The 115343-nt window shown below is 34.2% G+C and carries 78 protein-coding genes and 2 tRNA genes (1 of these 80 running past the window's edge); 34 read left to right on the top strand and 46 right to left on the bottom strand.

Going from position 1 to position 115343, the window contains the following annotated elements:
• The 4 genes in view from ACT3CE_RS11100 to ACT3CE_RS11085 are tightly spaced (at most 28 nt apart) and all read right to left on the bottom strand, a layout consistent with a single transcriptional unit that may run on beyond the window.
• Positions 1-389 carry the start of an alpha-L-fucosidase gene (locus ACT3CE_RS11100; RefSeq protein ID WP_444709847.1) on the bottom strand. 1135 nt of this gene lie to the left of the window's left edge, so 389 of the gene's 1524 nt are visible here — the first part of the coding sequence; it begins with the start codon at positions 387-389; its stop codon lies off the left edge, out of view.
• Positions 390-391: 2 nt separating this feature from the next.
• Positions 392-1684, bottom strand: coding sequence for a glycoside hydrolase family 117 protein (locus tag ACT3CE_RS11095; protein WP_444709846.1), 1293 nt, complete (start codon positions 1682-1684; stop codon positions 392-394).
• Between the two features lies 1 nt (position 1685).
• On the bottom strand, positions 1686-3689 hold the full coding sequence (locus ACT3CE_RS11090) for a right-handed parallel beta-helix repeat-containing protein (RefSeq protein WP_444709845.1): 2004 nt from the start codon (positions 3687-3689) through the stop codon (positions 1686-1688).
• 28 nt (positions 3690-3717) lie between these two features.
• Positions 3718-6582: a glycoside hydrolase family 2 TIM barrel-domain containing protein gene (locus ACT3CE_RS11085; RefSeq protein ID WP_444709844.1), complete on the bottom strand. Its 2865-nt coding sequence runs from the start codon at positions 6580-6582 to the stop codon at positions 3718-3720.
• Between the two features lie 216 nt (positions 6583-6798).
• Between ACT3CE_RS11085 and ACT3CE_RS11080 the strand changes: the two genes are divergently transcribed.
• Complete coding sequence (locus ACT3CE_RS11080; RefSeq protein ID WP_444709843.1) at positions 6799-7950, top strand: hypothetical protein; 1152 nt, start codon at positions 6799-6801, stop codon at positions 7948-7950.
• Between the two features lie 66 nt (positions 7951-8016).
• Here the strand turns inward: ACT3CE_RS11080 and ACT3CE_RS11075 are convergent, their stop codons facing one another.
• Entirely contained in the window at positions 8017-9813 is a 1797-nt protein-coding gene (locus ACT3CE_RS11075; RefSeq protein WP_444709842.1) for an arylsulfatase, read from the bottom strand.
• Between the two features lie 33 nt (positions 9814-9846).
• Positions 9847-11004, bottom strand: coding sequence for a family 16 glycosylhydrolase (locus tag ACT3CE_RS11070; RefSeq protein ID WP_444709841.1), 1158 nt, complete (start codon positions 11002-11004; stop codon positions 9847-9849).
• 233 nt (positions 11005-11237) lie between these two features.
• Here ACT3CE_RS11070 and ACT3CE_RS11065 point away from each other — a divergent pair, with 233 nt between their 5' ends.
• The gene (locus ACT3CE_RS11065) at positions 11238-14420 is read left to right on the top strand and encodes a glycoside hydrolase family 2 TIM barrel-domain containing protein (protein ID WP_444709840.1); all 3183 of its coding nucleotides are present in this window, start codon (positions 11238-11240) and stop codon (positions 14418-14420) included.
• 367 nt (positions 14421-14787) lie between these two features.
• Here the strand turns inward: ACT3CE_RS11065 and ACT3CE_RS11060 are convergent, their stop codons facing one another.
• The 7 genes from ACT3CE_RS11060 to ACT3CE_RS11030 all read right to left on the bottom strand — a co-directional run bounded on the left by ACT3CE_RS11060 (position 14788) and on the right by ACT3CE_RS11030 (position 30716).
• On the bottom strand, positions 14788-15246 hold the full coding sequence (locus ACT3CE_RS11060) for a hypothetical protein (protein WP_444709839.1): 459 nt from the start codon (positions 15244-15246) through the stop codon (positions 14788-14790).
• Positions 15247-15314: 68 nt separating this feature from the next.
• The gene (locus ACT3CE_RS11055) at positions 15315-16943 is read right to left on the bottom strand and encodes a hypothetical protein (RefSeq protein WP_444709838.1); all 1629 of its coding nucleotides are present in this window, start codon (positions 16941-16943) and stop codon (positions 15315-15317) included.
• A 15-nt stretch (positions 16944-16958) separates the two neighbouring features.
• Positions 16959-18755 carry a RagB/SusD family nutrient uptake outer membrane protein gene (locus tag ACT3CE_RS11050; protein ID WP_444709837.1) on the bottom strand — a complete coding sequence of 599 codons (1797 nt, stop codon included), beginning with the start codon at positions 18753-18755 and terminating at the stop codon, positions 16959-16961.
• A gap of 18 nt (positions 18756-18773) precedes the next feature.
• Positions 18774-21806, bottom strand: a complete 3033-nt coding sequence (locus tag ACT3CE_RS11045; protein ID WP_444709836.1) for a SusC/RagA family TonB-linked outer membrane protein — start codon at positions 21804-21806, stop codon at positions 18774-18776.
• A gap of 498 nt (positions 21807-22304) precedes the next feature.
• Positions 22305-23825, bottom strand: a complete 1521-nt coding sequence (locus ACT3CE_RS11040; protein ID WP_444709835.1) for an alpha-L-fucosidase — start codon at positions 23823-23825, stop codon at positions 22305-22307.
• A 367-nt stretch (positions 23826-24192) separates the two neighbouring features.
• A complete protein-coding gene (locus ACT3CE_RS11035) occupies positions 24193-28392 on the bottom strand; it encodes a hybrid sensor histidine kinase/response regulator transcription factor (RefSeq protein ID WP_444709834.1) in 4200 nt (1399 codons plus the stop codon).
• 131 nt (positions 28393-28523) lie between these two features.
• On the bottom strand, positions 28524-30716 hold the full coding sequence (locus ACT3CE_RS11030; protein WP_444709833.1) for a glycoside hydrolase family 3 C-terminal domain-containing protein: 2193 nt from the start codon (positions 30714-30716) through the stop codon (positions 28524-28526).
• 383 nt (positions 30717-31099) lie between these two features.
• Between ACT3CE_RS11030 and galB the strand changes: the two genes are divergently transcribed.
• Positions 31100-33598 carry a beta-galactosidase GalB gene (gene galB / locus ACT3CE_RS11025; RefSeq protein ID WP_444709832.1) on the top strand — a complete coding sequence of 833 codons (2499 nt, stop codon included), beginning with the start codon at positions 31100-31102 and terminating at the stop codon, positions 33596-33598.
• A 74-nt stretch (positions 33599-33672) separates the two neighbouring features.
• Here the strand turns inward: galB and ACT3CE_RS11020 are convergent, their stop codons facing one another.
• The 5 genes from ACT3CE_RS11020 to ACT3CE_RS11000 form a co-directional block, all read right to left on the bottom strand.
• Positions 33673-35262 carry a beta-N-acetylhexosaminidase gene (locus ACT3CE_RS11020; protein WP_444709831.1) on the bottom strand — a complete coding sequence of 530 codons (1590 nt, stop codon included), beginning with the start codon at positions 35260-35262 and terminating at the stop codon, positions 33673-33675.
• 50 nt (positions 35263-35312) lie between these two features.
• Positions 35313-36266, bottom strand: coding sequence for an ROK family protein (locus ACT3CE_RS11015; RefSeq protein WP_444709830.1), 954 nt, complete (start codon positions 36264-36266; stop codon positions 35313-35315).
• A 263-nt stretch (positions 36267-36529) separates the two neighbouring features.
• Complete coding sequence (locus ACT3CE_RS11010) at positions 36530-38896, bottom strand: glucosamine-6-phosphate isomerase (protein ID WP_444709829.1); 2367 nt, start codon at positions 38894-38896, stop codon at positions 36530-36532.
• 170 nt (positions 38897-39066) lie between these two features.
• Positions 39067-40290 (bottom strand): glucose/galactose MFS transporter, encoded by a 1224-nt coding sequence (gene gluP, locus ACT3CE_RS11005; protein WP_444709828.1) that lies wholly within the window; start codon positions 40288-40290, stop codon positions 39067-39069.
• Between the two features lie 205 nt (positions 40291-40495).
• On the bottom strand, positions 40496-41722 hold the full coding sequence (locus ACT3CE_RS11000) for an ROK family protein (protein ID WP_444709827.1): 1227 nt from the start codon (positions 41720-41722) through the stop codon (positions 40496-40498).
• A 228-nt stretch (positions 41723-41950) separates the two neighbouring features.
• Between ACT3CE_RS11000 and ACT3CE_RS10995 the strand changes: the two genes are divergently transcribed.
• The 3 genes from ACT3CE_RS10995 to rlmN all read left to right on the top strand — a co-directional run bounded on the left by ACT3CE_RS10995 (position 41951) and on the right by rlmN (position 45132).
• Complete coding sequence (locus ACT3CE_RS10995; RefSeq protein ID WP_444709826.1) at positions 41951-43027, top strand: LacI family DNA-binding transcriptional regulator; 1077 nt, start codon at positions 41951-41953, stop codon at positions 43025-43027.
• 369 nt (positions 43028-43396) lie between these two features.
• Complete coding sequence (locus tag ACT3CE_RS10990) at positions 43397-44068, top strand: ferredoxin--NADP reductase (RefSeq protein WP_444709825.1); 672 nt, start codon at positions 43397-43399, stop codon at positions 44066-44068.
• A 20-nt stretch (positions 44069-44088) separates the two neighbouring features.
• Positions 44089-45132: a 23S rRNA (adenine(2503)-C(2))-methyltransferase RlmN gene (rlmN, locus tag ACT3CE_RS10985; RefSeq protein ID WP_444709824.1), complete on the top strand. Its 1044-nt coding sequence runs from the start codon at positions 44089-44091 to the stop codon at positions 45130-45132.
• Between the two features lie 54 nt (positions 45133-45186).
• Here rlmN and ACT3CE_RS10980 read toward each other — a convergent pair whose 3' ends face one another.
• Complete coding sequence (locus ACT3CE_RS10980; protein WP_444709823.1) at positions 45187-46206, bottom strand: LacI family DNA-binding transcriptional regulator; 1020 nt, start codon at positions 46204-46206, stop codon at positions 45187-45189.
• A 347-nt stretch (positions 46207-46553) separates the two neighbouring features.
• Between ACT3CE_RS10980 and ACT3CE_RS10975 the strand changes: the two genes are divergently transcribed.
• Both ACT3CE_RS10975 and ACT3CE_RS10970 read left to right on the top strand, forming a co-directional pair.
• Positions 46554-47261 (top strand): XRE family transcriptional regulator, encoded by a 708-nt coding sequence (locus ACT3CE_RS10975; RefSeq protein WP_444709822.1) that lies wholly within the window; start codon positions 46554-46556, stop codon positions 47259-47261.
• 91 nt (positions 47262-47352) lie between these two features.
• A complete protein-coding gene (locus ACT3CE_RS10970) occupies positions 47353-48297 on the top strand; it encodes a DMT family transporter (protein ID WP_444709821.1) in 945 nt (314 codons plus the stop codon).
• Here the strand turns inward: ACT3CE_RS10970 and ACT3CE_RS10965 are convergent.
• The 4 genes from ACT3CE_RS10965 to dinB form a co-directional block, all read right to left on the bottom strand.
• Positions 48281-49159, bottom strand: a complete 879-nt coding sequence (locus ACT3CE_RS10965; protein WP_444709820.1) for a cation diffusion facilitator family transporter — start codon at positions 49157-49159, stop codon at positions 48281-48283. The two genes, ACT3CE_RS10970 and ACT3CE_RS10965, sit on opposite strands and share 17 nt — an antisense overlap.
• Positions 49160-49183: 24 nt before the next feature.
• Positions 49184-50116 carry a metallophosphoesterase gene (locus ACT3CE_RS10960; RefSeq protein WP_444709819.1) on the bottom strand — a complete coding sequence of 311 codons (933 nt, stop codon included), beginning with the start codon at positions 50114-50116 and terminating at the stop codon, positions 49184-49186.
• Positions 50106-50882 carry a 5'-nucleotidase C-terminal domain-containing protein gene (locus tag ACT3CE_RS10955; RefSeq protein WP_444709818.1) on the bottom strand — a complete coding sequence of 259 codons (777 nt, stop codon included), beginning with the start codon at positions 50880-50882 and terminating at the stop codon, positions 50106-50108. The genes ACT3CE_RS10960 and ACT3CE_RS10955 overlap by 11 nt, the downstream gene beginning before the upstream one ends.
• Positions 50883-51007: 125 nt before the next feature.
• A complete protein-coding gene (gene dinB / locus ACT3CE_RS10950; protein ID WP_444709817.1) occupies positions 51008-52072 on the bottom strand; it encodes a DNA polymerase IV in 1065 nt (354 codons plus the stop codon).
• A 158-nt stretch (positions 52073-52230) separates the two neighbouring features.
• Here dinB and ACT3CE_RS10945 point away from each other — a divergent pair, with 158 nt between their 5' ends.
• The 6 genes from ACT3CE_RS10945 to ACT3CE_RS10920 all read left to right on the top strand — a co-directional run bounded on the left by ACT3CE_RS10945 (position 52231) and on the right by ACT3CE_RS10920 (position 56885).
• Positions 52231-53748 (top strand): MATE family efflux transporter, encoded by a 1518-nt coding sequence (locus ACT3CE_RS10945; protein WP_444709816.1) that lies wholly within the window; start codon positions 52231-52233, stop codon positions 53746-53748.
• On the top strand, positions 53723-54406 hold the full coding sequence (gene mnmD / locus ACT3CE_RS10940; RefSeq protein WP_444709815.1) for a tRNA (5-methylaminomethyl-2-thiouridine)(34)-methyltransferase MnmD: 684 nt from the start codon (positions 53723-53725) through the stop codon (positions 54404-54406). The genes ACT3CE_RS10945 and mnmD overlap by 26 nt, the downstream gene beginning before the upstream one ends.
• A 113-nt stretch (positions 54407-54519) precedes the next feature.
• A complete protein-coding gene (locus ACT3CE_RS10935; RefSeq protein WP_444709814.1) occupies positions 54520-55122 on the top strand; it encodes an FKBP-type peptidyl-prolyl cis-trans isomerase in 603 nt (200 codons plus the stop codon).
• Between the two features lie 27 nt (positions 55123-55149).
• A complete protein-coding gene (locus tag ACT3CE_RS10930; protein ID WP_444709813.1) occupies positions 55150-55851 on the top strand; it encodes an FKBP-type peptidyl-prolyl cis-trans isomerase in 702 nt (233 codons plus the stop codon).
• A 203-nt stretch (positions 55852-56054) separates the two neighbouring features.
• Positions 56055-56489: a peptidylprolyl isomerase gene (locus ACT3CE_RS10925; protein ID WP_444709812.1), complete on the top strand. Its 435-nt coding sequence runs from the start codon at positions 56055-56057 to the stop codon at positions 56487-56489.
• A gap of 21 nt (positions 56490-56510) precedes the next feature.
• On the top strand, positions 56511-56885 hold the full coding sequence (locus tag ACT3CE_RS10920) for a DUF3127 domain-containing protein (protein ID WP_444709811.1): 375 nt from the start codon (positions 56511-56513) through the stop codon (positions 56883-56885).
• A 189-nt stretch (positions 56886-57074) separates the two neighbouring features.
• On the opposite strand, the gene ACT3CE_RS10915 is transcribed toward ACT3CE_RS10920, so the two are convergent.
• Together ACT3CE_RS10915 and ACT3CE_RS10910 are read right to left on the bottom strand one after the other, a co-directional pair.
• Positions 57075-57500, bottom strand: coding sequence for a hypothetical protein (locus tag ACT3CE_RS10915; protein ID WP_444709810.1), 426 nt, complete (start codon positions 57498-57500; stop codon positions 57075-57077).
• A gap of 19 nt (positions 57501-57519) precedes the next feature.
• On the bottom strand, positions 57520-58095 hold the full coding sequence (locus tag ACT3CE_RS10910; RefSeq protein ID WP_444709809.1) for an RNA polymerase sigma factor: 576 nt from the start codon (positions 58093-58095) through the stop codon (positions 57520-57522).
• 365 nt (positions 58096-58460) lie between these two features.
• Between ACT3CE_RS10910 and ACT3CE_RS10905 the strand changes: the two genes are divergently transcribed.
• Positions 58461-58796, top strand: coding sequence for a DUF6249 domain-containing protein (locus ACT3CE_RS10905; protein ID WP_444709808.1), 336 nt, complete (start codon positions 58461-58463; stop codon positions 58794-58796).
• Between the two features lie 91 nt (positions 58797-58887).
• On the opposite strand, the gene ACT3CE_RS10900 is transcribed toward ACT3CE_RS10905, so the two are convergent.
• Positions 58888-60171 (bottom strand): M64 family metallopeptidase, encoded by a 1284-nt coding sequence (locus tag ACT3CE_RS10900; RefSeq protein WP_444709807.1) that lies wholly within the window; start codon positions 60169-60171, stop codon positions 58888-58890.
• Positions 60172-60283: 112 nt separating this feature from the next.
• On the opposite strand from ACT3CE_RS10900, the gene ACT3CE_RS10895 reads away from it, so the two are divergent.
• From ACT3CE_RS10895 to ACT3CE_RS10875, 5 genes are all read left to right on the top strand, one after another.
• Positions 60284-61522, top strand: a complete 1239-nt coding sequence (locus ACT3CE_RS10895; protein ID WP_444709806.1) for a mechanosensitive ion channel family protein — start codon at positions 60284-60286, stop codon at positions 61520-61522.
• Positions 61523-61538: 16 nt separating this feature from the next.
• Complete coding sequence (locus tag ACT3CE_RS10890; RefSeq protein ID WP_444709805.1) at positions 61539-61832, top strand: PQ-loop domain-containing transporter; 294 nt, start codon at positions 61539-61541, stop codon at positions 61830-61832.
• A 35-nt stretch (positions 61833-61867) separates the two neighbouring features.
• The gene (locus ACT3CE_RS10885) at positions 61868-62422 is read left to right on the top strand and encodes a chalcone isomerase family protein (protein ID WP_444709804.1); all 555 of its coding nucleotides are present in this window, start codon (positions 61868-61870) and stop codon (positions 62420-62422) included.
• Between the two features lie 213 nt (positions 62423-62635).
• Positions 62636-63721: a 3-oxoacyl-ACP synthase III family protein gene (locus ACT3CE_RS10880; RefSeq protein ID WP_444709803.1), complete on the top strand. Its 1086-nt coding sequence runs from the start codon at positions 62636-62638 to the stop codon at positions 63719-63721.
• A 362-nt stretch (positions 63722-64083) separates the two neighbouring features.
• Positions 64084-65457, top strand: a complete 1374-nt coding sequence (locus ACT3CE_RS10875) for a 4Fe-4S dicluster domain-containing protein (RefSeq protein WP_444709802.1) — start codon at positions 64084-64086, stop codon at positions 65455-65457.
• Positions 65458-65488: 31 nt separating this feature from the next.
• On the opposite strand, the gene ACT3CE_RS10870 is transcribed toward ACT3CE_RS10875, so the two are convergent.
• Together ACT3CE_RS10870 and rlmB are read right to left on the bottom strand one after the other, a co-directional pair.
• On the bottom strand, positions 65489-66349 hold the full coding sequence (locus tag ACT3CE_RS10870; protein ID WP_444709801.1) for a tetratricopeptide repeat protein: 861 nt from the start codon (positions 66347-66349) through the stop codon (positions 65489-65491).
• A gap of 153 nt (positions 66350-66502) precedes the next feature.
• Complete coding sequence (gene rlmB / locus ACT3CE_RS10865) at positions 66503-67243, bottom strand: 23S rRNA (guanosine(2251)-2'-O)-methyltransferase RlmB (RefSeq protein ID WP_444709800.1); 741 nt, start codon at positions 67241-67243, stop codon at positions 66503-66505.
• A gap of 187 nt (positions 67244-67430) precedes the next feature.
• Here rlmB and ACT3CE_RS10860 point away from each other — a divergent pair, with 187 nt between their 5' ends.
• Together ACT3CE_RS10860 and ACT3CE_RS10855 are read left to right on the top strand one after the other, a co-directional pair.
• Positions 67431-67649, top strand: a complete 219-nt coding sequence (locus ACT3CE_RS10860; RefSeq protein ID WP_444709799.1) for a GxxExxY protein — start codon at positions 67431-67433, stop codon at positions 67647-67649.
• A complete protein-coding gene (locus tag ACT3CE_RS10855; RefSeq protein WP_444709798.1) occupies positions 67552-67809 on the top strand; it encodes a GxxExxY protein in 258 nt (85 codons plus the stop codon). The genes ACT3CE_RS10860 and ACT3CE_RS10855 overlap by 98 nt, the downstream gene beginning before the upstream one ends.
• Positions 67810-67865: 56 nt before the next feature.
• Here the strand turns inward: ACT3CE_RS10855 and ACT3CE_RS10850 are convergent, their stop codons facing one another.
• The 4 genes from ACT3CE_RS10850 to ACT3CE_RS10835 form a co-directional block, all read right to left on the bottom strand.
• Positions 67866-69806, bottom strand: a complete 1941-nt coding sequence (locus ACT3CE_RS10850) for an ABC-F family ATP-binding cassette domain-containing protein (protein ID WP_444709797.1) — start codon at positions 69804-69806, stop codon at positions 67866-67868.
• 80 nt (positions 69807-69886) lie between these two features.
• A complete protein-coding gene (locus tag ACT3CE_RS10845; protein ID WP_444709796.1) occupies positions 69887-70627 on the bottom strand; it encodes an AAA family ATPase in 741 nt (246 codons plus the stop codon).
• Positions 70628-70738: 111 nt separating this feature from the next.
• Positions 70739-70972, bottom strand: coding sequence for a hypothetical protein (locus tag ACT3CE_RS10840; RefSeq protein WP_444709795.1), 234 nt, complete (start codon positions 70970-70972; stop codon positions 70739-70741).
• Between the two features lie 8 nt (positions 70973-70980).
• Positions 70981-71145, bottom strand: coding sequence for a hypothetical protein (locus ACT3CE_RS10835; RefSeq protein ID WP_444709794.1), 165 nt, complete (start codon positions 71143-71145; stop codon positions 70981-70983).
• A 175-nt stretch (positions 71146-71320) separates the two neighbouring features.
• On the opposite strand from ACT3CE_RS10835, the gene rlmD reads away from it, so the two are divergent.
• The 5 genes from rlmD to ACT3CE_RS10810 all read left to right on the top strand — a co-directional run bounded on the left by rlmD (position 71321) and on the right by ACT3CE_RS10810 (position 78027).
• Complete coding sequence (gene rlmD, locus ACT3CE_RS10830; RefSeq protein WP_444709793.1) at positions 71321-72730, top strand: 23S rRNA (uracil(1939)-C(5))-methyltransferase RlmD; 1410 nt, start codon at positions 71321-71323, stop codon at positions 72728-72730.
• Positions 72731-73076: 346 nt separating this feature from the next.
• The gene (locus ACT3CE_RS10825) at positions 73077-73532 is read left to right on the top strand and encodes a pyridoxamine 5'-phosphate oxidase family protein (RefSeq protein WP_444709792.1); all 456 of its coding nucleotides are present in this window, start codon (positions 73077-73079) and stop codon (positions 73530-73532) included.
• Positions 73533-73701: 169 nt separating this feature from the next.
• Complete coding sequence (locus ACT3CE_RS10820) at positions 73702-76284, top strand: prolyl oligopeptidase family serine peptidase (RefSeq protein WP_444709791.1); 2583 nt, start codon at positions 73702-73704, stop codon at positions 76282-76284.
• Between the two features lie 151 nt (positions 76285-76435).
• Positions 76436-77206 carry a peroxide stress protein YaaA gene (gene yaaA / locus ACT3CE_RS10815; RefSeq protein WP_444709790.1) on the top strand — a complete coding sequence of 257 codons (771 nt, stop codon included), beginning with the start codon at positions 76436-76438 and terminating at the stop codon, positions 77204-77206.
• A gap of 107 nt (positions 77207-77313) precedes the next feature.
• Positions 77314-78027, top strand: coding sequence for a hypothetical protein (locus ACT3CE_RS10810; RefSeq protein WP_444709789.1), 714 nt, complete (start codon positions 77314-77316; stop codon positions 78025-78027).
• A gap of 113 nt (positions 78028-78140) precedes the next feature.
• Here the strand turns inward: ACT3CE_RS10810 and ACT3CE_RS10805 are convergent, their stop codons facing one another.
• The 4 genes from ACT3CE_RS10805 to ACT3CE_RS10790 form a co-directional block, all read right to left on the bottom strand.
• Entirely contained in the window at positions 78141-79136 is a 996-nt protein-coding gene (locus ACT3CE_RS10805) for a PorP/SprF family type IX secretion system membrane protein (protein WP_444709788.1), read from the bottom strand.
• A gap of 130 nt (positions 79137-79266) precedes the next feature.
• Positions 79267-93834 (bottom strand): immunoglobulin domain-containing protein, encoded by a 14568-nt coding sequence (locus tag ACT3CE_RS10800; protein ID WP_444709787.1) that lies wholly within the window; start codon positions 93832-93834, stop codon positions 79267-79269.
• A 300-nt stretch (positions 93835-94134) separates the two neighbouring features.
• On the bottom strand, positions 94135-95520 hold the full coding sequence (locus ACT3CE_RS10795) for an aminopeptidase P family protein (protein ID WP_444709786.1): 1386 nt from the start codon (positions 95518-95520) through the stop codon (positions 94135-94137).
• 150 nt (positions 95521-95670) lie between these two features.
• Positions 95671-96126, bottom strand: a complete 456-nt coding sequence (locus ACT3CE_RS10790; protein ID WP_320117111.1) for an Lrp/AsnC ligand binding domain-containing protein — start codon at positions 96124-96126, stop codon at positions 95671-95673.
• 333 nt (positions 96127-96459) lie between these two features.
• Between ACT3CE_RS10790 and ACT3CE_RS10785 the strand changes: the two genes are divergently transcribed.
• Together ACT3CE_RS10785 and ACT3CE_RS10780 are read left to right on the top strand one after the other, a co-directional pair.
• Complete coding sequence (locus ACT3CE_RS10785) at positions 96460-97932, top strand: cobyric acid synthase (protein ID WP_444709785.1); 1473 nt, start codon at positions 96460-96462, stop codon at positions 97930-97932.
• A gap of 5 nt (positions 97933-97937) precedes the next feature.
• Positions 97938-98480, top strand: a complete 543-nt coding sequence (locus tag ACT3CE_RS10780; protein ID WP_444709784.1) for an AAA family ATPase — start codon at positions 97938-97940, stop codon at positions 98478-98480.
• Here the strand turns inward: ACT3CE_RS10780 and ACT3CE_RS10775 are convergent.
• From ACT3CE_RS10775 to ACT3CE_RS10745, 7 genes are all read right to left on the bottom strand, one after another.
• Positions 98456-99124, bottom strand: a complete 669-nt coding sequence (locus tag ACT3CE_RS10775; RefSeq protein ID WP_444709783.1) for an adenosylcobinamide amidohydrolase — start codon at positions 99122-99124, stop codon at positions 98456-98458. The genes ACT3CE_RS10780 and ACT3CE_RS10775 overlap by 25 nt on opposite strands.
• 3 nt (positions 99125-99127) lie before the next feature.
• Positions 99128-100072 (bottom strand): tRNA-dihydrouridine synthase, encoded by a 945-nt coding sequence (locus ACT3CE_RS10770; RefSeq protein ID WP_444709782.1) that lies wholly within the window; start codon positions 100070-100072, stop codon positions 99128-99130.
• Between the two features lie 20 nt (positions 100073-100092).
• Positions 100093-100719: a TetR/AcrR family transcriptional regulator gene (locus ACT3CE_RS10765; protein WP_444709781.1), complete on the bottom strand. Its 627-nt coding sequence runs from the start codon at positions 100717-100719 to the stop codon at positions 100093-100095.
• A 466-nt stretch (positions 100720-101185) separates the two neighbouring features.
• A complete protein-coding gene (locus ACT3CE_RS10760; protein ID WP_444709780.1) occupies positions 101186-101713 on the bottom strand; it encodes a TlpA family protein disulfide reductase in 528 nt (175 codons plus the stop codon).
• 209 nt (positions 101714-101922) lie between these two features.
• Positions 101923-103236 carry a sigma-54-dependent transcriptional regulator gene (locus tag ACT3CE_RS10755; protein WP_444709779.1) on the bottom strand — a complete coding sequence of 438 codons (1314 nt, stop codon included), beginning with the start codon at positions 103234-103236 and terminating at the stop codon, positions 101923-101925.
• 147 nt (positions 103237-103383) lie between these two features.
• On the bottom strand, positions 103384-103701 hold the full coding sequence (locus ACT3CE_RS10750) for a hypothetical protein (protein ID WP_444709778.1): 318 nt from the start codon (positions 103699-103701) through the stop codon (positions 103384-103386).
• Between the two features lie 500 nt (positions 103702-104201).
• The gene (locus ACT3CE_RS10745; RefSeq protein ID WP_444709777.1) at positions 104202-104618 is read right to left on the bottom strand and encodes a DoxX family membrane protein; all 417 of its coding nucleotides are present in this window, start codon (positions 104616-104618) and stop codon (positions 104202-104204) included.
• A 164-nt stretch (positions 104619-104782) separates the two neighbouring features.
• Between ACT3CE_RS10745 and ACT3CE_RS10740 the strand changes: the two genes are divergently transcribed.
• Together ACT3CE_RS10740 and ACT3CE_RS10735 are read left to right on the top strand one after the other, a co-directional pair.
• Positions 104783-106435, top strand: a complete 1653-nt coding sequence (locus tag ACT3CE_RS10740) for a M28 family metallopeptidase (protein ID WP_444709776.1) — start codon at positions 104783-104785, stop codon at positions 106433-106435.
• Positions 106436-106558: 123 nt separating this feature from the next.
• On the top strand, positions 106559-109453 hold the full coding sequence (locus tag ACT3CE_RS10735; RefSeq protein ID WP_444709775.1) for a PAS domain-containing hybrid sensor histidine kinase/response regulator: 2895 nt from the start codon (positions 106559-106561) through the stop codon (positions 109451-109453).
• 49 nt (positions 109454-109502) lie between these two features.
• Here the strand turns inward: ACT3CE_RS10735 and ACT3CE_RS10730 are convergent, their stop codons facing one another.
• A complete protein-coding gene (locus ACT3CE_RS10730) occupies positions 109503-110813 on the bottom strand; it encodes an L-serine ammonia-lyase (protein ID WP_444709774.1) in 1311 nt (436 codons plus the stop codon).
• Positions 110814-110838: 25 nt separating this feature from the next.
• Here ACT3CE_RS10730 and ACT3CE_RS10725 point away from each other — a divergent pair, with 25 nt between their 5' ends.
• From ACT3CE_RS10725 to ACT3CE_RS10715, 3 genes are all read left to right on the top strand, one after another.
• Positions 110839-111858 carry a substrate-binding domain-containing protein gene (locus ACT3CE_RS10725; protein WP_444709773.1) on the top strand — a complete coding sequence of 340 codons (1020 nt, stop codon included), beginning with the start codon at positions 110839-110841 and terminating at the stop codon, positions 111856-111858.
• 204 nt (positions 111859-112062) lie between these two features.
• Entirely contained in the window at positions 112063-113511 is a 1449-nt protein-coding gene (locus ACT3CE_RS10720; protein WP_444709772.1) for a tagaturonate reductase, read from the top strand.
• Between the two features lie 2 nt (positions 113512-113513).
• Positions 113514-114998 carry a UxaA family hydrolase gene (locus ACT3CE_RS10715; RefSeq protein ID WP_444709771.1) on the top strand — a complete coding sequence of 495 codons (1485 nt, stop codon included), beginning with the start codon at positions 113514-113516 and terminating at the stop codon, positions 114996-114998.
• Between the two features lie 114 nt (positions 114999-115112).
• Here the strand turns inward: ACT3CE_RS10715 and ACT3CE_RS10710 are convergent.
• Together ACT3CE_RS10710 and ACT3CE_RS10705 are read right to left on the bottom strand one after the other, a co-directional pair.
• Positions 115113-115187: transfer RNA gene (locus ACT3CE_RS10710), tRNA-Pro, on the bottom strand.
• A 69-nt stretch (positions 115188-115256) separates the two neighbouring features.
• Positions 115257-115331, bottom strand: a tRNA-Pro gene (locus tag ACT3CE_RS10705).
• Between the last annotated feature and the right edge of the window lie 12 nt (positions 115332-115343).

The raw sequence follows: 115343 nt of genomic DNA, 5'->3' as shown, positions 1-115343 counted from the left end.
CCAGCAAACTTTGCACCTGTAGCTTGAAATAAATCAGCCCACTCTTCAGGATCGAAGTGCTCTGTAGTAAACATAGGAATGAAATCTTCGTAGCCAAACTCTTCAATGGGACCAAAATGCTCTTCGTGCCATTTATTTATCTTACTCCCTTTCATATACATATTGGCTGGATACCATGCACTACCATGAGCAGGCACACTATAAGGTCCCCAGTGAAAATACATACCCAATTTGGCATCCTGAAACCACTCAGGTGCTGCTTTGTGCTGTTTTAGAGATTCCAGAGTTGGAATAAATACTTCTTTTAATTCTTCTACTTTGGAAGTGCTGGTGCAACTAATTGTTAAAGCCACAATTATTATTAAACTGATTTTTCCAATAGTTGACATATTTATTGTTTTAATTTGTTATTCTGTTCTTTTATCCTTGCATGCTGCTTTGCACTCAATCTTTTTTTATAATGATCTTCAGGACTATATTTAATATAATGTTCCTTCATTTGATCATCATGAATATCTACACTTAAATCGCAATCAAAACGGGTTAAAATGGAATGATTGTTCTTCCAATCTCCTCCTGCATTGGTAAAATGAGAAATTCCCCAGGTAATTCCTCTACCATCTTTAGTATCGGTAAATGCGTCAGTAATATACGGACCTCCTGCAACTGGCATCATTTCAACAATAGATGCAATTTCAAAATTCACCCAATCTTCGGCATATTGAATGGTATTGCGCTCCATACCATCTTTAATTACCAAAGCTGCAACTCCTTTTTTAAATGGAAATAGTGTGGTTTCGTGACCTGAATTGATAACTGGATTTAACGGATGCTTGATAAAAGGCCCCAATGGATCTTCAGCAATAGCCAAACCTTGCATTCTTATTTTTGAAGGCTTTAATTCAGGACGTTTATCGAAATCACCTTTGTAATAAAGGTATATTTTACCATCATGTACCAATGGATAAGGATCATGAATAGAATATTGATCCCAGGAACCTTTTGGCCCGTTAGGAATTACAATTTTATTTGAATGTGTCCACGGTCCATCAGGAGAATCTGCGTAAGCAACAGATACAGGACAAAAATCGCCACGCAAACCGCTTGCTTCCATAAATGCCTGAAAGTACAAATAGTATTTTCCTTTGAATTTAAGAATATCAGTAGTCGTTACAGAACGCCAACCAACATGTGGTTTTGGTGGACGAGGAACAGCTACTCCTTGCTCTTCCCAGGTAAATCCATCTTCTGAGGTCGCGTACCAAATCTCCGCCAAATCCCAATCTGCAGATGGAATCGTATCATTAGCTTCCTTGGCTCTCGCCATTCCTACCGACTTTACAGGTGTATTCCGATAAGTATACCAAACGTAATATTTACCATTTTCGAATATCACTTTTGACGGATCGCGACGGGTTAATGTACCATCTCCACCATTGTAATCGAAGCCTTTCAATTTTGTGTATTTAAATTGCGTGTACAGCTCGTTTTGTTCAGGACGAATATGCTCATAAGCTTCGTAATTACGTTTTACTGCCGCACTTAAGGGGCGATCAGGTTTCTCATTAGGAATAAAGAATGGAAATTCTTCCTTATTTTTTGATTCCGATGCTATGTTTGTTGAACTTTGCTGACAAGAAATAAACCAAAAACTTGCCACTAAAAAGATTATTATTATCCTCATGTTAAAGTTTATTATTCGTTATTTTATATTCTTTAAAACTTCTTCCAGTACTCAAATAATCTGTACCGGGTGTCCATGCAAATCCATCAGGTTTCCAGTCAACACCCGGAACCCAATATTCTCCATCTAATTCATAGGCTCCCAAATCAGGTGCATTTCCCTTGAATCCTTTGGTTACCCCCTTTATTTCCTGCCCAGCATCTACTAGAGAAGACTCGTTGAAAGGAACAAACATTCTACCCTTTTCAAAATGAAAAGGAGGGTTTGTAAACTGCCAGTTATTTTTGAAATCATTATCGGCATTAGATCCTATGTATTCTTTTTCGTCGACACGATATTTTGGACCGTTACCCGAATGCCACCATGGACGAACATCGGAAATATTATTGCATAAGATATTGTCTTTTACGTTATATTGCTGTCCATTCCTGACAGGAACCCAACAATCTATCATAGCCTGTTCCATTGGCCCAACATTCCAGAATGTATTATTGTAAATCTCATTTTTAATGGCATTCCAATTGAAATGTAAACCACCCCATTCCACATCCCAAACCACATTGTGATGCACAATATAACCGGCAGCGTTATTATCGAGATAAATTCCTGTAGCCTTTTTTCCTGCATGCTCGGCTGTATAAGCATCATGAAACCAGTTGTGGTGCAATTCAATGTTCATGGGAATACTTCTTCCTGTAACATAGAACAATCCTCCATCGGCACCCGAAATCAAACATTTCTGAACATGATTATAGGCAAACTCACTATCCTCACCGGTAACTTTTACTCCATCGCGAGCAGAACCATAACACGAATTTTTAATTATTACATTACGAGCTCCTCCACTATTTATCAAATGTGCATGCAATCCAACCGTATTAAAATATTGCACGATGCAGTTTTCAACACGGTTATCTTCAGATTCTTTACTTAAATACATACCATTTAAAGTACCATGTTCCAATACGCATTTTTCAATAATATTATGATGCCCCTTAAGAATTTGAATTGCGGCATCGGGCAAAGCTGCTCCATTTAGGTTAGTGATTAACCTTTCTGATCCATGCTTTATCATGCAGTTGGTAATTTTATTATAATTTCCTTTGATGCTTACCATACCACCAATAAAATTAAGTCCATTAAAATGAATATAATTAGAATTAATCTCCACCGTATTTTTACGAACAGCTATCTCAACCAATTCATCATTAGGATTTTTGCCATCAGGAGCATAGAAGTAAAGCTCTTTATTATTTGCATCGTAATACCATTCCCGAGGAGCATCAAGTGCTTCCAGCTTGTTCATCAGATAAAAAATGCCTCTATGTCCGTTCTCAAAACGCTTTGAACTATGAGTAGTCCCAAAAGGCCATTTATCAGGCAATATTTCGAAATAAATTCTATGAAGATCTTTATCATAGTCGGTAATTGTACGCTCCCAACTACAACCGCTATGTGCTCCTAAGTAGTGAATGATACCGCCAGTCCAATCGATATCCGGAATTTCATTATTGCTGATGTACGACATGGAGTAAGTTCCTTTTGTCTGATCGATATATTTGGCATCGAGCGAATATTCATTACTATCCGTATCATTCGGCCATCGTGCTATCTGCATTTTATTCTGATTGCAATACACGTTATTTCCATCATCTAAAGGCATTATTACATTTGATGATTTATAAATATCTTCTTTATGTTTTACCCAATCAGATACCTGTTCTGTAGCTGATATAATTACAATATCATTTTCGAAACAGGTAAATGTTATTGGTTGTGATGTAGTACCCGATTTTTGAGGATTAATGATTTCGCGATAGGTACCTTTATGTATAAAACAAACATCACCTTTTTTCATGACATTTGATGCCTGACCTATGGTTTTGAAAGGATTTTTAACTGATCCATTACCAGAGAAACCATTATTACAATCAACATGATACTCCTTTGCCAAAACACTAAAGGATATCATCAATAACATTACTATCTGTATTGCTTTTTTCATTGTTGTCAATTTTTACAATAAACTAATATTAAAACTCAAAAGTTAGATCAATTACTATCGGTTCATCATCATTACCAAAATAATTCTCAAAATTTCCCTGAGGCCCCATCGAATCAGGATTCTGAAATTTAGTCCCAATAGCTGGTATATTTTTTAGAAAGGAAATATCACCCTGGGGAAATTTAGGAGAAACTCTGCCTTTAGGGTCTTCACTAGGGTTTTCTGGAGTTAACATTCTTAAAAATGTATTCTTCGAATTGCAATACACTGTAAATCCATTCTTGTTTTTCCCTTTTACTTTCACCCAATACAAACTTGAAAAGAAACCTTTAAATTCTGGGTAAACAAATCCCGATTCACCTGTGATGGTATTGTTGTAATCATTTTCCCATACTTGAAATTTTGTTCCTTTCATTCGGTTACGCCACACACGATAAGGTCCATCTCCAAGCCATTTCATACCTGCAACTTCCTGTTCTGGAAACGAGAAAGTGATGCCTTTGTAATCGGTAACCTTTTTCTTGCCTTTAATTTTCACCTCCAAGTCTAGCAATCCATTTGGATAAATGGTCCATTTAATTAAATCTGAACTGTACTCTTTATGGCTAGCCCAATTGGGCGACTTATCCGTTTTTTCAAATAAAACCGATATCTCTACTTTATTTTTCAAACTAGTAACACTTAAGTTCTCAATTTTATCTTTATGACCTAAAATTACGGGACCATTATTGAAAGGAATTATCTGATTTCCCTTTTTTACTTCTTGCAACAAACCTGTTTTATCAGAGAAAAGAAATCCGATTCCATTCGCTTTCACTTTTATTTGTTCATTCTTGGTTTCTGTTACCAGCTCATACTCTCCTGAGTAGCTAATTATTGACTTATTCAGCTGTTTTGGCATTTGAATGGGATAAGTCCACGTAAAAATTTCCATTCCATGCTGATCGATTGCCTTTAAATACAAAGCATCTGCTTTTTTCCAGTTTGTAGGCAGATCAACAGTAAAACTACCTCTTTCATAAGGTGCAAGCGAAGGCAGCTTTACTATACTTTGCTCCAGAACAGTTGTTTTTAACGAACCATTGGGACCATCAAATTTCACCCATTCAGCAGTCATTTCACATTGATCAAGATGGGTATAATGATACCTGTTTTCAACTCTAAACTTGCCATTGAAGCTTTCGCGGATATAGCGCTCTTCAATATAAACTGGCGACCAAACTTCTTTAATCGTAAAGTAACTCGCTTCTTTCTCTCCATACGGTCCAACAATTCCATCTGCCGCATGATTACCATCGGTATCTAAAATCCCATCCTTATCGGTACGAACGACAGCCTCATCGGCAAAATCCCATAGAAAACCACCTGCCGCAATTGGAATGTTCCACATCTGATTCCAATAATCCTCTAAGCCCGCACCATGTCCACCATCATACAAACCATGCAAAAACTCAGTTGGGCAATAAATTTTATCTTTCGCATAAGTATCGTAAGCAAAAATATGATAGCTAGGATAATGCATTGTATTGGTTTTTCGAAAAATATTCCATGGGTGAATCACCTCACGATTTTGAATATCCCACTTTGCATAGTCGTCATCTAATTCCTTATTCCAACCCGTTTCGTTACCATTCGCCCAAATTAAAATAGATGGATGATTCACATCACGAACAACTAATTCTTTAACAAGTTTTCGCCCAACTTTTGTATCTAAATGAGGACTGTGCCAAGTACATAATTCGTCAATAACAAATAACCCAAGCGAATCACACACATCTAAAAAATGTACATCTGGTGGATAATGCGACATACGAACTGCATTCATATTCATGTCTTTCATCATCTTCACATGTTCTATGCTTAATTCTTTTGAACAAGTTCGACCCGATTTTGGATAAAAAGAATGACGATTGACCCCTTTGAACTTAATTCGCTCACCATTCACATATACACCATCACCATCTATTATTTCTACTGAGCGAAAACCAATACGCTGATTTACTTGATGCAACAGTTTGTTGTTTTTATCCAACAGTTCTACTTGCAAACTATACAATTTTGGTAATTCTGGATTCCATGATTGAATCTCATTTGCTTTCGCTGAAATTCTCCATTTGGTTTTCTCTTTCTGGATATTCTTAACTTTTAAGTTCTGAATTTTATTTCCTTTTAAATCGAATAATGCCAACTTAATTTTATCAGCCTTTTTTGAATTCGTAAATACATCAGCTGTAATTGCTCCATCTGCTTTTGCATCTATAGCTAAACGATCAATGTTTTCTTTAGGAGAAACCTGAAGATATACGGGTCGATAAATACCTCCAAAAATCCAAAAATCGGCCTTCCGCTCAGCAAAATTAATTGACTCGTTTGCAGAAACTTTATTTACCTTTACTTCCAGCAAATTTTCTGCCCCATATTTTAGCAAATTGGTAATATTATATTTGAATTCGTAGAAAGCTCCCTGATGAATTTCTCCTGCCAGCTTACCATTTATTTTCACTTCAGCATCAGTCATTACACCTTCAAAAACAATTTTAATATCTTTGCTTTTCCAACTCTTTGGCACAACAAACTGATGTTTATATAAACCATGTTCTTTGTATCGTTTATCCATAGCATCGTGCCCATAGTTGTAGTGACCAAAACCTTGCAATTCCCAACACGATGGAACACCAATAGTAGTCCATTTGCCACTATTCATTCCATCAGAACAATAAAAATCCCAATTCACCATATTATCTTTACCAGTACCTGAGAGATATTTAATTTCGCTACTCACATCCGAAAAGCTAGAATACCCTTTTCGATTTGATTGAGCACTTGTATTACTTATCACTAAAAATGAAATGGAAAACAAAGCTAAAAGGAGCTTAACATAGAACTTATTCATAAAACCAGTATTAAAATTATTCAATTTGTAATTTACATAGAACCACATAATTCTCTTGAGCAAATAAAGATTAAAATCAATAAAATAGCTACCTTTAACCTCACTTTAACGGTAGCTATAACGGTTATTAACTTAAACATATAACTCAGAATTTCAGCCGAATAAATAACATCAGGTCAAATTTCAATAGAGTTCTAAATAGTTGAACAAATTCTTATGATTTCAGAAAATCAGAAACTAGAAATAACAGAAAAAATAGTTAAAAGTGATACTTTCAAAAATGCTCCTACAAGCATCGCTATTTTAAAGTATATTGTTCAAGCAAATATCGATGGGCGCTTTTTAAAAGAGAGCGTTATTGACATTGAATTTTTTGGTTCAAAAATCGATACAGAAAAAAGCAATCCGCGCGTTAGGGTAAATATTTATAATCTTAGAAAAAAACTCACTAGCTACTACGAAAAAGATGGAGCAAACGACTTATGGAAGCTAATAATTGACAAAGGCCAATACGATGTTCGTTTCGAAAAACAAAATTTACAACCAAAAGGGATCAGGATTCCTCACTACAAACAATTGATTCCCTATTTGCTTTTGGCATGCTTCGTAATCATCTTTATCCTATCAAAATTACCCACTCGAGCACCTTTAATTTGGAAAGGATTCCTCACCAACGAACACAGCACAAATCTATTTATTGGCGATGCATTTGGATATGCAGGAAAAACAACATCAGGATCAAATGGTTGGACACGTGATTTTAGCATCAATAGTTTGGATGAATACTACGCGATGCTAGAAGAACATCCGGAACTAAAAGCAACAACAAAAGCAACAGACTTCTTTTATTCAACGCGCATGGCAGAAAATGCAACTCATGATTTAGCCCGATTTTTTACAAAATGGAATAAAGACTTTGAAATAAAATATGCCACAACCACATCTTTCTCTGATATTAAAGAAGGGAATACCATTTACGTTGGTCGATTAAAAGATCAAAAAAACTTTACCTATCTCTTTAACGAAGGCAATCCCTATTTTAAAATTAAAGATAAAAATATAGATTTCTATAATCATCCAAACAGAAAAGACACGACAATACTTGTAGGATCAACAAAAACAGAACTAGATTATTGTGTAGTATCCCGAATTCCAGGACCAAACAATACTGAACAATTTCTATTTTTCTCAGATCATGACATAGGAGTTATGGCTAGTGTAGAATACTTTACGAATATCGATTCGATTCAATCTTTCACGAATAAATATTTAAAAAACAAACCCTATTTTACTGCCATTTATAAAACAAAAGGAAAAGATCGTATTAATCTGGATATGGAAACAATAATGGTAGTTCCGTTTAACTAGTAAACCCCATAAAAACCCTGAATAGCTCAACCATCCAGGGTTTCACCACCTAACAACTAATCTTAACTACAATCTTTCAACCAAGAAATAGTAAGCCATTTCTTGCTCACCTTTATCATTGGTAAATGTTCCGTAAAAATTCATTTTACCTGCCACTAATTCAATTTCTACCTCAGCAGCTTTATTATCTTTTGTAAAAGTACATTTGTACTCTTTTCCATCAACAACTATCATTGGATTCTTTAATTTCAATGACTTTCCTTTCTCTATCATTTCTGTATGACTAGTTGCTTTTACACCATCAATCTCTGCATCCATTTCTAAATTACTCTCTTCAGGATATCTTGAAATCGAAAATTTATACTTTCCTGCTTTCACAACCTCTGTAAAAAATTCGCCTTTGTTAAAAGCATTTCCTTTGCGAATATAATTCTGATTCCAGGGAATATTTTGGTCACTATGCATATCATGACAAGTTAAATGTATTGGGTTTTCATGATCAGATCCAATTTTCATTAAGGAAAATTCAAAATCTTTCTCGGTACTCAACCACCATTTATCGTAAAATGCATTCATTTCTGTAACAACATCAGGATAAGCATTAGCAACATTAACTTTCTGTCCCGGATCATCATTAATATCATACAATTCAACTCCATCTATTAAACGCCAGCGAGTCGTCATCACACAAGAATTTCTTCCTTTCTTAGGCCATTTAATTCGTTGAGTATCTGTCACCAACATCCGTTTATCAAAATCAGTTTTAGTTGATTCATTTAAAATCAAACTTTTAATCGACTGTCCATCCATTTCCGATTGAAAAGTATGTTTCAATCCACATAAATCAACCAAAGTAGGAAGTAAATCGACATGAGCAGTTAAAGAATTGATATCTCTACCTTCTTTAGGAATGGAATTGGGCCAACTAATAAAGAATGGCACTCTATGTCCACCATCGTAATGGCTACCTTTGGTACCTCTCATGCCTGCATTGTAACCATAAGTTTTATTGGCTTTTTTATCGTAAGCAAGTCCTGCTGATGTTCCATTATCAGTCATAAAAATCAAAATTGTATTTTCCGACAGGCCTTTTTCCTTTAAATACTCTCTTAATTCACCAACACGCTCATCGATATTGCTAATCATACCATAAAACCTTTTCTGATGTGGCTTAAGATCTGCATTTTCGTACATTTTATAATATTGCTCTGGTACATTATAGGGTCCGTGTGGGGCATTTAATGAAAGATACAACAAGAATGGTTTATCCTGATTTGCATCAACAAACTTTTTCGCTTCCTTAAACCAAACATCAGTACAAAACCCCTCTACTTTCTCTGGTTTTCCATTTCTAAAATAGGTATCATCGAAATAATCATTATTCCAGTAATCAGGAGTTTGTCCAACGCCACCACCGCCATTGTAAAAGGCTGTTTGAAAACCTCTATCTTGCGGACGAAAAGGATACATATCGCCCAAATGCCATTTTCCCAACATAGCGGTTGTATATCCGTTTTCAGAAAATACATCAGCCACTGTTGTTTCTTTTTCATTCAGCAAAGAACATCCACCAATGGTATGCCAGGTTCCATTGCGGTTAGAATTACGACCAGTCATCAATCCAGCACGTGTAGGTGTACATGTAGTTCCGGTATGAAAATTGGTTAAACGAACACTTTCCGAATGCAATTTATCAATGTTCGGAGTTTTTATAATTGGGTTTCCGTGACAAGCTAAATCGCCATATCCCTGATCATCGGTTACAATTAAAATTACATTTGGCTTTTCAATCTTTTTTTTCGATTGACATCCAAAAAAAGTAATTGCCACAAAAAAAACGCTTAATAAAGTTCTTACCTTCATTATTCTGAAATTTATTTTGTTTATTATCAATTCTTACAAAATGGTTTCCACCATTTTAGATTCTGATTTCGATGTATATTTTGCCTGAATAGAATACAAGGATCTAATTAATTTTTCTTTTTTAATTTCAAAACTACTATTCCCATATCCTGCATAAACACTTAAATTTTCTTTATGCATTACATTTCCTTTTTTATCCAGTAACAAAAATTCAATTTTCCTGTCTCGATTTGCTTTATAAGTAAAATCAATAGCTAACGAAGTTCCCTTATTACAAGCTATAATTTCTATATTTTCATTAAAAATTGATTCTTTATAAGTCAACTTCACTTTTTCATCCACCTTTACCAATTCATAAGATCGAACCCAATCATAAAAGGCAGTATTAATTTCATCATTCAGCAAATCTTCTTTTGACGGTGCAGGTTGCCAATCGTAAGTTTCGGTCACCATATTAATCTTCATCGGTCTGTCAAATGGTTGGTCTGAAATATCAGTGCGAACCATCACTGTGTCATGAAGCACATTATCGGCATAAAACAACACTTCTTTAGCATTTTTCCACCATGCTCCGTAAGTGTGAAATTCTTCCGACACTTCCGAATTTAATATCGCACCAGTTCCTCTCGACATAAACGTTTCTCTTTTATCACCTGGCTTCACATACCTAAAATGAGTATTGGAATTCATGCCATTGCGAAATTTTTTATGAACTGTTCCTCCTCCTACACATTCCTGAATATCCAATTCCTGGCTATAAGAATCTCTGGAATCCTCTGTTTCTAGGTAAGGCACTTTTGCATTCGACATCCAAAAAGTGGTCGACATGGCAATCTTCGAAGCCTTAGCTCGACACTCGTAATAACCATAGTATGCATCGTTTGATTTTGAGCATACCGCTCCTCCGTAAATGGTAAAGTCTTTAACTGGCTTATCCAAAACACCACTTTTAATCTCTAAATTTCCATTTTTTACTGATATTGCTTCCGGAATAAACATAGCAGGAGCTCTTCCTTTCCAACCATTAAACGTATCGTACCATTTTTTTGAATCTAATTTGTTCCCATTAAATTCATCAGAAAAAGTTCCGTTCAATACCCAACGATATCCTTTCGGAGGAATTGGAGGGTCAGCAAAAATAGTTGTTGTTAAAAACACAAAAAGAAATAGTAGTAGGTATTTTTGATTCATAGCGCAAAAAATGTGTTGATATATAGATAACAATATTACAATCTCTGCCCTGTAAATAAGAAATAAATAATGTTTATATACGGGGGCATTTAAATATACATCCTCATCTTAATTCACAAATACCCCCTAAAATATAAATGAAACCATCTGCATGTTCACAAAAGTTCAACCTATTTTTACTGATATTATCAGTAATCGAATTATTTAGGAATAAATCAAACTAGTATAGCTACATGAAAAAATTACTACTGGCACTTTTTTGCTTTGCATTTATGCATTCTCAGGCCCAACAAATAAAAGACGATTGGGAAAACGAAGCCGTTTTTGGCATTAATAAAATGCAAGGGCGAGCTACTTCTTACTCTTACAAAAATACAAGCGATGCATTAACGGGCGACAGAACAAAGTCAGCAATGCAATTGCTAAACGGAATGTGGAAATTCCAATATTCTAATAGTGTTGATAATCGTCCTACTGATTTCTATAAAGCTGAATTTAATGCGACCAGTTGGAATGAAATAGAAGTTCCATCAAATTGGGAATTGAAAGGATATGGCCAACCTATTTATGTAAATTCTAATTTTGAACGCAATTTTAAGCCTCCTCACTATCCATGGGAAAATGAAATTGGCTCGTACCTTACTCACTTTGATTGGAATCCCAATTGGAAAGATCAGCAAGTTATTTTGCACTTTGGTGGAGTAACTTCTGCATTTTACGTTTGGGTTAATGGTAAAAAAGTAGGTTATAGCGAAGATAGTTGCCTACCTGCCGAATTTGATATTACAAACTATCTAAAGGAAGGCAAAAACTCTCTTGCTGTTGAAGTTTACAGGTGGTCTACAGGTAGTTTTCTTGAAGATCAGGACCATTGGCGATTGAGTGGAATTCACAGAGAAGTAATGATTCTTAGCCAACCCAAAGTGGCAATCAATGACTTTTTTGTTCGCACAAAATTCGATTCGAATTTAGAAAATGCCTTACTACAAATAAGACCAAGACTAACAGCAATCGACAATGCGAAATATCAAGATCTTAATCTTGAAGCTACATTATTTGATGCCAATGGTAAAAAAGTAATGAAGCCCATTTCTATTAAGGCATCAAAAATAATTGATGAATACTATCCACAACGCGATAATGTATATTTCGGATTATTAGAACAAAATATTGAAAACCCACAAAAGTGGTCTGCCGAAAATCCATACTTGTACACGCTGGTTTTAAATTTAAAAGATCAAAATGGCAAAGAACTGGACACACGTTCACAAAAAATTGGTTTTAGAGATGTTAAAATTGCCGGTAATGTATTTTTACTAAATGGCAAAAAAGTGAAGCTCTACGGAGTCAACCGTCACGATCATGATCAAACAGGAGGAAAAGTAATTTCTCGTGAGGCAATGGAGAAAGATGTTCAACTATTAAAGCAATACAATTTTAATGCTGTTCGTACATCACATTATCCTAACGATCCTTATTTTTACGAATTGTGCGATAAGTATGGTATTTACGTGATGGATGAAGCCAATTTGGAAACTCATTCAACAAGAGGTTTACTATCCAATCAGCCAACTTGGGCTGGTGCTTATGTCGATCGTGCTATTAGAATGGTAGAACGTGACAAAAATCACGCAAGTATTATTTCCTGGTCATTAGGAAATGAATCGGGTAGCGGACCAAACCATGCTGCAATGGCAGCCTGGATAAAAGACTATGATCCTACTCGCTTTGTTCATTATGAAGGTGCACAAGGTGATCCAAATCATAAAATGTACAAAAAAGTATTCTCGCAAGAATGGCGCAAATATGACAACGTACACAGTGCCAATCCAACCGATCCTGCTTATGTAGATGTAATCAGTAGAATGTATCCAACTCTTGAGGTACTGGAAAATATGGCAAATAACCCCTATCTCAAACGACCTATTATGCCTTGCGAATACGCTCATGCAATGGGAAATTCTCTTGGAAACATGACAGAATACTGGGATTTGATACATAAATACGACAACCTGATGGGTGCCTTTATTTGGGATTGGATTGATCAGGGAATTTTACAACAAGATGAAAACGGCAAAGAATACTATGCTGTAGGTGGAGATTTTGGCGACAAAATAAACGCAGGAAACTTCTGTTTGAATGGTATTATCGCATCAGATCGTACTCCAAAACCTGAAATAGAAGAGTGCAAGTATGTTTATCAGCCGGTTACTTTTAAAGCTGTAGACTTAAAATCAGGTTTGATTCGAATTCAAAATCGTTACTGGTTTACGAATACCTCAGCTAATAAATTTAAATGGGAACTTTGGCAAGATGGAAAGAAAATTCAAGAGGTAGATTTACCGCAATTAATTATTAATCCAGGTGAATCAAAAGAAGTTAAAATTCCATTTAAATCACCAAAACTTGTAGCTGGTGCAGAGTACTGGTTGCGCGTTAGTATGAAAAGTACCAAAGCAACTCTTTGGGCAGCTAAGGGCTTTGAGATTGCCAAACAGCAATTCAAATTACCAATTGGAATTGATAAGAAAGAAATTTTAAAAAGAAATCTTCCTGATATATCAGAAAAAAGAGAAAACGGTATGTTGATTCTTTCCAATAAAAATTTCACTTTAAAGATGTCTGAAAAGGATGGATATATTCAACAGTTGACATCAAAAGGAAACACCCTTATTGATGGTACTCTAGTACCAAACTTTTGGAGACCAAAAACAGATAATGACGAACGTGGATGGAAACCGGAAAAACAATCTGGCTTTTGGAAAACAGCGAGTCAGAATCTTAAATTAAAATCGCTTGATGTACTTAAAGGTAAAAATGGAGAAGTTAAAATTACTGCTACTTCGGAAATTGAAGACAAACTAATTTTAGAATTGAATTATACAGTTACTGGCGATGGTTCTGTTAAAGTAGATTACAGCCTAAATGCGGATAAATCTCTTCCGAAACTGTTACGAGTTGGACTAAGTACAAAAGTGCCTGTAAACTTCTCTAAAATGAGCTATTATGGGAAAGGACCTTGGGAAAACTACAGCGACCGTTCCGAAGCTGCGGAAGTAAATGTTTATAAAGGAAATGTTAGTGATTTCGTATTTGAGTATGCTCAACCACAAGAATGCAGTAACAGAACAGCTGTAAGATGGTTGCAACTTCAAAATAAGAAAGGAACTGGTCTAAGATTCGAAGGAGCACAAGCTTTAAGTACCTCCGTTTGGCCTTGGACTGCTGAATCCTTAGTACAAGCAAGACACACAAATGAATTGAAAAAGGAGAATTTCTACACCCTTAATGTTGATTTAATTCAAACAGGTGTTGGTGGCTGTAATACTTGGTCGGAAAAAGCTGAACCAATTGAGAAATACCGTATCTATCCAGGAAAATATCAGTATTCGTTTACCATAGTACCACTGCAATAGTTTATCGTTTTTTAGTTTGATAAGGGGAATTCCGGATGGAATTCCCTTTTCTTTAATCCGAATCAATTTCATTAGTTATGGGATAATACTCTTTCCACATTACCACAGTCAGGCCTCTACATTACATAAAGTTTAAGCCTACACACTTATTATACTCAAATATGCCGTACGATCTTCCATGTACAGGCTCATTCTTTACACTTTTACCTTAGAATCAGAGGATCTAGGCTTTGTTCCTAAAATGCATTGCACTTACTAACCAAACTTGCAGATGACAGGTAGGAACTCGTACAATTCACATATCAATCCGATACAAAAAAAGAGGATTGCCTAGGCAATCCTCTTTGTAAATATATTTTAGAACTTATTAGTTATAAACTTCTTTTTCTATCAATATACCACTCACAGAACTTTCACTTGTAGTTTCATCCGAATTAGTTTTTACGGTTTTAAGAGTTACTGTATCAGCATCTTTCGCACCAGTCAATTCGTAAGCATAACTTACAATAGAACTTGTTTCATTTCCTTCATCATCGGTTTCAATAACTGTTTCCTTACAAGAAAAAGTTACCATATAATTCAATTCATCAGAAGTATCGGAAAAACCAGTAGTAGTAAATGAACTAATTTTTCCTTTATTTGTCCAAACGGTAAATAAATTTTGTTCACGATAAATGTTCATCTCAAACATGTTATTATTGCCCGTTTCGCTAATATTATAAACTGGAACCAGATCAATATCCGGCACATCGTATTCATCAGGTTCGCAAGAAAAAGCGATAAGTGCCACGAAGAACACTCCTAATATTTTAAAAATATTTTTCATAGTGATTTTCTATTTTTTATAAGCGGCTCTGCGTTAACAGAGCCAGATGATTTTATAATCAATTACACTTACGGTCTAACTTCCTGTTCGTACAACCAGAAATCATCAAAGTAAATTTCAGACTCAACATAGGATAGAACATTAATCGAAATATTCTTAGCAGATGCTTTAGTGAAAGTATAAACCTTACTTGCTTGCGTCCACTCACCATTAGCTGGATTATAATTAGACCAAGCTCCCCATAATCTAGTATAAGCTCCATTATCGTAATAGAATAATCTAGGCTCGTAACCACCTTTTAGCTTGCTAATAGTTTTATATTTAAACTTATAAACATATTTTTTACCAGGAACCAGGTTAAAACTACCTGTATTCATTACAGAACTTCTAAGTCCGTCAGCATATTCATCAGCAGTTACAAGCATATGATAACAATAGTTACCCTCTGCAGGATCAGTAGTAGAATATTCAGAAAGAGCAACATCCTGATCTGGCTTCTCAGTTCCAACAATCCAACCAGAACCACCATCTTCGAATCCACCATTTGGAATCAGGTTAAGAATATACATTTTAACTGGTAAAGTAGTAAAATCTTCTAATGTTCTATCATCAACTGATTTTATATCACCTCCTGCATAAGTAACCGTAACAACATCTTCATTATAAATAGGCTCAGCCAATTTTAAATCGATAATATTCCCCTGATTTGCATTAACCATGGCACTTGCTACAGCAATATCCTGATCGAACCCACTTTTTGAGTTGCTTACATGTACAGTAAAAAATCCTTCTTTTTCTGCAAACTTTTTCAACTCTCCGGTAACACTAATCTGCAGTGTTTCATCTTTCTGCTCCTTAATTGTACCTGTAACTTCAAATGGTAAGGTCGATTTAATAACCTTAATCTTAAGAGGTATATATTTCATTTTATTTGCACCTGGTATATTTTCACCACTTCTTGAAGAAGTATGTTTCGCATAGAATGTTCCCAAACGATAGTAATTAATCATAGCAACAGAATCGCTGCTTGAAGATGGTGATCCGCCATTTAATGCCCAAGCCGAAGTATTTGGACGACCAAGTTCTGACAAATCAACAAATTTTAATACTTCCCCAGACATAATTTCATATTCTGGCCACGATGCTGTATCTGCTAATACTGATTGCTGATCTGAAGCAACACTAGCAATTTCAACATCCTTATGATATACTTTAAAAGCAGATTGAATGGTGTCAAATACATCAACCATAAAAGTAGTATCAATAACCCAAACATCACCCTGTTTTACAGCTGCAAGTGTATCTGTTCCAATAAACTCAACATATTTCGAAAAAGTATTTTTTAAACGAATACCTTGTAAGCCAGGTTTGGTAAATAGAACACTTACAGTTTCATCTAAAGATGTGTTGCCAGCGTTTTCATCAATAAAAGGATAATAAGTTGAATCCTGACGAGTTATAATTCCAGTAAGAAATTTACATCCACTGGTATCGGCAAACGACCAGGAATGCTCAACGGCCCCCTGCGATAAATCCGAAAACGACATGTAATCTTCTATATTCAATTGCTTTGCTGTACGGAATCCACTTGTGTACCAATCCACATCAGCTAAATCATTTAATGCTTCGTAATCATCATCACACGCAAAAAACAATGCGAGCAGAGAGAATACAAATAAATATTTTATATTTTTCATGATCTCTTCCTTTTTTTAGTTAACCATTGAGTTGGCAGTTGTTTCACTAGTAGGAATCGGGAAATATGAATGTCTCGATTCGTCAAAATTCAGACTTGCTCCTGCAAATTCTGAGAAGTCCTGATCATTTGGACTTGGCACAGGTTTTGCGCCTTCTCTAAGTATAGATTGCCATTTGGTATCAGATTTACCTAAACGCTCACTATAATATACATAGTTTTCAGCCCAGTATTTTCTATTAGCCAAATCATTGAATCTTTCCTTAGCAATTCCCCATCTTCTCATGTCAATAACACGAATTGCATTTCCTTCACCCGACAATTCCAATGGACGTTCTTTATACATTAAGTGATCCATTAATGAAGCTGCTGTATAAACTTCTTCATCATGCTGGGAAGTTGAATATTCACTTGCTGCGCTTGCTCCCAACAACTGTAAAGCTGAACGGTAACGAACCTTATTCACATACTTTAAAGCTTCAGTAACACCTGCATCATCTGTACCTCCTTTAATTAATGCTTCAGCATACATCAAATAAACATCAGCTAAACGAATCAATCTAAAATTAATACCAGATCTTTCTAAATAATCTTTTTCAGTATTTCCAGATTTATCTTCCCAATGCGTCATTTTTCTCCAATAAGCTGTTTCTCCATTCTTAAAAACAGTTGCATCTCCTGTAATATAAGCATCATAATAAGTCATATCGATATCATCTACCAATGCTACTGAATAAGAAGTTCTTAGAGAAAAAGTGCGTAAGCGTTGAGTACCATCCTCTTCTGTAATCATGTTACGAGGATCGGTTTCATCCATAGGATCTTTTCTATACTCAATAATCAACCAGTTACTTGGATAGTTTGTTCTCCAACCTCCAACTGGGCTATAAGCCATATTGTATGTGTTACATGTTCCCTGAGCAGACCATTGACTTTCTTCAAGCTTTAAACCTTCATTATACGAAACTTCAAGAATAGACTCCTGATTGAACTCCGCACTCATTGTAAAGTTATCACCTACATTGTCCATCAATCGGTATACTCCACTATCTATAATACCTTTAAAATATTCGGCAGCTTTTGCATAATCTTTTTCGAACAAATAACTCTTACCCAATATAGCTGCTGCTGCACCAGAAGTTACACGACCAACATCGTTTGATGCACTTGGAATTCCACTTTCAAATTCAGTCCACGATTCAGGTAAATTACTCAAAGCATACTCTAAATCGGCTCTAAAAAATGTTAGAATTTCTGTCGCAGGAGCTAATGGCTGGTTAAAATCCTCCTGACTTTCAGGTACAAAATCATAAAGAATTACGCTACCGTTATTATATGAGTTATACAGGTAGAAATAGAAAAGACCTCGGAAAAAACGAGCTTCTCCCATTAATGAGCTCCACTGTTCTTTCTTGTCTTCTGTATCCATATCAGCTTCAATTCCATTTAACCCGGTTATAACCTGATTGGCACGAAATATACCTTTGTATAAGCTTTCCCACTTTTTATTTACTCCCGAAGTAGAAGAAGTAAAAGTCTGGTTGTAAAAATCGTTAGGATTTGGAGGAGTTGGACGTCCCCATCCTGGATAAGTTAAATCACTTCTGTTATTTTCATCACTTAAACCAACAACTCCCGGATCTCTAAATTGATTGTAAACTGCAACCAGGCCACTTTCACAATCCTTTAAGTTTTTCCAATAGCTATCTGTCGACATTTCATTTGGATTCACTTCCGTAAGAAAATCCTCACAACTACTAAAGGATAATACAATTAAAGCAGTTGCTATGTATGTTAATATATTTATTTTCATTTTATCAACTTTTTAAAATTAAAAATCAAGCTGAATACCTGCTCTGTATTGCGAACTAATTGGATAACTTCCTTTATCTAAACCTCTGGTGGCTAGACCATCGTTACCAACCTCAGGATCGTATCCAGTATATTTGGTAAATGTTAATGGATTATCTGCAGCTACATAAACTCTTAGTCTGTTAATACCACTTTTCGAAATTAAATTCTTCGGTATAGTGTAGCCTAAAGTAACATTTCTCAAACGTGCAAATGATCCATCTTCAATCCACTGATCAGACCATCCTCTGTAATTCATGTGTCCGCTACCACGGTTAGCTGGAATTACACCATAAGGATTCTTCTCAGTCCACTGATATAATAAATCCTGATGAGTTCCTGTCGTAAAAGCATATAGTCGAGATCCATTAATAACTTCCTGACCAACTGCTGCAAACCACTGCATAGAGAAATCGAATCCTTTATAATCACAACTAAAGTTTAAACCAACTTCAAATTCCGGAGTACCACTACCTTGATAAACTCTATCGGCATCATCAATAGTATTATTTCCATCCTGATCAACATAAATTAAATCACCCATTTTTGCACCAGAATCAATTTTCTGATAAGCAGCTAATTTATCTTCCGTATTGATAATACCATCGGTTTCCATCATCATGTAAGCTCCAGCTTCGTAACCTTCAGCTACATAAGTCATAAAATCGCTGTTATTACTAACAGTTATAGCTTTACCATTAGCAAATGCTGATATTTTATTAGCACCACTCATTTTTGTTACTTCATTCACATTTTTTGAGTAGGTAGCACTAACATTCCAGCTAAATTTACCATGCTTACGATAACTTGCGGCGAATTCAACACCTCGGTTATTCATATCCCCAACATTCAAAATAATATTCTGATTTTGACCCGCTCCAGCTGATGTAGGGATTAATAAAGGAAATAATAAATCTTCTTTATTCGTATCATAGTAATCTGCTGTAATGCTCAGTTTATTATCAAATAAACCCAGGTCAACTCCAATATTTTTCTGAATAGAAGTCTCCCACTGGATGTCGGCATTTGCAAATCCCGTTTGAATTCCACCTAAAGCCAAATAAGGATTCCCCTCATCACCAAAAGGATAATCGTAACCAGAACTAATTGTTGGAGAATTGCTATAGTCAAGGAAACTTTGATTACCTGTAGTACCGTAACTTGCTCTAAGTTTAAACGAATTAACCGGAGAATTTAAATTCTTCCAGAAATTTTCATCGGCAACGTTCCATCCAATAGATGCAGATGGGAAAGTTCCCCAACGATTATCTTCACTAAATCTTGAAGAACCATCACGACGCACACTTGCACTAAGCATGTAGCGACCTTTATAATCGTATTGAACACGACCTAATAAACCGACTAAAGTATTTGTTCTATCCTGATTGTATCCTGTTCCAATTCCCACTGCAGGTTCTGCTGTAGTTTGTCCAAGATTTGCTACATCATTACTTGTGACATCTTTACCTTCGGCCCAAAAACTTGTGTAAGTATATTTTTCAGAAGATGCAATTGCCAAAAGTTTAATTTTATGATCGCCAAACTTTTTAGTATAATTCAAACCACCTTCAACAGTAAAGTTGGTTCTTCTATCGCTTGTATTTCGAATTTTTGATCTGGTATTACTATTAGTAACCAACTCGCCTTCTTCATCATACACCAAAAACAACGGATTAATTTTAACTCGTGTATTATTTCCGTAAAGAACCCCAACAGAGGATGTAAAATTCAAGTCTTTTGTAATTTCATAACTCAAATTAATATTACCATTAAATTGTTCTCCGTTACGAACATCAGTCTGCTTTAATTTAGCCATTACATTACCCAATTGCGCTCTATCATTATCCTGCCCACCTTCTGAAAAGGTGTCAGCATCTGGATCCAATGGAGTTTGGTAAGGCTTATACTTGTATGCTTCGTATAACAAGTTATAACTTGCATAAGACTGCTCTTCAACTCTAAAACCTAAACCAGTTTTAATACTCCATTTTCCTTTTTTAAAGGAAGTATTTGCTCGCACATTAAAACGTTCGTAGTCAGTGTTAATCAGAGTACCTTCCTGATCAAAATAAGATGCAACAACATTATAAGTTAAATCTTTTTTACCACCTGAAATATTTAAACTATAATTTTGAATCCTAGCATTGTCATTCTCAATTGTTTCTACTAAATCAGTATCGTGAGTAAATCCATCAGTAGAATTTTCTAGAGATGTCCATACGTTATCAGAGTTTCTTGTAGGATCTTTAAGTGTTTGCTGTAGAAAAAATGCATATAAGTAGTCTTCTCGATTCAACAATTCAATACCTGATGTAATTTTTTGAATTCCGTAGTAACCGTTGGCCGAAACTTTCATTTCACCCGCTTTTCCCGATTTTGTTGTAATTAAAATTACACCAGCAGCACCACGAGTACCATAAATAGCACAAGAAGCAGCATCTTTCAAAATATCTACTGTAGCTATTTCACTCGCACTTAAACGAGGATCACCATCCTGAGGAATACCATCAACTACAAATAATGGTGAATTTAGTCCGTTAATAGAACTAATACCACGAATTTGGATGTTTGAAGCAGCTCCTGGAGCACCCGAACTAGCCTGTACACTTACTCCTGCAACAGTTCCTTGAAGAGCACTACCTAAATCGGAAGTAGAAATTTTTTCTAATTGCTCAGCCTTAACCTGTACAACAGCACCAGTAACTTCTTTTTTCTTTTGTGTACCATAACCAATAGCAACAACCTCATTAATATTAAACGATTGAGGATTCATTTTCACATCAATAACATTACCTGAAATGGTCTTTTCAGACGTTTCCATACCCATAAATTGAAAGATAAGTACTTCGCCTTTATTTGCGTTAATACTATACTCTCCATCAATGTTAGTTATTGTACCAATAGTTGTGCCTTTAACAACAACACTTACTCCAGGTATTCCCATATTATCTTCGGTGGAAATAACTTTACCCCGGACTTGAATTTCTTGACCATACATATTAAAGGTCAACATCAACAAGAGGGATAAAATTATGCCTCTCGCCTTCCATGAACTTCTGTACCTTATGTCCTTCATAAAATTTAAAAATAGATTAGTTTTTACAATTTATTTCCTGCTTAATACACTTTCTGAAACAAATGTACTTTTCCTCAATGCAATCGTTAGAAAAAATTGGTTTCAATAGAAGGGGGATATTTGTTAAAAAATGTAAAAAAGACTAAAAATCGGGGAATTCACAAAAAACACAAACAAATCACCAGTTCCATAACTCACTCACAAACAACATATTACACTGTGCTTAGTCTATATACCCCTCATAATTAAACCTATTCCTCCTATTTGTTTTTTTTGCATTAGGTAAAACTAAAAACACTCATAAAATACTTAAAACTCGTATAATTAACATTAAATAGATACAATAAAATTGTAAATAAGAACTAAATGTAACAAAAAAGAGGTGCTTTAAAGCACCTCTTTTTTGTTACATTTAGTTATCTAGATCACAACATGTTAATTCATTTTTATTTCGAATGCACATGCATAATTAGCATCTTCATTTATATCTGTCTTAATTTTAAGTCCAGATTCTCCAACTTGCCATTCACAGTCTTTATCCATTCCCAGCATTTTTACAGATTTAATTTCTCCTTTATAAAGATCGCTTCCTTTGGCGAATGATTTAACCAGGTATTCACCATTTTTAGCAATATCCATAGCAATTACATATATTTTGCCATCCTTTTGTGTAAATCTGAAATCATTGGCTGTAAGATTCTTATTCTTGCCTTCGGTATGATGTCCAGTTTTTACTTCGGTAGGTCCCTCTCCAAAAATTGTCCAAGGACGAGTACCATAAATAGCATCGCCATTAACACTTAGCCAGCTACCCATTTCCAGTAAAATATCTGCCTGATCCTGAGGAATTGTACCATCAGCTTTTGGTCCTACATTAAGAAGCATATTACCATTTTTACTTACGATATCAATTAAATCATCAATTAAGGTGTTAGCATCTTTAGAATTCCAATCGACTGTATAACACCAGCTATTGGTTCCAATAGAAGTATCGGTTTGCCATGGAAATTTTCTAATGTCTGCTAATTTTCCACGCTCAATATCCAATACATTTGATCCTTCAGGAAAAGTTTTATGTTTGAAATTCTTTGTTTGCAATACCACATCTTTTTGCCAGTCAATACCTTTATTGTAATAATAAGCAGCCAGTTGTTTGTGATACGGAACAAATTCGTCATGATCCAAAACAAAATCGAACCAAAGAATATCGGGTTGATAATTATCAATAATATCTTTTGTCCTATTCCACCACATTTGCAGGAATTCTTTATCTGCGGGAGCATAATGATCATGCGCACGAGAGTATAAATCTGCATATTGAGGATCTGCTGTATCAAATCCTTTTTTATGAGTATAATAATTCCAATTAAAAGCATAATGCGATGAAGCTCCAAAATACAAGCCTGCATCTTTAGCTGCTTTCGACATTTCGCCTAAAATATCGCGTTTAGGTCCCATATTAACTGAATTCCAACGTGTATAATTGGATTTATACATGGCAAATCCATCGTGATGTTCAGCCACTGGTACAACATATTTAGCTCCTGCTTTTTTAAATAAATTTACCCAATTTACTGCATTAAATTTTTCAGCTTTAAACATTGGAATAAAATCCTTGTAACCAAACTCTCCAAGATTTCCATAAGTTTCTACATGATGAGTATAAAACTCACTAGCTTCTTTTTTAGTTACTTTTCCATCAGGATTCCATTGTACCGAATCCATATACATCCAGCGAGGATACCATTCCGATCCCCAGGCAGGAACGCTATACGGTCCCCAATGTATAAAAATACCTAATTTTGCATCCTGAAACCATGCTGGTGTTTGATATTTAGACAAAGAATTCCAATCCTCTTCAAATGGCCCTGTGTTTACCATGCTCGTTTTCGTAGTATTCGTGCAGGAAACAAAAAAAGCCACAACCAATAACATACTAATTATAAGTCTCTTCATTTGTTTAATTTTTTCCTAATTGTTTTATCAAACACATTAGCAAGTTTAATACACACTTACATCTTGTTTAATAGTTCTTTATTAATTTGAAAATAAGCCGAACCAGATAACATACTTAAGCAGAAAATACATTTCCGGCACAGCTTGCTTTAAAATTTAAAAAGTGTATAAATTCTTCAGCAAAACTAATGTATCGGTTATATAAACTCAGATATAAATTATTGAGATAATAAGGGGGTATTTCTTTTTCTAAAAGCTAAAGCTTATATCGAGGGTAATTTTAAAATATAAAAGAGGGATATTTTTACAATGATAAAAGGAGAGAAGTTAATATACCGTTCTCTCCTTTTTCTTACTGTCATACTTTTTAATCTTTATTTTCTTGGCTCTGTTGCTCTCTGTGCTGTCGAATATATTCCGATGGTGTTGTATCAAATTGCTTTCTAAAACACTCTCTAAAATATTTCATATCATTAAAACCAACCTCGTAAACTACATCGGTAACAGATAAACGATCGAGTTTAAATAACTGAGCTGCTCTTTTTAACCTAATAGTACGAATAAACACATTAGCTGTTTGTCCTAAAAGAGCCTTTAATTTTTTATTTAGTATCGATTGACTTATTCCTACCTCGCGACCTAACTGTACGACTGTAAATTCAGGATTACTAATATTCTCTTCAACAACCTTTAATAGTCTTTCCAGTAATTTTTCATCAATAGATGTAAAAGTAATTTCTTTAGGTTCTACTTCTACTTTCCTATTAAATTCGCGTTTTACGGTTTTTCTTGCCTCCAAAATAGTGTTAATTTGAGCAATTAAAACGTCAATATTAAAAGGTTTTGAAAGATATGCCATTGCTCCTTCGGTTAATCCTGTTAATTTATCTTCGTTGGTTGTTTTGGCGGTAAGCACCACAATCGGAATATGACAGATGGCTTGATCATTTTTAATCATATTACACATTTCAAAACCATCCATTACTGGCATCATTACATCTGATATGATTACATCCGGATTATATTTTTTACAAAGCTCTAATCCCTCTTTACCATTAAAACCCTGTATGCAATTAAATTTATCCTCCAAATTACTTTTAATTAGAGATTGTACATCGTAATTATCTTCTACTATTAAAACAAGAGGTTTATCATTATTAAATTTAAGTTCCCGATTAATATCAGACATTGGTTTTTCGTGCTGATAATCTTTAACAATTGTTTGTGTATTAACAGACGATTCATGAACCTGAGTCGAAAAATCTTCTTTTTTAAAATGCAATTTACCTTTAGGCAGATGTATTGAAAATACTGTTGCGATACTAGGATTACTTTCTACAGAAATTTTTCCATGATGCAGGTTTACCAAATTTTTAGCAAAAGCAAGCCCTATTCCTGTACCCGAAACTTTAGACAATTTATGACTTCCTGTTTGATAAAACCTATCAAACAAATAAGGAAGCTTATCTTTACTAATTCCGGGACCATTATCTTTAACTTCTATTTTAACCCATTCTTTTCCATCAACTTCCTCCTCACCAACAACGATCGCAACCTGACCTCCTTGTGGAGTAAATTTAAATGCATTCGACAATAAATTAAATAATACCTTTTCAATTTTATCAAAATCGAACCACAACTCAATCGAAGGATAAGTATTAATAAGTTCGAATCTTATATTTTTTGATTGTGCTATTTCATTAAAAGCATCGAACACCTGTTTTACCAAATCGATTACATTACCTCTGGTAACTGCCAATGGCATTTTCCCTCTCTCGAGTTTCCTAAACTCCATTAGCTGAGTAATTAATCTATTCAGCATTCTAACATTCTTAATCATTAAAGAATAGTTTTTCTGCCTATACTCTTCGTCAACACGATCTTTCTTTGATATCAGTTTTTCCAGAGGACTTTGAATAAGTGTTAATGGAGTTCTGAATTCGTGAGAGATATTGGTAAAAAACTGTAATTTCATTTGTACCAATTCCTCTATTTTCTCTTGTTCAAAATGCTCCATCATTAGCTCATTTTTCTTGGTAACGGCAATCACCGAATATCTTCTAAAAAAGACAAGAAGCACAACAAATACAACAATATAGATAAAGAATGCGTAAATGGTTCGCCAAAAGGGTGGAACGATTTCTATATGTAGAACAGAAGGTTGGGTTGTCCATACTCCATCATTATTAGTAGCCAACACTTTCAATTTATAATCACCTGGCGGAATATTTGTATAATTGGCTCTGGGTTCTACACTATTAACCATATTCCATTCGGTATCGAAACCTTCCAGCAAATACTTGTAGTTAATTTTATCGGGAGCTACAAAATGTAATGCTGTGAATCCCACTGTAAAACTATTTTGTGAATATTTTAATGATATTGTATCGGTAGAAGGCATTTCGTTTGACAAAATAACATTTCGTTTGTATTCTTTACCGGTTAAAATTTTCTCGTTTAATACAAACAACTCATTAAATTCCACTTGCGATCCGTAAGGATTATCCTCAATTTCGCGAGGGTTAAAAATATTAAACCCATTAACTCCTCCGAATATCATTTCTCCATTTTCTTTGGTATAGGAGGCACATTCACTAAATTCATAATCCTGTAATCCATCCGAAACATTATAATTTCTGATTTCCTCTGAATCGGTATTAAAACTCGTTAATCCTTTATTGGTAGAGATCCATAAATTTCCGGAAGCATCTTCCTCAATCCCTTTAATTACATCGTTAGGTAATCCTTGCTTAGAAGAGTAACGCTTAAATTTAAAATCATTACCATAATACTCTTGCAGCAAACATAATCCTCCGCCCATGGTCCCAACCCAAACTCTTTGCTTACTGTCGAGGTACATATCCAACACGTAATTATGTGCCAAAGAAGTAGGATCACCAACTGTTCTTGTAGCTTTTAAAAAAAAAGGATTTGAAGCTGATTTTTCGTTAAAAGGCAACATACATAAACCATGATCGGTACCCACAAAAATATTTCCACTGGCATCTTCCAGCACGCTTCGTACTACATTAGATGCAATGGATCCCTTGCCTTCAGCAGTATAATGATTTTTAACAATCAACTTATTTGTTTTGTGATCATAAGCAACCCTGTAAAGTCCGGCCCCATAGGTCCCAAGCCAAATATTACCTGCTCTATCAACTGCCGATGCAAAAACAGGATTCTGAACTAAATCGGGATAATACTCAACTGAAATGTCATTTTCTCCTTTAAGTGTAGCGATACCAACTCTATTTGGGTATCCGACTCCCATTAACACTTTATTATGTACTTCTCCGGGAATAGAATCATAGCAGTAAACATAGTTTTGCCCCAAATTCTTATTATCCACATTTATATTAAGAAAACCACTTTTAAAGTCCTTCTTGTTTTTAACAGATAAAAATGAAATACCTCCACCTTCGGTTCCTATCCATAAATTACCTGCCTTATCTTCATAAACCGCTCTAACTTTATTATAGGCAATACTACCTTTATTATTCGATCTACCAACACGATAAAACTTTTTCTCATTTAAATCGAGTTGATTTAAACCTCCACCATTAGTTCCAACCCATAAAAGGCCTGATCGATCTTCGAAAATATCAGTAATATTATTCTTGGTTAAACTATTAGGATTATGATATTCTGAAGTAAAATGATTTATCAATTTTAATTTCATTTTTTTTTCATTCCAGTCGAACTGAAATAAGCCCTGACTATTACCTCCAAAAACATAATTTTTACTCGACTTTAAAAATGAACTAAAGCTATAAGTAACCAGGCGCTTTACCTTAATTTCTTCTGGTTTATCAAAATCATTAAAATAAAATACACCCTGTCCTCCTGAAGTAAGATATCCTGTTTTAGTTTTAATAATATCTTTAAACGGTCCGTAGGATAATTCTTTTAAGCGGTACTGTTTAAGTTTTTTTTCAGCAGTAAGCTCCACAAAGAACAATCCACTACCATTACCAATCCATACTCTTCCCTTCGAATCTTCTTTTATAAGATTTGCAGTTCTCATTCCTGCAATTACACTTCTTTTCGATACAACTTCATCGGTTGAAAATACAGTGCTGTCGTATTTACCTTTTCGGTAGGCATTAATATCAAAAACACATAATCCATTGGGAGTTGCTATCCAAAGTTGTTCTTTAGAGTCAATCAGAACATTTACAATTTTAGTATCCAGAATTATTCTTTTCCCATCAACAACTTCAGGAATCTTATGAAACTCTTCTTTTTTTCGATCGAAAAACCACACCCCATTATCGGAAGTTCCTATCCAAAAATTACCTTTAGAATCCTCAACCATACAAAAAGGAAGATTACTATCAATAGGATATTCCATTAAACTGGTGCTTCGATACTGCACAAAGCTCATTCCATCATACCTATTCAGTCCATCAACAGTTCCGAACCACATAAATCCTTTCGAATCCTGAAAAATAAAATTGATATCATTTTGAGAAAGACCATTTAGTGTAGTTAGGTGTTCAAAATCTGTTTGTGCTTTTGAAACTACACTTACAAAAAAAAGAAATACAAAGAAAAGAGCACGCATACAATGTAAATATTTCGTTAGATTAAATTCTAAATGATTAATGTATAAAAAAAAACTTTCCCAACATCAGATATCGGGAAAATTAATCTCAGCAATAAAAATTCGCACTTGATGTATATAATATTTTTAACTTATTTAATTTCGAAATTAATTGTTTTAGGAGCAGCAATACCTCTTTTTTCCAATCCTAATGCAGGTGAACTACCTCCTATTAATATGGTATATGTACCTTTTATAATTTCTTTCTCTCCTTTTTCGTTTACTTGTTCAAATTCTTTTGCTGAAAGTACAAATTCACTTTTTTGATTTTCGCCAATATTTAAGTTTACTCTTTTAAAGGCAACTAATTTTCTGATGGGTGCAGTTATTCCAGCTCCTGGTTGCGATAGGTATACCTGAATTACCTCATCAGCCTTTACGCCTCCAACATTAGTAATATCAATTTCAACATTTAAGCTCTCATTTTTCTTAATTTTTGCTGAGCTTACTTTAATATTTTCATATTTAAACTTGCTATAAGATAATCCATAACCAAATGGGAATAATGGCTCACATTTTAAGTACTTATAGGTACGCCCAGTCATTCCATAATCTTCATAAGGAGGCAATTGATCAATATTTTTAGGAAAAGTTAATGGTAATTTTCCCGATGGTGAAATTTTCCCAAAAATAATATCAGCAACTGCTGTTCCCCCTTCTTGTCCGGGATACCATGCCCACACAATTGCATCTGCCAGCTCGGCAACTTCGGGCATAATCATTGGGCTACCTCCTGTTATTACTGCAATTACAGGCTTTTTATTACCCTTTCTAAGTTTACGCAGAAACTCTACCTGGTTTTCAGGTAAATATGGTTTTATTCTATCGCCCTTGGTTTCGGAACCAATAGCATCACCTTCTTCACCTTCCATGGTACTCGAAATACCTAGAACCGCAATAATTGCATCTGCATTTTTAGCCTCTCCTGTGGTCCAATCGATTGGATTAATATTAGTTCGATAAGGCAAACAACCTTTCTTGTAGTTTATTGTTGTTCCTGAACTTACTGCTGTTGTAATTCCTTCTAAAATATTCACCAGGCGATTACTCATTCCATAATAATTACCTAATAACACCTCGGAATTATTTGCCTGAGGACCTGTTACATATAAATTTTTAATTGAAGGGGACAATGGCAAAACATGATTCTTATTTGTTAATAACACAATAGATTTCTGTGCAACTTCCAATGCTAAATTGCTATGAGCTTTACTGCAAATAACCTCTTCCCCAATTTTATTGTAAGGATTCATTTCTACAGGATCAAAAAATCCGAGTTTAAATTTTGTTCTTAGCAAAGCTTTCAATCTCTCATCAATAGTCTCTTCTTTCACAAGACCTTGCTTTACTGCATCCGACAAACTTTTATATACTTTACCACAATTTAAATCAACACCACTATTAATAGCCAATGCAGCCGATTCAACGGCATTTTTTGTCACTTTATGATACAAATGGAAATCAGAAATAGCTCCACAATCCGAAACAACATGCCCTTTAAATCCCCAATCTTTTCTTAAAATATCTTGTAATAAAAATGGACTACCACAAGCAGGCTCTCCCAATACCCGATTATAAGCTCCCATTACCGATTCTACTTTAGCCTCCTTAACCAATGCTTCAAAAGCAGGCAAATAAGTTTCATATAAATCCTTTTTTGAGACTACAGCATCAAATTCATGACGCAATGCCTCCGGACCAGAATGAACTGCATAGTGTTTAGCACAGGCAGCTGCTTTTAAATATTTTGGGTTATCTCCTTGTAATCCTTTTACAAAAGCAACACCTATTCTTGAAGTTAAAAATGGATCCTCACCATAAGTTTCCTGTCCTCGTCCCCATCGTGCATCTCTAAAAATATTAATATTTGGAGTCCAAAAAGTAAGTCCGGCATATTTTGCTCGATTATTATTTTTAATCGAAATATTAAATTTTGCACGAGCCTCATCAGAAATTGCATTGGCCACTTTGTGAGCTAATTCTGGATCGAAAGTTGAAGCCAAAGCAATGGCCTGTGGAAATACAGTTGCTCTACCATTTCTTGCTAATCCATGCAAACATTCGTTCCACCAGTTGTACTCTGGAATCGATAAACGTGGGATCGCATCACTTTCATCAATTAATTGTGAGACTTTTTCATCAAGAGTCATTGCTTCCACTAAAGCATCAATTCTCTCATCATGCGATAGCTCATAATTATACCACTCATAACTCTCATTTTGCTGTGCAAAGCCTGCAAGAGCACAAAACAAAAAGATCAATACAAAAAACAATTTAAACTTCATTTCATATTATTTAAAGTTAAAGCAATTGCGCTCTCTTAAAAAAGCACACCACTTCGAATGTATCAAATGTAATTACAATAAGAAAAGCATTAGACGTAAAATTAGCTTTAAAAAAGGGGGCATTTTACAAGTGTGATTTAAATTACCCATAAGCCAGTAAGATTCCGCTACAATAATGAAATAAAAATGAACAAAACAAGCCACAAACGCAATCTATTTTTCAAATTCAGTTCATCCTGTAATCATTATTTTCTTTCCTATTTTAAATCAGCCCTCAACACTCTTATTAAATACCCCCTTAAGGTAAAACAAGTAGGTTTATCTTTGTAAATAAGAAGAACAATTAAAAAATAATCTACACTCAATAAGAGAAAGCATAAAATATGATTAAAATCAAATCTAAACCGGTGAACCGATTCTTGAGTTCTATTTCGATTCTACTTTTAATTTTTATTGCAAGTGCATGCCAGAATTCTAATGATATAGTCGACTTAAACTTTAACAAAGACTGGCTTTTTAAAAAAGGCATAATTAAAAATGCCGAACAAGTTAATTTTAATGATTCAGACTGGAGAGAACTTCAACTGCCTCACGACTGGGCTATTGAAGGACCTTTTAGCAACGAAAATAATGCAAGAACAGGCGGATTACCAGTACATGGCACAGCCTGGTACAGAAAACACTTTAGCATTAAAGAAAAACTATCAGATAAAATTATTTCAATAGAATTTGATGGAGCCATGAACAATGCACATGTATGGGTGAATGGTAAATTTGCAGGAAATAGGCCTTATGGCTATATTGGTTTTGAGTTAGATATTACTTCATTTATTAAGTTTGGAGAGGATAATGTTATTGCAGTCAGACTGTCGCCAGAAGATCTTTCGGCACGTTGGTATCCTGGTGCAGGTATTTACAGAAATGTACATCTAAAAATCAATAACAAACTCCATATCCCACAATGGGGAACAAAAATTACAAACTCAAACATTACCAAAAATAGTGCTGATATAAACATTACAAGCTCGGTTTGTAACCTTTCAGATTTTCAACAAACCGCAAAACTAAGCACTACAATTTTCGATAGTGCAGAAAATAAAGTATGCTCTACAATCAGCGATATTGTAATACAAGCACAAACAACTGGTTATGTCGATCAGAAAATGGTAGTACAAAATCCATTAAAATGGGATATTGAAACACCACATATATATAAAGCTGTTAGTAACATTTATCTGAAAGGAAAATTAATAGATTCTTTTGTTTCATATTTTGGAATTAGATCGATTAACTTTTCTCCAAAACATGGTTTTCAACTCAACGGAAAAACAGTAAAATTAAATGGTGTTTGTATGCATCACGATTTGGGACCTTTGGGAGCTGCAGTAAATTACAGAGCAACAGAAAGACAGATGCAGATTATGAAAAGTATGGGTGTGAATGCTCTTCGTACTAGTCATAATCCTCCATCGCCAGAAATGCTGCAAGTTTGCGATAAGCTTGGAATTGTTGTAATTGTAGAAGCATTTGACGAATGGAAATTAGGAAAAGTTCCCAATGGCTACAATAAATTTTTCGACCATTGGCATGAGAAAGATCTTCGGGATATGATAAAAAGAGATCGCAACCATCCATCGGTAATTATGTGGAGTATTGGAAATGAAATACTGGAACAATCGAAAAAAGATGGCTGGAAAATTGCCAAAACACTTACCGATATTTGTCATGACGAAGACCCAACAAGACCAACAACAGCAGGTTTTAATTACTACCCTGCACCTTTTACCAATAAACTGGCAAAATACGTTGACATTGTTGGCATGAATTACTGGCCATTAAATTATGAGGAAATTTTAGAAAAATATCCTGACATGATTGTTTATGGATCGGAAACTTCTTCGCAAACCAGTAGCCGGGGCGTATATCATTTTCCTATCGAAGCCAATGAAAAACATCAAACCAATCAAGTTTCCAGTTACGATGCTATTGTTGGTCCGCCATGGGCTTATCCTCCTGATGTTGAATTTGAGCAGCAAGAAAAAGTAAGTCGCTCTTTAGGAGAGTTTATGTGGACAGGTTTCGATTATTTAGGAGAACCAACACCTTACGGTGGTCGCGATAACTCTACAAATGGTTATTGGAATGATGACTGGCCTTCAAGATCATCCTATTTTGCTCCTGTTGATTTATGTGGATTCCCAAAAGACAGATACTACTTATATCAAAGCCAATGGACAAAAAAACCTATGATTCATGTTTTGCCTCACTGGAATTGGGAAGATAAACTGGGAGAAACAATTCCTGTTTTTGCTTACACAAACTGCGATGAAGCAGAGCTTTTTATAAATGGTAAATCGTATGGTAAAAAAATTAAAGGAATTGATTTAACACCCATTCCTGCAGAATTTCATTTCTTCGATAAGGGAACTTATTTCTCTAAATACAGGTTGTCGTGGAAAGTTCCGTATCAGCCCGGAGAATTAAAAGTTGTTGGATACAAGAATGGGAAAAAGTTAGTCGAAAAAACAATAAAAACAGCAGGCAAAGCTTATCAGATTAAATTAAGTGCTGATAGAAATATCATAAATGCAGATGGCAAAGACCTTTCTTTCATTACTGTAAGAATAGAAGATAAAGATGGTAACTTATGCCCCAAAGCAAATAATCTAATTAATTTCACAGTTTCTGGCGAAGGCTCAATTGCGGCTGTTGGTAATGGCGATGCCACATCAACAGATGCTTATCAGGTAAATTACAGAAAAGCTTTTAATGGCAAATGTTTACTAATTGTTCGATCGAACGAAAAAAAGGGAGATATAATTGTTAGTGCAAAATCTGAAAATTTAAATTCTCATAAGATTAGCTTAAGCTCTAAAAAATAAGTTGTTCATTTTACATACAAAAATCGAGCTTACCTAATTATAAGTAAGCTCGATTTTGCATATATACAAATTTATTACTCTACCGTTTGCACTCCTTTATTTACAGACTGCCATGGAACAAGTTTCGATTTATAATAATTAATATTCATCATCTCGAATCTCTCTTTTTGCTTTCCTAAACGAACTTTATACTCATTCCAGGAATTATTAGCATCTGGCGACCAGCCCAATTCTGCATAGCCTAGCAAACGAGGAAAAACAAGATATTCAATATCATCTATGGTTTCGATTGTTTCGGCCCACAAAGGAGCTTCGATTCCAAGAATATCATCCTTGTTAATACCTTTCACCTCACTTTCCAGAATCCAATTATAAGCTTTATCCACCTCTAAATATCCGGCCCAATGTAATCCAAGCGGAGAAATTGAATCATATTGCATATCCATATAAGCCCGCGATGCAGGCGACATAATTATTTTTACATTTTGTTTAACTGCCTTAAGAGCATTAACAGGTTTAGTTTGCCAGAACTGGGCTACCGAACTTTCATTTAAAGAGGCTGCTGCCACATCGGCCCAACCAATCATTTTTTTATGATGAGCATGTACAATTTCCTGCACTCTGTTAATAAACTTAATGTAATCTTTCTTTTTGGTAGCATTCGATTCATCGCCTCCAATATGAATATATCCACCAGGAGTTATTGCCACCAGTTCACGAATTACATCATCAATAAATTGATAAGTAACTTCCTTATTGGTAGCCAAACTACTAAAACCAACCTTTGTTCCGGTGTACAATTTTCGGGCTTTACCATTTGAATTTAGTTTAGCATAAGAAGCCAAAGCAGCATTTGTATGTCCGGGCATATCAATTTCCGGAACAATAGTAATGTATCTTTGCTGTGCATATTTTACAATTTCCTGATATTCTTCCTGAGTATAAAATCCACCTTTATCACCACCAACCTGTGTACTTCCACCTATTTCGGTCAGCTTAGGCCAAGATTTAATTTCAATTCTCCATCCCTGATCATCGCTAAGATGTAAATGCAAAACATTCATTTTATAAGCAGCTAAATAATCGATATACTGCTTCACATCTTCAACTGAAAAAAAATGACGAACCACATCAAGCATAGCTCCACGGTAAGTATATTGCGGATAATCCTTAATACTTCCACTCGCAATTAACCAAGCTGTTTCCTGAATACTATCAGCTTCAATTTGCGCTGGCAGCAACTGACGTATGGTTTGTATACCCCGAAACAAGCCTGCAGGTTTAAAGGCTTCCAATGTAATTTTTCTGGAATCAATAGTTAACTCATAAGCTTCTTCGCCCAAACTCGATTTTTCATCATTCAAAATTAGAGAAATGCCCCTGCTTCCCAGTGGGCTAATCAACTCCTTTACTTTAGGCTTAAAACCAGTTGCCGGGGCAATTAAATCTGCTAAATAAACTGCTATTTGTTTACTTTCAGCTTTACCTGCTTGCACATGAATTTGTGTATTTTTAGTCCATTCGAAAGAGCTGCCTGTAGCAGTTAAACTAACAGGTTTTGGTATCAAATTTTCTTTTGCCAAATCCATAGAAATGTGTTCATTACATGATACCAGCACAATTCCTGCGAATAGTACTATCGATAAGGATTTTAAACTAATCATTATATTGTGTGTTGGTTAGTTGTTTTTTAATTATCTCATATTTAAGCAAACTATTTTTTATCATTCCAAATTAAAGCAGCAGCGCCCAAAACAGCAGCATCATCACCAAGCTTGGAAGGTAATAAATCGATTTTATCCTTATACAAAAATAAAATATTCTTTTCCATAGCTTCACGCACCGGTTTAAAAAGTAAATCTCCTGCTTTAGCCAGTCCTCCAAAAAAGAAAATAGCTTTCGGACTTGTAATAGAGGCAACATTTGCCAGTGCTTCGCCTAACATTTTACCTGTATATTCAAAAATTTCTAAAGCAAGTTTATCTCCATTACTTGCAGCATCAGCAACCATTTTAGCTGTAAGCTGATTGTATGGAATATCACGTAAAGAGCTATCGTCCATTTCTTTGGCCAACATTTTGTAAGCTGTTCTCTTTACACCAGTAGCCGAAACATAGGTTTCCAGACATCCTCGTCTTCCGCATCCACATACTCTGCCACCTGGACGCATAATAATATGACCTAATTCACCTGCAAAACCATCATGACCATACAAAAGATCACCATTTACAACAATACCACTTCCCAAACCAGTTCCCAAAGTTATAACCATATAATCAGTCATTCCTTTTGCGCCACCAAAAATACGTTCTCCCAAAGCTGCTGCATTGGCATCGTTAGTTAATTTAACAGGCACCTTCATTCGCTCACCAATTAATCGGGAAATATTTAAAATTCCATCCCATCTTAAATTTGCTGCATTTTCTATTGTTCCTGTATGATAATTTCCACTTGGTGCGCCAACACCTACTCCAATCACATTTATTTTATCCTCTAATTTATTTATAGACAACTCAATAGCATCACATAAATCATCGATATAATCTTCAAATTTCTCCTGTGTTTGGGTAAGAATACTTCCATTACAATATGATTTTCCATTTGAATCAATACATGAAAAAACCGTATTTGTTCCTCCAATATCTATACCTATTGCTATATTTTTCATATTTAATACAATTCTGATTTTATGATAATATAAAAGAACGTAATCCTATAATCCTTTATAAGCTACTATTCATATTATTACAAAATTAACATTTATCAATTCATTGACTTCAATCGAAAATACAAATAATAATAAAATCAGCTTTAGCTTTGGTGATTGTTAAAATATTCGATTTATATTTTTACACACAACTATCTTATCTAATAAAAAAAAGGGCCGAAGGATTAAAAATCCTCCGACCCAGAGGTATTTATGTGTGGCATTTAAAACGGATTTTCCTCAACTGCTTTTTCGAGTTCCTGAGCCATATCTACGAACTCGTCGGCTGTCATTTCTTTCATATAAACCAATCCATGTGTAGCTCTTACCAAAGGATGATTATTTTCATAAAAGAAATTTTTACCTAAAAGCAACTGAATTTGCTTTAATTGTTGAACCCAAACTTTCTGGGTTAATTCATTAAATTTACCATCATATTCATAACTTGGAAATGATGCATTCACCTGACTCATATAACATTCTGAAAATGAATTTTCCAATACATCCAGGGAATTTAAGGATACGGGTACAATGGTATCGGCCTCTGACGGATGATATTTAAACCAAACATTACGATAACCTACAATTCTTAATTTCGATAAATCTTCTTCCTCTTTCCACTCTTTAACAGCACCAGCAATTGCCTGCAATACTTTATAATGAGTATCTGGTCCACTCCCTTCAGGATCCATTGCCAGGCTAATAACTGTTGGCTTTAACCTTCTAAATTCCTCTAAAACAGGAAGCATATCTCTATTCTTCTCAGGCAATTCTGTAAACACATCTCCTTTATAAAAACCCAGGCGCAAATGATGAACATTTCTTACCGGAATACCAAAATGAGCCCAAACCAACTCCTCTTCGAACTCACGAATCATTCCTTTCATTTTCTGTACTTCAGGAGAATTTTTACCTCCATCATAACTAGCTTCCAAATCCTTAATAATAAAAGCTATTGTCTCATTTAAATGCTCTTTATTTCTAATATTCCAGGTTTCTACTACCGAGCGAATTACTCTATGGCATAATCCTCTTCTCTTACCCTTCGCATTTCTGGCTGCAACCGAGTTTAAAAAGTGATAAACATCCTTGTCCCATTTTTTGCTGTATCCTACATCAAAGAAATCGGGAAATTCTAACATTTGGATTTCACCTTTGGCAATAAATTCCTGACACTCTTTTAAAGTGCCAATTACGAATTGATTGGTTACAGCAGTAAATCCAGAGGTAAGAACAGAAAAATGAATATCATTTGTTGCCGAACGCATCTGTCGGTTTGTGTATGGCATTATTCCCAACATAATATCATCGTGGTGAGGACCAGTATGATAAATCACCTCCTTGGCATCGGGTTTCATTCCTTTTTCTAATTTTCCTTTAATCGAATCAATTACCGATTGAACAGTTCCATCATTTAAATTTGGAATTTGACTGGTATATGGATCTGCTTTTAAATCTTCTATTGTTAAATGGTGACCATATTTGTTGATTTTTTTACAAAGGTCTATTACCGATCTTTCTGTTTTAGAATGAGACCAATCTCCTGTTTTGTAGAATTGATCTACACTATCGGTCAACTTACAGGCAGCACCAGTAGTCAGGTAAAAACGACTATTTTTCTGACGCTGTAAAACCGAAGCCGGATAAATCGCATCGGGTTTACTTTCCAGAGAACCTTTTACAATATCTGCTTTAGCTTCTCCTGCTGCAAAAATAATTGAGACAGCATCTTTATCATGTGTAATTGTATCCAAACCAATAGTTATTACCAAACGGTTTCTCGACACTTCAATTCCACCCAAATCGCCTGCTGCTACAGCTTGCGTTTCGAAGTTGGTTTTCGTTAATCGTGTAGTAGAATAATGATCCGATCCACGTGTATTAAAGGCAATGTGACCATCGGGACCAATTCCTCCCAAGAAAAATCCAATTCCTCCCTTATCGCGAATTTTCTGTTCGTAAGAAGTACACCAATTATCAATCATAAAAATTGATTTTTGCTGCATTTCTTCTACAACACTAGTTGCTTCTCGATAACGAAGAGAAAGGTCAATATTATAATCAGGAAAAACTTCCAAAAAGTGTTTATCATCCACCAAAGGAATTTCTTCGGAGTTAATCAGTAATGAGTTAGATTTCTCCAAACCAAAACCATCAATATAGTACTTCATCACATAATTGTAAAAACTATTATGCTGACGCGGATCAATTGGGTAAAATTCATCAATCTGAACAAACTGTAAACCTCTTAAATCGGGCTTAGCCATATTCCCCAGACCATACTGATTGCGAATATCAACTCCTTTTGCCTTATTCCAGTTTTCAAGAAGAAACTGTGTGTACTTTATAAAATACTCAGGTGTTTTTCCTGTTGGTAAACTAATTACTCCTAGAGGATTTTGGTCTGCCCACTCCAAAAAACGAAGTGAAGTCATTAATCCCAATTTTGGAAAATTATCAACCGTTACATAAGGTATCTGAGTTGTAATTTCCGGCACTCCTGATAATTCATGAAATGCTTGCTCTACTTTCGATGTAAATAATGTTCCCATTTTCTTTTTATTTCTAAAATCTGTTAACCTTACTCGCATAAACACTTTATTTCCTAATAAAGTATTTGTTTAAAATTTGCTACCACACAAATAAATACCGGCTCTGGTATCAGAAATAAAATTTATTTTTTACACTGATAATACTCTACTACAACTAGTTCCTTGTAAGTTGTATTTTATATTGACTCTTAACTATTTATTGTAAACACTTAATTTGTTCTTACTTTATGCCCCTTTAAACCATAATAAAGAATATAAAGAAAACAAGGAACACATACCCAATATGCATCTTGTGCACCAACAACATCCTTCATTAAACCATAAACTGTTGGTACTAAAGCTCCACCAACAATAGCAATAACCATTAAGGATGAACCTGCTTTAGTAAATTTTCCTAAATCAGTCATTGCCAATGGCCATAAAGCTGGCCACATTAAAGAACATCCCAATGCCATAAATACAATAAAATAAATTGATAGATATTCGGGAGATAATACAACCATTACAGATCCAAATAAGGCAGAAATGGCACATATTTTTAAGGCTGTAGCCTGGCTTAAATATTTCGGGATTAAAGCTGCTCCACAGATATATCCAATTACCATTCCCACAGGAGCAATCCATGCGTAATATTCGGCATTAGCTAAACCAAGACTTGTGGCATAATCAACCAAAGTTCCTAAAGAAACTGTCTCAACACCAACATATAAAAATAAAGCAAGTACTCCTAATAACAAGTGAGGAAACTGCCATATTGAAGTTTTATTTGCCGCATAAGGACAATCATCGGCCGAATCTTCATCTTCGCCAACAGCTTTTACTTCCGGAAGCTTTGCTAAAAGTGCCAAAACACCTAAAAGAACAAAAACACCAATAATAATAAAAAAGGGTGTATTAATATCAGTAAGTGCTACATTTTCAACATCTTTACCAATAATTAAGGCTAAAAAAAGAGGTGCAATTGGCCAGGCCAATTTGTTTGCAATTCCCATATAACTCATTCGCTTTGCAGCACTTTCAATGGGGCCTAAAATAGTAATGTAAGGGTTCACAGAAGCCTGCAAAAACGTATTTCCCATACCACTAATAAAAGATGCAACAAGAAAAAGAGGAAGACTCTCCATTTTTGCCGATGGAATAAACAAATAAAGTCCGATAGCAAACATCAAAAATGAAAGAGCCATTGTTTTTTTATAACCAATTTTTCCAATCACTAAAGAAGCTGGATATCCAAAAATAAGAAAAGCAGAAAAAGTAGCTGCAATTACCAAATAAGATTCGGCAGAAGAAATATCCAAAGCTGTATTTAAAAGAGGTATAATATAGCTATTGATACCCAAAGCAAAGCCTATTGCAAAAAACATTACTCCAACTATAATAAGAGGAAGAACATACTTGTTTTGTAAAGCATCTGCCGATTTTTCCTTTTCCATAATTTTAAGTTTTATATGCTTATTATTAAATTCTTACTAAAAAAAAGTAAACCCTGCCATACATCACTACTACTACAATGTTCAAATAATATTTGAAGCAACAGGTGTTTACTTTATACTTTTCGATTTATAAAATGATCCTTGCAAAGAACACTACTTCCAAATTAATTTCACCAAATGAAAAACCGCAGGAATCAATCTCTCTCTAACCTATATTCAATACTTGCTTCATTACATTTTCCATGGTACCCATTAAAGCTGCATCGTCCTGCAAATCAGAACTAACCAACTCTGTTTCTGAACTTATTTTTTCCATGGCATACTTATTAAGTGCCATTTTAAGTGGATCAATTATAAACTTACCAGTACCTGCAAGTTTTCCACCAATAATTATCGTTTCCGGATTAAGAAGGTGAATTAAAGTAACAAGTCCCTTTCCTAAATATTCAGCTACCTTACTTAATTGATCAATTGCAAATTGATCTCCGGAATTAACCGCATCAACAATATTACTTAGAAATATTCTCTTTCCCTCTTTAATAATTTGAGCCAAAATACTTTGCTGTCCCTCCTGAATTCCTTTCTTAATTCTATCAATCAACACCTTACCCGAAGCTAAAGTTTCCAAACAACCAATTTTTCCACATGTACATAATTGTCCTTCCGGATCAATTAAAATATGACCAAATTCGCCCGAAAATCCATTCTTTCCTGTATGCAATTCACCATTTAAAATCATGCCTAAACCAATTCCATTGCTCAGATTTAAACAAAGTACATTCTTTTTATCTTTAGCTTTTCCGAATGCTATTTCACCTAAAGCCATAGTTCTGGCATCATTTTCAATACGAATCATCAAGCCTAACTTATCCCCTAAATAATTACTTAAACCTTCCTTAGGAAAAGATAAATGAGTATGATTTATACCATTATTACTATCAACTAGACCAGGCATCGAAAGACCTAATGCTAATACTTTATCTTTTGATATGTTTAATTCCGATAATCCAAGATTTACTTTATTAACCAATCCTTGTATATAATCTTCGGTATTTGTTAGTTCACACTCTCTATACTCTTTCCTATAAATAATCTTATTACTAAGATCAAAAATAGCAACCGTAAAAACATATAAATTAATTTCTACCCCAATTACATACTGATAAGATGGATTAACACAATACAAATTCGGACGTCTTCCTCCAATAGATTTACCAATTCCCTTATCGAGTATAGCTCCATAAGCCAATAAATCATCAACCAAAGAAGCCACCAAAGGCTGACTAATATTAACCGACTTAACTAGCTCAGCAATCGAAACGTCTCCATTATAGTAAAGGTGTTGCATTAGTCGTCGATACTGATCCTTTTTCCTTTTCACAGTATTATGCGCACCTTTTAGTTCTTTTTCATATAAAAATTGTGGTTTCACTTATTGTATTTCAATTAATTCGATTTATTTACAATGCTAAAGTATAAATTATTATTTAAGATTTGTATACTTATATAATATTTTTTAAAAGATTCATATTATACGTAATTTTTTTACTAAAAAAACATTCATACGAAAGGAAATATTATTTTTGAATACTTATTACTTCTAAACTTGTAAGAAAGAATAAATTAAGTGCTTTTTATTCTATTCAGGAAACATAAAAAAATGGCAAAAACAAAAATTCGAATTAAAGACATAGCTGAACAGGCAGGTGTTTCGGTAGGAACTGTTGATAGAGTTTTACACAACAGAGGAGAAGTTGCAATAGAAACAAAAAAGAAAATTCTGGAAATTGCAAAAGCAAACAATTATCAGCCAAACCTAATTGCACGTGCTTTAACTTCGAAAAAAGTGTGTGTGTTTGCCGCTCTACTTCCAAATCCTACCGAAGAAGATATTTTTTGGATAAAACCTCTTAATGGAATTAGTGAAGCTGCCCTGGAACTGGAACAGTTTCATATTAAAGTTGAAAAACATTTCTTTACCCATTATAACGAAGAAGACTTTGTTAAGCAAACAAAAAACATACTTAAACTGAAACCTGCCGGAGTTGTATTTCCTCCTATATTCAAAAAAGAAAGTCTCGAATTTATTGAAAAATTAGAAAAGAGAGGCATTCCTTATGTATTTCTTGAATCAAGGATTAAAGATTGTAACTATTTAGCTTATGTGGGTAGTGATAGTAATCATGCAGGAAGAGTTGCTGCAAATGTAGTTGACAATAGTACTCCTATAGATGGCGATATTTTAATTATAAATCTGGCTAAAAATCTTGAAAACGTGCACCATTTAAAAAAGCGTACGCAAGGATTCTTAAATTACTTTATGGAGCATGGACGAAACAAAGGGCTTAAAATAAACATCGAAATTCCTACTTCAAAATCGCAAATAATCACAGAAAAAGTTGATCATATTTTATCAACACATAAAAATATTAAAGCCATTTTTATTACCGGATCAAAAGTCTATAAAATTGCCGAATATTTAATAAAAAATAAATTAGAAGATATTGTTCTCGTTGGTTTCGATCCAATTGAGCAAAATATTAAATATCTAAATCGTGGAACGATAAAATATTTAATTGGACAACACCCATACCAACAAGGATTTAAAGCTGTTAAAAAATTGTTCGAACATGTTATGCTTCACAATTCGGTTAAAAAGGATGAAGTATTACCCGTGAATATAATCAATCGGGAAAGTTTTAAACTTTACGGATTAGAAATTTCAATTGACCAGTAAAGACAAAATAAAAGGGCCTTAGAAAGACCCTTTTACAAAGAAAACCAATTAATTATGCTATTAAAACCAAAATTTCGGGACACCACTCCCATTTTTTTTGGGAAATCATATAATTTATGATTTCACTTAAAGGTTAACAAGTTACAGACCAAAAACAACTATACTTTAAATATCAACACATTAAGCAAAATCTATATTTTTCACTCACTAAAAAAGTGTTCGCTTACACAACATAACATGTACGGTTACGTACATAAACAGAAACAACTGCATCTTTCTGCCTATATTCCGTATTCAGCTCAAATATTACATATCATTATTTAGAATACTTATAAATAATAACTACCTTTGCCCCTCAAAATAAAAAATATGAATTCAAATACAGATCAAAAAAATAAACTCTCGACAACAACAATTCTTGAAAACAAAGAAATTGCCCCGGGAGTATTTGTCTTAAAGTATAAAAAAATTAAAAATTTTAAACCTGGACAATACATCGGACTAACAACAGATTTAAGTGTAACTCCACGTCTTTATACTATTGCCAGTGGCGTAAATTCAAACGAAATTCAAATTCTTTACAATATTAAAGACGACGGCTGGTTAACTCCACGTTTAAGCGAAATAAAACCAGGATCGGATCTTTACATTACCGACCCAGAAGGTAGTTTTATCGATAATGAAACTCCGGCCTGGTGGATAGCTTCAGGCACAGGGATTGCCCCTTTTTCGGCTATGTTTCGGTCGGGATTAGTAAAAAATAAAACTCTAATTCATGGAGGCAGATATACGCATTCATTCTATTTTGAGAATGAATTTATTCCTATCCTTGGCAAAAATTATATTCGATGTTGCTCGCAAGAAAACGCAGAAGGTTTGTTTAGTGGAAGATTAACACGATATTTGCAAGATATTAAGGAAATACCAGGCAATTGCAGATTCTTTTTGTGTGGCAGTCCGGAAATGGTAGTAGAGGTTCGTGATTTATTAATCAAACGCGGAGTTGAATACGATAAAATAATTGCAGAAATCTACTTTTAAGATAATATCAAAAAAACAAAATGGGTAAAGAAATCCTTTTAGGAAAAACGCTAGATGAGTTAACCGAAGTTGTAAAAGGTTTAGGACTTCCAAAATTTACAGCCAAACAGATTTCAGATTGGTTGTACAAAAAAGATGTTAACGAGATTGATGAGATGACCAACCTTTCTCTTAAAGCGAGAACCGCTTTAAAAGAAAAATTTGAATTGGGAACAACAGCATCAACCAAAGTAGAAGCTTCGGTTGATGGAACAAAAAAATACCTTTACCCTACTAATCATCCCAATAAATTTATCGAAACTGCTTTTATTCCCGATAGAGATAGAAATACTTTGTGTGTTTCATCGCAGGTTGGTTGTAAAATGGGATGTTTATTTTGTATGACTGGAAAACAAGGTTTTCAGGGGCAATTATCAAGCGGCAAAATCATTAATCAAATAAGAAGTCTACCCGAGAGAGAAAGCCTTACAAATATTGTATATATGGGCATGGGAGAACCTCTTGATAATGTGCCTGAAGTGATGAAATCATTAGAAATTATTACTTCGGAATATGGAATGGCAATGAGCCCAAGAAGAATTACAGTTTCTACAATTGGAATTATTCCGGGGATGATTGAATTTCTAAATCATAGTGAATGTCATTTGGCAATTAGTTTACATACTCCTTTCGACGAAGAACGAAAAAAATTAATGCCTGTACAAAATGTATACCCCATTAAGGATGTCTTAAAAATTGTAAAAGATTTTGATTTTGGCCGTCAGCGTAGAGTTTCTTTTGAATATATCATGTTTAAAGGAATAAACGACACTGCCAATCATGTGAAGGAATTGTGCAGAATTCTTGATGGCATAAAATGCAGAATTAACTTAATACGCTTTCATCCGGTTCCTGATACACCTCTAGATGGATCTGATGAACAAACCATAGAGTTCTTTAAAGATCAATTAAACAAGAAAGGAATTACGACCACAATTCGAAGATCACGTGGTTTAGATATTTTTGCTGCTTGCGGATTACTCTCCACAAAAGAGTTGGTGAAAAGACAAAATGAAGATTTTTAAATAAAAAAAATCCTGCCTAAGGCAGGATTTTTTTTATATCATTCTATTATAAGTTTACTTATCGCTCGAAGTTCTTACAATTAAATCGGCATGAACAACAACTTCTTTTACTTCTTTAGCTTCAGGAGTTTTTTCCATTTGGCTAAACAATAACTTAGCTGCTTCGCGCCCTACTTCTTTAGGATTTTGATCCATTGTAGAAACCGATGGCTCCATATATCTTGATCGTCGTGAGTTTGAAAAACCCACAACAGCAACTTCTTCGGGAATTTTTAATCCTAATTCTTTTGCTGCTGCAATTGCTCCAATTGCCATATCATCGTTAATGGCAAAAACTGCATCCGGACGATTTGTTCTTCCAAATAAATCAAGACATAATTTCTTAGCATCTTCAACAGTAAAGTCACAACGTGAAATTAAAGTTTCATCAAGATTAATATTATTATCAGCTAAAGCTTTTTTATATCCTCGTAATCTGTTTCTACCAAAAAGCATGTATTCCGGACCTGTTAAAAAAGCAATTCTTTTGGCTCCTCCATTAATCAAATGACTCACTGCTGTGTGAGCAGCTGCAGCATCATCGGCCACCACTTTCGAAACATTTAATTCTTTAGATGTTCTATCGAAAAGAACCATAGGAACTCCTAAATCTTGAATTTTATGAATGTGATCGTAAGTACTAGTAGCACGGGAAAGCGATAAAATAATACCGTCCATTCTCATATTTAAAAAGCCATTTACGTTCTTTTCCTCTTTCTCCATCCTTTCGTTAGAAGAACTTACAAAAACCTGATATCCGAATTCATCAGCAATTTGCTCAATTCCTTTCACAACTGAAGCATAAAAAGAACTAACAATTTGTGGAACTACTACTCCAATAGTATTCGATTTTTGAGTTTTTAATGCAACAGCCAAAGGATTAGGCTGATATTTTAATTCTTTTGCTAATTTTTGAACAGCTTCTCTAGTTTGTAAACTAATTTCGGGATTATTTTTTAATGCCCGGGAAACAGTTGAAACAGAAATATTTAATTTTTCCGCAATATCTTTAATGGTAACAGGTCGGTTTGCCATGGTAGTATTTTTAATGCTTACTTTCTATAAATAAAAAAACTGACCTTAATATAATAACTTTTATCAGTTTTTCCAATATCCAAAGATAATATAAATTACAGATCTCTTAGCCTGTAAATCCCACTTTTTCCTTAGATCGACTCATATTTTACAACAGCCGAAAAAACTTAACTAAAAGATGAAATTTTGCAAAAACATTTTAATCAAAAAACATTATACAATATGAGTATTAATTTGGTAATTGTAGTTTTTTGGTCTAAAAAAATAGTTATTCAAGCTAAAAACCACACAAACTACTACTTTTGTTTTCTTAAAAAAATAAAATAAACGACAATTATAATTCGAGCATGAAAAATCTAAATAAAAACCTAAAACATTTACGCATTCGAAAAAGATTATCTCAGGCAAGACTTTCTGCCCGAATAGGAATTGGAGCATCATCAATTAGTGCATACGAACATAAGAGAAGTACTCCAAAAATATCAACTTTATTAAAATACTCGGAATATTTTAATCGCAAATTAGACGATCTGGTGAAAGAAGATATTGAAATATCCGATCGCGAGCAAAATCAAGATACCAAAGGAACAAACTTAAGGGTATTGCCAATTTTAGTTGATGATAAAAATGATGAAATGATAAGTTTGGTTCCGGCTAAAGCTGCTGCAGGATATTTAAACGGATACTCCGATGCCGAATTTATAAGCGAACTACCCAATTTCCGAATGCCATTTACCGAATTATCCGAAAACAAAACCTACAGAGCTTTTCAGATTGAAGGTGAAAGTATGCTTCCTGTTGCTGCCGGTTCGTACATTATTTGTGAATACGTGCAAGATTGGGAACTTATTAAAAACGACACCTGCCACATTGTTGTTACAAACGAAGACGGAATTGTTTACAAAAGAGTACAAAAAGACTTTGAGAATAATCAGTTGGTATTAATTTCGGACAATAAGGAATATTTATCCTTTGAGGTAAGCTTAAATCAAATACAAGAAGTTTGGAAAGCCTTAGGATTTGTAAGTTTTCAGCTTCCAGAAATCAACAAATAAAATAAATTTCAATTAGTATTGATTCGTATTTTTTTAGAGATAAAAGTAATTATTTTAATTACTCTTATTTATTCTAAATAAACACAAGCAAATGAACCAAATTAACGTATCGAACAATTATAAAGGCATATTATTTGCCATGTTAACAGCCTTGCTTTGGGGCTTTCTACCTATTTTTCTAAAGGTAGCACTTAAGAGTGTCGATCCTATTAGTATTGTATGGTTTCGATTTAGTTTTTCGTTTTCTGTTCTGTTCTTGTATTATTTATTCACCGATAGAAAACAACTTCATATAATAGTGCGTCCGCCAATAATTTTAATTGTTGCAGCAATAGCACTGGGAATAAACTATATTGGCTTTTTGCAAGGCTTAAACTATACAAGTCCGAGTAATGCGCAAATAATTATTCAAAGTGGGCCAATTATGCTGGCTCTTGCGGGAGTTATCTTTTTTAAAGAAAGATTAAATTTAAAACAGATATTAGGATTCGGGATTGCTGGCATCGGTTTATTCCTGTTCTATCAAAATCAGTTAAAACTATTCATTCATGATACCAATGCTTTTAATCTGGGATTTTTTTGGATAGAACTTGGTGCAGTTACCTGGGTATTATACGCTGTTTTGCAGAAAAAAATGGTACAAAAACATCCAGCTCAGCTTTTAAATATGGTGTTGTATGGAATTCCAGCTTTAATTTACACTCCTATGGCTGATTTTTCATCCTTTTCGGGATTGGATTTTAAAACATGGGCAATCTTAATTTTTCTGGGTATAAATACTTTGGTAGCTTATGGATCAATAGCTTTAGCATTTAAATATACCGAGGCATACAAGGTTAGTATAATTGTAACTTTAAATCCAATTATTACTCTTTTAAGCATGGCAGTTCTTACCAAACTTCAGGTAAACTGGATACAAAGCGAAAATTTAAGTATTTTCTCTTTAGCGGGTGCTATTTTAGTAATTGGCGGTGCTGTTACTGCTGTATTTTTCACAAAAAAAAAGAAAAAAGCTAAAATTAAACGTGCTCTCTAGGCTCAATGTGAATTGTAGAAACAAAGCCAAATTTATTCTTTATTTCATCTTCTACATTTGTTGCTATGTCATGGGCATCTTTTATCGTCATATCATGCGGAAGCTTTATATGGAAAGTTACTTCGGTATAATCGCCGTAATTATGAACATGAAAATGATGCGGATTTAATCCTGGTGGATATACTCTCTCACATATCTTTTTAAGCTCATCGAGCAATTCTTTCTCGGGACTCTCTCCCAATAAGGAATGAATAGAATCGCGGATAATTTCATAGGCCGCATAACCAATCATCAAAGCAACAGCCATTCCCAAAGCACCATCAATCCACCAATAATATTTCCCTAAAAATATTCCTACTAATATTACCAAAGAAGAAATCGCATCGCTTCTATGATGCCAAGCATCTGCCTTAAGAACTTTAGATTTTGTTTTTTGTGCCCCCCGATAAGCAAATTGAGCCAGAAGCTCTTTAAGCACTACGGAAATAATCATAATAACAATAGCAATGGTTCCAAATTGCGAAGTCTCCCTATCACGAAGAGTGTGGTAAGACTCAATTACAAAATCGAAGGCTACCAGTAAAAGTAGTATACCAATTACGAATGCACTTATTAGATCGGCTCTTCCGTGTCCGAAAGGATGATCCTCATCAGCCGGTTTTTTTGATATTTTTGCCCCAACCAAAACTATAACCGAACTTAAGCTATCAGACAATGTATGCCATGCATCGGCAATAATTGCTATGGATCCTGTAACAACACCAGCCCAATATTTTAAAATAAAAAGCAGTACATTTCCCATAATGGAAAGCCAGCCTTCCACTTCGGCCCAATTCGATTTGTCTAACTTCAGCTTTTTCAAAGCTTATTTTTTTTAATTACAATTCTATGCCAATTGACCATCCACCCGAATAAGATCAGATGATGCTAATTTTGTATTCTTCTTTTTATCGATATAAAAATCGAGGCGACCGAGTGCAATTCCTGCCCAGCCTACCTGATTGATTATTACCTCTTTGTTGTCAAGATTTAAAATCTGAACAGGTTTTTCTAGTAATGTGTGCGAATGTCCGCCTAAAATTAGGTCAACACCTCGGGTTTTCTTTGCCAATTCAACATCGCAATCATTACCTGTACGACTTGAATGTCCCAAATGCGATAAACACACTACTAAATCACAATTATTTTCCTTTTTAAGGATACGAACCATTCTTTCAGCCACATCAACCGGATCGATATACTGTATTGATTCTCTATTGTGAGCTTCAACATAACCATCAAGATCTACACCAACACCGAAAACTCCGATTCGTAGATCTCCTTTATCAAAAATTTTATACCTGGGAATTTTACCTTCTAATTTGGTTCCTGAAAAATCGTAATTTGCATTTAACAAAGGAAAATTAAGAAATTTTAATTTAGAACTGATTCCTTCAATACCATTATCAAACTCATGATTCCCAATACTTCCGGCATCATATCCTATTTTCGACATCAGTTTAAATTCTGCTTCTCCCTCAAAAAAATTAAAATAAGGCGTTCCCTGAAAAACATCACCCGAGTCAAATAGTAAAACATTTTCTTCCTCTCGTCTAATCTTTTTTACCAGAGCATTAATTCTTGCAAACCCACCTAATCCTCCATATTTAGGATCATTATCAGGAAAAGGTTCAATTCTGCTATGCATATCATTAGTATGCAAAATAGTAATGTGCATTTGCTTTTGGGGAGCTGCCAATAGCTTATTCCAAAAAAAACCTGTACTCACCAAAGCTCCAGTTAAACCAAGCTTCTTCAAAAAATCTCGTCTATTCCACATGATAAATCCTTTCATCTAATTTTGAAGAAATATGTTGTCCTTTTTCTGTTTTCTCTATCATATATTTTATGATTTCTGATCGTAATTTTCTGTGCAAATGTCGAAAAGTCTCCCTGGTTTCGAAGGCTTTTATTCCCGCCCCTCCATTTGCTAAGTAATCAACCGTCAATATATAATATATTCTTTCTGGATCTACTCCCTGATTATCAACCAGCAAACTTACCATCTTTTTATTTTTTATTCCCATTTTTAAATGGCTTACTCCTTCTCCACCATATTGCGCCAACTCATTCAGTAAAACTTTTAAATCCTTCCCTTTCATTCCAACAATTACCAGCTTATTTTTAAATGGTAACATTTCAAATACACGCCCGGTAGTAATTTCTCCTTTTGGTAAAGCAGTTCGTATACCTCCCATATTCATAATTGCAATATCAACAGAATGAGATAGATTATTCTCGTTACAATATTTATTTCCTATCTCGTACATTGCATCAACAATAAAATTAGAGAGTAAACTCTCTGGTTTTTTCGCAATCATATCAAAATCAGAATAAGCAATTACGGCATTCATTTCGTCATCTAACTGCACTTTGTATGTGTTAATTAAATTCAAAAACGAAGTATCGATTTTCGCACTTTCGTCCAATACCGAATTCACAGTATAATGTGAGCCAGAATTGTTAATTTTCGAATTACTGCTACACGAAATAAAAATGGCTAAAACAGATGTTAGCCAAAGAGTTTTAAATAGATTCCTTATCATTTTTATATAATAAAAATTAGTCTTTTACTGATGTGTAAAAATATAAATATATCCGATTACCAACATTAAATTGCTGATAAGATTTATTTAACAAGCATAGAGATTTTCTATAAATGAGACTTATCTTAAAAATTAATAGTCAATTGTAATGGTTCCGATTCGTTTATTCGATTCGAAACACTTAAGCCAAGCAAACGAATACTGGTTTTCAGTTCTCCCTGATTTAGTAAATCATCAGCAATCTGCATTATATCTTCAAAACCTTTAATCTCGCGTAAAAGAGTTTTACTTCTGGTTTCCTGTTCAAAATTACTGTATTTTAACTTTAATGTAAGAGTGCGACCTTTAAACTTACTCTTTTCTAATCTTTTACATAAATCCTTAGCCGATTTCTGAACATCTTTTCTAATTTCTTCGAGTTCCAGCAAATCATTTTCAAAAGTATGCTCTGTTCCTACAGATTTACGTATGCGCTTAGGATTCACCGGACGATTATCTATTCCTCTAACAATTTGATAGTAATAAGTTCCATTTTTCCCAAAAAGCCGGTTTAAATCGATAAGAGTTCTTTCTTTTAAATCTTTACCTTTAAAAATACCCAACTGATGCATTTTATTGGCAGTAACCTTTCCAACTCCAAAAAATTTATCCACACTTAATTCGGCAATAAATTCTTCCACATCTTTTGGTGGAATTACAAATATTCCATCAGGCTTACGATAATCTGAAGCTATTTTCGCCAAAAATTTATTTACCGATATTCCAGCAGAAGCAGTTAATCCTGTAACTTCTTTAATTCGATTTTTAATTTCTTTAGCAATTAATGTTGCCGATAATATATTTTTTTTATTCTCACTTACATCTAAAAAAGCCTCATCAATAGAAAGAGGTTCTACCAAATCAGTAAATTCATGAAAAATATTCATAATCTGATTTGACACTTCCTTGTATCTCTCGTGACGTACTTTAACAAATATTAAATGAGGACATCTTTTCTTTGCAATTTTAGATGCCATAGCAGAACGAACACCATATTTTCTGGCTTCATAACTTGCTGCGGCCACAACCCCTCGGTTTCCATCACCTCCCACAGCAATAGGTTTTCCTTTAAGTTCCGGATTGTCTTTCTGCTCTACCGAGGCAAAAAAAGCATCCATATCTATATGAATAATCTTACGTATCTCGTCCATCTTTTCAATTGCAAATATTTATAATATTCGGCAAGCTTTCAAAAATAATCCTATCTATTTTCGTAATTTTATGCGCCATTAAAAATCCATTATTTATCTAATGATTAAATGGTCAAGAAAAATAAAGCAAAGCATTAACTACCAGCACTTTTAAAGCCGTGAATAAAATAAAAGATCTTACGCAGGGAAATATTTTCTCTCAAATTTTAAAACTTGCAATTCCCATTATTGCAACTTCCTTTGTTCAAATGGCCTATAACATGACCGATTTGGCATGGCTGGGACATGTAGGCAAAGAAACTGTTAGTGCTGTTGGAATGGCCCTTTATCTTATTTGGTTTGGGGCATCGCTAATGTTTATTCCTAAAATTGGTGCCGAGGTTGGTATTTCTCAATCCATAGGCAAGAAAAAGCCCAAAGATGCACAAGCCTATGCAAAAAATGCATTTAGTATATCTTTAATCATCTCAATTTTATTTGCTTTGCTTGTTTGGATATTTGCAATTCCTATTATCGGCACATTTAATATTGAGAGCGGTTGGGTAAACGAAACTGCCGTTAGCTACCTAAGAATTGTAGCTTTGGGGATGCCATTTACTTATTCGAATATTACCATTTCGGGTATATACAATGGTGTAGGTAACACTAAAATCCCTTTTATTGTTAATGCAATTGGCTTGATACTAAATATTATTCTTGATCCGATATTAATTTTTGGCTGGCATGCAATACCTGCTATGGGTGCCCAGGGAGCTGCTATTGCAACTGTTGCATCTCAAATTTTGGTGTTTCTTATTTTTATGTATTATTTGCACTTTAAGCAAAATCCTCTAAACCTTAAACATTACCTGGGAAAAATTCAGGCAAAATATTTCATCCCAATTATTAAAGTTGGTGGCCCTGTGGCCTTACAATCTGTTTGCTTTGCTTTTTTAGCCATGGTACTGGCCCGCGTTTTAAACGAAATTGCCAAAGGAAACGAAATTCCATTTGCAGTACAATCTATTGGTGCACAAATAGAAGCTTTATCGTGGATGACAGCTTCGGGATTCTCTACAGCACTAGGAACGTTCACAGGACAAAATTTTGGAGCAAAAAAATGGGATCGCATACAAAAAGGTTTTTTTATAACTCTGGGTATTGCTGGTTTTATCGGACTAATTAGCACTACACTTTTCCTGTTTGCCGGCGAATCTATTTTTGGTTTATTCCTAAAAAACAGCGAGCAAGAAGTTGTTCAACTTGGTATTGTTTACCTAATAATTCTTAGTTTTTCTCAATGCTTTATGAGTATAGAAATTACAGCAACCGGTGCTTTTAATGGTGTTGGAAAAGCTATTCCTCCTGCAATTATCGGAATAATTGGCAACATACTTCGAATACCATTTGCTTTTCTTTTTAGTTATACGCTTATTAACTGGCTTCCTGGGTTTCACAACTACATTTCAGAGAAATATATAATCGTTACCGGAGTTTGGTGGGGACTTACTTTAACAAGCATATTAAAAGGAAGCTTTTTATTCTTTTGGTTTCTTACTTTATTGTACAGACATCCCGAAAACACACATCCTTTACCTTATCAAAATTTATGGATAAGACTAATTCCAAGCAGACTGCGTCAAACAACAATCATTCTTAATCCATTGGAAAATGAAAAAATTAAAAAGAGAACTTAAAATAACAGAAGATGGTTCCTACACATTTTACATGCCCGATTTGGATGAACATTATCATTCTACTCATGGTGCAGTTCAGGAATCAAAACATGTATTCTTAGAAGCAGGATTAAATTTTACAGATAAAAACCCGATTCATATTTTAGAGATTGGATTTGGAACTGGTCTCAATTGTTTTCTTACACTTTTAGAGTCTATTAAAACAAATCGAAAAATAATATATCACTCCATAGAGTTATATCCATTGGAAAAAGATCAGATTGAATCTCTTAATTATACCGAAAATACAGTTCCTTTGGGAAAAGATCTATTTCAGAAAATTCATCAGGCCAAATGGAATAATAATGTAGAAATCACAAAAAATTTTACACTTCACAAGCTGCTTGGCGATTTAAGAACATCTAGTTTTCCGGAAAAATATGATTTAATTTATTTCGATGCTTTTGCTCCCGACATTCAACCTGATTTATGGACCGCCGAAATATTTACAAAACTGTATGAATCTACTAATTCAAATGCTATTTTAACCACCTATTGCGCAAAAGGAATTGTAAAACAAGCTCTTCGGGCATCGGGATTTGAAGTAAAAAGATTAGCAGGACCTCCAGGAAAAAGACACATGCTGAGAGCTAGTACTATAAATGTGAAAAAACTTTAAATTAGTGGCAATTTTCGAAATTCTAGAGGAAAAGCCTTACCTTAGTCGATCTTTACGACCTTATTGATCATAAATAAAATCAGAAATTATATAATAAATACATATTAATTAGAATGAAGTACACAGAAGAACAAGATAAGGTAAGCTATTGCCTTGGTTTAAGCATTGCAAGTAACTTGCTAACATCAGGAGTTAAAACTATTAGCGTTGATCCATTTATGGAAGCTCTAGATGCTGCTTTCAACGGAAAAATGCCGGAACTTTCTCCTGAAGATGCAAATAAAATTTTACAGGAATTCTTTGGCAAAATACAGGAAGAGCAAGCTGGAAAAGCTGTAGAAGAAGGAAAGAAATTCTTAGAAGAGAATGCTAAAAAAGATGGCGTTATTAGCCTGGAAAGTGGTCTTCAATATGAAATTATTTCTGAAGGAAAAGGAGAAAAACCAGTAGGAACTAACAATGTAAAATGTCATTACCACGGTACTTTAATTGATGGTACTGTATTCGATAGCTCTGTAAAAAGAGGCGAGCCTGCTACATTCCCAGTTAATGGCGTTATTGCAGGATGGGTTGAAGCTCTTCAATTAATGCCTGTAGGATCGAAATGGAAATTATATGTTCCTTCAGATTTAGCTTATGGAGCGCAAGGTGCTGGTAACCTTATTGGTCCTCACACAACTTTGATTTTTGAAGTTGAGCTATTAGAAATTGTATAATTATTAATTACCTAAAATATAAACAAAATGAAACTTAAAGTATTGTCTCTTGCACTTGGTTTGAGTGCTATGGCTCTTATTTCTTGTAACCAAACAGGAAGTAAGAATGTTTCTTTAAATAACACAATTGACTCGGTAAGTTACAGTATCGGAGTTAACTTTGGTTCTAACCTTGAAAGAAGTGGAATTACCGAATTTAACGAAGAAATTTTACTTGCTGCAATGCATGCTGCTATTAATAAAGATTCTCTAAAAATTGATGCTCGCGAATCAGGAAAAATCATTAATGATTACCTACGCGATGTACAAGCTAAAAAAGGAGAAGCAAATATCGCTAAAGGAGAAAAATTCTTGTCTGAAAATGCTAAAAAAGAAGGTGTTGTAACTACCGAAAGCGGATTACAATACAAAGTTATTAGCGAAGGAAATGGTGCTAAACCATTGGCTACCGATCAGGTAAAAGTACACTACAGAGGTACTACTATTGACGGAAAAGAATTCGATTCTTCATACAAAAGAAACGAACCAGCTACTTTTGCAGCAAACCGTGTAATTAAAGGTTGGACTGAGGCTCTTCAATTAATGCCTGTTGGTTCAAAATGGGAACTTTATATTCCTGCTAAATTGGCTTATGGTCCTCGTGGAGCTGGTGCTGATATAGGTCCTAACGAGACTTTAATTTTCGAAGTTGAGTTGTTGGATATTGTAAAAGCTGAACCTAAAAAATAATTGCCCTTTTTAAATAATAAGGACAATCTATTAAAAATACGAACCCCTTTTGATGAAAATCAGAAGGGGTTTTTTTAAAGTCTATATCTTTTTTTAGCTTTGCATACTTTTGCAACTGCCAACACGATGTTGTAAATTTATAATCTTGTTTTGTTCGTAACAAATAAGTAAATCTGTATAATAAACCAATAAAATAAATTGTCATGTACGCTGAAATTCATACCGAAAAAGGAGTTATGAAAGTAGAATTCTACGAAAAAGATGCTCCAAAAACTGTTGAAAACTTTGTAAACCTATCGGAATCCGGATTTTACGACGGGCTAAATTTTCACCGTGTAATTCCTAATTTTGTGATTCAAGGTGGATGTCCTGATGGAACCGGAGCAGGTGGTCCTGGATATTCTATCGATTGTGAGTTAACAGGTGAAAATCAATATCACGACAGAGGAGTTTTATCTATGGCTCATGCAGGAAGAAATACTGGAGGTTCTCAGTTTTTTATTTGCCATGGTCGCGAAAACACTTCACATTTAGATCGTCAGCACACATGTTTTGGTAAAGTTGTTGAAGGATTAGAAGTAATCGATGCTATTCGTGCTGGTGACACAATTGAGAAAATCGTAATCATTAAAGAATAATTCCAAAATCAAAAAAATACTATGAATTTTGAAATCAATGGTAAAGTAATTGCTAAAGATGAAACTCAACAAATTAGCGATCGCTTTAAAAAAAGAGAATTTGTTATTGAGGTAGAGAATGAAAGAAATTCTGACTGGAACGATTTTATTAAATTTCAGTTAACACAAGACAGATGTGACCTTTTAGAAACTGTTTCTTTATACGAAGAAGTAAAAGTTTCTTTTAATATTCGTGGTCGCAAATGGGAGAAAGATGGAAAAACTAACTATTTCTCAAACCTAGAAGCCTGGAGAATCGAGAAAGTACAAAGTGGTGGATCTCCTGTACCGGAAATGCCAGAATTTAAAGCTGAAGATGTACCTCCTGCTCAGGAAGAAGACGATCTTCCATTTTAAAAACACTACCAATTAAAGCTAAACATACTAATTAACAGCACTTTGCTTATAATTAATAATTAGCAATTAATAGAAACTATATATACAAACAGTATACAATATTAAAAGCCATTCTTTCATTAAGAGTGGCTTTTAATATTATATTATTCCGACTTAAAATAAGTACAAAATTACCATCTCCATAAAAAATCATCTGCGATTTAATAATCTATTTACAATACCATCGAATGCTGCCAAAGAAGCTACTGCTACCACCACAATATAAACTATAACAGGCAATTTTTTAAGATTAATAAAAACATTAGTCAATATTTGATGAAGCGGTTTTAATAAAATCAAATCCAATTGATTAAAAAACGGATGATCCAAATCATTAATTAAAGTTCTAACATCGGTACCCAAAACAATAAGAGTAAGAATAGAAACCAAAAGAACAATTACTATCCATTGTTTTCTGGAGATAGGCTTCTTTACTTCGATAGGTTTGGCAAGCCAATCCTGCATTACATTATCCATAACCTCACTGGTAAAATCCTGCGATGGATCCTGTAACTCCACATCTTTCATAAGTTCTTTAATAAACTCATCTTTATAGATATCTTCTTTTTTTGTCATGGCATTTAATTTTCGAGATCTATAATATTGTTTTTAATTCGCCGTGTAAAATCGCCTCTAAATTAGAGTATAATTTTTTTCGCGCACGATACAATTTCACTTTTACATTCGAATTTGATAATCTGGTAATAGAACAAACCTCCTCAATGCTATGTTCTTCCAGATAAAATAATGTGAGTAAAGCTTTATCTTCACCACACATTTTATTAAGCGCCTTATTTAAATACTGCTTGCGTTCACCATTTCGCAACTCCTTTACCGCCGATTGGGTAGATTTTACATTTACCGAAGCTGAATATTCATCATCAATTGAACGTGTATCCAGTTTTTTCTTCCTTAATCGCGATATTGCAGTATTATAAATAATTCTATAAATCCAAGTTGAAAATTTCGATTCTCCTTTATAAGTATCAAGAGCCTGATAAGCTTTTAGAAAAGCATCCTGAGTAACTTCCTCGGCATCCTCGCGATTACCCATTAATTGCAAAGCAACATTAAAACCCATTTTCTTGTATTTATCTACAAGAACAGCATAAGCTCCAGGGTCTCCATCTTTAATTTTTGCAATATAATAGCTATCTTTTCTAAAGGCCATAATTCAAATCGCTTTCAACTTTAAAAACATCATTCTTATCAATTCAAAAGACATCCCTTTTTATAAAAATGTTGCTTCTTACTAAAGATTTTAATTATTTAATCGAATCTTCTAAAACTTAGACGCACATCTATACCTTTCGGTTACAGATCATCTGTAATTATAACTAATCATCCATTTGTATCAATCACACACTGCAAGACATAACTCTGTATATCAATACAATAATCATATTTATTAAAAGTTTTTTATTTTTTTTGTAACCCATTTTTCCCCGATAGCGTCATAAAGTCGAGAAGCAAAAACAAAATCGCTTTTCAAATTTAAAATTGAAATAACAGAAGTTTAACCTTAAATCTCATATTATGGATATCACTGGAGTAATTGCAATCATTTCTGTATTTGGCGTAATACCATTAATCGTATTTTTAGTATATCGCCACAGAGAAAGACAAGCTATAATTGAAAAAGGAATAGATATCAGTATTTTTGATAGCGAAAAAAAATGCAGTCCTCTGCAAAGTTTAAAATATGGAATTCTTCTAATCGGGCTTGCAGTAGGAATTTTAATTGGAAATATTCTTGATGAATACACCCAAATGATCGAAGAAGTCTCCTATTTTTCAATGATCTTCTTATTTGGTGGACTTGCTCTTATCGTTTTTTACGCAATTGCAAAAAAACAGGAAGAAGAAAAATAGTTAATTCATATACACAAAAAATGCGTTTCTTATTGAAACGCATTTTTTGTACATGGGTACCAAAATCATCAAGTAACTATAATTTACATAATCATTCTCCGATACGAAATAAAATTACCTTCTCTACAGCTCTCTCACAAACCGGACAAAAATGCTTCATCTTATTCGATTTCATTTTACAATCCTGAACTGGTGAATAAATTCCTTTCGACATATAACCTCCACCTTCAAAAACACCTAAGGTATTAATATATTCCTCTGTTCTTGGCGTTGGAACCGGAGTCGATTCCTTTAACATATCCTTCCATTTCTTTTCAAAATCAACTAAGGTGGTAATGTTTGGTTCCCAGGGCTCTATTTTTAAGTTATAAAAATCTTCATAAGCCACTTCCGAAGAATAATACTCATCGGCTAAACCTGCAAAACCATGTCCAAACTCATGACTGGATACCTCATAGGACAATGCATTATCGGCCGAACAACTAGAATAGTAATTATAAAATCCACCTCCTCCGTAGCGATCGGTGTTAATTAAAACAAAAATCTGATCGTATGGCACATTTGCACTAATATCGTGTAATGATTTAAGATCAAAAGTGGTTAAATACCTGTCAACATCAAAAGTATAGAATGTTGTATTTACAGCTGTATTTTTATAAATATGTTCGCCTGGAATATCTGTTCCCGAATCTTCCGATACCGATTCCAAAGCATAAATATTAAATCGCTTCTTGTATCTATCGAAAGGAGGCACATCAAATATATAACCTGCCACTCGTTTTACATCAGCTCTAAATTTTTCCATTTCATTTTTGGTGTATCCTTCGGCAATAAAAGCAATATCAACACTTTTATCGGGATCTCCTTTACCCATAAGTTTAGTAAATGGCACACTAGCAGGATTTTCTTTTCCGATAAAATAATTTTTAGGATCAATATTATAAGTCCAAATTTCTTCCATACTACCATCCCACTTTCGTGATTCAAGAACAAAGCGAGCTTTATTTTTAGGGTAAGGCATTACATTTACCTGATAAAATGCCCTTTTTATTTTCTGTGCTTCGGCAGTAGTTTGCCACTCCTGAAATAAAGAGTTAAAGCCCTTAGAGTAAATCACTTTCTCCGATGCTTCATCAATTAATTTGAATCGAAAAGTTCCGTAGCCAAATTTATCTACCAAATTTATTTTACTTCCGCCCCAATTAGGTTCCTCTTTTATCTGTTTAAAAAATACAGTTTGTGAATTAGAGTCCCCTCCCATCATATAATCTATTCTTAAACTTTTATTTTCAAAATACCTATCGAAATTAACCTGTCCAAAACCTGCATAAGAAATTAGTACAAATGCAATGGTAAATATGGATTTACAATTCATTTTTAGCTGCTATTATGGTTTAAAGTTTAAAAATACAAAATATTGCCAATTGCACTTTTCTTTTCCAAAGCGAAATAGATATCTTAGCTTTTTAATTCAAAAAAAATAGAAAATGAGAGAGCTTTTGGGCATTCAATTAAAAAATTGGTTAATTAACGAAGGATTCTCAGAATACTGGGCAATAATTTTTCAATCTTTAATAGCCGTTACCCTGGTTATTATTATTGCCTGGCTGTCAGATCTAGTTGCAAAGAAGATACTAATCGCATTTGTCACAAAAATTGTTCGTAGAACAAAAACACATTGGGATGATATATTGCTGGAAAGAAAAGTTTTTAACAAAATATCTCATTTTGCTCCTGCCTTAATTATATATTTTAGTGCCAGCTTTATCGATCATCAATCGTGGAGTATATTTGTTAAAAATGGGGCATACATTTACATGATAATTTTGGCCATTATGCTATTAGATACTTTCCTAAATGCAGGAAATGATATCTACAACACAATGCCCGTAAGTAAGACCCGCCCTATAAAAGGCTATCTTCAAATTGTTAAAATATTTTTCTATTCTCTGGGAATTATTTCCATTGTTGCCATATTTATTGATAGAGATCCATTAACAATTATTGCAGGAATGGGAGCTTTTGCTGCTGTTATCCTCTTAATTTTTAAAGATACCATACTAGGATTTGTAGCTTCTATTCAACTATCGGCCAACAAAATGGTAAACATTGGCGATTGGATTTCTATGCCATCAAAAGGTGCCGACGGAACAGTTATCGACATTAGTTTAAATACTGTAAAAGTTCAAAACTGGGATAAAACCATTAGTACGGTTCCAACTTACGCACTTGTTTCTGAATCATTCAACAATTGGAAAGGAATGGAAGAATCAGGCGGCCGAAGAATAAAACGTCACTTAAACATCGATGTGAAATCAGTAAAATTTCTTTCGGAAGAAGATATCAAGCGATTCGAAAAAATTAAGCTGATCAAAGAATACATAAGAAATAAAAGCGAAGAAATTAAATCTTCAAATCCCGAAGGAGAAATACCTGTAAACCAAAGAAGACTAACCAACATTGGAACTTTTAGAAGATACGTTGAGGAATACCTGCATAATCATCCAAAAATAAATCAGAATATGACTTTCTTGGTTCGCCAGCTACAGCCATCTGAAAAAGGACTACCCATAGAAATTTATGTATTCTCAAAAGATCAGGAATGGGCAAATTACGAAGCAATTCAAGCTGATATTTTTGATCACATTTTAGCTATAGTTCCAGAATTCAATTTAAAAGTATTTCAAAATCCTACGGGAGATGATTTTCAAAAACTAATCAACTAATATAAGCTCTCTAAATATGATAAAATCAATAAAAAAGCTCGACTTTTTCGAATCTTTAGGGTGGTTCGGAAATATAATTCTTAGTATCGGAGTAATTCCTCAGGTAGTACAAACATGGAAAACTCACGATGTAGGAAGCTTTAACTGGCCTTTTCTGTTAATGTGGGCTTTTGGAGTATTCTTTACATTTATCTATATTGTAAATGGCGACTTAAAATCCGGAAGCCGTCAGTATCCTTTATGGCTTAACTATATGGTAAATATTGTTGCAACATTTTACCTGTGCTATGCCAAATTAATTTATTCATAAATACATTTTTTATCATTTCACAAACAAGTATTTTCATGAAACACTTATTAACTCTACTTTTTATACTATCGGGATTTTGCTCTATTGCCCAAACCAAAGTTGGAGGTGTTGAGTTGCCAAACGAAATGGTAATTAAGGAACAACAAATGCAATTACATGGATCGGGCACAAGGGTTAAGCTTTGGATGGACATGTATGCAATGGGCTTGTATATGAAAAACAAAATTTCCGATGCAGAACAAATTATTAATAAAGATGAATGCATGGGCATTCGTCTCGAAATTACTTCGGGACTAATTACTTCGGAAAAAATGGAGAAAGCAACTCGCGAAGGTTTTAAGAATGCCACAAAAGGCAATATTACTCCCATAGCAAAAGAAATTGAGAATTTTATTTCTGTTTTTTTAGGTGAAATTGAGAAAAAAGACCGTTTCGAATTTGTTTATTGTCCGATTGAGGGAACTTTGGTTTATAAAAATGGGAAACTAAAAGCATCAATTAAAGGCATAGATTTTAAGAAAGCTCTTTTTGGAATATGGCTATGCGATAAACCAGCCGACAAAAACTTAAAAGAAGATTTATTGAAATAATTCCAAAAATTAAAATACATTCTATCTGACTTCTAAATAAGGATAAATTTGTTTCCTTTTAAAAAAAATATATAACTTAGCACACACACCAAACTGCTTGTCTCTCGAGACAAACCTTCTACTACTTGTTCAAATAATTAGGAATATGTTTCTAAAGGTGTTGCTGAGAGCACTCAATTTAACCCTCAGTTTTGTGAATTAAAAACAAAAACAATGAGTACCAAAAGATTTTCGAAAATTGTTGGATCTGGAAGTTACCTGCCAACCATCGAAGTTAAGAATGAACATTTTATCAATCACGACTTTTTTGAGCCGGGAGGACAAAAAATAGAAACTCCAAACGAGGTAATTATTGAAAAATTTCAAGAAATTACAGGCATCGACAAAAGAAAATATGCCAATGAAAATCAAACGTCATCCGATTTGGCTTATCTGGCAGCAAAAGATGCGCTTGAGTCTTCAAATATTGACAAAGAAAGTATCGACTATATTTTAGTTGCACACAATTTTGGAGATATACGTCCCAACTCAAGTTTAAGTAATCAGCTACCCTGTTTAGCGGCAAAAGTTAAAAATCTGCTACAAATAGAGAATCCAAAATGTATTGCCTACGATGTTCTTTTCGGATGTCCGGGATGGATTCAATGTATGATTCAGGCAAACTACTTTATAAAATCGGGCGATGCAAACAGAGTATTAGTGATTGGATCAGAAACATTATCCAGAGTTTGCGATCCTCACGATCGTGACAGTATGATTTATTCTGATGGAGCCGGAGCTACCATTTTAGAAGCTTGTGAAGGAGAAGAAGAGTCTGGTATTTTATCTCATGCCATTCGAACAGATACAAAAAACGAGGCTTTTTTCTTAAGAGCAGATATCTCGGACAATGCAGATTATGAAGGCAATAACACCAGTCATTTTATTAAAATGTATGGTCGTAAAATTTACGAATATGCAATTACTCACGTTCCTGGCGTTGTAAAAGAAAGTATCGATAAGGCCGGATTAGATATTAAAGACATTAAAAAAATATTAATTCATCAGGCCAACGAAAAAATGGACGATGCAATTGGGAAGCGACTATACCGCCTTTACAAAGAGAAAAAAGTTCCTGATGGTATTATGCCAATGATTATTAAAAATATGGGTAACAACTCGGTAGCTACTGTGCCTATTTTATACGATCAAATTTCGAAAGGAAAACTAGACGGTCATGAGTTAAAACCTGGCGACCATGTAGTTTTTACATCGGTAGGTGCCGGAATGAATATTAATTCGTTTGTTTATAAGGTCTAAATTCAATTTAGACCAATAAATATCTTGATTTTTAGATTAGAATATTAAAAAGTAAACATATTGTAGAAAGATTTCGCAAAAAGTATTGCTTTCAAGAATATTTTTTCTAAATTAGCGAAGCTTAATCTGATAGAAGCTAGAAAACAAAAGGGATAGAGGAGATTGATAAGATATCAGATTTTATAAAAACTGTATTCTAACCCTAAATTACTATACAATAATTACCCGAAGCAATTTTATTTGTTTCGGGTAATTTTTTGCAGATATTTCTCTTACACAAAGCAGCAGAATTCACAAATATTGAACTTTTAGATTTTATAATAAAAATTTAATATATCTTTCGATTCTAAGCACTCCTAATTATGAATAACATCTATTTTTACTCACTACAAATTTGTTTACTTGTTGCATTACTCTTTTTTTTAATCTTTGTTTATTCGAGCTTTGTTTTTATTTACGAAAAAGAAAAAAAAGCAGCCTTCAAAGCTTTTTTAATTGCACTATTACTTCCTCTTCCCTATCTTTTTACCTGGTATTATTCATGGGAAATTGCCGCCTTTATTTTTGTTGCAGATTTATTTTTAACCTTTTGTCTATTTCTAATTCCTTTTTCATCCAATAAAAATAGTACTGATAATTATCCACTGCATAAAATTGACGAACGAAACATTATGTTCTCAAGAAGTGAACTAATAGAAGGATCTGATAATTTTAATAAATACTATCAAAAATATCCTGATAAAAAACCACTTGACGATAAATTCAGAAAAGAACCAGGCTTAACGGCAAAAGGATCTCTTTTTTATAATCGAATAGCTTATGCTGCAGCCAACTCGAGTTTCTTTACGATTGACAAGTTAAGAACTGCTGTTGATGGGGAAATAAATCCTGACAAAGAACAGCTAGATCCTGCTGAAATTGCAAAATTTCTAAAAGCATGGAGCAAAAAACTAGGCGCACTAAATATAGGAATAACAAAATTGTCCGATTATCACTTTTATTCTCACAAAGGAAGAGGAAAAGACTATTCAAAAGAAATAAAAAGTACACATACCCATGCCATTGCTTTTACAGTAGAAATGACTCATGAAATGGTTCGTGCTGCCCCACAGGCATCAATTGTAATGGAATCGGGACAACAATATCTTGATGCTGGAAGAATAGCTGTTCAAATGGCTCATTTCTTACGAAGTTTAGGATATTCGGCCAGAGCACATGTCGATGGAAATTATGAAGTAATCTGTCCTTTAGTTGCAAGAGATTCGGGTCTTGGAGAAATTGGCCGCATGGGCTTGTTAATGACACCAAAACAAGGACCTAGAGTAAGACTAGGAGTTATAACAACAGATTTAAATTTACCTGCTGATAAGTGGGAAAAAGATAATTCATTAATCGATTTTTGCAATAGATGTAAGAAGTGCGCCAGAGTTTGTCCCAGCCAATCAATTTCTTTTGATGAACCAAAACTGGTAGATGGCATAAAACGCTGGCAAATTAATTCTGAATCATGTTTCACCTACTGGTGTAAATCTGGTACTGACTGCGGCCGATGCATGGCAACTTGTCCGTACTCTCATCCCGATAATTTTCTTCACAATTGCATTCGATGGGGAATAAAACATTCCTCTCTTTTTAGAATACTTGCAGTTTATTTGGATGATTTCTTTTATGGAAATAAGCCAAAACCCAAAAAAATGCCTCAATGGATTCCTGGAAATAAGAAAACACAAGAATAAAACATTTGCACTTTCTATGTATCAATAATTTTTACTGATAAACTTTTGACTTACTTTGTTCATTACATTTTCTGTAAAGATTAAACAATGCATTTTTAACATTTTTATTGGGTTTAGCATTGTAAGCTTCCAACAAGTAAGGTTCAGCCTGTCGCATTCCTTTTCGGGCAGCTGCCAGCTTTAATTTACATTTCTGATAATCATCATCTGTTGGTTTAGCTATGGCTTCATATTTTTTAACTGCCAAATCATAGTCTTTATTAGCTCTTAAAAAAATAATCATACCCAAATTCATATTGGAATTAACATCGTCTGATTTTAATGATACGGCTTTACGATATTCAGCTTTTGCTTTTTCTATCTCATTTAATTTCTGATATGAAACTCCTTTAAAATATCTGTATTTATAATTATTAGGATACCATTCCAATAATTCATCACAAAGTGGTAAAAGCTTTTTAAATTGTTTCGAATTCACATATAAATACACCAAACTTTTCACCGTTTTTCTGTATTCATGAGGCATATTCTTCTTTTTTGCCAAAAGAACAAACTCTTGCCCTTTTACATCCTTTTCCGATTTATAAATTGCCAGGCATTTTTGATAAAAACTTGGTCCTGGAGTACCCATTTCCATAGCTTTTAGATAACTTTTTTTTGCCTCTTCAATTTTGCCCAGCTCTTGCTTACAAACACCAACATAGCCAAAAGCCCAGGATCGTTGTATCGAATCTCCAATTTCTTTTTCAAGTAAAGCCTGATACTCCTTTAAAGCCTCCTGATAATTTTTATCGAAAAACTTACTATTTGCTTTATTCAGAAAGGCATCAAAATCTTGTGCCGATACAAAAAATGACACCAATAGTAATACTGCTGTTAAAAATCCTTTCATAATTACCTAATTGATTAATCTGTAAATAGTCCTTTATAATTTGACGCTAAACAAATAGATTAGGGTGAATACTTTGACTAAAAATTTATACAATAGTTTAAAAAAAAAGCGCAGAAAAAAAATTCCTGCGCTTTGTATCATTAATTTATTCTATTATTTTCTTTGTCGAACAGCTTCGTAAACCATTAATGATGCAGCAACTGATACATTAAGCGATTCTATTTCACCTAAAATTGGAACTTTAACCTGATCATCAGCCAAACGCAATAAAGCATCTTCGATACCTGTATCTTCCGATCCCATAATAATTGCTGTTGCCAGAGTTAAATCTGCTTCAGTATAAAACTGCTCGGCTTTTTCGGTTGATGCAACAATTCTAATTCCCTCTTTTTTCAGCCCTCTGACCATAGTCTTCAAATTCTGAACTCTACATACCGGAATTTTATATAAAGCTCCAGCCGAAGTTTTAATAGAATCAGGAGTAATTTTAGCTGAATTTTTAAATGGAATTATAATAGCCTGCACTCCTGCACACTCGGCAGAACGAGCAATGGCACCAAAATTACGAACATCAGTAATTTGATCGAGTATTAAAATTAATGGATTTTTTCCTTCAGCCATTATCTGAGGAATTACATCTTCGATATCCTGATAAGCAATAGGAGCAATTAATGTTACAACTCCCTGATTATTATGCTGATCTAAAGATTTAATTTTTTCTGCTGGTACAAACTGATACTCAACTTCTTTCTCGCGAATTAAATCAAATAATTCATTGTATAATCGTCCGGTTAATCCTTTACGAATTAATACTTTCTCAATTTCTTTTTCACTTTTAACTGCTTCCATTGTTGCTCTAATACCGAACAACATTTCCTGTTTTTGTTTAGCCATCGATCAATTACTTACTGATATATTTATAGGAGTACAAAGGTAAGTTGTAAAAGCCAATCGACCAACTGCTTCGGTATATTTCACGCAAAGAACACAAAGATTTTTTAAAGCTAAGAACGCAAAGAGGAAAACACTTTTTGCTAATCTATTTTTATAATGTAATTTACACTTATTTAAATATACGAATATGACCGCAAATGAGATTTCTTATAAAATTATTAGTAAGGTTATTGAAATTCATAAAACAGTTGGTCCTGGATTACTAGAATCTACTTATGAACAAGCTCTTATGTACGAATTACAACAAAATGGGCTTAAAAGTAGAAAGTCAGAAAGCAATGCCTTTTATTTACAAAAAGGTCAAACAAGAAACCGGTTACAGACTAGATTTATTAGTCGAAGATAAAGTAATTGTAGAGATCAAATCAGTTGAACAACTAGCTCCAGTTCACCATTCACAACTACTAACTTATTTAAGACTCTCTGGTAAAAAACTTGGGCTACTAATTAATTTCAATTCAAAATATGTAAAAAACAGTATTCATCGAATCGTCAATAATCTATAAGAAAAATCTTTGCGATCTTTTAAATAAAAAACTTTGCGATCTTTGCGTGAAACTTTTTATTCTCCTTTCTCAGCAATCAACTCTTCCAACTGCTCATTAAAATCTTCCCAGGCAAACATCTCCTCTTCCAATTTTTTTTTGGCTTCTTCATACTTTGTAAAAAGAGATTGATCCTGCATTTTCTCGGGATTTGCCAACAAGTCCTCCATTTCGGCAATCTCTTTCTCGAAGTTTGCAATATTCTCTTCAGCTTTGGAAACATTGCGCTCCATTTTATTAATTTTTTTGCTTAGCTCTTTACGCTCCAAATAGTTAAGCTTATTCTCCGAAGGTGCTACAATGGTTTTTTCCTGAACAGTTGATTTTTTTACCTCCAGCTCCTTTAAAGTTTCCATTTTTTTTGAACGCAGAAAATCATAAATACCTCCCAGGTGTTCTTTTATCTTTTTATTGGTAAACTCATAAACTTTAGAAGCCAATCCATCTAAAAATTCACGATCGTGAGATACAACAATCACCGTTCCATCGAATTGCGACAATGCTTCTTTTAGCACATCTTTCGATTTCATATCCAAGTGGTTGGTAGGCTCATCGAGTACCAGTAAGTTTACTGGCTCAAGCAATAAACGAATCATTGCCAATCTGGATCGTTCCCCACCAGAAAGGACTTTTACTTTCTTATCCACATCTTCGCCGCGAAACATGAAAGCGCCCAAAATATCTCTAATTTTAGTACGGACTTCCCCCACGGCAACATCATCAATAGTATCTAAAACAGTTTTGTTATCGTCTAAAAGTTGAGCCTGATTCTGCGCAAAATATCCGATTTTTACATTATGCCCTATTTTACAAACTCCCGTATGTTCCAATTCTCCCATCAGTACTTTTACAAGAGTGGATTTTCCTTCTCCATTTTTCCCAACAAAAGCAAGTTTCTCTCCTCTTTCTATAACAAAATCAAGATCATTAAGTACCAAAAGATCTCCATAAGCTTTACTCAAAGCTTTTGCTTCACAAACCAAATCGCCCGAGCGGGGAGCAGGAGGAAACTTAAGACTTAATTTACTTAAATCTTCCTCATCAATTTCTATTCTATCTACTTTTTCGAGTTGTTTGATTCTCGATTGCACCTGAACCGATTTTGTTGCTTTATACCTGAATCGTTCAATAAACTCTTCGGTATCCTTAATCATTTTTTGCTGATTAATATAGGCTTTCATCTGCTGTTCCCTGCGCTCGGCATGTAAAACAACATACTCGGAATAGGGAACTTTATAATCGTAAATTTTTCCTACCGAAATTTCAACTGTTCTGTTGGTTATATTATCTAAAAATGCACGATCGTGCGATACCAAAACAACAGCTCCCGGATAAACTTTCAAAAAATCCTCTAACCACTGAATAGACTCAATATCCAAGTGATTGGTTGGCTCATCCAGTAAAAATACATCGGGACGACGCAAAAGAATTTTTGCCAATTCGATACGCATTCTCCAACCACCACTAAATTCATTCGTCTGACGAGTAAAATCAGAACGCAAAAAGCCTAAACCCATAAGAGTACGTTCGGCCTCAGCATCCACATTTTCGCCACCCATCATGTGGTAACGATCATTTATATCTGTTAGTCGATTTATCAGCTTCATATAGCTTTCCGACTCATAATCTGTACGCTCAGCAATTTCGGCATTAATTTTAGCAATTTGCTTTTCCATTGCTATAACCTCCTCAAAGGCGGTAAGGGTTTCCTCCATTACTGTTTTACCATCAACATGGTTCATTTGCTGTGGCAGATATCCGATTTTCACCTCGTTAGGAACCGAAACAGTACCTTTACTAGGAGCTTGAAACCCTGAAAATATCTTAAGCAATGTAGATTTGCCAGCTCCATTTTTTCCCACTAAACCAATTCGATCGCGAGTATTTACAATAAAGCTTACTTCTTTAAAAAGAGTAAATCCACCAAATTCAACGGTAAGATTATTTATAGAGATCATGATATATCAGATTTTTTCGTTCAAGCGACAAAGATAACAACAGATATTAATTAATCGTTATCCATAAAAACGAATGTATACTAATTACGGCTTGCTAACATTTGTTCCTCAATAATATTCGCTTTTTTTAATAATTCGGATTGAATGATATTTTCTTTAACCTGATTCATGACACTGTTTTCTGCTTCGGCAAAAGAAATATCATAAATACGAGTAAATCTGGTATATTCACCTGGATATTTTGATAATAATTTGTCGTATAATCTATCCAGATCTTGTTGATTTGGATTGTGAAATTCCATTTTTAATTCGAAACGTCTCACCAAAGCTTCATCAATCATTTCAATTTGGTTGGTTGCAGCAATAATAACAGAATTTTTAGGTAAATTATCCATCATCTGAATCATACCATTCACCACACGTTTCATTTCACTACTATCGGTATTATCGTAATTTCGTTCTTTTCCTAAGGAATCGAATTCATCGAAAAACAAAACAGCCTCCTGGGTTTCTACCATTTTAAAAGCAGAAGCAATATTTCGAGATGTTTCGCCCAGTTTTGAAGAGATAATATTTCCCAGGTTAATTGTCTTTAGCTTTTTATTTAGTTTATGAGCAATAGCTTTAGCAGTCATGGTTTTTCCACAACCCGATTTCCCAAAAAGCAAAATTTTATTAATTACGGGCAAATTATACTTGGATAAAATCTCAACATGCTCATATTCTCTTAAAAACTGATTAATTTGAATAGATAGCTCCTCGTCGAAAATAATATCTTCAAAATTAACTCTTCCCTTGTTCGGAATAAATAAGTGATTCATTTGTATATGCTATGTTGTTAATGTTGTTTGTTTTGCAAACTTAGTATTTTATACTAAAAAAGAGAACTCCTTAGTAGAATTCTCTTTCAGTACTTTACCGCTTAAAAAAGCTTATTTTATTACATGTTTTTTAAGAATGGCCTTTTCAAATTCTACCCAATGCTCATCTGTCATTCTATCGGGAGTAAACAAACAAATTCCTGTGGCTCCATTTTCCATCGATTCGCGAATTGCATCTCCCATTTCTTCGGGAAGCAAACCATGATTTTCGGGATCGGTCTCTTTTGCTTTCGCAATTTGGTTTCGGACAAATAAACAAACCACTGTAAACAGGTTTCTCACCATTTAAACTCTCAATAGATTCCTTTTTCTTTCAGATTTTCAAAATTGTCAGATAACTCAATATCGGTAGCCTCTCCTGTACCTCCAAGCCATGCAAAACATGGCACTTTTGTAGTTTCTTTGGTGCTACAAGACAACAATAAGAACAAACCTAAAACAGCAAGTAGCTTATTCATAATAAGATTATAAAAAAATAAAATTTGGCTTTTGGGGTACGAGCTAAAGATATAAAATTAAAGTAACAAGTATCAAGTACAAAGTATTGAGAAACACAATACGACTTTTTGACTATTGGACTTTTCCACTGTTCGACTTTTTATATCTTTGTGCCCAAATTAAATTCAAAGAAAAGTGGGCAGAAAAAGAAACAGAAAACCGCTTCTGGAAAGCGTAAAAATTGAGAAGTTAGCCGCCGAAGGAAAGGCCATCGCAAAAATTGAGGATAAAGTGTTGTTTGTAACCAACGTTATTCCTGGCGATGTTGTAGATGTACAGGTAACAAAAAAGCGCAAAAATTTTATGGAAGGATATCCTGTTTTCTTTCACGAGCATTCTCCGCTTAAAAAAGATGCCTTTTGCGAACATTTTGGAGTTTGCGGAGGTTGTAAATGGCAAAACTTACCTTACGAAGAACAACTAAAATTTAAGCAACAAGAGGTTGTTGACAATTTAGAAAGAATTGGAAAAGTTGAATTGCCAGAGGTAAATACTATTTTGGCATCGGAAAAAACAAAATTCTATCGCAACAAATTAGAATTTACTTTCTCGAACAAAAGATATTTAACCAACGAAGAAATTGCAAGTGGCGAAGATATTGATCGCACTCCTGCAGTTGGTTTTCATGTACCTAAATTATTCGATAAAGTTGTTGATATTAATAAATGTCACCTTCAGCCAGAACCCTCCAATGCAGTACGTTTAGCAATTAAAGAATATGCATTTGCCAACGGCTTAAGTTTTTTCGATATCCGAAATCAGGAAGGCTTTTTAAGAACTTTGGTGGTTAGAACTTCATCAACAGGAGAAAACATGATAATCGTTGTTTTTTATCATGAAGATGTAGAAAAACGAGAGGCTCTACTAAATCATCTGGCAGAAAAATTCCCGGAAATAACTTCTTTAATGTATGTAATAAACGAGAAAGCCAACGATTCTCTTACCGATCAAGAAGTTCTTTTATTTAAAGGAAATGATCATATTTTTGAGCAAATGGAAGGTTTAAAATTCAAGATCGGTCCAAAATCGTTCTATCAAACCAACTCTGAGCAAGCCTACAATTTGTACTGCAAAACAAGAGAGTTTGCAGAACTAACAGGCGACGAAGTGGTTTACGATTTATACACAGGAACCGGAACCATTGCCAACTTTGTGGCCAAACAAGCCAAGCAAGTTATTGGTATCGAATATGTGCCTGAAGCTATCGAAGATGCAAAGGTAAACTCGGAAATTAACGGAATTGACAACACAAAATTCTTTGCCGGCGACATGAAAAATGTGCTGACCAAAGAATTTATTGAACTTCACGGACAGCCAGATACAATAATAGTTGATCCTCCTCGTGCCGGAATGCACGCCGATGTGGTGGAAACAATTCTGCATGCCGCACCAAAACGTATTGTTTACGTTAGCTGTAACTCGGCAACACAAGCACGCGATTTAGCCATGATGGACGAAGCCTACAAAGTAACCAAAGTACAAGCTGTAGACATGTTCCCACACACTCATCATGTGGAGAATATTGTGCAGTTGGAAAAACGCTAGTTGGTTCTCGCTAAGAAATATATTCTAAAGCTCGCAAAGAAAATCTCTGCGGGCTTTTTTATTACTTCAATTCTTAGACACAGATTTTATAAGATATTTATGATTCACGCAGATTTAGCTTGCTAATTTGCAGAAAACATGCAATGAATCTATACGGGCTATTCACTCCAAGTAGGATTATCAATATAAAGCCCGCACAAAACACTATAGGTAATCCCAGTTATATTGAGAATACCAACTTGGCTTACACCTGGAATTTAAATCTAACTCCAAACAATATTTTCGCAATATTTTGTAGGTTTACAATGTAAAAACAATCTTTTACTGTATTTATATTCCTTAAAAAATGCGCAAAAAAGAAAGAGAAATTACCGATCAAAATCAATTGTTAGAAATCCTTACAAAATCGAAAGTCTGCCGACTGGCCATTCACGATACTCCCTATCCATACATTGTGGCATTAAATTATGGCTATGCCGATAATGCTTTGTTTATACACTGTGCAAAAGAGGGAAAGAAAATAGATCTGCTGAAAGCAAATAACAAAGTAGGTTTTCAAATCGATTTTGGCAATGAACTAATCAAGCATGCCGAATCGTGCCAATGGACCACAAAATACCAATCGGTAGTGGGAAGCGCAGATGTAGAAATACTTACCAATTTCGCTGATAAAACTGCTGGCTTAGATATCCTAATGCAACAAGCTGGTAAAATGAATAATGAATACAATCCCAATTACGTCGATCGCATCCTGATTCTTAAGGTAAACATCAGAGAAATATCAGGAAAAACAAGCCTTTAAAAGTGCAACAAAGTTACAAAAGTTCAATATTTAGTTGGAGAAAATGGGCATTGGGAGGACTTTTACCTCTTGATTCGCACCAGATAATTAAGCTGACAAATATCCTTTTAAAACCTTCAAATATTCTGTAGTATTGAAGCAAACAACAAACCAGATAAATTCTAAAAAAATGAACAAGATTATTGTATCAGCATTAGCTGTACTACTAAGTGTAAATCTTTGCTTTGCATCTTCACAAGATGAGAAACAAAAAACAATTAAAAACTGGCTTGCAAGCGATGCCATAGAACTACATTTGCCTGCTTTTAATACAATTGAAGATTTTAGCGGCAATACTTTTCAACTGAAAAACCTTTTGCAGGAAAACCAGATCGATCTTTGTAAGATTTCTCCTAAAGAATCGGATCAACTGAATTGGAACCAGTCACAAGTAAGCTGGAAAAAGAAAAGTACCAACTCTAAAGGTTTTGTTTCCCTTCCCAACAAAGAAAATCAATTGTACTATCTGGTTTCTTATCTGAATACCGATCAATGGAGCGAACTGGAACTTTCTCTGAAAAGCTATCCTATGATTGAGGTGTATGTTGATAACAAAAAACAATTGTCGCAATACACACAGGAAGCCGATGAAGCCAAAGAATCGAACAAAAGCTTAAAACTGGAACAAGGACACCATAAAATTGTGGTGAAAGTTTTAAGTGGTGAGAAAAACAACAAGTTCAAACTGGAACTAAAAGCTAAAAAAGATTGGAATACTAATACATTTGCCTTAAGCCTTTCTCCAAAACAATTTATGGATATCAACAAAGTATTGGATGGCACAAAAGTAAAAAGCACCGCTTTATCTTTCGATGGTAAGTATGCTTTAATTTCCTACAGCCGAACTCTACCTCCATCGGATAAAAGTGAGAACTGGAAAGAGATTCAAGAAATTGAAAGCGGTAAGATTCTTTACACTTTCCGAGGTACACAGCTTTCGAATATCGTTTGGCTACCAACAGGAAATCAAATTTCATACACCAAAGCATACAATGGCAAAACATCGGTTTTTGTTTTCGATTTCGAGAAAAAGACCGAAAAGAAAATTGCCGCCAATATTGCTGATTTCTCTTCGTACACTTGGGCACCAAACGGAAAATTTATCATCTACAGTATAGGAAAAAGCAATTCCGAAGACTGGAAAATGAAAAAGTTCCAGGGAATGGAAGACCGTTTGCCCTGGTATCGCACCCGAAGTTTTCTCTATAAATTGGATGTTGCCAGTGGCGTTAAGCAACGATTAACCTATGGAACTTTAAGTACTAATTTAGCCGATATCAGCAAAAATGGAAAGTACATTCTTTTTGCAACATCTCGCCCCGATTACAGCGATTATCCATATTTTAAGCAAAATCTATATCAAATGAATGTAGAAACTTTTGCTGTGGATACCATCTGGAAAGATAAACTAGTTGACGGACAGGCACAATACTCACCCGATGCAAAACAACTACTGGTACAAGGCGGACCATCTTGTTTTGGCAAACTTGGCGAGAACATTGGCAATCAGCCACTGGCAAACAACTACGACGGACAACTTTACCTTTACGATTTGATCAGTAAAAAAGTCGATCCTATTACTTACAATTTCGATCCGGCAATTAGCAGTGCCAAATGGAATAGCAATGATAATAAAATCTACATTCAAGCTCAGGATAAGGATTACGTAAAGTTATTTGTTTACAATATTTCCTTAAAAGAATTTACAGAATTAAACAGCAGTTCAGACGTTGTAAAAAACTTTGATCTATCGGAAAATGGAGAAACAATCAGCTATATTGCTTGTGGAATTTCCAGTCCGTATAAAGCATTTGTATATGATATTGCATCGAAAGCAAACAATGTAATTGCTAATCCCGAAAAATCGCATTTGGCCAAGGTACAATTCGGAAAAACCGAAGACTGGAATTTTACTAAAGATGACGGAACCACGATTATTGGTCGTGTTTACTATCCTCCAAACTTCGATAGCAGCAAAAAATACCCAATGATTGTAAACTACTACGGCGGAACTTCACCAGTAGAAAGAAGCTTTGGCGGACGTTATCCGTTGAACATGTATGCTGCAATGGGTTATGTGGTTTATTTGCTACAGCCAAGCGGTGCTACCGGTTTTGGTCAGGAATTCTCGGCTCGTCACCAAAACAACTGGGGAATTACCACTGCCGACGAAATTATTACCGGAACCAAAAAATTCATTAAGGAACACAAGTTTATCGATGCCGGTAAAGTTGGATGTATTGGAGCATCATACGGTGGATTTACCACTCAATTGTTACAAACCAGAACCGATATTTTTGCTGCCGCGATATCTCATGCAGGGATTAGTGATATTACCAGCTATTGGGGCGAAGGCTACTGGGGATATTCTTACAGTATGAATGCTACTGGAAAATCCTTTCCCTGGAACAGAAGAGACATTTACGTAGATCAGAGTCCGCTGTTTAATGCAGATAAAATTACAACTCCAATGTTATTACTTCACGGAAGTGTGGATACCAACGTACCCCTTGGAGAAAGCATTCAAATGTATCAGGCATTAAAACTTTTGGGCAAAGATGTAGAATTTGTACAGGTAAAAGATCAAAACCATTTAATACAAAACTACAACAAACGCATTCTTTGGAACAATACCATATTTGCCTACTTTGCAAAATACCTGAAAAATCAACCACAATGGTGGGATAATTTATATCCTGATAAGAATTTATAACTCTAAATTTAAAAAGAGATTGGCAGCTTGTCAATCTCTTTTTTTTATTCTTACTTATAGATAAAACCTAAGACACAATCAATAATAATAAACACTATTGATGATTCGAACTATTATATTTAAATTTAGATTCACTCTAAAAATACATTTTATGCTAATTATTATATCGCCCGCAAAAACATTAGATTTTGACTCTCCAGCAAATACAAACATTTATTCTGATTCACAATTTACCAAAGATTCGGAACAACTAATTAAGGTACTAAGAAAACTTAAAGTTGATGATATTGCTAATTTAATGGGCATAAGTGGAAAACTTGCTCAGTTAAATTTCGAACGCTTTCACAATTGGCATTTGCCATTTACCAGCGAAAATGCCAAACAAGCACTTCTGGCTTTTAAAGGAGATGTATATACAGGAATTGATGCCACTAGTTTAAGCCATAAGGATATGGAACAAGCCCAATCTAGTCTTCGAATATTATCAGGACTTTATGGTGTTTTAAAGCCGCTGGATCTGATTCAGCCCTATCGGTTAGAAATGGGTAAGAAATTAGAAACTCCGAAAGGAGAAAACCTTTATCAATTTTGGGGAGACAAAATTACCAATGCTATAAATAAAGATTTAGCAGAAAATAATCACTCTCATTTAATTAATCTGGCTTCAAACGAATACTACAAATCCATAAAAAATAAAAATATTAAGGCCGATATCATAACTCCTGCTTTCAAAGATTTAAAAAATGGTGACTACAAAATAATCAGCTTTTATGCTAAAAAAGCACGAGGACTAATGACTCGTTTTATTATTCAAAATAAGCTTACAAACCCAGAAGACTTAAAAGCTTTTGATTTAGATGGATATATCTACAATCCTAATTTATCAAAAGAGAATGCTCCTGTTTTTACTCGCGATCATTAAAGAAAATTTACCTTATTAAAAAGAGTTGAATATCTTGTTTTTAGCTCCAAAATTTACTATGTTTAAGTATAAGACAACAGGAATATTAATCCATTAAGCCTTTTGCCATGACTACTAAAAATTATGCTATAAAATTCGGAAGTCTTCTTAAAGAAGAAATTCTGGAGATAATTAAAGATAAAATATTACCCAATACAGTTGTTCTGGAAGCTGTTAATCCGTTTCCGGGATATTATGAGTATTACGAAAACCTTCAGAAAGATATTAAACCATATTATATTTATCTGGTTACCGATAAAAAATACAGTTTGGAGGAGTTTACGCGCGCAACGCAAAAAATAATGAAATCGTTCGATGCAAAATTTCATGCTGCCATTGGAAGTATTACAATTTACAACGATGTTTACAATGTAATTCGTATCAGGCGTTTAAACACCTACGATCAGGTTCGTGAATTGCAGGAAGCTTACACTTCCGAAGGAATTAATTTTGAAATGCACAAAAACATTCAGCACAATTCGAAAGCAATGATTCAGCTTACTAAATTCTTTGCTGTTGATGTGCTCGAAGATGGATTCTTCACAGATCACATCGAACCCAATCATGGATACTTTACAATTCCTCAGAAACTATCATGGAGCCAATTTGAGGAATTAACCAAACAGGTAAAGTATAATATGGACATGATTCATTTCGATGCTTCTCTGGGCTTTATTTACGATCATTTTAAAGCAATAGATATGATTCGTATTTACTCGGAAAAATTAGACCTTGATTTAATGAAAAAGATAAAATCGAAATATCTGGAAAGAATTAAGTAGGATTCGTAAAAGAGTGAAAGAAATTATTACTTATTTACGTTTTATAAAATATTAACTCACTACAGAATAAAAAAAATGAGGCTTTCAGAACTGAAAGCCTCATTTTTTTCTGTTTAAAATACTGGCGAACGAACCGCCTTAATTCGTTTTCTTCTTTTTTTCATATTCATAACCACTGGAAAGGAAAATGAAATTTCGTGAGCTCCGGTATTGGTATGAATCAACTTAGAAATGGCATAATCGTAACTGTAAGCAACTTTAAATCGTTCGGTAACAAAACCTACCATAGCAATAAAAGAATCGTAATTTGGCTCAAAATTCTGGTTAAACCACAATCCAAATACCATTGAACTTTTACTGGCATACAAACCGTAATTCATTTGCGAAAAATCACCTTGTTGCTGATATAAAATTGCAGGAGCCAATATCCAGTTATCGGCATATCGATAGTTTCTTCCACCTAAAACAAACTCGGCACCTGCATGCACTGTATATTTTGTTTGCAACTTATCCTTTTGTTCATCATCGAAACTTAAATCGGGTTTAGCCAGGTGATGAGCCGCAATACCAAAATAAAAGTCTTTATAGTAAGCAATTGATCCCAATGAAAAATCCCAGCCATCTTTTCTTCGATTTAAAGGATCACCTGACGTATTATGAGGAAAAATACTACCATAAATTGGAGATACCTGATCGGGAAAAACCAAATGCTGCCAATCTACTTTTTTCTGCATAAAAGCAGCCTGAATAGCCGGACGAATAATAAAATCATCGTTAATTCTTAAATAAAAGGAATACATTCCAGCGAAGGTGGTTGTTTTTAGGGCTCCATCTCCCTGATCATCCTGAATAACCGTAATACCAATACCTCCGTTTATAGCTTCGTAAAAATTATCGAAAGACACACTATAGGTCACATACGGAAGATCGAGATTTGGCCATTGATTACGATAATTTAAACTTAGATTAGAATAGTTGGTTGATCCAGCTAAAGCAGGGTTTAGGTATAACTTATTTGCATAAAATTGTGAAAAACGAATATCCTGAGCAAGCAAATAACTCGCTGAGGCAAAAAATAATACACAAAAAGCAATTAGAGCTTTCTTCATTAGTTTTCAAATTTAAATCCTATAGATTAGTTACTTGAATTTTACATCTGTTTCGAGATAAGATATTCTCAAATCTCAAAAGCAGATGTAAATTTAAATTTATTTTATTGATTAATAAAGGTTTTTTTAATTATCTGAGCAACATAAAGGTTCCTTTATTGGTTAATTCACCATTTATGAAAACCATCCATACATAAGCTCCTGAAGGACAAAGCTTTCCTTTATACTTGCCATCCCAACCGCCGTTGTAACCAAACTCATTGGTTTTGTATAGTAATTCTCCCCAACGGTCGTACACGTACATTTCATATTTTTCAAAATCGTAATTGATCTTTTTCAAATAGAATCGATTATTTTCATTGGTCGAGTTAGGTGTAAATGCACTAGGCGATTCAATCCCAACAGGTTTAACCTCAATATTTAAAGAATCGACAGCAAAACAACCTAAATTATCTTCTACTCTTAGAATATATTTTCCTGTTTCTGAAACTTCAAACTTCGGTAAGATACTTCCATCCTGCCAGGTATAAAAATATGGAGAATACTCAAGAGGAAGATTCGTTCCCAAAGTTAGAGATTGACCTTCAAAAATTACAACAGGTTTATCTTCTAAAATTTCAATTTCATCAGGCCCATCATAAATTAAATTATTACTTAATTCAATTTTTGGAGTAGGATTAATGGTAAAGTTTTGAACTGCCCCACATCCATATTCATTAGAAACTTCCAACTTATATTTACCAGGAGTTTTGACAGTATAAATATCTAAATTATTAATCTCATTTCTCTCTTCATTATTCCAATCGGAATTGGACCAGAAAGGATTCTGCATTCCTGTTACATCAACCTCGAATTTTTCACCTTCACAAGCAAATTTACTCTCCTCTAAAACAGGATCGGCAACCATTTTAACAGTTACTTCATCGCTTGCATCGCAACCATACAGGTCAACAACATTAACTTTGTAGGTGTAGGTTCCTTCGGGTGCATTAATAATTCTTGGATCTTTACTATCAGGCTCATCTAAATGATCTGAATTTGTCCAGGTAATTTCTCCGGCATCACCAATAATTTCTGTCGATAATTGCAATTGGTTACATTGACCCACTGTGGTATCGGCAATTGTTGTTACCTCTGGCAGAGGTGCCACATTAATTTCTACCAAATCAACACCTTTACAACCATGTTCATCGACTACAGTTGCTACTAACACCTGCGATTCACCTGGTGTGAATATAGGTTTCATAGAGTATGCATCATCAAGATTATCGGCTGGAGACCAACTAATATTACCTTCGTCGGTTTTTGCTGATAATTCAAATGACTTACAACTACCTACTGTTATATCGTCGGTAATATCAACAACTGGCAATGTATCAACCCTTAAATTAGTTGTTTCGGTAATATTAGAACATCCATTTTCGTCGGTATAAGAATAATGAACTGTGTAATTACCAGGTCCTTTATCTGCCGGATCGAATACCTCTTCGGAGATTCCATCTACCCAGTAAATACCACCTTCAGGATAACCTCCTGATAATTCAAAGCTTTCTTCGCATATACCTTTAGATTCGTATTTTGCCAATTTAACTGTAGGCAAAGCATTCAATACTACCAAAGAATCAACTTTCGATTCACAACCCGTATTCATATCGGTAATGCTAATTGATAACATACCTTCTTTTGCTTCGCTCCAGGTTACTCTGGTTTTCGTACCTTCTTCTGGTCCTGCAAAAATACCACCTTCAACACCCCAACCATACACATCATCGCCATACTGATTGGTTATGTAGGTTACACGATCTTCTTTAGCACAAAGTACCATTCTACCAAAAATCGCTGTGTTTGGTAGTGCATTCACTGTTAATTTAGCAGGCTTAGTAGAACGTGATGAAGTACATTCGTCGGATACAACACATGTATAATATCCATTATGAGATTCATCTGTATTAGTAATACTATAAACAGAATTTGTTTCTCCAGGTATATCAACACCATTTACTTGCCACTGATATGTTACATCGATACCTTCTACCTCGGCAGTAAAAGTAACATCTTCGCCCGAACAAACCTCTATGTCTGCAGGTTCCGATAATATTACCAACTGAGGTTTAACTGTTAGTTTCATATCTGCACTTATTACCTCAGCACAATCATTGTAAACCCTGCAAGTATATATTGCATCATCATCAAGCTGTATAGAAGTTAAACTCAATATCGGAGAAGTTTTACCTTCAATATCGGTTCCATTCTTTCTCCATTGGTATTTCACATTCTCTCCGGTAGCTTTTACAATAAATTCTACTAAAGCAAAGTTCTCACAAACCTCGGCATTTTCACTAACACTAATAATTTCAGGTAATTCTGTAATTTCCAGATATCCGCTACTTGAAACATCACCACACAAGCCTGTAACCTGAACTTGATACTCACCTTCCTGTAATAAATCAAGAACGTCGTAATGTAAATTCTTATCGGTAGAAACCGGATTACCTTCAAACGACCATGTATAACTTAAATCAGCAGCACCTGTAACATCAGGACTCCAATCTAACATTTTGCCTTCGCAAAGCTCTTTATTTCCGATAGGAGCATTTAATCTTGTTGTAGGATAAACCCTAACAATACAAGATTGCTTAATTACATCGATACCTTCGCCTGTAATTTCGCAAGTATAAGTTGCTGCATCATCAAGACTAAGTTCTGAGAAATACAAACTCGATCCTGTTTCTGTAAGCTCGGTTCTGGTATCACCAACTTCCTTAAACCATTTAATGGCCTCCACTTGTCCGCTGGTAACTATTAATAATCGTAAGGCGTCGCCTTCACATTTTTCTTCGAAAGCAGATAGATCTTCAACTATTTTAACCGGTACCTTAACTGTTAGAGTACCCGAAGCTATGCGCGTACCACATGTTCCTGTAATAATACAGCTGTAATAACCAGCATCGCTTAAATCTATATTAGTAAACTCGATTGTTGGTGCATCAACACCTAAGACTTCTATTGTTCCATCTGTTTTTTCATGAGTCCACTCGTAAGATAAATCGGTTCCTGTAACATCAAGACTCATTGTATAATCATCGCCAACATATTTTACCACATCTTTAAGAGTTTCTTTTAATATGGTAGTTGGATTAACAATTAGCTGTGCTGTTTCTACTAAAGTTTCACCACATCCGTTGTCATTAGTTACCGAACATTCAATAGTATATATTCGCTGAGTAAATTCATCAGCAGGTAAAACATTCATTCCATTAATTAATAGCACAGATAAACTTGTAGCTTGATCTTCACCATCAATTTTCCAATGATAATGAACATCACGGCCAGTTGCCTTAGCACTGAAAATTACATCTTCGCCCTGACAAACCGTTTGATCAGCTATTGGCTCCATTGCTGGAATTGGATTAACTACCTGTGTACCAATAGAAGCAACGGTTCCACAAATATTTGTAACGGCTACTTTATAATTGCCTTCCATATCACTAGTTGCTGCTCCTAAAATCAAACTTAAGCCAGAACTTGTATCTTCCGAAGCATCATTTAATGTCCAGGTAATTGCACCGTAAGTACCCTTAATATTAATAGGTCCTAATTGTAAAGCATCACCTTCGCAAATGGCTGGTAAATCTTCAATTCCATCTGCAATTTCAGGAATCGACAGTATTGTAATCTCAATTGTGTAAGTCAATTCTATTCCACAATGGTCTGTTACAACACATTTGTATGTACCTGCATCATCAGTTGTGACTTTAGTCACCAAATAATTCGTAGTTGCAGTGATAGGATCTCCATCTTTTGTCCAGGTATAATCTACTGCATCTCCCGACACATTTACTTCCAAACTCAATTCTTGACCCACACAAAGAGTCTCCTTACTTAACCAGTCATCAACTTTCTTAATTGGTTCATAAATATCAATGTAACCAGATACTGTTTCGGTATTACAACCATCAAATACAACTAATTTGTACATTCCTGATTGATCCTTACTTGTAGCAGTAAGTTTATAATCGGCTGTTGTTACTCCCAAACTAATCTCGTCTTTAAACCACTCGTAGCTTGTACCAGCGGCTAATGCCGGATCAACATTTACTGTGGCAGTTAAGGTTTCCTCTTCGCCAATACAAAGTTGATCTGTATTAGACCAAGCCTCGATACTTAATTTTGAATAATGACTTACAACAAAATCATCGGTAAAATCAGGACAAACACCGTTGCCGGCAGTCACTTCATAATTTCCATTGTCGGCTTCACCAATAGTTACAATTGCTGTTGTCGAAACTTCTGTTGCATCCTTAGTCCATGAGTAAGAAATTGGTGTAGTTCCTGTAAGTCCACTTAAAGAAATCTGCATACTTTCTTCAGCACATAGATTCTGATCATCAATTAAATCAAAACTTACTGGCTCAAACACTTCAATGGCAACTTCATTTGAGGTATCATTTTCACTAATTCCATCTTTAACAATACAATGGAATGTCCAGTTTCTCATATCAAGACTTACACTCGAAATTTTAAGCTGTGATCCGTTTGTAATTAACACTTCCTCCATTCCAAGAACACCTTCGGCATTAACAAAAGTTCCACTGCCATCATTGTATTCCCATTCGTAATCGTAAGGAGTATCCGTATCTGTTCCAACAATTTCGAAGGATACTTCATCGTTTAAGCAGGCCTGAAGGTTTGCTGGTTGAGTTAGGATTTTGTAAAGTGGTAATACTTGTAAGTCTACTTCGGCACTAGCCAAATCTGTATTACAAATATTAGAAAGCAAACAACGATACTTATTACCATTAAATGTAAGATTTGCTTTTGTAATTTTTAAATTGGCTGTATTACTTCCTGAATAAGTAGCGTCATCTGTAATATCTACATAACCAGAACCAGAATCTTCCTGCCACTGATAGCTTAGAGGTTCTTCACCTGCAGCTTCCACATTAAACTCAGCATCATCACCATCTAAAATACTAATACTAATAGGCTGCGAAGTGTATTTAGCTTCTTCATATACAGTTAAAATAGCCGTATTAGAAGTTATCGTATTACAATCATTTGTAAGTTCGCAATAATATGTTTCCCCATCAACAGGATTTGTTTCTGTATAAGTATCGGAAGTTGCTCCACTAATTGCTCCAGCACTATTGTACCACTGAAATCCATAAGGAGTATCACCACTTACTTTAACTTTAAATACAGGATCTGGCTGAGAAGGACACATTTTTATATCCGAAAGATCACTGATTGCAACAAACTCTTTAACATCGATAGTAAAATGAACGGTTTGATCGTTACATCCCCGAAGATTATAAACCTCACATGTATAGTCGCCCTCATTTATTGTCGGTTGCACATTATCGATTCGATAAGAAGAAGCTGTTGATAAAATTGCTAACGGCTCTGAATCCTTATACCACTTGTAAAGCTTATCATCTCCTGTAGCTGTTACTTCCATTGTTACCGATTCGTTCTCACAGATACTTTGATTTGCAAGTACGGCAGAAGCTGCAATATCTTCCAATACTCGAACTGTAACTGTATTTGAGTAAACATCGGTACTAGATGCATCGCTTACCAAACATCTAAACTGCCAAGTGTTGATATCTAAATCGGTTCCAGGTACTGTTAATGTTGATACTGCTCCTACTTTATTTGCAGACATTCCATCTTGCCCATCGGCAGCAATCCAACTACCTCCTTTATTGTATTCCCAGGTAAATGCTAATGCATCACTGGTTCCGGTAACTGTTAAACTTGCATCATCACCAAAACAAACTTCGGCATTGCTAGCATCGGCTGCAATCTTAACTACTGTATTTATTGTTAAGGTAGCTTTACCACTTGTTACTTCTGAAATACAAATTCCTCCATCGCTATAAACAACGCATCGGTATTGTTTTCCATCGTAAGTTGCTTTATCGGCATTGGTAATTGTTAATTCTGCTGTTTGAGTTCCTGAATATTTATCAATATCTGAAATATTATCCCAATCAGATCCATTCCAAACTTGCCATTGGTAAGTGTAATTTGGTTCTCCACTGGCAACAACAGTAAATGTAGCATTGGCTCCATCGGCAATGGTTAAATTTTTCGGATCGGTTGTTTCAAGATTTTTTACTACGCTTAATTTGGCAACATTTGAATTAGCTGTATTACAAGCACCAACTACTTTACAATAATATGATTGACCATTTTCTTTACTTACAGCAGTATATGAATCGGAAGTTTCTCCTGCTAACACACCATTCTTATCGTACCACTGATATGTAAAACCGGGCTCTCCACTTCCTGATACTGTAAACATTGGTGCTTCATCTGTTTCACAAATTATTTTATCGAATGGATTAGTTACTGCCACCAATTCTTTTACATCTATGGTAAAATGAACGGTTTGGTCACCACATCCCAGAGTATTATAAACCTCACATGTATAAGCGCCCTCATTTGTTATCGGTTGTACATTATGAATTGATAATTCTTCACTTTTTGATAAAATTATTAATGGCTCCGAATCCTTATACCATTTATAAAGCTTATCATCTCCTGTAGCTGTTACTGCCATTGTAACTGATTCGTTCTCACAAACACTTTGATCTGCATTAACTGCAGAAGCTGTAATATTTTGCAGTACTCGAATCGTAGTTGGTTGAGAAGTTTCACTAGAACCCACTACAGGATTTACAACACATCTAAACAACCAGGAATTCATAGCAAGAGAGGCATTAGGAATAGATAATGTTGATATTTTCCCTGTTTCGCTTGAAATCATACTGTAATTTCCAACAGCAGGTTTATATCCACTACCGTCGCCTTCGTCATATTCCCATATATAAGTATGTCCAACTACTGTTCCCTCAATAGTTATTTTAGTAGGTTCACCATTACATACCTCATTACCTTTAGGTTGATTAAGAATTTTATCAACAGCTGTAATCGTTAAAGTAGCAATTCCACTTGTTACTTCTGAAATACAAATTCCTCCATCGCTATAAACAACGCATTGGTATTGTTTTCCATCGTAAGTTGCTTTATCGGCATTGGTAATTGTTAATTCTGCTGTTTGAGTTCCTGAATATTTATCAATATCTGAAATATTATCCCAATCAGATCCATTCCAAACTTGCCATTGGTAAGTGTAATTTGGTTCTCCACTGGCAACAACACTAAATGTAGCATTGGCTCCATCGGCAATGGTTAAATTTTTCGGATCGGTAGTTTCAAGATTTTTTACAACAGTTAATACTGCACTCTTCGATTTTACTGTTGTGCAGGTATTTGAAACCTCACAAGAATAAGTATTTCCATCTTTAGGATCTGTTTCGGTATAACTTGCTGATGTTGCTCCTGAAATGGCAACATTATTTTTATACCACTGATAAGAGATACCATCTCCTCCACCTGTTACTGTAAATTTCGGATCGACATCTGTCTCACACATCACAACACTTACTGGATCGTTTACTGTTGCTGGTTCTTTTACATCAACAATAAATGTTCTGGTTATATCATTACAATGCTCATCGTTATAAACTTTGCATTTATAAGTTGCTTCATCTGCGAAAGCTATATTTCCAAAATTATAGGTAGCTTTTGTTGCTCCTGTAATAATTACATCGTCTTTATACCATTGGAATTTTATATCATCCCCAGCTGTTGTTACCACACTTAGTGCAAATGCATCATTCAAACATGGTGTGAAATTTTCATCTATGGTAGATACTACAATATCTTCCAATACTCGAACTGTAACTGTATTTGAGTAAACATCGGTACTAGATGCATCGCTTACCAAACATCTAAACTGCCAAGTGTTAATTCCTAAATCAGTTCCAGGTACTGTTAATGTTGATACTGCTCCTACTTTATTTGCAGACATTCCATCTTGCCCATCGGCAGCAATCCAACTACCTCCTTTATTGTATTCCCAGGTAAATGCTAATGCATCACTGGTTCCGGTAAGTGTTAAACTTGCATCATCACCAAAACAAACTTCGGCGTTGTTAGCATCGGCTGCGATCTTAACTACTGTATTTATTGTTAAGGTAGCTTTACCACTTGTTACTTCTGAAATACAAATTCCTCCATCGCTATAAACAACGCATCGATATTGTTTTCCATCGTAAGTTGCTTTATCGGCATTGGTAATTGTTAATTCTGCAGTTGATGTTCCTGAATATTTATCAATATCTGAAATATTATCCCAATCAGATCCATTCCAAACTTGCCATTGGTAAGTGTAATTTGGTTCTCCACTGGCAATAACAGTAAATGTTGCATTGGCTCCATCGGCAATGGTTAAATTATCTGGATCAGTTGTTTCAAGATTTTTTACTACGCTTAATAAAGCACTCTTCGATTTTACTGTTGTGCAGGTATTCGAAACCTCACAATAATAGGTATTTCCATCTTTAGGATCTGTTTCGGTATAACTTGCTGATTCAGCTCCTGAAATGGCAACATTATTTTTATACCACTGATAAGAGATATCATATCCTCCACCTGTTACTGTAAATTTCGGATCAATATCTGTCTCACACATCACAACATTTTCCGGATCGTCTACAGTTGCTGGTACTTTTACATCAACAATAAATGTTCTGGTAATATCATTACAATGCTGATCGTTATAAACTTCGCATTTATAAGTTGCTTCATCTGCTAAAGCTATATTTCCAAAATTATAGGTAGCTTTTGTTGCTCCTGTAATAATTACATCGTCTTTATACCATTGGAATTTTATATCATCCCCAGTTGCTTCAACTGATAATGAGAAATTTTTATTCAAACAAGGATTAAAACTTGCATTAGCTGTAGACACATCAATATCTTTCAATACTCTAACTGATACCTCATTAGAGTATTCATCAGTACTACTTCCATCACTTACCAAACAACGGAAACTCCATGAATTCATAGCCAATGCAGCAGGACTAATTGTTAATTCTGATCCGTTTGCATCGCTTGATTCTGATAAAGATGACTCTCCACTTATTGAGTTAAAGTTTACTCCATCGGTACTATATTCCCAGGTATAAGTAAGGTCTGAAATTTTTCCTGTAATTTCGAAAATTGCATTTTCTCCCTCACAAACCGTCTGATTTTCAGGTTGAGCAGCAATTTTAACAACTGTGTTAATGTGAAGTGTTGCTTCATTACTAGTTGCAGAAGAATTACAAACTTTACCAGAACTTAAGACAACACATCGGTATTGCTTACCATCGTAGGTCGCTTTATCAGCATTTGTAATTTTTAGTTCAGTAGTTTTTGTTCCTGAATATTTATCAACATCAGAAATGTCAAACCAATCTGTTCCATTCCAAACTTGCCATTGGTAAGAATATTCTGGTTCGCCCGAAGCTTTAACATTAAATGTTGCATCTGCTCCATCGGCAATATATTGATCGATAGGATCGGTAACTGACACTTCTTTTATAATTGTAAGTGTGGCTTCATTGGATTTAGCTGTACCACAATCGCCAATAGTTCCTGTAACAGTACAATAATATGTTGAACCGTTAGCTGGCGAATTCTCTGTATAAATTCTGCTGGTAGCTCCAGGAATCAATACACCATTCTTATACCACTGGTAATTTTCATCTCCTTCGGCCGATCCTTTAACTTTAAAATCAACGCTTGTAGTAGTTTCACAAATTGTCTGATCTTCAGGATGTGAAATACTCGGGTTCTCGTTTACAATTACATTAAATGTTGCTGTTGTATTTCCACATCCCAAATCATTACTTAACTCACAAGTATATTCACCTTCATCTTTTGCAGAAGTTACATCTTTTAATTCTATACTTGGTGAATTAGGAAATGTTTTAGATGGATCTGCTGTATGAGTCCATTTGTACTGAATATCATCACCATCTGCTTTCACAAAAAGAGTCACATTATTAGACTCGCAAACTTCTGTAAGCGCAGGACTTTGTTCTTTAAGTTCAATTGTATTTATGATATCCAATTTAATTGAAGACTGTGCAGGTCCACAATACTTAGAACTAACTTTAGCGATATAGGTTCCATCATCATCAGGACTTGTTGCAGGATTTATCACAAAATCAGTTGGTTCAGAATTTCCATCGAAAATTTCGCTTCCATTTTTCCACCAGCTAATGCCATTGTGTTCTCCACTTTCGGTGATATTTAACTCAACGAGACCAGAGCATTTTAGCATATCATTATCAACAGCCTTTAATATTGGCTTCTCGTGGACTTGAACAATGTATTTTTTCTCAAAATCTTCGCAATTACCATCAACTATTGCTTTATAGGTAAAGCTACCCACTGTATTATGAGCTGGCAATTGAATTGTATTTACATCACCAAAACCATCTAAAGGTGTATCTGCTCCATCAGTCCAAAGCACTGAATAATTGTCGGTTTCACCAGTTACATTAATGGTAAGTTCAGGTTTATCTCCCTGACAAATATCAATTGTTAGATCAGAAACATCGGCAACATTAATATGTTCGTTTACAATTAATTTTCTTTTAACTGTTACACTTGTACCACAAATTAATTTAACCTTACAATAGTAAATTCCTTCATCAGTTTTCGAAACAGAAGGTATTTTAAAAGTATTCGTAGAATTAATTATTGATCCACTAGGATCATTAAATCTCCATTCAAATTCCGGAGTACCAACATAATCGATAGCAATTTCTAAACTCTCACCTACACATAACGTTATTTCGGCAAGATCTGGATTTGTATTTACTTTCTCGATACTAAGAACTGCAGATTCTGTTTTTTCATGACATCCATCGGAGACAGTACAGGAGTATGTTCCCAAATCGGATTCCTGAACATTATTTATTGGTAAAGTAGCCTCGGTACCCAATTCTGTTCCAGCAGAATTTTTCCATAGATATGTTAATTCTGATAAATCTGAATCAAGATCAACCTTAGCATAGAAATTAATATTTTCACCCAAACAAGTTCCTACATCATCAATAGTAAGATTTCCAAAATCGGGAATTAGCCAGAAACTTTGTTTATAGACAAATGGATCCTCACCACATTCGCCATTTACAATAAACTGCCATTCTCCTTGTGTGCTTTCGTCCACAAGGAAAGTTCCAGTTTGAGTAGTTATTGTTTCATTTCCTTTAGGGTCAATAATTTTATATTCGTAAGCCGCACCATTATCTTCCACATTAAAAGTATAAGAAACATTTGTTGCCGTACAGAAAGGTCCATCGGCGTTAAAATCAATACCATAAACTTTAATTTTTGGTTTTATGGCTAAATTCGCTGTCGATTTTTCTGTAAAACACTCATTCCAAACAACAACCTTATAAGCTCCAACATCACTGTTTGAGACAGAAGAAATAGCATAAGCAGATGTTTTATTATCTGTAAGAACATTATTTATTTTCCATTTAAACTCATAATTCGATTCATCTTCTCCTACTTCAGCCTTAAACTCATGAAATTCTCCTTCACAAAGCGTTGCATCGCTAAGTGGAGTTAAATTAACCTCTGGAATAATATTTAAAGGATCTGTTTCCAATGTTTGTTCAGACCTACATTCAAAAATATCATCGCCAACAGTATACGTATTAGAAACTGCCACACTATAAACATCTCCCTGATCATCTAAACTTGAGGTAAAACTATAAGTTGATTCATTATGATCTAAACTTTCGACTCCTTTGTACCAGTAATATTTAAGATTACTCGTACCTTCAACTGTAGCAAGTGCTTCCAAACTTACATCGGCACCTACACAAGTATGATCTGCTACATTTAAAGCTGTTAATTTTGGATAAGCCAAAACTTCAATTTGAACCTCTGCAAATGACAATCCACATCCATTTTCTGCCTCACATCGAATTGTATGCATACCTTGTGTTTCTGCAGGAAATGAATATTCCTTATCCTTACTTACATAAACTGGTTCATCAGCACCATCTACATACCATTTAAGAATCTCCTGATCGCCTTCTACCAAAGCCTGGAAAGTAACCGGACTATTCATACAAGTATGAGAAGCACCTGAAATACGAACATTAGCATCCAAATCTACAAAAACCTCTAAATCGACATCTAATGTTTCATCTGGTCCACATCGCTGATAATCTTCATTAAAGCCAATTGTACATCTATATGTACCTTCCTCAATTTGCTTAGGATCATTAAAAGTAAGCACGCAAGAATCTACTCCGAAAATATCATCAGTATTTACCAATTTGATATATTCTCCAGTCTCATCATCTTTTTTAGACCAGGAATAGTCGTACCAACTGGTTTCGCCATTGGAAACATCTAATGAGTTTGGAGTGCCTTCACAAAAATGGTATTCAGTATCTTTTATGGTACTGATATTAGGAACAACTTTGGCCACAAATACTGCAGTATCCTGCACTGCCTGCACAAATGAGATACTATCAATTGCAAAAAAAGCATCCTGACTATCCAAATTATTATTTAAGATTTTAATACTCGCTTTTCTGGCATCTCCCGGACTCCATAAAGCAGAAGATGATTGCCACTCATTAGAACTGTTAATTGTAAAATCAGTAATAATTGTTTCATCATTAACCAAAACTCTTAATGATTGATCATTGGCCGATTCATCCTGAGCCAAACGACCATACATTTTAAAAATGTAATTGAATTCTGATTCCACCTCTAGTTCATCAACCTGATACACCACATCGCCCTGATTATCGGAATAACCAAGGAACATTTTCCATCCACTTAAAGGCGGAAAATCATTTAAAAGAGCATTTTCATCTTTAGGGCGACCAGTAATAGCAAATTTTCCTGGCTCTGTAAGATTTTTAGTAACTAGTTCATATTCGGAATTAAAACCATTGTATCCATCTAAAAAGTCACCATTAAATAAAATATCCAAACTAGGATCGCGATAATAACCAATCACATAGTAGGATGTTTCAACATCCGGAGCCTCAACATCGAGTGGACTATTAGGAAATTTTGCATCTCCTTCAAAATTATTTATATACCATTCATAAAAATCTGGTTCGGGTTCTTTAACCGATACCACAATATTATCGTCGTAACTTTCACAAATAACACCTAAATCAGTATCAACATCTATTTCTGGATGAATAGGTGATACTGCCTTTGTAAAACCAGAATAATAACCTGCCGCACCAAGAGTATTAGAACTTGCTGTCCATGCTACATTAATTGCTTTATTTCCCGCAAAACGGCAGTCACCAAGTATATCTTCTGACACTTTAAAATACACCCACTCTGTAGTTCCTGTTACATCGTGTGGATTTGGTACAGGATTTCCATTAAATTCTACATCTACATTTTTTTGTGCTAAAATTGTAACTGTAGGATAAATATAATCTCCACTTGTAATTTGCTTAGCTTTAGGAATTACCACTTCTTTCATTCCTAAAACAGTTAGAGGAGGAATAAAGTTAAGACCTATATTTATATAGTTACCACTGGTACCACACATGGTTTGGTAAACATAGACATCTTTACCTTTGGTATTAATATAAAGGGTAGGTAATGCACTTGGATTAACAATATCATCCAAAATCATAAAATCGCCAGGATTGGCAAGAGTTCCTTTGTTAACTTCGTTTACCCACACTTCGGTATTTTCCTGAGTAGCAACAACAATTGTTCTTTCCTGTCCTGCATAATAAGCACCAGGATCAGGTTCAGCCCGACCAAGTCCTTTCATTACAATGTATTTATCACGAACCTGATCAACTGGCACAATCTGGTCGAATCCCATATCCTGAGAAGGCTTTGCTCCTGCAGTCCAAGAACCAGAGTTTACCACAATCTTTTGGCTTGAGGTAATATGAGTACCATTCATTCCGTTACGAACCTCTATTGATTCGTTATGAAATTCTTCTCCATATAAATTTACTGCAATAGTATAAGATTGTCCTTTAGTTAAATCAACACTTATGGTCTCATCTGAAGTAATAGGAACTAATTTTACACTTCCACTTTCATATTTTGTAATGTACTTGCATTTTAAACCAGAGAATGTAACTGTTGTACTTCCCTCCTCAACTGCCATTACCGATATGGAATGTCCCCTAACAGGATATCTTCCATAATAATATGGATCTGAATAATAGGAATTAGTATTATGAAGAATCGTATGATTATATAAGTGTCCCGAATAAAAATCGGTTCCTTGTGCTGTAGCCCCTTTAGCAGATAAAGAAAAACCGTGGGTTAAAGCTCCTCCGTCACCATCATTACTAAAACCGTGCCTTATGTTTGCAAAAAAAGGACCATCGTAAGAGTAAATTCTTAGACCGTGTCCATCTAGCGGTTTGTTCAGTTCTTTAGGCCCAATAATTCCATAGGAATAACTGCACCCATCAGGATAACTAGAATTGCTATGGGTACTATATGTTGCCCCTGATGAAGTTTCGAAAATATAGGTTTCACTTTTAGTCCTGCTAATGGTAAAAGGACCTGCTATTGATTTCCCTTGTCCGTCTTCAACATACACGGTTAATTCTTTCTCAGAATTGGTTGAAAGAAAAATCTCTTGTTTTCCCACCTGAGCAGAACAGTAAAACGGCGGAACATAATGCTCATAGTCGTACTGTGCAATACTTTTTATTGGCAGTGCAAAAAGAATAAAAACAAAAACTACTTTTAAAAAATTTTGAAATCGAGTAAAATTTTTACCATTTCCCATATCATTAAGATTCATAATATTATAAAAATCGTTCAAGAAAGGGTACTTCAAAAAAAACGAATAATAAGATAGTGCTCTTTCAAGTAAACATTTACAGTCCCAAAAGGACTTTTTATTCAGTTAGCTAGTGTTAAATACGCAGAAACGAAAAAAAACGTTTTTTGTATATGCGCAATATTATTCCACAAATCTATATTATAAACTGACAAAAGTATTTTTTTGTTACAGATATTGTAAAATATTTAATAAAGTTAAGAAAAATTAAATAAGCATTGAAATAAAAAGAGGCGGTCTTTCACAAGAAAGACCGCCCACTTTATATAATTGAATATAAGTCTATTTCATTATATTTTCCACCTCATCTACTGTAATTGGGATTCTTTTACCTATTAAACGATTTCCATCTTCTGTTACCAAAACGTCATCTTCAAGTCTAATTCCACCAAAGTCACGATATTCGTCAACTTTATCAAAATTAATATACTCGGCGTGAATATTTTCACACTTAAATTTATCAATTAATGCAGGAATAAAATAAATGCCTGGTTCATTGGTTAAAACAAAGCCTGGCTTTAATTCTTTACCCAAACGTAAATAGGCGGTTCCAAACTGATCAATTCTTTGTATATGTTCATCATACCCAACTAAATCTTCACCAAAATCTTCCATATCATGCACATCAAGTCCCATCATGTGACCGAGTCCGTGAGGCATAAATAGTGCATGTGCTCCGGCCTTAACAGCAGCATCAACATCACCTTTCATTAAGCCAAGATCTTTTAAACCCGATGCAATAACTTTACACACCTCAAGATGAATACTCTGGTAGGTAACACCAGGACGAATTAATTCATGTCCTTTATTAATGGCTGCCAAAACAATTTCATAAATTTCTTTTTGTTTTTGACTAAACTTACCACCAACCGGAATTGTTCTTGTATTATCTGAAGCATAATGAGTATCGGTTTCGGCACCACTATCGACCAAAAGTAAATCGCCCGTTTTAAGTAGATTTCCATGTTCGTGATTGTGCAGAGTTTCTCCCCTTTTCGAAACAATAGGTGGGAAAGAAAGTAAACCTCCGGCACGCAAAGCAATGGCTTCACATTCTCCTGAAATTTCTCTTTCGTAAACGCCGTCTCTGGCCATTTTCATGGCTGTAGTATGAATTTCGTAGCCTATTTTAGCTGCACGCTCCAGCTCTTCAATTTCATACTCATCTTTTATCTCGCGTAGAGCGATAACTGCCTTCATAAACTCTTTAGATGCATTCTCTTTTATGGCATCAAGAGGAGTTCCCAGCAATTCATGAATCAGAATTTTATTCTCGGCTCTGTAAACTGGCAGAAAGTGCACTTTACGACCTTCTTTTACAGCATCTGCAACAAATTTGCTTAAATCACCAAAAGGAGCCGTATTTTCCAAGGCAAATTCTGCAGCCTGATCTTTCACACTTGGCTGAGGTCCCATCCAGATGATATCATCAATATCGACATCGTTACCAAAAACATAATCTTTATTGTTATCAATATCAAAAACACCCGCAAAACCAGGATGATCGATACCAAAGAAATATAAAAATGTACTATCCTGACGATAATGATAAATATTACCGGCATAATTCATTGGAGCATCAGGATTACCAAGAACAATAGCAATTCCCTCTTTCATTGTTGCGCGTAACTTTTCGCGTCTGTTTATATAAACTTCTTTAGGAAACATTTTATTAAGTTTTATTTAAGTATTTAATAATAAAGTTTCGGAAAGATACAAAAATAGATAGGAAATGAATTTGATTTTTGTCCATTTATGACATGTATCAACAAAAAAAGCTTCCGGTTAGGGAAGCTTTACTCTATATTTTAAGTCGGTTTATAATTTAATTTCCCGATTTACTGTCTGTTCTAAAGAGATTAGTGTTTCGGTTTTAGATACCCCGGGAATATTTTGCAATGTATTAATTAAAACATCCATTAAATGCTGATTATCTCTACAAAGCATTTTTACCAGAAAAGTATAATTTCCTGTTGTAAAATGACACTCCACAATTTCCTGTATTGCATCAATTTTATCAACCACCATCTTGTACTGATGTGCATGATCTAAAATAATTCCAACAAAAGCACAAACTTCGTAACCTAAAGCTCTGGGTTTAACTATAAAACGTGATCCATCAATAATTCCGGCATCTTCAAGTTTTTTTACTCTTTGATGAATCGCAGCTCCGGAGATTCCACATTCCCGGGCAATTTCAAGAAAAGGGATACGTGCATTTTTAATCAGATATGAGAGTATCTTGTGATCTACCTCATCAATTTGAATTTTCATGTTTTAATAAAATAATTAGAGTCCATCTTTAAAAATAACAAGACTTGTATTTCGAATCTATTTTGAGATTGCACTTAGAAAACAAAACCTGTTACAATTTATTACAATAAAAACAAAAATACTAATAATTTATAACCAGTTAAAAACTATTACAGTCAAATTTGAAATTTAGAATGATTAAATTCAAGCAGATAAGGTTACTTACTATTAATTAAATTATTTTCAAATGCTATAAAACAAAGCCAGCGCTTAAATAAAAAATTAAATTTGCATTTTCAATTGCAATAGTACATACATTTATTATCCTATCAGTAAATATTTAATTGGCATAAAATGAGAAAGTTAAAATCAGTAATGTTTGTGGGCACAGGCTCGGATGTTGGTAAAAGTATTGTAAACACTGGTTTTTGCCGAATTTTAAAACAAGATGGTTATTCTCCGGCACCGTATAAAGCACAAAATATGTCGCTAAATTCTTATGCCACACCCGAAGGTTTAGAGATAGGTAGAGCCCAGGCCGTGCAAGCCGAAGCATGCGGAATAAACTGCCATACCGATATGAACCCTGTACTTTTAAAACCTACCAACGATAAAAGCTCGCAAGTTGTTTTAAATGGTAAACCGGTAGGAACACAAAGTGCTGTTGAATATTTTACAGGAAATAACAAAAAAGCTTTATTTGAAGAAGCAAAAAATGCATTCTACCGATTAAACAAGCGATTTAATCCTATTGTTTTAGAAGGTGCTGGTAGTATTTCGGAATTAAATTTAAAATCGAGAGATATTACAAATATGCGAATGGCAACAGAGGTTGATGCTGTTACCTATTTAATTGCTGACATTGATAAAGGAGGGGTTTTTGCCAGTGTTTATGGAAGCATTGCCTTACTCGATGAGAAAGAAAAAAAGCAGATCAAAGGAATTCTGATAAATAAATTTCGGGGCGACATTCGATTATTCGAAGAAGGAAAAAAAATAATAGAGAAGCTTACAGGCAAACCTGTTATCGGGGTTTTACCATACTTTAGAGATATCCATATTGAAGAAGAAGATTCGGTGAGTCTTGAAAACAAACTTTCGGCCTCTGCAAGCGGAAAAATTAATTGTGCTGTTATTTTGCTTCCCCGCATGGCTAACTTTACCGACTTTAATGTATTGGAACACGATCCGCGTGTACACTTATATTATACCAATAATATCAAAGAAATCGAAAATGCTGATATTGTAATTATTCCAGGTAGTAAAAATACAATTTCGGATTTACAGGAAATTAAGAATAATGGCGTAGCAAGTGCAATTATTAATGCCAGCAAAAAAGGTAAAAAACTAATTGGTATTTGTGGTGGCTATCAGATGATGGGCGAAACAATTAGCGATCCTGACGAAATTGAAGGAAAAATTCCTAAAATAAGTGGATTAGGATTACTGCCCATTGATACAATAATCAGTCAGGAAAAATTAACTGAACAATGTAAATTTCAGTTTAAGAACTACTCCGAAGAATGTTCCGGATATGAAATTCACATGGGCCAAAGCTGTAGTAAAGGAGACAATAAATCATTAAATATTTTATCGAACGGAAAAGAAGATGGATATCTTTTAAATAATAATTGCTGGGGAAGTTACATACATGGAATTTTAGATAATGAGGTAGTAATTAATGATTTATTATCTGATTTTAATTCAGATACAAAGGATAGTTTTAATTATTCTGAGTTTAAAGAAAATCAGTACAACAAATTAGCTGAAGTTATTCGTAACAATGTAGATATGGAATTATTCTACAAACACTTATCTGAAGAATAAATTGAATGAGTAAGGAGAATCGATATATTATTACCGGAGGACCAGGATCTGGAAAATCGAGTTTATTAAATGCCTTAATTAAAGCAAACTACCAGGGTTTTGAAGAAATTTCGCGAATTGTAATTCGGGAACAACATAAACTTGGTGGCGATAAACTACCATGGAAAAACCTGCAGGCTTTTGCCGAAGTATGCTACGAGCGAATGGGGAAACAGTTGGAAAAATGTGAACCTGACACTCTTTGTTTTTACGACAGAGGATTACCTGATATTATTGCTTATATGCGGCGAGGTGCTTTACATATCGAAGAAAAATATTATGAAAAATGCAGCGAATATAATAATACTGTATTTATTGCCCCTCCATGGAAAGATATTTTTATAAACGATGCCGAAAGACCAGAATCCTTTAGCGATTCTTTAGAAATATATCAATTTTTAAAAGAAACCTATTTAGAATTGGGTTTTGAGATAATCGAATTACCAAAAGTAACTATTCCGGAGCGGGTTAAGTTTATTGAAGCTTATATAACAACCTGTAAAGATTGACTTATGGCCTGAATAACTGCCTTGGCAAGAATTTCGCCAAAAAGAACATGCTTTCCACAATATTTTACTTTTGGACCTTTTCCGCAGGCAATTGCAGCCGAATCGGTTCCTGTTCCCGTTGCTATGGTATCACTCACCCTGCTTTTTATATTTAAATCCTGCATACATGCTGCTTTTGCCTCGGCGAGTATCATTAAAGATTCAACCATTGCTGCTTTGGTTAGTTCTGCATTTGTAAGTAGTAAAATATTAATTGTTCCCAGCTTTTCGCACTCCTCATTCATGAACTGATAATCGGCAATATCTCCTGCTCGCCGCGCATTAGAAACACCTGCTGTAACCAAAGCTTCGATCCAAACTCCTTGTCGTTCAATTTTAACACTGCGAAACGATTTCATGTATGCAGCAGTCATCATACCTACACAATTCCCAGTCCAATTATTCTTTTTTGCAAGTTTATCCAGACTTATTTCAGGACTTTCAAAATCGGTTCTCTCTCCATTAAAATTAGCATCTACTTTTGCATTCAAAAAATGACAGGCATATTGAAAGCCTCCATTTAAAATTGCAGAACTCAGCATTTTAACAGGCTCTGCAAATTCAACATGAAAATAATCCTTAGTATGATCGAGCTTAAATTCCATTACCTATTCTTTTAAATCCTGACTAAATGCAAAGCTTACCGCCTGCTCATATTTTTTTATGCCCGATGCCTTTTTTACCGCCTTAAACACTTTTCTTTCCGTCTGGAAATGATAAGAAAAATATTCCCAAAATGGTTTCATTTTGTGTAAAATCTGAGTATCACCACTTAAGTAGGAAGAATAAAGTTCATACACATCATTGTGTACTTTTTCCAATATCGCTATTCGTTCTTTTTGAGAGGGAATTTCCAAACCTTTTATTTTGTGTGGCAACCAATAGTCTTTTAACACTCCTCTACCAATCATTACATGACTTAAGCTTGGAAATTTTTCCTTTAAATCGTTAAAATCTTCAATCGAATTTAAGTCTCCATTATAAGCTACAGGAATATTCGATTGAGTAAAAACATTGGCAAATGCGTCAATATTTGGAGCTCCTTTGTAAAGCTGCTTTCCAATTCTGGGATGAAGGATTATTTCTTTTACAGCAAACTCGTTTAATACTTTTAAAACAGGATATATTTCTTTTTCATCCTCTAAACCCAATCGCATTTTAATCGAAAGGTCAATTTTACTTTCATCTACACCAGTAAGAATCTCCCTTATTTTATCGGGATAAGGCAGCAAACCGGAACCTTTACTGCGCTTTGTAAGCATTGGAAATGGACAACCCAAATTCCAATTCATTTTCGCATAGCCCAAACTTGAGAAATAGTCTTCAAAAAACATAACTTCTTCGATCGAAGCACCTATAAATTGAGGTACTAACTTCTCAAATCTTTCCTTAAAAGGTTCAACTTCCCTTTTATGAGAAGTTCTTAAGTCCCCATCGTTTTGTAAAACAAGAAAAGGAGTATAGAATTCATCTACACCCCCTATATATTTTTGGTAAGCTTGCCTGAATACCCAATCGGTATATCCCTGAAGCGGAGCCAAAGAAATTTTCATCAATTCTATTTTATATTAAACTAACGGCCAAAACTCAAAACACTTAACAATTGCTTTCTTTGTCGGTAATAGCCCAAACCTTCGTCAGTGGCAATACTTTTTACAAATTCATCAATCATTGTATCATAAATGGTTCCGAACTTAAACCTTTCTGGAGGATACAATTCCGGATTGTGCATATCCTCTAAACGAGACAAATACATTCGACCTACCATTTCTTCGCTTAGATCGCTGCGATACATTCCCTGCTCAATTCCTTTTTGAATATTAATTTGAATCTTGTCAAAAATAAATTCCATTCTTTCTTCGAGATGCCTGGCATATATCTCTGGAAAAACTTCTTTAAGATCCATAGTTGCCGAAGGAGATACATCCATAAATTTATCATTAATCTCCTGACTTACAATAAAAAGAATATCTATTGCATTTTGTCCATCGAAATTGTATTCCAGAAAAATTTTCTCAAAACTTTTTCTCTCATATTCAAGAATTTTCTCCACCAACTCCTCTTTCGACTCTACAAACGCAAAAATATCCTGCTCTGTTATGCCGAAATCCTTTATCTTCTCAAATGAAAAATTTTTATATCCATTTTTAAAAAGATAAGCTCGCACTTTTTCTATAATATGTACAAATTCCTTATCCATATACTGCCTTCTAAATATTAACAATCAATTTTACCCCAAAACTTAAAGCTTCTAATATAGCCATAAAAATAAGGATTTTTAATGTGCTATTTCTAAAACATCTAATAAAATAAGTCATTTCTATTTCGCTACTTATAAAACACACAAAAAGAATAAAATAGCATATTCATTAATTTATCAAATTAACGATACAATAAATGAACATACAATTATTACCATTTCATTTACAAAAAAAGTTTGTTCATAAAAATTAAACATTATTTACAATATATTATGAAAACATGTAGTATATTTATTCCAGAATGGATACTTTTAATACATAGGGTGTTTAAAAGTTCTTTTTCATAAGTAAATTTAAGTAGTAGTTTTTGGGCGGCTAGTCACCGCCCATTTTTTATGTCTGTTAAAATTCACTTTATAATTTTATGGATTATATGCTATACTTCAAATTATACAGCTTCTAAATTTATTTCTTTAACAATTCTGTTTCAATTACTTTTTTCATTGCTTCAAATTCTTCAGGATTAAATAATCTTGTTAAAAAAATTATTTTCCCTTCTCTATCTATTATTACGTTTCGAGTCACTCCACTTTCTTTTTCGGCATATTTAGCAAAAATATTAGCGTCCTTATCTAATGCTATCGGATAAGTTATACCTGTTGCTTTAATTAGTATCTCGGCTTTTTCAATAGGTTCATCTCTATCTATACCAAATAATGCAAAGTCTTTATTTTTATGAATTTGCCAAATCTCTTTTTCTATATGTGGCATTTCTTTGCGACAAACTCCACACCAGCTAGCCGTAAACTGAATCATTACCACTTTTCCTCTTAAATCAGATAGTTTTATGGATTTCCCATCTGTCAATTTCAATTCAAAATCAGGAGCTTTTTCTCCTACTTTTACGATATAACCTCTCGAATCAATTTCTTTAGCACTTCCTTCAAATACAAATCCCATAATTAAAACTATTAACAATACTATTTTATTCATACAATTATTTTTTTTAATGTCTTCTCAATCTATAAACCTATATAAAATGAAGCTAAATTCAAACATTTATGAAAATGCTAATCAATACAATATTTATGACTTAAATCTTTAAAAAAAGCATATTACAATAAGCAAATAGACAAAACTTAAAACACAATCAATTATGGAGATACAAAATATATCTATCTATTATTGATATTGGTATTGTTTTAATTGATATGGTATTGTTTCATTTTTTTATAGAGAGTTTTCCTATCTATATTTAACAGCCTAGCAGCCTTACTTTTATTGTTGTCTGTCAACAAAAGAACTTTTCTAATATCCGCTTCTACATCCGTACAACTTGATTTGTTTTTTCCGAAACAACAATCGCTGTACAAATTTTCCGGCAATTCATTTAAAGTAATCCATCCTCTTTTAGCAAGAAGAACAGCCCGTTGAATAATATTTTTCATTTCCCGCAAATTCCCTGGCCAATGATAATTTTTAAAAACAAACTCAGCACTTTTATCAAAACCGAGTAGCGATTTTTCGAGGTATCGATTAGCTTCTAAAAGGAAAAAATCAGCATAAGCCATAATATCTTCTTTTCTATCGCGCAAAGGAGGAACAATAATTTGAAATTCATTTAACCTATGAAATAAATCACTCCGAAAAGTTCCTGATTTTTGAGACTCAAATAAATTTTCGTTTGTAGCTGCAATAATTCTAACATCAATAGAAATTTCTTCGCTACAACCTACAGGTTTTATTTTTCGTTCCTGCAAAGCTCTTAACAAATGTAATTGCGTTGAATATCTTAAGTTTCCAATTTCATCCAGAAACAATATACCATTATTCGCAGATTCAAAATATCCCTTTTTATCAGCGTCGGCACCGGTAAAGGCTCCTTTCTTATGTCCAAAAAACTCACTTGCCGAAAGATTATTCGAAACAGCTCCGCAATCTACAGCCACAAATGGGCCATTAGATCGATTACTGTTTTCATGTATCATTTTAGCAATTAGTTCTTTTCCGGTACCACTCTCTCCTATAATTAGAACTGATATAGAGGTAGGTGCAACTAAATTAATTTGCTTAAGTAGGTCGATTGATGCCTGCCCAGTTCCCTGAAAATAATTACTAATAACCGGCGTTATCTTATTCTCTTTTTTACTTAATAATGTTGTAATAATGGCATCTTTAACAATACCAAGTAGCTCATCGGGACAAATTGGTTTGGATATAAAATTATGAGCTCCTAATTTTATAGACTGTATTGCAGAGGTAATTTTCGGATATGCAGTCATTAATATGACTGGTGTATCGGGTATTTCGTTCCTAACATATTTAATAAGTTCCATTCCACTCCCATCCGGAAAACGAAGGTCTGTAAGTATCAAACTAAAAAAACAGGACTCCACAACTTTTTTTGCTTCGAAAATAGAAGATACGGTTGTAACTTTATATCTATTTTTTTCAAACAATGCCTTTAACATCAAACATAAGCTTACATCATCATCAACAATAAGAATAGTTTTCATACCATATTAGTATTCATACGTAAAACATACTTTCCAAACAAAACTAAACATACAAATACCCTCTATTGAAAATGCAAATTAGCAGGTCCAACAGAGGATATAAAATGTATATTTAGAGACAATTAAAATTTGATAACAACAATTAAACTAAGCACTCATTTCTTCATATTTTAGGAACTTACCTGTTGCTGTAAAGAAAACAAGTAAATTTTTTTCTTTACCACTTAATAATACTTTGTAAGATCCGTCGCTTCCCAAATAAGCTTTGGACAGCTCATAACCAGCATACAATTTTTCGATGGCAGCACTTACCTCCTCTGGAAGGGCATCTGTTTTTACTTCTTCGTAACTTACTTCTTCTTGAACTGAACTAAAATCTGAATTTACTTTTTCAGCACAAACAGTAGCAGGTATACTTATTCCAAACAATGCAACAACGGCAAACACTATTAATCCTTTTTTCATAACAATTAATTTTTTATTAAAATTTAAATACATAATAATGACCTCTAAAAGGAAATATCTATGCCAAAAAAGGAAAATAGCCGAACAAATAAACCCAAACAACTACATAACAACATGTTAAGTATTAATATCAAATAATAATTAAAAAACAAAGAGTAATTTATTAGTGTGGAGTTCACAATTATGTGTAGAAAAAATCCACATTAGCAGAAAGTAAAAAACAAAAAGCCTTAAAAAACAAAAACAAGTAAGCATTTGTAAATAAAACAAACACACCTCAATACAAAGCACTTATATTCGGCAATATAAGACACACACAAAAAGACATAACGCTTTCTATTTTAGAAAAAACATTAATATTAAGACAAATTTTTTCTAAAAGAATTTAAAACATATTGATGTTAAACAGATAACAACAAATTTAAGAGACAATTTTTAATAAATAAAGGAGGAATTAGGTGTCGGATTAGCAGTCTGGAAGAAAACTCTATGTCACATTATTACTTTTGATCTGCATTTTTTAAGCAAGTAGAAAAATAAGCTCGATAAATCAATATACAACTAAACAATAAAGCTAAAATAGCCATAGTAAATAATTGTCCATGATCAGTAAACCCATTATACTCTATAACAATACCCAAAGAAGTAAAAAGATGCATACAAGTAGCTCCAAGCATTAAAACAAACGTAGCTACAGAAGCATATTTCCAATAATTAGGAAGAAAAAATAATATACCAACAATTAACTCGACAATGCCTATTCCATATCGGCCCCACGCTTCTATACCTATTGTTTTAAAAATATAAATTGCCTCGGGATGACCAGAAAATTTAAAATGTAATGTTTGTATTAGAATAACTGCAGTTATAATTCTTAACAACATTTCCAGCGTTCTGTATCTTTTTTTCTCGCTCATTTTATCGATATTACTATTATTCAACTAATCTACAAAAAGAATTATTTAGTGCAATATTTAATATTATTAAATACAATTCATATATAAACAGAAAACTTAAAGCATTATGGCACTTAACATTAATTTGACAATTATTACTTACATTTGAGAAAAACAAGAATATAATGAAATATACAATACTTTATTTTTTCGCAATTATTTTACTGTTTTCAGCCTGTAATCTATCGAAAGATAATAAGCAAGAAAGAAAAACAGTAATTTCTACCCAAAGAATGGTAAGTTACATTAAAGAACTGGCTTCTGATGAATATCAGGGAAGAAAACCATTTTCGGAAGGTGAAACAAAAACAATAAACTATATTTCGAATATTTACAAAGAAATTGGATTAAAACCTGCTGTTGGAAATAGTTATTTTCAGGAAGTTCCTTTGGTTGAAGTTAGCTTAAAAGCTCCTAAATATTTAAAATTAGAATCTTTAAATAAAATACAAAATTTAAAGTATGCTCGCGATTTTGTAGTTTTTTCAAGAAGACTTAAAGATACCATTAAACTAAATAAATCAGAACTGGTTTTTGCCGGATATGGCATTGTTGCCCCTGAATACAATTGGAACGACTACAAAAATCTTGATGTTAAAGGTAAAACTGTTATTGTAATGGTTAATGATCCTGGATTTGGATCGACAGACAAATCATTCTTTAAAGGAAATGAGATGACTTATTATGGACGGTGGACCTATAAATATGAGGAAGCTGCCCGACAAGGAGCTGCAGGCCTATTAATTATTCACCAAACTAAACCTGCCGGATACCCCTGGTCGGTTGTGCTTAATTCGGCATCGGTTCCTAAATTATATCAGCAAGCTGCAGATAATTATCGCTCCCGATGTAAAATAGAAGGATGGATAAGCTGGGAAACTGCACAATCCATTTTTGCTGATTCTGGTAAAAAGCTAATAAACGAATTACAGGAAGCATCGAAAGCGAATTTTAAAGGTTATTCTCTTCACAAAAAGGCAAGTATCAGCTTTCAAAATACGATACGGTTCGACAAAACACACAATGTTATTGGCGTACTTCCGGGTAGCGATTTAGCTAATGAATATATTTTCTACTCTGCACATTGGGATCATTTAGGCATAGGTCCTAAAATTAATGGAGACTCGATATATAATGGTGCTGTGGACAATGGAACTTCTCTTGCCTGGATGTTCGAAATTGCTCGTGCCTTTAAGTCTATGCCAACTAAACCAAGCCGATCTATTGTGTTTCTTGCGCCATCAGCCGAAGAGTCTGGATTAATTGGTTCTGGATATTATGTTGATAACCCTATTTTTCCCCTTAATAAAACCATTGCCAATATCAACAACGATTTAATGTTACCCTATGGCAAAATGAAAGACGTAATGATAACCGGATACGGTCAATCGGAACTTGAAGATTATGTTGAGAAAGCAGCTAAAAAACAGGGAAGATATATTTTACCCGATCCAAACCCGCAATCGGGGATGTATTTCAGATCCGATCATTTTAGTTTTGCACGCGTAGGAGTTCCCGCATTATTTGCCAGAGGAAATAACGACCATGCCGAAAAAGGAAAAGAATATATGTCGAAAAAAGAAGAAGAATGGCTGGCTAACAATTACCATAAACCTGCCGACCAATATGAAGAGTGGTGGAACTTAGATGGCATTGCAGAAGATGCAGAATTACTTTTTAATGTTGGATGGGAACTGGCAAATCAGAAAAATTATCCGAAATGGAAAGATGGATCAGAATTTAAGACAAAAAGAGAAATCAGCCTGTCTGCTCAATAAATTTTAAAACAAATAATTCTGTTTACTAGCTTTTTATTATAGACAAACATATTTTTGTGAACAATTTAAAAATCAGTACTTTTAAAAGTAAAAACACCCTTTGTAAAATTAAGTTACATCCCTATGTCTGGAAATAATTCCAATAAAATATCTGATCTGTTATCCGAAATAAAAGAACTAAAATCTGAAATTTATCAGTTGAAATGCAATAATGCAGGACAAGATAAGTTCAGCTATGTATTTAAAACTGCAAAAATGGTTCAGCTCGATTGGGATTTTAAACAAAACAAACTTGTTTGGTCAGAAAATGCAGAAGAAACAATAGGTTTAGAACCTGGAGAGTTCGGAAATACAAAGGAAAGTTTTATTCAATGTATTCATCCCGAAGATGCTCCGGGTTTTATGAATTACTTATCTGAAAAATTTAGTAAACAATCGAATCAATGTCGCTCAGAATTCAGATTATACGGACGTAGTGGAAAAGTTATCTGGATTAATGGAAATGGAAAAATCAGCTATGATAAAAATGGTGAACCTACAAAATTGCTTGCCTTACTACTGGATATCAGCGGACACAAAAAAACCGAAGAAGACCTAAAAGAGCAGAAAGAATTTTTATCTCTGCTCCTAGATCACATGCCAAACCAGATTTTTTGGAAGGATAAAAATTTAATTTATCAAGGTTGCAATAACAAATTTGCAGATTCGATTGGATTAGAAAATCCTGAATTAATAGAAGGCCTAAATGATTATGATTTTAATAGAAATCACAAACACAATGAAGCCTATATATCTCAGGATAGAACTGTTTTAAAAACCGGGCAAGCACTTTTAAATTATACAGAACCATATCATACCCCAAACAATGAAGAAAGATGGCTTACCACAAGTAAAATTCCAATATTAAAAAATAATGAACTATTTGGCATACTAGGCATTGGAACCGATATTACCAGACAAAAACAAATTGAAGAAGAACAAAACATAAATAACATTCGATATGAGTCGATGTTTAATAACTCCCCTATTCCATTATGGGAAGAAGATTTTATAGAACTTTATGAGTATCTCGAATCGATTAAAAAGAAAGGAGTAAGCGATTTTAGAGCCTTTTTAAATGAAAACCCTAAAGCTTTACTTGAATGCTCATCAAAGGTAAAAGTTACCGATGTTAACCGAGCAACTCTTCGACTACATAAAGCCAAAACCAAAGAAGAATTAATAGGAAACTTAGATAAAATATTCACCCCAAAATCTTTTGAGGTATTTAAAGAAGAAGTTATTGCCATAGCAGAAGGTCAAAAAGAATTTGAAACCGAAGCTGAAATTAAAACTCTGGATGGAAACCCCAGGAAAATTTCACTCAAATTATTTATAGATAGAAAACGTTCAAATTCGGCAAGAGCAATTTTAGCAACCATTGATATTACAGAAAAAATAGCTGCTGAAAATGCCTTAAAAGAAAGCGAGACTAAATTCAGATCTTCATTTGAAGCTTCAGATGTAGGAATGCTTATTGTTAGTCCCGATGGAAAAATAAAATCTGCAAATAATGCAGCATGCAAAATATTTGAGACTAATATAGAAACTCTTACTTCCAATAGTTTTCTTAACATCACTCATCCTGATGAGATTGAAAAAAGTCAATCGCTATATAAAAAAGCTCAAACATTAAAAAAGCCTTTTACCATTGAAAAAAAATATCTTACTGCAAAAGGTAATTTAAAATGGGGCTTAACCACAGCAAGTCCTGTTTTAAACGATGAAGGAGTTGCCATATATTCTATTGCTCACATACAAGATATTACAATACGCAAAAATGCCGAAGAGGAAGTAATTAAAAGCCGAAATGAATACGAAGCTTTAGCTGAAGAATATAAAGCACAAAATGAAGAACTAATATCGGCAATCGAGATAGCAGAAAAAAGTGATAAATTAAAATCTGAATTTTTGCAAAACTTATCACACGAAATTAGGACTCCTATGAATGCTATCTTAGGATTTTCTAATTTTCTTGATTTAGACTCTATTTCCATTTCTAAACGCAAACAATACGTAAACATAATTAAAAATAGTGGAAATCAACTTCTTCGTATTATTGATGATATTTTAGAAATTTCTGCTCTGGAAACCAATCATGTACAAGTAATAAATTCAAAATTTAATTTAAACATTCTACTCACCGAGTTATTCACTATTTTCGAATCTCAGGCAAAAAATCAAAATTTAGCTTTATACCTAAACAAAGGTCTTAGAGACCATGAATGTACAATACTATCAGACGAAAGTAAGCTAAGGAAAATTATGATTAACTTAATTGAAAATGCCTTAAAATATACTTATGAAGGATATGTTGAAATTGGTTATCAAACCATAGAAAACAGTCTTATTTTATACGTTAGAGACTCGGGAGTTGGTATTTCGGAAAGCAGACAAGAGCATATTTTCGAGCGATTTTCCCAGGCTCAGGATGAATTAAGCAAAAAATCGGGAGGTTTAGGCCTTGGTTTATCTATTGTTAAAGAAAATGTTAAACTACTTGGCGGATCAATCGAGCTATCGTCAAAAATCAAAGTAGGAAGTAATTTTACAATAAACATTCCAAATTGTATCTGTTCTACAAGTTCTTCTACTCAAAATTTAGAGGTAAATAAAAAGTACGAGGTTTTAATTGCCGAAGATGAAGAGATTAACTTCTTATATTTAGAATCACTAATGGAACAAATAGCTCCATCGTGCAGAATTACTCATGCAAAAGATGGGCTCGAAGCTCTCGAAATGTGTATAGATAATAATTACGATTTGGTTTTTATGGATATTAAAATGCCAAAAATGAATGGCTACGAAGCAACAACAGAGATAAAAAAACGCAAGCCAAAATTAAATATTGTAGCCCAAACAGCCTATTCAACGCAAGAGGATCAAATGAAAGCTAAGCTAGCTGGATGTAATGATTTTATGTCGAAACCAATAAGTCTTAAAAAAATTCAAAAGATACTGAATGAATTTCTGATCTAGAAAAAAATATCCACAATACCTGAACCAGATATTGTGGACATATTTTTTACTAATGAAAAGTAAAACCTTTTAAAGAGGCCAAACCGCCCAATGAAGTTTCTTTATAGGAACAAGATAAATCTAAACCTGTTTTCATCATGGTTTCAGTTACCTGATCGAAACTAATTCGATGTCTCCCATCAGATAATAATGCATAGGTATTATGATTTAAAGCTCGTGCGGCTGCGAAAACATTTCGTTCGATACAGGGAATTTGAACTAATCCTAAAACCGGATCGCAAGTCAATCCCAAATGATGTTCCAATCCCATTTCTGCAGAATATTCAACTTGATAATTTGTTCCTCCATGAAGCTGTGTCGCTGCTCCCGAAGCCATTGCGCAAGCAACACCAACTTCTCCCTGACATCCTACTTCAGCACCTGAAATAGAAGCATTAAATTTTACCAAATTCCCAATTAATCCAGCGGTAGCTAAAGCCTTTAAAATATCTTTCTTTTTAAATTTATAGAATTTCTTGTGATAATATAAAATGGCCGGCAAAACACCACAAGCACCACAGGTAGGAGCTGTTACAATAGTTCCACCAGCAGCATTTTCTTCCGATACTGCAAGTGCATAAGAGTATAGCATTGACCGTTTTTGCATTGGCCCGCTATACGTCATGGCTTTTAAATTATACAAATGTGATTTTCGCTGTAACTGCAAACCTCCGGGCAATTCTCCTTCTCTATTCATTCCTCGCTTTATGGCATTTTTCATGGCAGACCACACCTCTTCCATAAAATCCCATATCCCTTCACCTTCTTTTAATTCAACATATTCCCACAACTGCTTATCGTTTAATTTACACCAATTTAAAATGGTATCCATTGTTGTTAAATCGTAAATATCATTCGAGGCTAATTCTGTAGTATCGTCAACAATAGCACCACCGCCAACACTATACGCTGTCCATTCTTCTATAAGGTCACCAGAATCCGAAAAAGATCTAAATTTCATAGCATTAGGATGCCTCTTTAAAAAAATTTTAGGCTCCCATATCAATTCCAGTCCTCGATTTTTAAACACCTCTTCAATAGCTACTCCAGTAAGGTGACCTTTCCCCGTTGCTGCCAAACTTCCGTAAAGAGTTACTTCAAATTTAATAGCATTACCATTTCTCAAAAGAAATTCCTCCGCAGCCTTTCTGGGCCCCATAGTATGACTACTTGAAGGACCACATCCAATTCTATAAAGTTCTTTTATTGATTCCATCTCAATTAATTGTATTTGTTGTGTTGCTGCGGCAAATTTAAGAAAAGGTAAGTAAGCCGTACTTATTTTGAACCAAAATTCTAAAAGATATACTATCTTGTGCATTATTTTATTGACCCTAAGTACTTAAATGAGTAAAAGAATTACAATTAAAGAGATCGCCAAAAAGGCAAATGTATCCATAGGAACAGTAGATAGAGTAATCCACAACAGAAGCGGGGTATCTGAATCAACAAAAAAAAAGATTCAAAAAATTATGAAAGAAGGTAATTATTCTTCAAATTTAATTGCCCGACAACTAAAACTAAACAAAACCTATACTATTGCCATATTATTACCAAGAATAAACGACTATTGGAATAATATAAAATCAGGCATTGATGATGGCTGCCTAGAATATGAATCATTAGGATTTAAAACCTCCTATTTTTTCTTTGATAATACCAATGTTAATTCTCTTGAATCAGCAATTCAACAAGCCTACAAAATAAAGCCTGAAGGAATAATTTTGGCTCCAACAATTCTAGATCGCTCACCCAAAGCAATCGCAACTTTAATCGAAAATAATACACCTTTTGTATTTATTGATTCTAATATAAATTCCTCACAGAAACTCTCTTTTATAGGGCAAGATGCATTCCAAAGCGGTAAACTTGCAGCTAGTCTTCTTGTGGATCATAATTCTGATTCTTACGAAATTTGTATCGTTACTTTTAACAAAAAAGACTTGCTAGACAAAACCAACTCAGAGCGCATTTTAGGTTTTAAAGACTATTTTAAAAATCAAACACCAATTATTCACGATATTGATATTAGTGAATTAGAAAAAGTAAAAAATAGAATTATCAAGCAAAATAAAACGATTCATATTTTTGTACCCAACTCTAAAACAGATCAACTTCCCCAATCCATTTTTAATTTAAAAGAACAAAATAAATTAAAACTGGTAGGTTACGATTTAACAAACACAAATAAAGAACTACTACAAACTGAAAAAATAGACTATCTGATTTATCAAAAACCAAAACTACAAGGTTATTTAAGCATTCAATGCCTATACAAGCATTTAATTTTAAATATGGATATCCCCAAAAATCAGTTTATTTCTTTAGATATTATCACCAAAGAAAATATAATGTATTGTCAATAAATAACACTTATTAATAAATAAAACCTTTGCTAAATCATGACATAGGACTAAACAAAATAATCATGATTAACAGTCAATTACAAAAACAGAAAAATTTTTATTAGTTCGAAAAACTTGCATAAAATTAAAAGCTAAACTATCTTCGTGCACAATAACGTTAACGTACACGTTTACATTTTCAATCCATAAAATAAAAATATAATTATGCAACTTAACAGAACAACAGTACCTAATACTAAAATTTATCCGGAACGAATTTTACAGTTTGGAGAAGGAAACTTTCTTCGTGCATTTGTTGAATGGATGATCAACAAAATGAACAAAGAAGCTGATTTTAATACCGGTGTAGTAATTGCACAACCAATTGCCAATGGCTTGGCCGATCTTTTAAATTCACAGGATGGTTTGTACCACGTACAACTAGCGGGAATGAAAGACGGTCAACCTATTAAACAAAACGAATTGATAGATTGTGTTACACGTGCAATTAACCCTTATACTGAATATGATAAATACCTAGAGGTAATCGACAATCCGGAATTACGTTTTGTGGTTTCCAATACAACCGAAGCAGGTATAAGTTGGGACGAAAGTGATCAATTAGATCAGTCTCCACAAAACTCTTTTCCTGGAAAAATGACATCATTACTATATCGTCGTTTCAAAACATTTAATGGAGATACTGCCAAGGGACTTATTATTATCTGTTGTGAGTTAATCGATAGAAATGCAGATTTCCTTCAAAAATACGTGAAGCAACACGCCAGTAAGTGGAAGCTTGAACCGGAATTTATCGCTTGGCTGGACGAAGCATGTGCTTTTTGCAACACACTGGTTGATAGAATTGTTCCAGGTTTCCCTAAAGATGATATTGCCGAAGTTCATAAAGAATTAGGTTACAATGATCAGCTGGTAACTGTTGGAGAATATTTTCATCTTTGGGTAATTGAAGCTCCTGAATGGGTTAAAAATGAATTTCCTGCCGACAAAGCAGGTCTTGAAGTAAAATTCGTTGAAGACATGACCAATTTTAGAGAACAAAAAGTTAGAATATTAAACGGAGCACACACAGGAACTTTTGCTGTTGCCTTATTATATGGAGTAGAAACTGTTCGTGAAACCATCGAACACGATGTATTAGGTGAATTCATGAATACTATGATTTCCAAAGAAGTTTTAGCAACCATTAATGGCGAAGAAGAATACTTAAACAATTTTGCTAAAAAAATACTGGAACGTTTCTACAATCCATATGTACGTCACGAATGGAAAAGCATTGCTTTAAATTCTATGTCGAAATGGAAAACAAGAAACCTTTGCTCTTTAATTGATTATGCAAAAATCAAACACGAAGTTCCTTCTCACCTTTCCTTCTCTTTGGCTGCTCTTATTGCATATTACCGTGGAGAATATCAGGGAAAAGAAATCAAACTACAAGATGATCAGATTCATATCGATTTCATGAAAAATGCCTGGAATGGATTCGAATTAAGCGAAGAAAACACTAAAAATGTTGTAAAAACAGTATTGGCATACTCAAGTCTTTGGGAATCGGATTTAAACCAAATTGCTAATTTAACAGATACGGTTAGCAAACAACTATACGCTATTCTTAACAATGGCATTAAAGAAGCAATTAAAACACTTTCGTAACCATGGAAAAGTTTTTTAAAATACACGAGAATGATAACGTTGTTGTTGCTATTTCAGCTATCAACAAGGGAGAATCCATTAATATTGATGGACAAACTATCCTTATTGCCGATGACATTCAAGCGGGTCATAAAATTGCAATTCAAAATATTATGTCTGGAGAAGATGTAATAAAATATGGAAATCCCATTGGATATGCTTTATCGGATATAAAAATTGGTGATCATGTACATGTTCAGAATGTAAAAACCAAATTATCGGATTGCATGGAGTATGAATATCATCCAAAAATTAAAGAATTGGAAATAGCTACTTCCAATAAAACCTTTAAAGGATACAAAAGGAAAAATGGTGAAGCAGGTATTCGCAACGAGTTATGGATCATTCCAACAGTTGGATGTGTGAACGGACAAGCAAATTCTATTGTTAAGCTATTTAAAAAGCAAAATAAAGAAGAAATTGATAACATACATGTATTTGGACACAACTACGGATGTTCACAATTAGGCGATGACCACAAGAATACAAGAACTGTACTGGGAAATATGATAAAACACCCAAATGCAGGTGGTGTTTTAGTTCTTGGTTTAGGATGCGAAAACAACCAAATCAGCCAGCTTAGAGAATCTCTTGGCGAATTTGATGAAAGTCGTGTACGATTCCTAAACAGCCAGGATGTTGAAGACGAAATTGAAGAAGGGATTAAACTCGTTGACGAACTTTATACCCAAATGCAGTCTGACAAAAGAGTTGATTGCCCAATTTCAGATTTAAAAATTGGTTTAAAATGTGGTGGATCAGATGGATTTAGTGGTATTACTGCCAATCCTCTTTTAGGAGTATTCTCGGATCTGTTAATTGCTAATGGAGGAAGTACTGTTCTTACCGAAGTACCCGAAATGTTTGGAGCTGAACATATTTTAATGGAAAGAGCCGAAAATCGAGAAGTATTTGATAAAACAGTTTCACTTATCAACGATTTTAAGGAGTACTTTATTAAGCACAATCAACCAATATACGAGAATCCATCGCCAGGAAATAAAGCTGGTGGAATAACTACATTAGAAGACAAATCGCTTGGCTGTACTCAAAAAGGAGGCTCAGCAAAAATAGTTGATGTTCTAAAATATGGTGAAGTCATTCAGAAAAATGGCTTAAACTTATTGTCATCGCCAGGTAACGATTTGGTTGCTGCTTCAGCCCTTGGTTTTTCTGGTTGTCAAATGGTGCTATTTACAACGGGAAGAGGAACTCCATTTGGAAGTTTTGTTCCAACCATGAAAGTATCTACCAATAGTAATTTAGCGAAGAAAAAACCTCACTGGATCGATTTTAACGCAGGCACATTACTTGAAGATGGAAATATAGACGCTTTAGCAGAAAAGTTCTTAAACTACATAATTGAAGTAGCAAGCGGTGAAGAGTTAAATCACGAAAAAACAGGATTTAGAGAAATTGCAATCTTTAAAACCGGAGTAACCTTATAATAAAAGGTCTTTGACATGAAAAAGGAAGCAGAAATGCTTCCTTTTTTTGTGCCTCGTTTTTTACAATAATTATAAGCATAAAAAAAGAGAATCCGTTACTAGATTCTCTTTCTGTCGGGGTGGCAGGATTCGAACCTGCGACCTCCTCGTCCCAAACGAGGCGCGATAACCGGGCTACGCTACACCCCGAAATGTTAATTCCGGTACTCTATGTTAGATAAAAAAAGAGAAGTTTTTAAACTCCTCTGAAAATTTTCGTCGGGGTGGCAGGATTCGAACCTGCGACCTCCTCGTCCCAAACGAGGCGCGATAACCGGGCTACGCTACACCCCGAAATGTGCGGAG

It is taken from the genome of Marinifilum sp. RC60d5 (assembly GCF_052400665.1).
Lineage (GTDB): Bacteria > Bacteroidota > Bacteroidia > Bacteroidales > Marinifilaceae > JBQTGK01.
The sequence above is the reverse complement of the archived record's forward strand: the minus strand, read 5'-3'. Positions and strand labels throughout refer to the sequence as shown.

What these genes read in the sequence shown, in the direction of transcription:
- ACT3CE_RS11095 (WP_444709846.1), bottom strand. Translation starts at nt 1,684, where the DNA reads ATGAGGATAATAATAATCTTTTTAGTGGCAAGTTTTTGGTTTATTTCT.
- ACT3CE_RS11090 (WP_444709845.1), bottom strand. Translation starts at nt 3,689, where the DNA reads ATGAAAAAAGCAATACAGATAGTAATGTTATTGATGATATCCTTTAGT.
- ACT3CE_RS11085 (WP_444709844.1), bottom strand. Translation starts at nt 6,582, where the DNA reads ATGAATAAGTTCTATGTTAAGCTCCTTTTAGCTTTGTTTTCCATTTCA.
- ACT3CE_RS11080 (WP_444709843.1), top strand. Translation starts at nt 6,799, where the DNA reads ATGATTTCAGAAAATCAGAAACTAGAAATAACAGAAAAAATAGTTAAA.
- ACT3CE_RS11075 (WP_444709842.1), bottom strand. Translation starts at nt 9,813, where the DNA reads ATGAAGGTAAGAACTTTATTAAGCGTTTTTTTTGTGGCAATTACTTTT.
- ACT3CE_RS11070 (WP_444709841.1), bottom strand. Translation starts at nt 11,004, where the DNA reads ATGAATCAAAAATACCTACTACTATTTCTTTTTGTGTTTTTAACAACA.
- ACT3CE_RS11065 (WP_444709840.1), top strand. Translation starts at nt 11,238, where the DNA reads ATGAAAAAATTACTACTGGCACTTTTTTGCTTTGCATTTATGCATTCT.
- ACT3CE_RS11060 (WP_444709839.1), bottom strand. Translation starts at nt 15,246, where the DNA reads ATGAAAAATATTTTTAAAATATTAGGAGTGTTCTTCGTGGCACTTATC.
- ACT3CE_RS11055 (WP_444709838.1), bottom strand. Translation starts at nt 16,943, where the DNA reads ATGAAAAATATAAAATATTTATTTGTATTCTCTCTGCTCGCATTGTTT.
- ACT3CE_RS11050 (WP_444709837.1), bottom strand. Translation starts at nt 18,755, where the DNA reads ATGAAAATAAATATATTAACATACATAGCAACTGCTTTAATTGTATTA.
- ACT3CE_RS11045 (WP_444709836.1), bottom strand. Translation starts at nt 21,806, where the DNA reads ATGTTGACCTTTAATATGTATGGTCAAGAAATTCAAGTCCGGGGTAAA.
- ACT3CE_RS11040 (WP_444709835.1), bottom strand. Translation starts at nt 23,825, where the DNA reads ATGAAGAGACTTATAATTAGTATGTTATTGGTTGTGGCTTTTTTTGTT.
- ACT3CE_RS11035 (WP_444709834.1), bottom strand. Translation starts at nt 28,392, where the DNA reads ATGCGTGCTCTTTTCTTTGTATTTCTTTTTTTTGTAAGTGTAGTTTCA.
- ACT3CE_RS11030 (WP_444709833.1), bottom strand. Translation starts at nt 30,716, where the DNA reads ATGAAGTTTAAATTGTTTTTTGTATTGATCTTTTTGTTTTGTGCTCTT.
- galB (WP_444709832.1), top strand. Translation starts at nt 31,100, where the DNA reads ATGATTAAAATCAAATCTAAACCGGTGAACCGATTCTTGAGTTCTATT.
- ACT3CE_RS11020 (WP_444709831.1), bottom strand. Translation starts at nt 35,262, where the DNA reads ATGATTAGTTTAAAATCCTTATCGATAGTACTATTCGCAGGAATTGTG.
- ACT3CE_RS11015 (WP_444709830.1), bottom strand. Translation starts at nt 36,266, where the DNA reads ATGAAAAATATAGCAATAGGTATAGATATTGGAGGAACAAATACGGTT.
- ACT3CE_RS11010 (WP_444709829.1), bottom strand. Translation starts at nt 38,896, where the DNA reads ATGCGAGTAAGGTTAACAGATTTTAGAAATAAAAAGAAAATGGGAACA.
- gluP (WP_444709828.1), bottom strand. Translation starts at nt 40,290, where the DNA reads ATGGAAAAGGAAAAATCGGCAGATGCTTTACAAAACAAGTATGTTCTT.
- ACT3CE_RS10995 (WP_444709826.1), top strand. Translation starts at nt 41,951, where the DNA reads ATGGCAAAAACAAAAATTCGAATTAAAGACATAGCTGAACAGGCAGGT.
- ACT3CE_RS10990 (WP_444709825.1), top strand. Translation starts at nt 43,397, where the DNA reads ATGAATTCAAATACAGATCAAAAAAATAAACTCTCGACAACAACAATT.
- rlmN (WP_444709824.1), top strand. Translation starts at nt 44,089, where the DNA reads ATGGGTAAAGAAATCCTTTTAGGAAAAACGCTAGATGAGTTAACCGAA.
- ACT3CE_RS10980 (WP_444709823.1), bottom strand. Translation starts at nt 46,206, where the DNA reads ATGGCAAACCGACCTGTTACCATTAAAGATATTGCGGAAAAATTAAAT.
- ACT3CE_RS10975 (WP_444709822.1), top strand. Translation starts at nt 46,554, where the DNA reads ATGAAAAATCTAAATAAAAACCTAAAACATTTACGCATTCGAAAAAGA.
- ACT3CE_RS10970 (WP_444709821.1), top strand. Translation starts at nt 47,353, where the DNA reads ATGAACCAAATTAACGTATCGAACAATTATAAAGGCATATTATTTGCC.
- ACT3CE_RS10960 (WP_444709819.1), bottom strand. Translation starts at nt 50,116, where the DNA reads ATGTGGAATAGACGAGATTTTTTGAAGAAGCTTGGTTTAACTGGAGCT.
- ACT3CE_RS10955 (WP_444709818.1), bottom strand. Translation starts at nt 50,882, where the DNA reads ATGATAAGGAATCTATTTAAAACTCTTTGGCTAACATCTGTTTTAGCC.
- dinB (WP_444709817.1), bottom strand. Translation starts at nt 52,072, where the DNA reads ATGGACGAGATACGTAAGATTATTCATATAGATATGGATGCTTTTTTT.
- mnmD (WP_444709815.1), top strand. Translation starts at nt 53,723, where the DNA reads ATGAAAAAATTAAAAAGAGAACTTAAAATAACAGAAGATGGTTCCTAC.
- ACT3CE_RS10935 (WP_444709814.1), top strand. Translation starts at nt 54,520, where the DNA reads ATGAAGTACACAGAAGAACAAGATAAGGTAAGCTATTGCCTTGGTTTA.
- ACT3CE_RS10930 (WP_444709813.1), top strand. Translation starts at nt 55,150, where the DNA reads ATGAAACTTAAAGTATTGTCTCTTGCACTTGGTTTGAGTGCTATGGCT.
- ACT3CE_RS10925 (WP_444709812.1), top strand. Translation starts at nt 56,055, where the DNA reads ATGTACGCTGAAATTCATACCGAAAAAGGAGTTATGAAAGTAGAATTC.
- ACT3CE_RS10920 (WP_444709811.1), top strand. Translation starts at nt 56,511, where the DNA reads ATGAATTTTGAAATCAATGGTAAAGTAATTGCTAAAGATGAAACTCAA.
- ACT3CE_RS10915 (WP_444709810.1), bottom strand. Translation starts at nt 57,500, where the DNA reads ATGACAAAAAAAGAAGATATCTATAAAGATGAGTTTATTAAAGAACTT.
- ACT3CE_RS10910 (WP_444709809.1), bottom strand. Translation starts at nt 58,095, where the DNA reads ATGGCCTTTAGAAAAGATAGCTATTATATTGCAAAAATTAAAGATGGA.
- ACT3CE_RS10905 (WP_444709808.1), top strand. Translation starts at nt 58,461, where the DNA reads ATGGATATCACTGGAGTAATTGCAATCATTTCTGTATTTGGCGTAATA.
- ACT3CE_RS10900 (WP_444709807.1), bottom strand. Translation starts at nt 60,171, where the DNA reads ATGAATTGTAAATCCATATTTACCATTGCATTTGTACTAATTTCTTAT.
- ACT3CE_RS10895 (WP_444709806.1), top strand. Translation starts at nt 60,284, where the DNA reads ATGAGAGAGCTTTTGGGCATTCAATTAAAAAATTGGTTAATTAACGAA.
- ACT3CE_RS10890 (WP_444709805.1), top strand. Translation starts at nt 61,539, where the DNA reads ATGATAAAATCAATAAAAAAGCTCGACTTTTTCGAATCTTTAGGGTGG.
- ACT3CE_RS10885 (WP_444709804.1), top strand. Translation starts at nt 61,868, where the DNA reads ATGAAACACTTATTAACTCTACTTTTTATACTATCGGGATTTTGCTCT.
- ACT3CE_RS10880 (WP_444709803.1), top strand. Translation starts at nt 62,636, where the DNA reads ATGAGTACCAAAAGATTTTCGAAAATTGTTGGATCTGGAAGTTACCTG.
- ACT3CE_RS10875 (WP_444709802.1), top strand. Translation starts at nt 64,084, where the DNA reads ATGAATAACATCTATTTTTACTCACTACAAATTTGTTTACTTGTTGCA.
- ACT3CE_RS10870 (WP_444709801.1), bottom strand. Translation starts at nt 66,349, where the DNA reads ATGAAAGGATTTTTAACAGCAGTATTACTATTGGTGTCATTTTTTGTA.
- rlmB (WP_444709800.1), bottom strand. Translation starts at nt 67,243, where the DNA reads ATGGCTAAACAAAAACAGGAAATGTTGTTCGGTATTAGAGCAACAATG.
- ACT3CE_RS10860 (WP_444709799.1), top strand. Translation starts at nt 67,431, where the DNA reads ATGACCGCAAATGAGATTTCTTATAAAATTATTAGTAAGGTTATTGAA.
- ACT3CE_RS10855 (WP_444709798.1), top strand. Translation starts at nt 67,552, where the DNA reads ATGGGCTTAAAAGTAGAAAGTCAGAAAGCAATGCCTTTTATTTACAAA.
- ACT3CE_RS10850 (WP_444709797.1), bottom strand. Translation starts at nt 69,806, where the DNA reads ATGATCTCTATAAATAATCTTACCGTTGAATTTGGTGGATTTACTCTT.
- ACT3CE_RS10845 (WP_444709796.1), bottom strand. Translation starts at nt 70,627, where the DNA reads ATGAATCACTTATTTATTCCGAACAAGGGAAGAGTTAATTTTGAAGAT.
- ACT3CE_RS10840 (WP_444709795.1), bottom strand. Translation starts at nt 70,972, where the DNA reads ATGGTGAGAAACCTGTTTACAGTGGTTTGTTTATTTGTCCGAAACCAA.
- ACT3CE_RS10835 (WP_444709794.1), bottom strand. Translation starts at nt 71,145, where the DNA reads ATGAATAAGCTACTTGCTGTTTTAGGTTTGTTCTTATTGTTGTCTTGT.
- ACT3CE_RS10825 (WP_444709792.1), top strand. Translation starts at nt 73,077, where the DNA reads ATGCGCAAAAAAGAAAGAGAAATTACCGATCAAAATCAATTGTTAGAA.
- ACT3CE_RS10820 (WP_444709791.1), top strand. Translation starts at nt 73,702, where the DNA reads ATGAACAAGATTATTGTATCAGCATTAGCTGTACTACTAAGTGTAAAT.
- yaaA (WP_444709790.1), top strand. Translation starts at nt 76,436, where the DNA reads ATGCTAATTATTATATCGCCCGCAAAAACATTAGATTTTGACTCTCCA.
- ACT3CE_RS10810 (WP_444709789.1), top strand. Translation starts at nt 77,314, where the DNA reads ATGACTACTAAAAATTATGCTATAAAATTCGGAAGTCTTCTTAAAGAA.
- ACT3CE_RS10805 (WP_444709788.1), bottom strand. Translation starts at nt 79,136, where the DNA reads ATGAAGAAAGCTCTAATTGCTTTTTGTGTATTATTTTTTGCCTCAGCG.
- ACT3CE_RS10795 (WP_444709786.1), bottom strand. Translation starts at nt 95,520, where the DNA reads ATGTTTCCTAAAGAAGTTTATATAAACAGACGCGAAAAGTTACGCGCA.
- ACT3CE_RS10790 (WP_320117111.1), bottom strand. Translation starts at nt 96,126, where the DNA reads ATGAAAATTCAAATTGATGAGGTAGATCACAAGATACTCTCATATCTG.
- ACT3CE_RS10785 (WP_444709785.1), top strand. Translation starts at nt 96,460, where the DNA reads ATGAGAAAGTTAAAATCAGTAATGTTTGTGGGCACAGGCTCGGATGTT.
- ACT3CE_RS10780 (WP_444709784.1), top strand. Translation starts at nt 97,938, where the DNA reads ATGAGTAAGGAGAATCGATATATTATTACCGGAGGACCAGGATCTGGA.
- ACT3CE_RS10775 (WP_444709783.1), bottom strand. Translation starts at nt 99,124, where the DNA reads ATGGAATTTAAGCTCGATCATACTAAGGATTATTTTCATGTTGAATTT.
- ACT3CE_RS10770 (WP_444709782.1), bottom strand. Translation starts at nt 100,072, where the DNA reads ATGAAAATTTCTTTGGCTCCGCTTCAGGGATATACCGATTGGGTATTC.
- ACT3CE_RS10765 (WP_444709781.1), bottom strand. Translation starts at nt 100,719, where the DNA reads ATGGATAAGGAATTTGTACATATTATAGAAAAAGTGCGAGCTTATCTT.
- ACT3CE_RS10760 (WP_444709780.1), bottom strand. Translation starts at nt 101,713, where the DNA reads ATGAATAAAATAGTATTGTTAATAGTTTTAATTATGGGATTTGTATTT.
- ACT3CE_RS10755 (WP_444709779.1), bottom strand. Translation starts at nt 103,236, where the DNA reads ATGAAAACTATTCTTATTGTTGATGATGATGTAAGCTTATGTTTGATG.
- ACT3CE_RS10750 (WP_444709778.1), bottom strand. Translation starts at nt 103,701, where the DNA reads ATGAAAAAAGGATTAATAGTGTTTGCCGTTGTTGCATTGTTTGGAATA.
- ACT3CE_RS10745 (WP_444709777.1), bottom strand. Translation starts at nt 104,618, where the DNA reads ATGAGCGAGAAAAAAAGATACAGAACGCTGGAAATGTTGTTAAGAATT.
- ACT3CE_RS10740 (WP_444709776.1), top strand. Translation starts at nt 104,783, where the DNA reads ATGAAATATACAATACTTTATTTTTTCGCAATTATTTTACTGTTTTCA.
- ACT3CE_RS10735 (WP_444709775.1), top strand. Translation starts at nt 106,559, where the DNA reads ATGTCTGGAAATAATTCCAATAAAATATCTGATCTGTTATCCGAAATA.
- ACT3CE_RS10730 (WP_444709774.1), bottom strand. Translation starts at nt 110,813, where the DNA reads ATGCACAAGATAGTATATCTTTTAGAATTTTGGTTCAAAATAAGTACG.
- ACT3CE_RS10725 (WP_444709773.1), top strand. Translation starts at nt 110,839, where the DNA reads ATGAGTAAAAGAATTACAATTAAAGAGATCGCCAAAAAGGCAAATGTA.
- ACT3CE_RS10720 (WP_444709772.1), top strand. Translation starts at nt 112,063, where the DNA reads ATGCAACTTAACAGAACAACAGTACCTAATACTAAAATTTATCCGGAA.
- ACT3CE_RS10715 (WP_444709771.1), top strand. Translation starts at nt 113,514, where the DNA reads ATGGAAAAGTTTTTTAAAATACACGAGAATGATAACGTTGTTGTTGCT.